The organism is Dyella nitratireducens (genome assembly GCF_014642835.1).
Classification (GTDB): Bacteria; Pseudomonadota; Gammaproteobacteria; order Xanthomonadales; family Rhodanobacteraceae; genus Dyella_B; species Dyella_B nitratireducens.
Window position 1 is genome coordinate 56,477 of sequence record NZ_BMJA01000001.1, and the last position, 115,343, is coordinate 171,819.

102 protein-coding genes and 4 tRNA genes (2 of these 106 running past the window's edge) are annotated in these 115,343 nt (G+C 58.5%); 44 read left to right on the forward strand and 62 right to left on the reverse strand.

The genetic code is table 11. The annotated features are described in order from the left end of the window. Nucleotides 1-390: the 5' portion of a response regulator gene (locus tag IEX75_RS00295; RefSeq protein ID WP_188792285.1), read on the reverse strand. Its footprint begins 276 nt before the window's first position; the window shows 390 of its 666 coding nt (coding positions 1-390); the start codon lies at nucleotides 388-390; its stop codon lies beyond the left edge, outside the window. Between the two features lie 142 nt (nucleotides 391-532). On the opposite strand from IEX75_RS00295, the gene IEX75_RS24040 reads away from it, so the two are divergent. Both IEX75_RS24040 and IEX75_RS00300 read left to right on the forward strand, forming a co-directional pair. Next, entirely contained in the window at nucleotides 533-775 is a 243-nt protein-coding gene (locus IEX75_RS24040; protein ID WP_229720576.1) for an alcohol dehydrogenase catalytic domain-containing protein, read from the forward strand. Between the two features lie 75 nt (nucleotides 776-850). Next, complete coding sequence (locus IEX75_RS00300) at nucleotides 851-1,501, forward strand: quinone oxidoreductase family protein (RefSeq protein WP_229720577.1); 651 nt, start codon at nucleotides 851-853, stop codon at nucleotides 1,499-1,501. A 66-nt stretch (nucleotides 1,502-1,567) separates the two neighbouring features. On the opposite strand, the gene IEX75_RS00305 is transcribed toward IEX75_RS00300, so the two are convergent. Continuing rightward, a complete protein-coding gene (locus IEX75_RS00305) occupies nucleotides 1,568-1,927 on the reverse strand; it encodes a helix-turn-helix domain-containing protein (RefSeq protein ID WP_308422100.1) in 360 nt (119 codons plus the stop codon). Nucleotides 1,928-2,282: 355 nt separating this feature from the next. On the opposite strand from IEX75_RS00305, the gene IEX75_RS00310 reads away from it, so the two are divergent. Continuing rightward, nucleotides 2,283-3,944 carry an MASE1 domain-containing protein gene (locus IEX75_RS00310; RefSeq protein ID WP_188792286.1) on the forward strand — a complete coding sequence of 554 codons (1,662 nt, stop codon included), beginning with the start codon at nucleotides 2,283-2,285 and terminating at the stop codon, nucleotides 3,942-3,944. A gap of 22 nt (nucleotides 3,945-3,966) precedes the next feature. Here the strand turns inward: IEX75_RS00310 and IEX75_RS00315 are convergent, their stop codons facing one another. Continuing rightward, entirely contained in the window at nucleotides 3,967-4,470 is a 504-nt protein-coding gene (locus tag IEX75_RS00315; protein WP_188792287.1) for a hypothetical protein, read from the reverse strand. A gap of 327 nt (nucleotides 4,471-4,797) precedes the next feature. On the opposite strand from IEX75_RS00315, the gene IEX75_RS00320 reads away from it, so the two are divergent. Next, on the forward strand, nucleotides 4,798-5,211 hold the full coding sequence (locus IEX75_RS00320; protein ID WP_188792288.1) for an H-NS histone family protein: 414 nt from the start codon (nucleotides 4,798-4,800) through the stop codon (nucleotides 5,209-5,211). Between the two features lie 269 nt (nucleotides 5,212-5,480). Here the strand turns inward: IEX75_RS00320 and IEX75_RS00325 are convergent, their stop codons facing one another. Further along, on the reverse strand, nucleotides 5,481-8,441 hold the full coding sequence (locus IEX75_RS00325) for a TonB-dependent receptor (protein ID WP_188792289.1): 2,961 nt from the start codon (nucleotides 8,439-8,441) through the stop codon (nucleotides 5,481-5,483). 302 nt (nucleotides 8,442-8,743) lie between these two features. Here IEX75_RS00325 and IEX75_RS00330 point away from each other — a divergent pair, with 302 nt between their 5' ends. The 3 genes from IEX75_RS00330 to IEX75_RS00340 all read left to right on the forward strand — a co-directional run bounded on the left by IEX75_RS00330 (nucleotide 8,744) and on the right by IEX75_RS00340 (nucleotide 14,471). Next, nucleotides 8,744-9,883, forward strand: a complete 1,140-nt coding sequence (locus IEX75_RS00330) for a phosphatidylinositol-specific phospholipase C1-like protein (protein ID WP_229720578.1) — start codon at nucleotides 8,744-8,746, stop codon at nucleotides 9,881-9,883. 289 nt (nucleotides 9,884-10,172) lie between these two features. Further along, nucleotides 10,173-11,408 carry a histidine-type phosphatase gene (locus tag IEX75_RS00335; protein ID WP_188792291.1) on the forward strand — a complete coding sequence of 412 codons (1,236 nt, stop codon included), beginning with the start codon at nucleotides 10,173-10,175 and terminating at the stop codon, nucleotides 11,406-11,408. 192 nt (nucleotides 11,409-11,600) lie between these two features. Continuing rightward, complete coding sequence (locus tag IEX75_RS00340; RefSeq protein WP_188792292.1) at nucleotides 11,601-14,471, forward strand: ligand-binding sensor domain-containing diguanylate cyclase; 2,871 nt, start codon at nucleotides 11,601-11,603, stop codon at nucleotides 14,469-14,471. Nucleotides 14,472-14,557: 86 nt separating this feature from the next. Here IEX75_RS00340 and IEX75_RS00345 read toward each other — a convergent pair whose 3' ends face one another. From IEX75_RS00345 to IEX75_RS00385, 9 genes are all read right to left on the reverse strand, one after another. Beyond that, nucleotides 14,558-15,073, reverse strand: coding sequence for a hypothetical protein (locus tag IEX75_RS00345; RefSeq protein ID WP_188792293.1), 516 nt, complete (start codon nucleotides 15,071-15,073; stop codon nucleotides 14,558-14,560). A 231-nt stretch (nucleotides 15,074-15,304) separates the two neighbouring features. Further along, nucleotides 15,305-15,712, reverse strand: a complete 408-nt coding sequence (locus IEX75_RS00350) for a hypothetical protein (RefSeq protein ID WP_188792294.1) — start codon at nucleotides 15,710-15,712, stop codon at nucleotides 15,305-15,307. 44 nt (nucleotides 15,713-15,756) lie between these two features. Further along, on the reverse strand, nucleotides 15,757-16,386 hold the full coding sequence (locus tag IEX75_RS00355) for a hypothetical protein (RefSeq protein WP_229720579.1): 630 nt from the start codon (nucleotides 16,384-16,386) through the stop codon (nucleotides 15,757-15,759). A gap of 3 nt (nucleotides 16,387-16,389) precedes the next feature. Next, nucleotides 16,390-17,484 carry an RHS repeat-associated core domain-containing protein gene (locus IEX75_RS00360; protein WP_188792296.1) on the reverse strand — a complete coding sequence of 365 codons (1,095 nt, stop codon included), beginning with the start codon at nucleotides 17,482-17,484 and terminating at the stop codon, nucleotides 16,390-16,392. Between the two features lie 70 nt (nucleotides 17,485-17,554). Beyond that, nucleotides 17,555-18,382 carry an FG-GAP-like repeat-containing protein gene (locus tag IEX75_RS00365; protein WP_188792297.1) on the reverse strand — a complete coding sequence of 276 codons (828 nt, stop codon included), beginning with the start codon at nucleotides 18,380-18,382 and terminating at the stop codon, nucleotides 17,555-17,557. Nucleotides 18,383-18,877: 495 nt separating this feature from the next. Beyond that, nucleotides 18,878-19,618: a hypothetical protein gene (locus IEX75_RS00370; protein WP_188792298.1), complete on the reverse strand. Its 741-nt coding sequence runs from the start codon at nucleotides 19,616-19,618 to the stop codon at nucleotides 18,878-18,880. Nucleotide 19,619: 1 nt separating this feature from the next. Further along, nucleotides 19,620-20,651, reverse strand: coding sequence for an RHS repeat-associated core domain-containing protein (locus IEX75_RS00375; RefSeq protein WP_188792299.1), 1,032 nt, complete (start codon nucleotides 20,649-20,651; stop codon nucleotides 19,620-19,622). 72 nt (nucleotides 20,652-20,723) lie between these two features. Further along, complete coding sequence (locus IEX75_RS00380) at nucleotides 20,724-21,833, reverse strand: FG-GAP repeat domain-containing protein (protein ID WP_188792300.1); 1,110 nt, start codon at nucleotides 21,831-21,833, stop codon at nucleotides 20,724-20,726. A 91-nt stretch (nucleotides 21,834-21,924) separates the two neighbouring features. After that, a complete protein-coding gene (locus tag IEX75_RS00385) occupies nucleotides 21,925-27,588 on the reverse strand; it encodes a hypothetical protein (protein ID WP_188792301.1) in 5,664 nt (1,887 codons plus the stop codon). Nucleotides 27,589-27,945: 357 nt separating this feature from the next. Here IEX75_RS00385 and IEX75_RS00390 point away from each other — a divergent pair, with 357 nt between their 5' ends. Next, nucleotides 27,946-28,566, forward strand: a complete 621-nt coding sequence (locus IEX75_RS00390) for a hypothetical protein (protein ID WP_188792302.1) — start codon at nucleotides 27,946-27,948, stop codon at nucleotides 28,564-28,566. 66 nt (nucleotides 28,567-28,632) lie between these two features. After that, nucleotides 28,633-28,815: a hypothetical protein gene (locus tag IEX75_RS00395; protein ID WP_188792303.1), complete on the forward strand. Its 183-nt coding sequence runs from the start codon at nucleotides 28,633-28,635 to the stop codon at nucleotides 28,813-28,815. A gap of 92 nt (nucleotides 28,816-28,907) precedes the next feature. Here IEX75_RS00395 and IEX75_RS00400 read toward each other — a convergent pair whose 3' ends face one another. Then, nucleotides 28,908-29,408: a P-loop nucleotide/nucleoside kinase family protein gene (locus tag IEX75_RS00400; RefSeq protein WP_188792304.1), complete on the reverse strand. Its 501-nt coding sequence runs from the start codon at nucleotides 29,406-29,408 to the stop codon at nucleotides 28,908-28,910. A gap of 192 nt (nucleotides 29,409-29,600) precedes the next feature. Here IEX75_RS00400 and IEX75_RS00405 point away from each other — a divergent pair, with 192 nt between their 5' ends. Continuing rightward, nucleotides 29,601-30,206 (forward strand): DUF2278 family protein, encoded by a 606-nt coding sequence (locus IEX75_RS00405; RefSeq protein WP_188792305.1) that lies wholly within the window; start codon nucleotides 29,601-29,603, stop codon nucleotides 30,204-30,206. A gap of 183 nt (nucleotides 30,207-30,389) precedes the next feature. Here IEX75_RS00405 and IEX75_RS00410 read toward each other — a convergent pair whose 3' ends face one another. After that, nucleotides 30,390-32,354, reverse strand: coding sequence for an alpha/beta hydrolase family protein (locus tag IEX75_RS00410; protein ID WP_188792306.1), 1,965 nt, complete (start codon nucleotides 32,352-32,354; stop codon nucleotides 30,390-30,392). Between the two features lie 647 nt (nucleotides 32,355-33,001). Here IEX75_RS00410 and IEX75_RS00415 point away from each other — a divergent pair. Further along, complete coding sequence (locus tag IEX75_RS00415; protein ID WP_188792307.1) at nucleotides 33,002-33,256, forward strand: hypothetical protein; 255 nt, start codon at nucleotides 33,002-33,004, stop codon at nucleotides 33,254-33,256. Nucleotides 33,257-33,870: 614 nt separating this feature from the next. On the opposite strand, the gene IEX75_RS00420 is transcribed toward IEX75_RS00415, so the two are convergent. After that, nucleotides 33,871-34,167: a winged helix-turn-helix transcriptional regulator gene (locus tag IEX75_RS00420; protein ID WP_229720580.1), complete on the reverse strand. Its 297-nt coding sequence runs from the start codon at nucleotides 34,165-34,167 to the stop codon at nucleotides 33,871-33,873. Nucleotides 34,168-34,366: 199 nt separating this feature from the next. Here IEX75_RS00420 and IEX75_RS00425 point away from each other — a divergent pair, with 199 nt between their 5' ends. Both IEX75_RS00425 and IEX75_RS00430 read left to right on the forward strand, forming a co-directional pair. Next, complete coding sequence (locus IEX75_RS00425; protein ID WP_188792308.1) at nucleotides 34,367-34,792, forward strand: nuclear transport factor 2 family protein; 426 nt, start codon at nucleotides 34,367-34,369, stop codon at nucleotides 34,790-34,792. Between the two features lie 34 nt (nucleotides 34,793-34,826). Beyond that, nucleotides 34,827-35,414 carry an FMN-dependent NADH-azoreductase gene (locus IEX75_RS00430; RefSeq protein WP_229720581.1) on the forward strand — a complete coding sequence of 196 codons (588 nt, stop codon included), beginning with the start codon at nucleotides 34,827-34,829 and terminating at the stop codon, nucleotides 35,412-35,414. Nucleotides 35,415-35,469: 55 nt separating this feature from the next. On the opposite strand, the gene IEX75_RS00435 is transcribed toward IEX75_RS00430, so the two are convergent. Continuing rightward, entirely contained in the window at nucleotides 35,470-36,345 is an 876-nt protein-coding gene (locus IEX75_RS00435; protein ID WP_188792309.1) for a LytTR family DNA-binding domain-containing protein, read from the reverse strand. Nucleotides 36,346-36,489: 144 nt separating this feature from the next. Here IEX75_RS00435 and IEX75_RS00440 point away from each other — a divergent pair, with 144 nt between their 5' ends. Beyond that, on the forward strand, nucleotides 36,490-37,689 hold the full coding sequence (locus IEX75_RS00440) for an acyltransferase family protein (RefSeq protein ID WP_188792310.1): 1,200 nt from the start codon (nucleotides 36,490-36,492) through the stop codon (nucleotides 37,687-37,689). 472 nt (nucleotides 37,690-38,161) lie between these two features. Here the strand turns inward: IEX75_RS00440 and IEX75_RS00445 are convergent, their stop codons facing one another. Next, nucleotides 38,162-40,126, reverse strand: a complete 1,965-nt coding sequence (locus IEX75_RS00445; protein ID WP_188792311.1) for a hypothetical protein — start codon at nucleotides 40,124-40,126, stop codon at nucleotides 38,162-38,164. Nucleotides 40,127-40,586: 460 nt separating this feature from the next. Further along, nucleotides 40,587-40,901 (reverse strand): hypothetical protein, encoded by a 315-nt coding sequence (locus tag IEX75_RS00450; RefSeq protein WP_188792312.1) that lies wholly within the window; start codon nucleotides 40,899-40,901, stop codon nucleotides 40,587-40,589. 204 nt (nucleotides 40,902-41,105) lie between these two features. Between IEX75_RS00450 and IEX75_RS00455 the strand changes: the two genes are divergently transcribed. The 10 genes from IEX75_RS00455 (at nucleotide 41,106) to IEX75_RS00505 (ending at nucleotide 48,697) form a co-directional block, all read left to right on the forward strand. Next, entirely contained in the window at nucleotides 41,106-41,438 is a 333-nt protein-coding gene (locus IEX75_RS00455; RefSeq protein WP_188792313.1) for a helix-turn-helix domain-containing protein, read from the forward strand. A 315-nt stretch (nucleotides 41,439-41,753) separates the two neighbouring features. Next, on the forward strand, nucleotides 41,754-42,041 hold the full coding sequence (locus IEX75_RS00460) for a type II toxin-antitoxin system RelE/ParE family toxin (RefSeq protein ID WP_188792314.1): 288 nt from the start codon (nucleotides 41,754-41,756) through the stop codon (nucleotides 42,039-42,041). Nucleotides 42,042-42,127: 86 nt separating this feature from the next. After that, nucleotides 42,128-42,496, forward strand: a complete 369-nt coding sequence (locus tag IEX75_RS00465; RefSeq protein WP_188792315.1) for an addiction module antidote protein — start codon at nucleotides 42,128-42,130, stop codon at nucleotides 42,494-42,496. Between the two features lie 641 nt (nucleotides 42,497-43,137). Then, nucleotides 43,138-43,437, forward strand: coding sequence for a helix-turn-helix domain-containing protein (locus tag IEX75_RS00475; protein ID WP_188792317.1), 300 nt, complete (start codon nucleotides 43,138-43,140; stop codon nucleotides 43,435-43,437). A 36-nt stretch (nucleotides 43,438-43,473) separates the two neighbouring features. Then, nucleotides 43,474-43,635 carry a hypothetical protein gene (locus IEX75_RS00480; protein WP_188792318.1) on the forward strand — a complete coding sequence of 54 codons (162 nt, stop codon included), beginning with the start codon at nucleotides 43,474-43,476 and terminating at the stop codon, nucleotides 43,633-43,635. Between the two features lie 326 nt (nucleotides 43,636-43,961). Continuing rightward, entirely contained in the window at nucleotides 43,962-44,897 is a 936-nt protein-coding gene (locus IEX75_RS00485; protein WP_188792319.1) for a hypothetical protein, read from the forward strand. A 1-nt stretch (nucleotide 44,898) separates the two neighbouring features. Beyond that, nucleotides 44,899-45,189, forward strand: a complete 291-nt coding sequence (locus tag IEX75_RS00490) for a hypothetical protein (protein WP_188792320.1) — start codon at nucleotides 44,899-44,901, stop codon at nucleotides 45,187-45,189. A gap of 146 nt (nucleotides 45,190-45,335) precedes the next feature. Beyond that, entirely contained in the window at nucleotides 45,336-45,995 is a 660-nt protein-coding gene (locus tag IEX75_RS00495; protein ID WP_188792321.1) for a vWA domain-containing protein, read from the forward strand. Next, nucleotides 45,980-46,750, forward strand: a complete 771-nt coding sequence (locus tag IEX75_RS00500) for a PP2C family serine/threonine-protein phosphatase (RefSeq protein WP_229720582.1) — start codon at nucleotides 45,980-45,982, stop codon at nucleotides 46,748-46,750. Before IEX75_RS00495 ends, IEX75_RS00500 begins: the two co-directional genes overlap by 16 nt. A gap of 3 nt (nucleotides 46,751-46,753) precedes the next feature. Further along, nucleotides 46,754-48,697, forward strand: coding sequence for a helix-hairpin-helix domain-containing protein (locus IEX75_RS00505; RefSeq protein WP_188792323.1), 1,944 nt, complete (start codon nucleotides 46,754-46,756; stop codon nucleotides 48,695-48,697). Between the two features lie 162 nt (nucleotides 48,698-48,859). On the opposite strand, the gene IEX75_RS00510 is transcribed toward IEX75_RS00505, so the two are convergent. The 8 genes from IEX75_RS00510 to IEX75_RS00545 all read right to left on the reverse strand — a co-directional run bounded on the left by IEX75_RS00510 (nucleotide 48,860) and on the right by IEX75_RS00545 (nucleotide 55,131). After that, the gene (locus tag IEX75_RS00510; protein WP_188792324.1) at nucleotides 48,860-49,201 is read right to left on the reverse strand and encodes a hypothetical protein; all 342 of its coding nucleotides are present in this window, start codon (nucleotides 49,199-49,201) and stop codon (nucleotides 48,860-48,862) included. Between the two features lie 38 nt (nucleotides 49,202-49,239). Continuing rightward, on the reverse strand, nucleotides 49,240-49,794 hold the full coding sequence (locus IEX75_RS00515; RefSeq protein WP_188792325.1) for a hypothetical protein: 555 nt from the start codon (nucleotides 49,792-49,794) through the stop codon (nucleotides 49,240-49,242). A gap of 16 nt (nucleotides 49,795-49,810) precedes the next feature. Beyond that, nucleotides 49,811-50,437: an AHH domain-containing protein gene (locus tag IEX75_RS00520; RefSeq protein ID WP_188792326.1), complete on the reverse strand. Its 627-nt coding sequence runs from the start codon at nucleotides 50,435-50,437 to the stop codon at nucleotides 49,811-49,813. A gap of 647 nt (nucleotides 50,438-51,084) precedes the next feature. Then, nucleotides 51,085-51,174 (reverse strand) — tRNA-Ser (locus IEX75_RS00525). Nucleotides 51,175-51,284: 110 nt separating this feature from the next. Next, nucleotides 51,285-51,662 (reverse strand): LrgA, encoded by a 378-nt coding sequence (locus IEX75_RS00530; RefSeq protein WP_188792327.1) that lies wholly within the window; start codon nucleotides 51,660-51,662, stop codon nucleotides 51,285-51,287. After that, a complete protein-coding gene (serS, locus tag IEX75_RS00535) occupies nucleotides 51,659-52,939 on the reverse strand; it encodes a serine--tRNA ligase (protein WP_188792328.1) in 1,281 nt (426 codons plus the stop codon). The genes IEX75_RS00530 and serS overlap by 4 nt, the downstream gene beginning before the upstream one ends. An 89-nt stretch (nucleotides 52,940-53,028) precedes the next feature. Then, entirely contained in the window at nucleotides 53,029-53,604 is a 576-nt protein-coding gene (locus IEX75_RS00540) for a hypothetical protein (protein WP_188792329.1), read from the reverse strand. 186 nt (nucleotides 53,605-53,790) lie between these two features. Continuing rightward, nucleotides 53,791-55,131: a replication-associated recombination protein A gene (locus IEX75_RS00545; RefSeq protein WP_229720745.1), complete on the reverse strand. Its 1,341-nt coding sequence runs from the start codon at nucleotides 55,129-55,131 to the stop codon at nucleotides 53,791-53,793. A gap of 315 nt (nucleotides 55,132-55,446) precedes the next feature. On the opposite strand from IEX75_RS00545, the gene IEX75_RS00550 reads away from it, so the two are divergent. Continuing rightward, complete coding sequence (locus IEX75_RS00550) at nucleotides 55,447-57,696, forward strand: TonB-dependent receptor (protein WP_188792331.1); 2,250 nt, start codon at nucleotides 55,447-55,449, stop codon at nucleotides 57,694-57,696. Then, nucleotides 57,696-58,382: an acid phosphatase gene (locus tag IEX75_RS00555; protein WP_188792332.1), complete on the forward strand. Its 687-nt coding sequence runs from the start codon at nucleotides 57,696-57,698 to the stop codon at nucleotides 58,380-58,382. The genes IEX75_RS00550 and IEX75_RS00555 overlap by 1 nt, the downstream gene beginning before the upstream one ends. Nucleotides 58,383-58,601: 219 nt before the next feature. Here the strand turns inward: IEX75_RS00555 and IEX75_RS00560 are convergent, their stop codons facing one another. The 3 genes from IEX75_RS00560 to IEX75_RS00570 all read right to left on the reverse strand — a co-directional run bounded on the left by IEX75_RS00560 (nucleotide 58,602) and on the right by IEX75_RS00570 (nucleotide 62,512). Continuing rightward, on the reverse strand, nucleotides 58,602-59,276 hold the full coding sequence (locus IEX75_RS00560; protein ID WP_188792333.1) for a YoaK family protein: 675 nt from the start codon (nucleotides 59,274-59,276) through the stop codon (nucleotides 58,602-58,604). After that, nucleotides 59,273-59,929 carry an outer membrane lipoprotein periplasmic chaperone LolA gene (gene lolA / locus IEX75_RS00565; RefSeq protein ID WP_188792334.1) on the reverse strand — a complete coding sequence of 219 codons (657 nt, stop codon included), beginning with the start codon at nucleotides 59,927-59,929 and terminating at the stop codon, nucleotides 59,273-59,275. The genes IEX75_RS00560 and lolA overlap by 4 nt, the downstream gene beginning before the upstream one ends. A gap of 252 nt (nucleotides 59,930-60,181) precedes the next feature. Next, complete coding sequence (locus tag IEX75_RS00570; protein WP_188792335.1) at nucleotides 60,182-62,512, reverse strand: DNA translocase FtsK; 2,331 nt, start codon at nucleotides 62,510-62,512, stop codon at nucleotides 60,182-60,184. 257 nt (nucleotides 62,513-62,769) lie between these two features. Here IEX75_RS00570 and trxB point away from each other — a divergent pair, with 257 nt between their 5' ends. From trxB to aat, 3 genes are all read left to right on the forward strand, one after another. Beyond that, complete coding sequence (gene trxB / locus IEX75_RS00575) at nucleotides 62,770-63,729, forward strand: thioredoxin-disulfide reductase (protein ID WP_188792336.1); 960 nt, start codon at nucleotides 62,770-62,772, stop codon at nucleotides 63,727-63,729. A 177-nt stretch (nucleotides 63,730-63,906) separates the two neighbouring features. Beyond that, nucleotides 63,907-65,043 carry a GNAT family N-acetyltransferase gene (locus tag IEX75_RS00580; protein WP_188792337.1) on the forward strand — a complete coding sequence of 379 codons (1,137 nt, stop codon included), beginning with the start codon at nucleotides 63,907-63,909 and terminating at the stop codon, nucleotides 65,041-65,043. Beyond that, nucleotides 65,040-65,780, forward strand: a complete 741-nt coding sequence (aat, locus tag IEX75_RS00585) for a leucyl/phenylalanyl-tRNA--protein transferase (RefSeq protein ID WP_188792338.1) — start codon at nucleotides 65,040-65,042, stop codon at nucleotides 65,778-65,780. The genes IEX75_RS00580 and aat overlap by 4 nt, the downstream gene beginning before the upstream one ends. A gap of 105 nt (nucleotides 65,781-65,885) precedes the next feature. Here the strand turns inward: aat and IEX75_RS00590 are convergent, their stop codons facing one another. Then, on the reverse strand, nucleotides 65,886-66,794 hold the full coding sequence (locus tag IEX75_RS00590; RefSeq protein WP_188792339.1) for a LysR family transcriptional regulator: 909 nt from the start codon (nucleotides 66,792-66,794) through the stop codon (nucleotides 65,886-65,888). A gap of 82 nt (nucleotides 66,795-66,876) precedes the next feature. Between IEX75_RS00590 and IEX75_RS00595 the strand changes: the two genes are divergently transcribed. Continuing rightward, the gene (locus tag IEX75_RS00595; RefSeq protein WP_188792340.1) at nucleotides 66,877-67,053 is read left to right on the forward strand and encodes a hypothetical protein; all 177 of its coding nucleotides are present in this window, start codon (nucleotides 66,877-66,879) and stop codon (nucleotides 67,051-67,053) included. Then, nucleotides 67,050-67,562 (forward strand): hypothetical protein, encoded by a 513-nt coding sequence (locus IEX75_RS00600; RefSeq protein ID WP_229720583.1) that lies wholly within the window; start codon nucleotides 67,050-67,052, stop codon nucleotides 67,560-67,562. Before IEX75_RS00595 ends, IEX75_RS00600 begins: the two co-directional genes overlap by 4 nt. A 73-nt stretch (nucleotides 67,563-67,635) precedes the next feature. Here IEX75_RS00600 and IEX75_RS00605 read toward each other — a convergent pair whose 3' ends face one another. From IEX75_RS00605 to IEX75_RS00615, 3 genes are all read right to left on the reverse strand, one after another. Continuing rightward, nucleotides 67,636-68,445 (reverse strand): HD-GYP domain-containing protein, encoded by an 810-nt coding sequence (locus IEX75_RS00605; protein WP_188792341.1) that lies wholly within the window; start codon nucleotides 68,443-68,445, stop codon nucleotides 67,636-67,638. 260 nt (nucleotides 68,446-68,705) lie between these two features. Then, complete coding sequence (locus IEX75_RS00610) at nucleotides 68,706-70,646, reverse strand: acetyl-CoA hydrolase/transferase C-terminal domain-containing protein (RefSeq protein WP_188792342.1); 1,941 nt, start codon at nucleotides 70,644-70,646, stop codon at nucleotides 68,706-68,708. Between the two features lie 155 nt (nucleotides 70,647-70,801). Beyond that, entirely contained in the window at nucleotides 70,802-71,995 is a 1,194-nt protein-coding gene (locus IEX75_RS00615) for a hypothetical protein (protein WP_188792343.1), read from the reverse strand. Between the two features lie 447 nt (nucleotides 71,996-72,442). Here IEX75_RS00615 and IEX75_RS00620 point away from each other — a divergent pair, with 447 nt between their 5' ends. The 4 genes from IEX75_RS00620 to IEX75_RS00635 all read left to right on the forward strand — a co-directional run bounded on the left by IEX75_RS00620 (nucleotide 72,443) and on the right by IEX75_RS00635 (nucleotide 78,181). Then, nucleotides 72,443-73,174 carry a hypothetical protein gene (locus IEX75_RS00620; protein ID WP_188792344.1) on the forward strand — a complete coding sequence of 244 codons (732 nt, stop codon included), beginning with the start codon at nucleotides 72,443-72,445 and terminating at the stop codon, nucleotides 73,172-73,174. Nucleotides 73,175-73,448: 274 nt separating this feature from the next. Further along, nucleotides 73,449-74,816, forward strand: a complete 1,368-nt coding sequence (xseA, locus tag IEX75_RS00625) for an exodeoxyribonuclease VII large subunit (RefSeq protein ID WP_188792345.1) — start codon at nucleotides 73,449-73,451, stop codon at nucleotides 74,814-74,816. Between the two features lie 282 nt (nucleotides 74,817-75,098). Continuing rightward, nucleotides 75,099-76,748: an acetolactate synthase large subunit gene (locus IEX75_RS00630; protein ID WP_188792346.1), complete on the forward strand. Its 1,650-nt coding sequence runs from the start codon at nucleotides 75,099-75,101 to the stop codon at nucleotides 76,746-76,748. 2 nt (nucleotides 76,749-76,750) lie between these two features. Continuing rightward, complete coding sequence (locus IEX75_RS00635) at nucleotides 76,751-78,181, forward strand: aldehyde dehydrogenase family protein (RefSeq protein WP_188792347.1); 1,431 nt, start codon at nucleotides 76,751-76,753, stop codon at nucleotides 78,179-78,181. Between the two features lie 81 nt (nucleotides 78,182-78,262). Here the strand turns inward: IEX75_RS00635 and IEX75_RS00640 are convergent, their stop codons facing one another. After that, on the reverse strand, nucleotides 78,263-79,219 hold the full coding sequence (locus tag IEX75_RS00640) for an AraC family transcriptional regulator (RefSeq protein ID WP_188792348.1): 957 nt from the start codon (nucleotides 79,217-79,219) through the stop codon (nucleotides 78,263-78,265). A 186-nt stretch (nucleotides 79,220-79,405) separates the two neighbouring features. On the opposite strand from IEX75_RS00640, the gene IEX75_RS00645 reads away from it, so the two are divergent. Further along, a complete protein-coding gene (locus tag IEX75_RS00645; RefSeq protein WP_188792349.1) occupies nucleotides 79,406-80,464 on the forward strand; it encodes an NAD(P)-dependent alcohol dehydrogenase in 1,059 nt (352 codons plus the stop codon). Nucleotides 80,465-80,598: 134 nt separating this feature from the next. Here IEX75_RS00645 and IEX75_RS00650 read toward each other — a convergent pair whose 3' ends face one another. Both IEX75_RS00650 and IEX75_RS00655 read right to left on the reverse strand, forming a co-directional pair. Further along, entirely contained in the window at nucleotides 80,599-81,360 is a 762-nt protein-coding gene (locus IEX75_RS00650) for a YdcF family protein (protein WP_188792350.1), read from the reverse strand. 66 nt (nucleotides 81,361-81,426) lie between these two features. Then, nucleotides 81,427-82,191 carry a YdcF family protein gene (locus tag IEX75_RS00655; RefSeq protein ID WP_188792351.1) on the reverse strand — a complete coding sequence of 255 codons (765 nt, stop codon included), beginning with the start codon at nucleotides 82,189-82,191 and terminating at the stop codon, nucleotides 81,427-81,429. Nucleotides 82,192-82,306: 115 nt separating this feature from the next. On the opposite strand from IEX75_RS00655, the gene IEX75_RS00660 reads away from it, so the two are divergent. Then, nucleotides 82,307-82,903 (forward strand): IMPACT family protein, encoded by a 597-nt coding sequence (locus tag IEX75_RS00660; RefSeq protein WP_188792352.1) that lies wholly within the window; start codon nucleotides 82,307-82,309, stop codon nucleotides 82,901-82,903. Between the two features lie 63 nt (nucleotides 82,904-82,966). Further along, on the forward strand, nucleotides 82,967-84,739 hold the full coding sequence (locus tag IEX75_RS00665) for an ABC transporter transmembrane domain-containing protein (protein WP_188792353.1): 1,773 nt from the start codon (nucleotides 82,967-82,969) through the stop codon (nucleotides 84,737-84,739). A gap of 176 nt (nucleotides 84,740-84,915) precedes the next feature. Here IEX75_RS00665 and IEX75_RS00670 read toward each other — a convergent pair whose 3' ends face one another. From IEX75_RS00670 to IEX75_RS00700, 7 genes are all read right to left on the reverse strand, one after another. After that, complete coding sequence (locus tag IEX75_RS00670) at nucleotides 84,916-85,122, reverse strand: cold-shock protein (RefSeq protein WP_131150454.1); 207 nt, start codon at nucleotides 85,120-85,122, stop codon at nucleotides 84,916-84,918. A 162-nt stretch (nucleotides 85,123-85,284) separates the two neighbouring features. After that, nucleotides 85,285-86,037, reverse strand: a complete 753-nt coding sequence (locus tag IEX75_RS00675; protein WP_188792354.1) for an S-methyl-5'-thioinosine phosphorylase — start codon at nucleotides 86,035-86,037, stop codon at nucleotides 85,285-85,287. A gap of 100 nt (nucleotides 86,038-86,137) precedes the next feature. Next, nucleotides 86,138-86,695, reverse strand: coding sequence for a hypoxanthine-guanine phosphoribosyltransferase (locus tag IEX75_RS00680; protein ID WP_188792355.1), 558 nt, complete (start codon nucleotides 86,693-86,695; stop codon nucleotides 86,138-86,140). A gap of 11 nt (nucleotides 86,696-86,706) precedes the next feature. After that, nucleotides 86,707-87,708 carry a beta-N-acetylhexosaminidase gene (gene nagZ, locus IEX75_RS00685; protein ID WP_188792356.1) on the reverse strand — a complete coding sequence of 334 codons (1,002 nt, stop codon included), beginning with the start codon at nucleotides 87,706-87,708 and terminating at the stop codon, nucleotides 86,707-86,709. Continuing rightward, entirely contained in the window at nucleotides 87,708-88,241 is a 534-nt protein-coding gene (locus IEX75_RS00690; protein WP_188792357.1) for a CYTH domain-containing protein, read from the reverse strand. The genes nagZ and IEX75_RS00690 overlap by 1 nt, the downstream gene beginning before the upstream one ends. Before the next feature lie 173 nt (nucleotides 88,242-88,414). Beyond that, the gene (gene rlmD, locus IEX75_RS00695) at nucleotides 88,415-89,728 is read right to left on the reverse strand and encodes a 23S rRNA (uracil(1939)-C(5))-methyltransferase RlmD (RefSeq protein WP_188792358.1); all 1,314 of its coding nucleotides are present in this window, start codon (nucleotides 89,726-89,728) and stop codon (nucleotides 88,415-88,417) included. Between the two features lie 119 nt (nucleotides 89,729-89,847). Continuing rightward, nucleotides 89,848-91,860: a DUF748 domain-containing protein gene (locus tag IEX75_RS00700; protein WP_188792359.1), complete on the reverse strand. Its 2,013-nt coding sequence runs from the start codon at nucleotides 91,858-91,860 to the stop codon at nucleotides 89,848-89,850. A 47-nt stretch (nucleotides 91,861-91,907) separates the two neighbouring features. Here IEX75_RS00700 and IEX75_RS00705 point away from each other — a divergent pair, with 47 nt between their 5' ends. Then, the gene (locus IEX75_RS00705) at nucleotides 91,908-92,645 is read left to right on the forward strand and encodes a response regulator (protein WP_229720584.1); all 738 of its coding nucleotides are present in this window, start codon (nucleotides 91,908-91,910) and stop codon (nucleotides 92,643-92,645) included. Nucleotides 92,646-92,657: 12 nt separating this feature from the next. Here the strand turns inward: IEX75_RS00705 and recO are convergent, their stop codons facing one another. The 11 genes from recO to IEX75_RS00760 form a co-directional block, all read right to left on the reverse strand. After that, entirely contained in the window at nucleotides 92,658-93,368 is a 711-nt protein-coding gene (gene recO / locus IEX75_RS00710; protein WP_188792360.1) for a DNA repair protein RecO, read from the reverse strand. Between the two features lie 11 nt (nucleotides 93,369-93,379). Further along, nucleotides 93,380-94,315, reverse strand: a complete 936-nt coding sequence (gene era / locus IEX75_RS00715; RefSeq protein ID WP_188792361.1) for a GTPase Era — start codon at nucleotides 94,313-94,315, stop codon at nucleotides 93,380-93,382. A gap of 124 nt (nucleotides 94,316-94,439) precedes the next feature. Next, on the reverse strand, nucleotides 94,440-95,099 hold the full coding sequence (gene rnc, locus IEX75_RS00720) for a ribonuclease III (RefSeq protein ID WP_188792362.1): 660 nt from the start codon (nucleotides 95,097-95,099) through the stop codon (nucleotides 94,440-94,442). A 2-nt stretch (nucleotides 95,100-95,101) separates the two neighbouring features. Further along, on the reverse strand, nucleotides 95,102-95,488 hold the full coding sequence (locus IEX75_RS00725; RefSeq protein WP_188792363.1) for a DUF4845 domain-containing protein: 387 nt from the start codon (nucleotides 95,486-95,488) through the stop codon (nucleotides 95,102-95,104). A 125-nt stretch (nucleotides 95,489-95,613) separates the two neighbouring features. Beyond that, entirely contained in the window at nucleotides 95,614-96,513 is a 900-nt protein-coding gene (gene lepB / locus IEX75_RS00730) for a signal peptidase I (RefSeq protein WP_188792364.1), read from the reverse strand. Nucleotides 96,514-96,525: 12 nt separating this feature from the next. Continuing rightward, nucleotides 96,526-98,316: a translation elongation factor 4 gene (lepA, locus tag IEX75_RS00735; protein ID WP_188792365.1), complete on the reverse strand. Its 1,791-nt coding sequence runs from the start codon at nucleotides 98,314-98,316 to the stop codon at nucleotides 96,526-96,528. A 179-nt stretch (nucleotides 98,317-98,495) separates the two neighbouring features. Next, complete coding sequence (locus IEX75_RS00740) at nucleotides 98,496-99,974, reverse strand: DegQ family serine endoprotease (RefSeq protein WP_188792366.1); 1,479 nt, start codon at nucleotides 99,972-99,974, stop codon at nucleotides 98,496-98,498. 150 nt (nucleotides 99,975-100,124) lie between these two features. Beyond that, entirely contained in the window at nucleotides 100,125-100,805 is a 681-nt protein-coding gene (locus IEX75_RS00745) for a sigma-E factor negative regulatory protein (protein ID WP_188792367.1), read from the reverse strand. Continuing rightward, entirely contained in the window at nucleotides 100,802-101,398 is a 597-nt protein-coding gene (gene rpoE / locus IEX75_RS00750) for an RNA polymerase sigma factor RpoE (RefSeq protein WP_188792368.1), read from the reverse strand. The genes IEX75_RS00745 and rpoE overlap by 4 nt, the downstream gene beginning before the upstream one ends. A 165-nt stretch (nucleotides 101,399-101,563) precedes the next feature. After that, complete coding sequence (locus IEX75_RS00755) at nucleotides 101,564-104,155, reverse strand: putative bifunctional diguanylate cyclase/phosphodiesterase (RefSeq protein WP_188792369.1); 2,592 nt, start codon at nucleotides 104,153-104,155, stop codon at nucleotides 101,564-101,566. 2 nt (nucleotides 104,156-104,157) lie between these two features. Further along, nucleotides 104,158-104,637, reverse strand: a complete 480-nt coding sequence (locus IEX75_RS00760; RefSeq protein WP_229720585.1) for a hypothetical protein — start codon at nucleotides 104,635-104,637, stop codon at nucleotides 104,158-104,160. A gap of 205 nt (nucleotides 104,638-104,842) precedes the next feature. On the opposite strand from IEX75_RS00760, the gene IEX75_RS00765 reads away from it, so the two are divergent. Beyond that, the gene (locus IEX75_RS00765) at nucleotides 104,843-106,924 is read left to right on the forward strand and encodes a 3-hydroxyacyl-CoA dehydrogenase NAD-binding domain-containing protein (protein ID WP_188792371.1); all 2,082 of its coding nucleotides are present in this window, start codon (nucleotides 104,843-104,845) and stop codon (nucleotides 106,922-106,924) included. Nucleotides 106,925-106,961: 37 nt separating this feature from the next. Here the strand turns inward: IEX75_RS00765 and IEX75_RS00770 are convergent, their stop codons facing one another. The 5 genes from IEX75_RS00770 to IEX75_RS00790 all read right to left on the reverse strand — a co-directional run bounded on the left by IEX75_RS00770 (nucleotide 106,962) and on the right by IEX75_RS00790 (nucleotide 111,996). Then, complete coding sequence (locus IEX75_RS00770; RefSeq protein ID WP_188792372.1) at nucleotides 106,962-107,534, reverse strand: DUF2058 domain-containing protein; 573 nt, start codon at nucleotides 107,532-107,534, stop codon at nucleotides 106,962-106,964. Between the two features lie 32 nt (nucleotides 107,535-107,566). After that, nucleotides 107,567-107,779, reverse strand: a complete 213-nt coding sequence (locus IEX75_RS00775; protein WP_188792373.1) for a SlyX family protein — start codon at nucleotides 107,777-107,779, stop codon at nucleotides 107,567-107,569. Further along, the gene (locus IEX75_RS00780; RefSeq protein ID WP_188792374.1) at nucleotides 107,776-109,125 is read right to left on the reverse strand and encodes a UDP-glucose dehydrogenase family protein; all 1,350 of its coding nucleotides are present in this window, start codon (nucleotides 109,123-109,125) and stop codon (nucleotides 107,776-107,778) included. Before IEX75_RS00780 ends, IEX75_RS00775 begins: the two co-directional genes overlap by 4 nt. A 156-nt stretch (nucleotides 109,126-109,281) precedes the next feature. Further along, a complete protein-coding gene (locus IEX75_RS00785; protein ID WP_188792375.1) occupies nucleotides 109,282-110,061 on the reverse strand; it encodes an FKBP-type peptidyl-prolyl cis-trans isomerase in 780 nt (259 codons plus the stop codon). Nucleotides 110,062-110,229: 168 nt separating this feature from the next. Continuing rightward, nucleotides 110,230-111,996 (reverse strand): cation:proton antiporter, encoded by a 1,767-nt coding sequence (locus tag IEX75_RS00790; protein ID WP_188792376.1) that lies wholly within the window; start codon nucleotides 111,994-111,996, stop codon nucleotides 110,230-110,232. Nucleotides 111,997-112,155: 159 nt separating this feature from the next. Between IEX75_RS00790 and IEX75_RS00795 the strand changes: the two genes are divergently transcribed. The 3 genes from IEX75_RS00795 (at nucleotide 112,156) to IEX75_RS00805 (ending at nucleotide 112,461) form a co-directional block, all read left to right on the forward strand. Next, nucleotides 112,156-112,231, forward strand: a tRNA-Ala gene (locus tag IEX75_RS00795). Nucleotides 112,232-112,239: 8 nt separating this feature from the next. Next, a tRNA-Glu gene (locus tag IEX75_RS00800) sits at nucleotides 112,240-112,315 on the forward strand. 69 nt (nucleotides 112,316-112,384) lie between these two features. Next, nucleotides 112,385-112,461: transfer RNA gene (locus tag IEX75_RS00805), tRNA-Asp, on the forward strand. Nucleotides 112,462-112,538: 77 nt separating this feature from the next. On the opposite strand, the gene IEX75_RS00810 is transcribed toward IEX75_RS00805, so the two are convergent. Both IEX75_RS00810 and ppsR read right to left on the reverse strand, forming a co-directional pair. Next, nucleotides 112,539-113,015, reverse strand: a complete 477-nt coding sequence (locus IEX75_RS00810) for a DUF1249 domain-containing protein (RefSeq protein ID WP_188792377.1) — start codon at nucleotides 113,013-113,015, stop codon at nucleotides 112,539-112,541. Nucleotides 113,016-113,031: 16 nt separating this feature from the next. Further along, nucleotides 113,032-113,847, reverse strand: a complete 816-nt coding sequence (ppsR, locus tag IEX75_RS00815) for a posphoenolpyruvate synthetase regulatory kinase/phosphorylase PpsR (protein WP_188792378.1) — start codon at nucleotides 113,845-113,847, stop codon at nucleotides 113,032-113,034. Between the two features lie 227 nt (nucleotides 113,848-114,074). Here ppsR and ppsA point away from each other — a divergent pair, with 227 nt between their 5' ends. Continuing rightward, nucleotides 114,075-115,343 carry the 5' portion of a phosphoenolpyruvate synthase gene (gene ppsA, locus IEX75_RS00820; RefSeq protein WP_188792379.1) on the forward strand. Its footprint extends 1,107 nt past the window's final position, so only the first 1,269 of its 2,376 coding nucleotides appear in the window; its start codon is at nucleotides 114,075-114,077; its stop codon lies off the right edge, out of view.

The following is a 115,343-nucleotide window of genomic DNA, read 5'->3' on the forward strand; positions in this document are numbered from 1 at the left end:
TCCCACGTCGATACGATTGGCAGCAAGCCCTTGTGCACGGCGCGTCAGCGAGCGGATGCGCGCACTCAGTTCCTCCAGATGAAAGGGCTTGACCAGATAGTCATCCGCGCCGGCATCGAGACCACGCACACGTGCTTCCAGTCCATCGCGCGCGGTCATCACGATCACCGGCGTGTTGACGTGCGAACGCCGCGCTTCGGCAAGCACCTCCAGCCCGTCCTTGTTGGGCAAACCCAGATCGAGCAGGACCAAGTCGGCCGTCTGATCACGCATCGCCATCAGCGCTTCGCGCCCGTCGCGCAGCCAGGTCACCGCGTAGGAAAGCCGTTCCAGTGCCTGCCTGATGGCCTCGCCCAATTGCAGGTCGTCTTCGACCAAGATGATGTGCATGCCGCCGTTTACCTTCGTCCTACCTTATGAGAGGTATTGTCCCGCTTGGTTATTCTGTGGAGATTAGCTTAGGGCGGTCTTACCGACACCCACCGGAAGATCACCTGATTTCCACGCACTATCAGTCAGCCCGGAGATGCGCATGAAGGCCTTGCGATTCACCCGCCACGGTTCACCCGATGTGCTGGAGTACGTTGACGTCGCCACGCCCCACCTCGATCCCGGCAGCGCACTGGTGCGGGTGCATGGTGCATCGGTCAATCCCAGCGACGTCAAAAATGTGTCCGGCCATTTTTCACAGACCACGCTGCCGCGTATCCCCGGGCGTGATTTCAGCGGCATCGTGGAGCAAGGGCCACCAGCATGGCGCGGCGTGGAGGTGTAGGGCACGGGCGGCGATATCGGCTTCATCCGCGACGGCACACATGCGCAATACATCCAGGTCCCGGTTGCCGCGCTGGTGCGCAAACCCGCAGGGCTCGATCATGCACAGGCGTCGGCCATCGGCGTGAATTTTGTGGTGGCGTGGCTGGGTACGGTGGATTACGCCCAATTGCGCGAAGGCGAAACGATCGCCGTGATCGGTGCAGGCGGCGGTGTCGGCGGTGCGGTCACGCAGATCGCCAAATCATTGGGCTGCCGTGTCATCGGCATCGACCGGCATCCGGTGGACGCCAGTTCGCCGGCCGGAAAACGCATGCATGCCTTCGTGCCGTTTGACGAACATACCGTCGCTGGCGTGCGCGATCTGGATGGTCTGTCCGATGGCGTGGACGTGGTGTTCGACAGCGTAGGCGGAGTCGCCTTCGAAGCTGCCCTCGGCGTGGCCAAGCGGCGTGGCAGGGTGGTGGAAATCAGCGCCACCGGGCGGCGGCGGGTGGAATTCGACCTGATCGACTTCTACCACAACGAAACCCAGTTGCTGGGCGCCGACAGCGCCAAACTGGGCGTGGTGGAATCGGCCCGGCTCATGCAGGCCATCGCGCGGGGGTTCGATAACGGCAAGTTCGATCCGCCGGTTATCGCCCACCGCTATACCTTGGCTCAAGGGCGGGAAGCTTACGAGGCGGTGGCCCAGGGCACACCTGGACGGGTCGTGATTGTGCCCTGACGGGGCAGGTTGTTACCGGGAGGGACCAGGGTGTCCCCGTTTTTCGGTACGCCATTCCAGACACGGCTAGGCGTCACGCACCTTCGGCTTCCGCCCCCGCCGCGGCTTGGCCTCAGCCTGCTGCACAATCAGGCTCTGCAGGTAAGCGATCCCCTCTTCCTCCGGGAAAAAGGCGATCACGTCCGCAACGGACAGATTGTGACGCTCCTTCAGCGCCAGAAACTCCGCTTTCGCCCTCTCCATGGCATTTAGAGCAGCCTGTTTGGCCGTCTCTTTCTTGGTTTTGGGCGGTGCGCGTTGTTCGATTTCCTTATCGAGTGCCGCCAGTTCTTCCTGGAAGCGGCGGAAGGCGTCTTTCGGGAGGGTCATGGGAACGAAGTGTGCTGCAGGATCGGTGATTATCTCATAGGCAGGTGCGCCTTCCATCGGTTGTTCCTTTTTTTCGTCAGCGACGCTCTCCTACAACAAACTGACAAGGGGCATTGCCTGTCAGGGCGGGCCATGGTGGGCCTTTCGCCCGCTGGATAAGCACGCATTGGGATGCGGGCCAAAACGTGATGTAGCCCTGGTTCTATGTTTTCGCCTTCACGTTTCAAGAAAACCCGGCTGCGTATGATGGCCCCCCAACGCACCATCCTTGCCGCGAAACGTCAAAAACAGCCTCTGGACCCAACACGGGGGCGTCTATGGCACGGTCTAAGCTTTACCTGTTTTGCACCATCGGATGTCATATCGCAACGGACGGTAGGGGCGCGCTTATCCAATGCTCAGGGGTGCACCGATGCTGAAATCAATAACGGAAAACAAATGGCTGCAGCAGGTGACGGTCTTCGTCGTGTACGGGACGGTGTACACGCTGTTGCGGCCTTATTCGGTTGGCATCTGGCACATCATCAGCGGCCTGCGATTGGGCTGTCTGCTGCTGTTGCCCTATCGCTATTGGCCAACCCTCGCACTGGCCGAACTTGGCCCGACGCTCTATTACACCTCGCCGGAGCAGGCGCCCTTCGGCCTCGCATGGGAAATCGGCAATTCGATCCCAGCCATTCTTTTTGCCATGCCCATCGTAGCGTGGTGCAAACGCAGCCTTGGCCTATTCCCATCCAAACACCTGATCAGGGCCAAAGCGCTGCTTATTTGCATCGCGCTTTCCGCCGCTGTCTGGACGGCTATCACCGTATCTCTGCTGCTGGTCGTGGTGCAGCCGGCCGGCACCCCGCATCCTTACCAATTCCAGAGCATACAGGCCGTGCAGCTTTTCCTTGGCAAGTACGCGGGGATTCTTACCATTCTGCCGATCGCTTTGGCACTCAAGCTGCAAAAGCCTCAGCCCTGGCGCAATCGCTTTGCCAAGTGGATCAGCAATCCGCTGTTGCAAGAATCCATGGTCTTGCTGCTGCCAACATTGGCCGTTCTTTACTGGCTTAATCTGCATGCTCCCACAGGCATCAAGCCAGTCATACGCATGGCCATGTTGCTCCCGGCGGCATGGCTCACCTTGAAACATGGCTGGCGCGCGGCAACGGTCGGCACGACAGCGGCAATCATTTGCATCTTCATGAACATGGAATCGCTCATTGGCGATCTGGACGTGATTGGTGCACAAGCCTTTATCGCTTTCTCAGTCACATGCCTGCTTGCACTTGGCGTTCGCGTCAGCATGCAGAACGCCGCCGAAGAGCAGGAGCGCGTCGATGCCAACGCAGCCGTCAAACTTGCGCAACAAGGTTTGTACCTGTGCGAATTGCGCATGAGACAGGCTTCGCAGACGCTTGAGCAAGTTGCCGGCGGCCTGCAATTGACCCAAACGCGGCTACTTAATCGCTTCAAGCATATGATCCCGCCGATGGAAGGCCAGAGTTACTACAAGCAAATGGCCACCACGCAGAGCCAGGTCTATCAATTGGTGGAATCCATGCACCCGACGGCTTGGCGCGAACGTGGCCTGCCCGCCGCACTGCGCGAAACCATCGGACGCGCGTTGGACGAGGCCAGCATTGCCTACCGCTTCGAGCTGACCGGCCGCGGGCTCAGCCAGCTTTCACCCAGTGTGCACGCTGCCATTTATCGCTTGGCCTGCGAAGCCGTGGTGTATGTGATGGCACAACATGCCTGGTCCACCATCACCATCTCGCTACGCGGTGGTTTCACTCACGGCCAGCGCTGGGCCGTGCTGCGTGTCGAGGGCAGTGCACATCACACGGAAGCTGCCCTGCCCGTTCAAAATAAGCAGGAAACGCAGCACCTGGCGGCCAAACTCGGTGCAAACAGCCTGAGCGCGATGGCGATGCGTGACTACGCGCGCCTGTACAACGGTGAGTTGCACACGTTTACGGAAGCGAATGCGTTCCGCATGACCAGCTTGTTGCACGACGTAAGCCAGCGGGTGCAGGAGCCGCGTGCTGCGGCTCCCGCTGCCTCGCCGGAGCTATACATCCGTTGAGACAATAGAGCTCAAACCACCATCAATGACCGGTGCCACCGCTGACTATGCTGCAGTTGGCGGGATTCGTGCAAATACCATTTGGCGTCACCGGCGGGGTCGTCGCCACATTAACCTGCGCCGCCCCCGTACTGGTCGGCGTAACCGTAATACGCGTACTACTGTCGCTATAAACCGTCTCCGTCACGCTTGCATTTTCCGATGCCGCCGACTGAGCAAAGCTGTGCTGCGTCGTCACATATTGGGCATCCACGCCCACCGGCAACACCAGCACCACGTTATCCGCAATCGCCACGGCGGCACGCACCGTGCCGTTCAAATCATTAACCTGGACATAGCGAATACCATCTCGAACAAATACGTAGACATGGTAATGCGGACTTACGCTGACATCCGTCGCATTCGGCCACGATTGCCCGAGGCCAGTAACAGGCGCCTGGGCGAGGGCCGACGTGGATAAAAGCGCTGCGAACGCTATCGCTACGACGCCAGTGCGCGAAGCAAAACCGAATGGTTTGCGAAACATAAGTTACCCCCTTCTATCATGGCAGCACCGGTTACCTGGGCAAATCTAACACCAGGTCGTGTATAAGGCGTGTCGTTCCTTATGCCGCGCCTTGCCTGGGTTATAGGCCCAAAAAACGCCCATATTGGAGACACCGTTCTCCTTTTCAATAGGGTATATCCGAGGTGCTATTGCCTAAATCGATAAAAATAGTGCACGACCCAGTGCGCTTATCTCTCGAAAATCGCCAGGCTTACTGAGGACATGCGTTAAAAAGATTTGCAAAATTCGTTCATATTGACTAGCTTGATACTGGCATCACCCATAAAACCACTATAAGGACCAATCATGGCCATTGACCTGAAAAACCTTTCACCGAAAGAACTCCAGTCACTCATTAGCAACGCGAACGCACAAATGCAGGAAGCCAAATCCAGTCAGATCCACGAAGTCCGCAAGAAAATCGACACGCTGCTCAGCAACGCCGGCCTCACGTTGGCCGATGTGTATCCCACCCGTGGTGGCCGCGGCGGCAAGGTCGGCAAGCGGGGAACCGTCGCCCCGAAATACCGCAATCCTGAAGATCCTTCGCAAACCTGGACCGGACGCGGCAAGCGCCCGCTGTGGTTTGCCGCGGCGCTGAAAAAGCGTGGCGTTACTGCAGAAAGCCTGTTGATCGATGGTGCCGTCACCCGCAAGAAGGCAGGGCCGTCGAAGAAAGCTGCGAAGAAAGCAACGCGTCGCAGGGTCAAGCGGCGTTGAGGGTGGGTTTGGCCTCTATCCCTCTTCATTTTTGGAAGAGGGTGGGGTGAGAGGCCAAACTGCCTGGCATGAAAAGCAAAAGGCGCGGGTTTCCCCGCGCCTTTTCTTTTTGCTTATGCCATCAACCCTGGCTTGCCCTGAGCACCTATTCTGCCTCGCCGTGATTCCCGCAAACGCGCAGGCGCTTTCGTGGGAATCACGGTAAGGGAGAGCACATACCTTCGTGACAACCCTCCTCTACTGCATGTAAGGGAGGGAGAAAATCAGCATCAGAAAGAATATTTCACCGTCACCAAGGTCGTCATCCCCGAATCCACAATATCGGACAACGCAAGATTGTTCTTCCCAACATGAGACCAATACGAGTAGTTGCTGGTCAGGTTGGAAATCGACAAATCGACCTGGAAATGGTCGTAAAAGGCATAACCGGCATGCAGGTCGACACGCGTTATCGGGCGCACCCACAAATCATCCCAGGTCGCGCCCTGCCCCAGATAATCGTAGGTCGCGATATATGAGCTGGCGTAGTGGTAACTCAGATTCACCGAGAAACCATTCTTTTCGTAAAACAGCTCACCGTTGGCCATCAGGTCCGGCGCATTCTGGATGCGCTCGTTATGGAAACCCGCCATGCCCAAGTCCACCGACGTATGCTGGCCGGTCACATTGAAGCCGACACCGAAGCCATCCAGCGGCGCCGGCATATCCTGGAATTTCTGGCGCACTGCCGCCTCGATGCCATACACCCGGCCGTCGCCACCGTTCATCGGCTTGATGTACTGGATGGTACCGCTATCTGTCGTGCCCGCATTGACCGGATTGCTGCCGGCTTCGTAGATGTAGTTGGACAGCTTCTTGTAGAAACCGGCCAGCATGGCATGGCCACCGTGCTGATTGCTCCATTCGCCGGACAGATCGATGTTGAGCGATTCGATCGGCTTCAGATCCGGATTGCCTTCGGTGATGGTGGTCAGGCCATCCGCCGAAACGCTCACCTGCGAACCGCCGCCCAACTGTACAAAGGCCGGGCGCGTATAACTCGTCCAGATCGCTCCGCGATATACCGCGCCATCACTCGGGCGATAGTTCACGAAGACGCTGGGCAGCGGTTCGTCGTAATGGGTGAAGTTCTTGGCGAAGTAGCCAGGAAGCTCGTTGCCGGACGCATCCTGCGGCGTCACCCAGAAATTATTGCGGATATCGGTATGCTCAAAGCGCATACCCGGAATCACTTCCAGATCGCCCCACTTCAACGTCGCCATGGCATAGGCGGAACTCACAGCCTCGTTGGCGCGCTGCGTATTGCAGTTCCAGTTGTTGATATACAGGTTGCTGCAGGTGTCGAGGTCACCGGGAACCACGTTCGCCGCGATCAGCCGCTTTAGTGCCGCCTGGTTGATGGTGGGCACGTCATAGCTGTAAACACCCGGGAAAACGGACGAGTAATAACCATCGATCAGCCCCAGCGAGCCGAAGCTGCGGTCATCGGTGTATTTGCCAGTGGTCCAGTCGCGGTTGGTAAACTCGCGGTGGCTATCGACGTACTTCACACCCATCTGCACGGATGTCAGCGCACCGTCGTTGAAGTCATAACGTGCATCGAACTTCGCACCGCCCTTCTCCTGGCCGCTGTACGACTCGGTCAATTCGCCCGCACGCCGCGCGTACATCGTGGATACGCTGTTGAACTGCGCCGTCATCGCCGGCGTCAGCGTCGGATACGGAAAACCGTTGGCGCCGTACGTCATCACCGTGCTCGCGCCGTAGGGGAAATTGGCGGAAGAATATTCGTCATTGCGCGCTGAGATTTCCACGTGATCCGGACGGTCGTTATGGCCCCAGCTGTAGAACAGATTGGGCGAGAAGGTCCAACCACCCATGTTCTTGTCCGCACCGAACTGGATAGTTCCCAGATCCGCCTTCTCCGGATTGGTTTCGTACCAGAAACGCGTGGCGATGCGACCAATCACGGGCTGATAGACGCCCGTGGTACCGATCTGGCTGTAGGTCACATTGGCCGGAATCAGCTGCAGATAAGTCGTATCCTGCTCGGTCTTGGCATAGGCATAGCTCATGCGCGCATAAGTGGTCAGCGTGTCGTCCACCTTCCAATCCAGCGACACGTTACCGCCATAGCGATGCGTGTAACCCGAGGATGTACCCATGTACATGCCGGTGCTTTCCAGGTTCCGTTGCGGATCGAAACCTGGTGCGTTGTTACCCGCTGCGGTGGTGCGTGCAAACTCCCACGTGCCATCGCCCAGGGCGGCCGTGGCCGCGGCCGCCTCGCTGTTCACGTAGTTGCGGCTGTCGTAGTACGCGCTGGCATATATGCCGAACTGATGTGCCGAACCCAACTTGGTCTGGAATTCACCGGCCAAGCCGCCGCCCAGGCCGTTATCACCGTAATCGCGCGCGCGGCTTTCCACGCGGCCGCTTGCGGTGGTGCTGCCGCTGGTTGGCGCGTTGAAATCGAAGGCAGTCGGGGTGCGAAAATCGATCGTGCCGCCGATGGCGTCACCATCCATATCCGCCGTGGAGGTCTTGTTGAGCACGATGGTCTGCAAACCTGACGGCGGCAGCAGGCTGAGCTGCACGCCACGGCTGTACGCCATGCCTTGCGCCACGTTGACGCCGTTGATCAGGTTGACGTTGTACTCGGCGTTCAAACCACGCACCGAGGTGAACATGCCTTCGCCACGCGAGGCACCGTCGATGCCGCCGAAATACGATTGCCCGGTGTTGAATACGTTCACGCCGGGCAGCAGACCCAGCGCTTCGGCCACATTGTGGACCGCGGTGTATTTCAGATCATCCGCCGACAGCACGTTGACCGTATTGGTGGCATCCATCTGGATCTGGCTGGCGTCATAGCGGTTTGCCGCCACGGTGATCTTGGTCAGCGAGGTGGCGCTGCTGAAAACTGCTGTCACCGTGCCCTGCTGCGGCACATCCACGGCCGCGGTCAAGGTGCGCGACGCGGCCGATGCCGCCGTTAGCGTGTAGTGGCCGGCGGGCAGGTCCTTCAATACAAAATGGCCGGAAGCGTCGGTCTGCGCGCTCTGTCCTGCAGGGGCGATGGAAATGGTCATGCCGGCGAGCGGCTTGCCCGTTGCAGGATCGGTAAGCATGCCGCTCACATCGCCCGCCTGCACGGCTGGAACCAGCAACAGACTGCCCATGGCAGCAAGAATCGAATATGCCAGCAAACGCTTCTTCGTACGGTACATCGCAACGCACTCCAAGTGGGAACCTCAACCGCTCGCCACCAAGGCGGCAAGCGAAAGTCGGCGAAGCTAGAGAGCGCGCATGAAAATTCGATGGCAATAACATGAAGCATTGCGCATAGCACGATGCTCATCACCCATTGCTCACTTTTATTTAGACGTCCAAATGATTTTTCATCGTATTCATGACCGTGTCATATGGATGCAAGCCATATGCATCAAAAATCGCCTATATAGATCGATTGAAACAAGATGCAGTCACTGCACACTCACCCATGTCCCAAAATGACAATCACAATCCACCCATGCGAGTGACACGAGACATCACGATCGGGCATGCCCTGGTGAGCCTGCTTGCAGTGTTGCTCTTCGGCTTCGCCACGAACGCAAGCACCACGCAACCCACGCCGTTGCGATTGAACGAACTGCAGTACATCGGCAGCCACAACAGCTACCACGCAGGGCTTGGTGCCAGCGAAACGATTGTCTGGAAGCGGTTCGACCCAGTGACATTTGCGATCCTCGACTACGCGCATCCTTCATTGACCAAACAGCTCGACGATGGCGTACGCCAGCTCGAGCTGGACGTTTACGGCGACGCCCAAGGCGGACGTTATGCGCATCCGGCCATCGATAGTCTGGTACGCCAAGCCGGGCTATCGCCGGATCCGCCATTTGCCGATCCCGCCGTGATGCAGCGCCCCGGCTACAAGGTCATGCACATCCAGGATCTAGACCAGCGCAGCAATTGCCAGCCATTCATCACTTGCCTTGCTGAGGTCCGCACCTGGTCGCAAGCGCATCCCACGCACCTGCCGATCTTCATCCTGGTGGAAACCGTGCTTTCACCCACGCGCAAGCCCTACCCCGTCGTCGAGCCAGAGCCCTTCGATACCAAAGCGCTTGATGCGCTGGATGCAGAAGTCCGCTCGGTGTTTGCGCGTAACGAATACATCAGCCCGGACGACGTGCGCGGCCAGTTCCCCACACTCAATGCCGCCATCCGCAAGCAAGGCTGGCCCACGCTGAAAAGTGCGCGCGGCAAAGTGATTTTTCTGCTCGACCAGCGTTGGGTGGGGCCGGCGTATCTGCAAGGACACCTTTCGCTACGCGGCCGCGTTTTTTTCACCAACGCCGTACCAGGCACCGACGACGCCGCTTTCACCGAACTCAACGACGGCGATGCCGCCAGCATCGCTGGCCTGGTGAAACAGGGCTACCTGGTACGCACCCGCACCGATGCAGACCTCAAGGAAGCCCAACGCAACGACACCACGCGCCGCGATGCAATGCTGGCCAGCGGTGCGCAATTGCTGAGCACGGACTACCCGGACGGCGAACCGGCGGCTACGGGTTATGTGGTGAGCTTCCCTGCGCATTTGCATGCGCGATGTGATCCGCTGTTTGCGCAAGTGCCTTGCACTTCTGCGGAGCTTTCGCCTTGATCATAGAAGTCTGTTCAGGGCGACATGCGTACGCAAACCGGAAACAGTCCCTCCCCTGCTTGCAGGGGAGGGTCAGGGTGGGGTGATGCGAGCGAAGCTCGCGTCCGGCTATGCCGGACTGAGCGTTAGGCACAGCCAAGCATCATCGCAAGATTCGCTTCACCCCACCCCAACCCTCCCCTACTGCACGTAGGGGAGGGAGCGGCTCAGGCAAGTTGAGAGACTCCGCGAATGTATTGGGCCTTCACGGGGATGACGTCAGGACAGAACCGACTGCACTAGGAAAAGCATGTCCGCTCTCCACCACAAACAAATTCCGTACTTTGCATTTGTGCTGCTTGCACTATTCGCCATATCTGCAACAACACATGCCAAGGACAGCCTCCAACTGGAACGCGTCATCCTGCTCTACCGCCACGGCGTACGCACCCCGCTCCCCGGCGAAATCCAGCTCGACGACGTCACCGACAAACCTTGGCCCAGCTGGGCACAACCACCCAGCGAACTCACGCCACATGGCGCGGCAGGCGTCCGCCTGATGGGCCAATATGATCGGCACCGTTTAGCTGCAGCCGGTTTGTTTCCAACCCACGGTTGCCCCGATCCCACGCAACTCTGGTTCTGGGCCAACACCGACCAGCGCACTATCGCCAGCGCGCAGGCACTCGCCGAAGGCTTCGCACCCGGCTGCAACATCGATATCGGTCATCTACCCCAAGGCAGCGAAGATCCACTTTTCCATCCCATCGAAGCCGGTGCTACCGACTGGAATGCACAACACGCCGTGGCGTCCATCCAGGCCAGCACCGGTGGCCCGGATACGCTGACTGCCCCACATCGCGATGCACTCGCCACGATAGCCAAAGTGATGGGCTGCGGTTCACGGCACGATCCCGAGTGGTGCGCCACGGATCAGTGGCGCGGCGGCCTGATCGTTTCGCCCGACCGCCAGCACATGCTGCTGACCGGCCCTATCGCCAAAACCTCCGGCACCGCCGAAGTCATCTTGATGGCTTACGCGGAAGGACGCGCCATGCGCGACGTCGGCTGGGGGCGTGTCACACCAGAGCAGTTGGAGCAGCTCTCCCAACTGCACGCTTTGCTGTTTGATATCTATGCACGCCCTGACTACATGGCCGAACGCGTTGCTTCGGTCATGAGCCAGAAAATCGTTCATCTGCTGCAAGACGAACGCGCACCTCGCCTGAGCGTGCTGGTAGGCAGCGACAACAACATCGTTGCGCTGGCATCCATGCTTGGCTTGCACTTCAAGATGCCCGGATATGCCAACGATGATCCGCCGATTGGCGGTGCATTCGGCATCGAGCTATGGCAGAACACCACCAGCGGACACCGCTACGTGCGCGTGTTCTATCAGGCGCAAAGCCTGGCGCAGTTACGGTCGTTACAACCCGCTAGCGCGCTGGCACAGCCTGCCACGCTTATCTTGGAGCCACCCGGCTGCCAACCCGACGACAAGGGCCGTTGTCCGATAGAGGTTCTGCTTTCCCGCCTGCATCGGTGATGGGCTGGCGTCATGGGGCATACCCAGCCTGCCCTCTGCGCTACCGTTTCATCGTCAGATAAGCAAGAATCAGCCCATGCTCGGATAGACAGCACATGGCGAACGGGGCGCCACGAGGTGTCAAAGGGAAGTCCAGAAAGGTTTTCAGTTGGGTCTTACGCTGCGCGGCACTGGCAGCGCAGTGCGCGGGCGATGTTTGCATGGGTCTTCTTGCTGCTGCTGACACCGCATGCCCATGGCCAGGCCATCAGCCTTGCCTCTTTCACGCAACTAAGGGGCTTGACCACCCTGGAAGACAATTGCCTGGTGCAAGACCATCGGGGCTTTGTCTATGTGTGTACCGAGAACGGGCTCTTCCGTTTCGATGGCCACGTTTTTCAGCGTATCGGTGCGGAGGAAGGCTTGCGCGGCAGCTTTATCGCCGCCCTGCATGAAGACGCTTCAGGCCGTCTCTGGGTAGGTACACGTACGGGTCTTTATGTTGGTGACGGGCTGCATTTCACGTCGGTGATGACACAGACGCGTTCCATGACGGTCGACCCTGGTGTCATGCTCGCGGACCTGGACGGTCGTTTGTACGTGGTGAGCCAACACCGCTTATGGGTGGTTGAAGCCACGGGTAACGCATGGCGCATGTATCCGCGTTTCGATGCATTGGCGCTGAGCAAGAACCCCGTCCTGGCAGATATCACCAGTGTCTTCAGCGATGGCCACACGCTATGGTTCGGCTGCGATAAATCGCTGTGCCAGTTGGTAGGCGATCAACTCCATATCTGGAGCGAACCGGAGGGCATTCCCGCCGATACGTGGACGTCTTACCTGCGTGCCCGTGATGGCACGCTGTGGGCGCGCAGCCCTCACTACATCCGTGCACTATCTGTTGGCGGGAAGTCATTCGCAAATCACGACCTGCCCGGCGCACGCATCGTCACCGCTTATCTCGACATGGTCGAAGACGATCGGGGCCGCCTGCTTACCCGCGCCAACGATGGGCTGGCGCGATGGGATGGCAAGACCTGGCGCATCTTCGATACCGGCAACGGCCTGCCGAATATCGGCATTGATGCCTTGCTATACGACCGCAATCACGTGCTGTGGATCGGCACCTACGGTCGCGGCGTGCTGCAATGGCGAGGCTACGACCGCATGCAGAGCTGGCAGACAGCCCAAGGATTGGATAGCAGCCCAACCTGGGCCATCGCACGCGCCAAAGACGGCACGCTGTGGATCGGGAATGAACTTGGCGGGAGCGTACTCGCCTCCGACAACTCGCGCCCTGCTCCTTGGCCGTTGAAGCCGCCGCCCCTGGCCCAAGAGACCACCGGCCTGCACGCCCTGCCTGATGGTGACATGCTGGTTGTCTATTACTCCGGCGAGCTCGTTCGCTATCACGCCAATCAAGGCACCACGGAGGAACTCGCACACTCGCCGGCTTATGTTCGTGATATGGAAGTGGATAGCCATGGGCAGATATGGCTATGCACCGAACGCGGCTTATACGTCTATGACGGACATGCACTACAGCGTGCAGGCAGTGGTGTGATTCCCGACACCGTGTTTGCCGATGCAAGAGAAGACGCGCAAGGCCGACTGTGGTTCAGTGGCGATGCGGGTCTGTTTCGTCTCGACCATGGCCAATGGACACGCGTTCACGTCACTGGCGCGCCATCCGACCAGGATTTCACCCACATGGAAATCCTGTCTGACGGCGATATTTATCTGGCCGGCAATTTCGATGGCCTATGGCACGGCCACATCACCAACGGCAGCACGCTTGCGGTACAGCACATCGCCAACGACCTTCTCGACGCCACACGCATCTATTTCATCCGACAGGATCGCCGTGGCTGGCTATGGATCGGCGGCACCGATGGTGTGGAGCTGTTCGATGGCCAGCACTGGCGGCGCATCACCGAAGACGACGGATTGATCTGGGACGATATCGGCGAAAACGCCTACTTTGAAGATAATGATGGCTCCATATGGATCGGTACGTCGAACGGCATCACTCACTTCATCCATCCGGCTTCGCTGATCACTCCCGATCCGCTGACCGCGATCATCGCCCAGGTGAGCCTGGGTGGCGCGCCGCAATTGCCGGCTTCCAGCTACCGTTTTGACGACGCACTCCAACAGCCGCTTACGCTGCACCTCGCCACGCTGGGCGCCCCTACACGCCGCACGCTGCAATACCGCTACCGGCTGCAGGGTTTGGAGCACAACTGGGTCACATCGGATCGCTCGCAAGTGGACTATCCACCCTTGCCACCCGGCGATTTCGTATTCGAGGTGGCCGCCTATGACCCGGATAGCCGCCAGCTCTCACCCGTCATCCAACTACCCATTCATATCGTGCCGCCATGGTGGCAACGAACACCGGCCATCCTGGCCGGCGTGATACTGCTCATGATGGGCATTGCGCTGATCTGGCAGATCCGCACCCAAAACCTGCGACAGCGTGCACGCACCCTCGAGCGCCTTGTCGCCCAGCGCACACACGAGCTGGAAGTAGACAAGCAAACCCTGGAAGAAACACGCGCCGCACTGTGGCACCAGGCCAACCATGATGCGCTGACAGGCCTACCCAACCGCTCACGCATACTGGAAATATTGACCCAAGCCATGGTGCACGCGCGCGAGCACCACCAGCCGCTGGCGGTTGCACTGATCGATCTCGATCACTTCAAACATATCAATGACTGCTATGGACATCTGGCCGGTGATGCCGTGCTGATCGAAGCCTCTAAACGGCTGCGCGACACCTTATCGCCTGATGCCACCCTGGGCCGCTACGGCGGCGAGGAAATCCTGGCAGTCATACCAGTGACCTCTCCCACCAGCTACTCGCCTTTTGAAGCACTACGCCAATGCATCGCCCAAGCCCCCTTCGGCGGCGACGGTGCGCGTGTAGAACTCACTTGCTCAGTCGGCGTGGCATGGTTGCAACCCCAAGACCGCGATGGCTTCGATCTTATCCGTCGCGCGGATGTGGCGTTGTATATGGCCAAGACGTCGGGGCGTGATCAAGTCATGGTTGCTGGTGAGGGTTGTCAATCGGCCTAGTAGCTTCGTGTGCCGCGCACAGAACAACCACCAAGCTTAGTTCAATCATGAACCATTTTTTACTTAACAAATAAGCTTTAGATAACTCACCCGCCGCAAGCGGCAACAGCATTCGTTCCAACAATGCGATACTCCACAGCATCAAGACTGGTTATCTTAAAATCCCAATCATGCAAAATACCTCTAAAATCATATGATGGCGTTCGCCCAACATAAATCCCAACAATGCCTTTGAACAACACATAGTGAAACATGTAATTTGGTGACGCATCAAAAACCAACCACATATCATTATGCAAAATCGTCACAAATTTTGGCCGAAATTTTAGAAGATCATAATTTGTTTCGCTGCACTTTCTAAAATAAGAAAATGCAAAACCATTACGGTCCGTTAAACATATTTGGAATTTGTCACTACAATCATATAGCGAAGCATCATGTGATCCTGGGATGCGGAGAACTCTCGCCTCTGTGTTCAATTCAATTTTACTTCCATCCAAAGACGTAAAGACAGCATGTGGACCAGTTGGCTCGCTAGACACCATGCTCGCACCACCAAGCAGAGCGATCAACAAAGCGGATTTGAGGGAATTTCGGATCATTGGCAGCCACCTGGCATGGCGCAACCAAATGGCACCTTCACGGTGTTGGTCATTCGAGCTCCCGCAGAACTAGCATCCCTTTCGCGAAACCATGCAATCGTAAAGGTAGTCACCAGCTATCACAAACTCATTCGCATGCGCATCGAATATGATTCAACTAGCATCATCGGGTGCGATGAAATACTGAAGAAACGGCACTCCTGAAGAAGCTCCATTTTTTCTTAATCTTGATTACGCTCGTTCAAGTATATCGAACAGTTTGGAAACATCGATGGGCACTTTGCGTTTCACTGCCCATCGAGCCGCCTCATCAATGGCGGCATGAATTGTACCTTTAAGGTAGTTGCGTGGATCCAATGGCACTTCTTCGGGCACCGCCACCTGGACCATTAGCAAAGCTCTCGGCTTAGAAAATCGACCTGTGCGAACTCCAACAAACTCCGGCTTCAACATATTCCCCGGAACTTGAAATACAACATTTAGATTCAAAGGTGCCTCGATACCCCGTCCTGCCTCACCGATGCGAATGGTTAATTCTCGAATAGCATCATCCAATGGCTTGTTAGCTAAGGTTGAACCACCAACGATCCAACCAAGGGAAAGAGCCGGCGTCTCTTCCATTGCATCTGCAGCTTTCATGGGACATCTCCCGTCTTAAGCCACCATGCTCCAAGTGATGATCCTCAGCTACGCGGTTTGCGGACTTTCTTGGCGGGCGGGGGCACAAATAACCCAGACTCGGGACCTGACCAGATATCGTAAACGGCACGGAGATCTCTCTTTCCTGTCTTCCGCACGAAATTTTGAGCCATGCTCACAAGAAATCCAACGGTATCCATTGACACCACGCCTGTCCCGACGATCAGCACCTGACCATAGTCCATACTTCGCCTATCGCGCAGATCCTGGCCCCATTGCAGGCGTTCCGAATGCGTCCGAAGCATCACCTGCCCAAGATACATGCCACAATCCATTGCCAGCGAATACGTACGGTTAGTCAACTCCCACTGCTCAACAGGCAGAATATCTTTAAATTGATGCGGCGTTTCCTCTCGCAGCTTCGCTAACTCTTCGGGTGCACGTGCGCGTGTTTCAACTTGAGAGGCAAGCCACTCCCCCAAAGTATCGAGGGACTCTGGAGTTTCGTCCGCATGCCAACGCTCAAATCCGGGAGTGGTTCGCACGATAACTTCAAGAATACGGATGCGTTCCGGCAAAATATCAAGAAACCACTCTCGATATTCGGCCAATTCGCGCTTGGACATTCGAGGAAAGTCCAACGTAAAAGGAGGCTGTATGATCGGGTAAGTCATAGTTCAATGCTCTACAACGTTGATGCCTGCTTTGTCCAAAGCTTCGCGCACAGGTGCTGAAGCACCACCACGCCCGGTGACCGGACTCTGGAAGAAATGCCAAGCGCCACCTTGCACGCGTCCATTGTTCTGGATCAACCATGCATCCTTCTGAATCTGACGCCTGACTGCCGAAGTCAGCGATACGTAGCCTACTTTCGATTCGTTGATGATGCCACCTGCAAAACGATCTACGAAACGCGCTCCGAAGGGTGTTGGGAAAAACTCATTTGCAGAGCCTCCCAATACCTTGAGAGCATCCTCCCCTATTTTGCCGGTAGCGCCGATACGCCCTAAATTGAGAAACTCGCCGTCTCCTGGTGCCACGGCAAGACTGCCAAATATCCAATCACTGGCACCACAGCTCGCACCTGTAGCGCAGGCACCTAATGTCACCCCAGGTATTGCATCGACCACTGGCGCAGCAGCAGCAGTGGCAGTAGCTATCTCCTGATTTGCTTCGCCATTCATGTAACCAAGAGTGGCTCCCGCCTGGCCATAAAGCCTCGTCGGCATTCCACTTCCGCCACTTAGCTCACCTTTGCCAATACCATCAAACCAATTGGAAAGTCGGCGCATGGCCGCGCACCCCGGACCACAGTCGTCCTCCATACCCGTTGGATCCATCCCCATAATCGGGTTGTTGTCGACGTAGGTATATCGATTGAAGTTGAACGCATCACCTGCCCGTGGTCTGACGGGATCTGTGCTCAAAAAATGCCCCGTCGCCGGGTCGTAATACCTCGCCTGCATATAGACGAGATTCGTCTCCGGGTCATTCACATGCCCGGTATATCCCGGTCCTTTAGGCGCAGGACCCGGCGTTGACGTGCCTTGTGGCGCATACGTTCCATACGGCGTGTAATCAAACGTCGCGGTGATATTGCCGCTCGCATCTGCCTCTGCCAGCGGCGTGCCCTGCGGATCGGTGTATACATACGTTACCGTGCCTGTGCTCTGTGCAAGCGCATGCGTGCCTACGAACAGCAAGCTCAGCGCCAACCAACGAAGCAAAGTTCCTATGAACTTCCCACTGTGCTGCTTCTTATCGGTGATCACGGCGTAACGTCCTTATTCATGAATTTTTGCGATAGGCGATCAGAGCGTTGGCAAGCTTCGGCTTTCCAAACTAACTACCTGGCACGATGCCATTGGCCATGGCACCGATGACCTTCCACCCCGAAGGAATGGAAAAGCTCGGGCAGGTATAAGGCATGGGTGCTGGGGTGCTTTCATAACCAGCACCGCCCATGGGTGGGCATGCTTCGAGCTCCAGTGCGCCGTGCTGGTAGATCACGCCGGTCATATTGGTGCCCCGCCCTTCAATCAGAAAACCGGCGGAACTCCATGGAAGCTTGTAACCGCTGTCGAGCCACCATTCCGTGGTTTGCCACAGTGTCTGTTGCCCGATTTCGTTGAAGGTGCGGTCCAGTTCCAAGCCGTACGCGGTTTCATTCGAAGCGATGTAGATATCGCTCATCAACGTGCCTTCGTAGCCGCCGCCTAGCGCAACCATGGTGCTACCCGGGCCATAGGTCCCCAGCGAGTACGAGGTGAATCCATTGCCTGCGCTGTCCCACACATAAAGGTCTTGTGCGGCGCTCGTCCACAACACGGAAACGCGGTTGGACGGTGTGTAGTACCCGATGGAGATGGGGTAGTAGCCGCAGGTAATGCTGACGGTTTTTGATTCCGTATGAACCCCGTTTTTCATCAGCCAGTAGCCGAATTGGCACTGGGACGGATTCAACCAAAGCAGATCGTCCTGACCATCGCCGTCTACATCACCGGCACCGACAAGAATCCAGCCTGCGGGGTAGCTGTCCAGTTGGGTGGATGTGAAGCCGCCTTGGCCATTATTCGTCCACAGATACAGATCATTTTTACTGCTTGTAAACACCAAATCGGCCAAGCCATCGCCGTTGAAGTATCCGATGGCACATCGTATAAGTCTCATCGGCTCGATAGGCGTGGCGTTGTTGCAACCCCAAGATCGCGATGGTTTCGATCTTATCCGCCGCGCCAACGTGGCGTTGTATATGGCCAAGACGTCGGAGCGTAACCGCGTTGTATGCTAGTAGGGAAGAGCGATTTACTTAGTCTCACCAAGACACTTGATCTCTACCCGCACCAGAACAAGACCCATCTCATAGAAGTATCGGAACCACTTTGCCAACAAGAAGTCTATCCTTGCCGGCAATAAATAAGCGTTGATCTTGGTTAACCTGGCGCCGATTGGATAGCCCCCAAAGATCATCATTTTGTTTGGATGACGCCAATCCTATTCCCCCCCCTTCTCGCCTATGTTCTACCGCAGCAAGAAGCGGCTCTTTTTGCGTTAGCCAAAAATAGTCCAACAGGCCACCATAAACTGAGAAAAAAGAGTGTCGGCAGTTGTTGCCAAAACGCATCCAACTAACTATTCATCGTTGCAATGTTACGTCACCGCAAATTATATCAGCAGCTCTTTATTACCCAAATCACATTCCACTTCAGCAAGTTCAAACGTTGGAACTGACCAAATGAATGTATCGTTGTCACACGGCAATAGTCTTCCCACGATATGATCCAGCCCTCTAGGCTGCGATCCTTCTTGAGAACTTTCCACAACATGCGATCGATTTAGAACATTAATCTGGTACACACCACGATACATCCCTTCTAAATATCGTTTCCTTGGAGGATTGCCTGGCATAGGAAGTCGCTCACGAAACCATCTTGATAAACGATCAGCCTTCCGCTTTTCCTCCTCGCCACATGGCAATCCATACGTTATGCCAGCGATGTAATAAGTTAAACCAGGGGCGTCCCAATCGTCGCCGTAGCCGTACCCAAGATTTCCCAACTTGGAGGCATCAACGATAAATTGAAGAAGGTTCTCCATCGAACTATCAGCAGATGACAAGCAAATCGTCAATTCCCTGCCCTCTCGAAAATTAACTGAGAGATAAGAGTTCCACTGTTTTTCCGGATCCAATCCAGACACCGTTCCTCCATACCACTCCGCCTTCAGCCACTCGCACTGGTCGGTTAAATGCTCGATTGGGGTTCGATATGAACGTTTTGCTTTCGTGCGCTGAACAGTCCCAACATTCAAGCTCGCCCAATAGATCGGAAAGTTAGTGGCGATGAGGCGCAAAAGTGACTCATTTGTTATTTGGTCAGCCCAATCGACCATCGTAAACCAGATCATATTAGGCACACCCCCTTGTTTGACATGCCTTTTCCCACTCACGCTGCGCAGGTGTCAGCTTAGCATCATGACGCTCCTGCAAGTAATGATTTACCCAAGCATGGAAAATAATCTGCACCACACCGATTGCTCCGAAAGCCCCTATAGACGTTTCGGGTAAGGGATCAGGCTCAACCACGATGTCTTGACCTGACACTCCCAACCCCACCCTGGACGTAGCCAACTTAGCTTGCAATTCCTGGAGTGTTTGACCTGCAGAACGCACTTCAATCTGATCGATGCTTCCATCCTTCTTAACCACGGTCACATCTGGTCGAATGTTTGGGGCATTTGGGTCACCAGTAACCGTTCGCAAACTCTGATTTAAATGCACCCTTTCGACATCCGGATCCTGTGACATCACCTTCGCTATTCGCTCGGAAGTTGATGCATGTGTCGGTGTCTTACTGGAGGTTTGTCCTTTGTTATAGATTGGGGCACCATTTCTTGAAGCTTGTGTTTGACCACCAGAACCGGATGCAGATCCGGACACCTGACAATTGTATGCCGCGTTGCAACCTGGATCATTTAATTCGCCCGGAAATTTTCCCGTTGGATCAACGTTTCCAATCGGATTATTACGCCCGTAATCGTACCGGTTGAAGCCAAATGCCTCGCCAGCAAGTGGATCGATGGGGTCAACACTCAGAAAACGACCTGTCGCAGGATCATAGTACCGGGCCTGCATATAGACGAGATTCATCTCCGGATCATTGACATGCCCCGTATACCCCGGCCCCTTAGGCGTCGGCCCCGGTGCCGACGTGCCTTGTGGCGCATACGTTCCATACGGTGTGTAATCAAACGTCGCCGTGACATTGCCGCTCGCATCCGCTTCCGCCAACGGCGTCCCCTGCGGATCGGTGTACACATACGTCACCGTCCCCGCGCTCTGCGCCAGCGCATGCGTGCCTACGAACAGTAAGCTCAGCGCCAACCAACGAAGCAAAGTTCCTATGAGCTTCCCACTTTGCTGCTTCTTATCGGTGATCACGGCGTAACGTCCTTATTCATGAATTTTGCGACGAGCGATCGGAGAGCGTTGGCGAACTACGGTTTATGCAAGTTAGCCGCCCGGCACGATGCCATTGGCCATGGCACCGATCACCTTCCACCCCGAAGGAATGGAAAAGCTCGGACACGTATAAGGCATGGGTGCAGGGGTGCTTTCGTAACCGGCACCACCCAAGGGCGGGCACACTTCGAGTTGGAGTGCACCGTGCTGGTAGATCACGCCGGTCATGTTGGTGCCCCGCCCTTCAATCAGAAAACCGGCGGAGCTCCATGGAAGCTTGTAGCTGCTGTCGAGCCACCACTCCGTGGTTTGCCACAGTGTCTGTTGCCCGATTTCGTTGAACGTGCGGTCCAGTTCCAAGCCGTACGCCGTTTCGTTGGAGGCTATATAGATATCGCTCATCAGCGATCCTTCGTAACCGCCACCCAGCGCGACCATGGTGCTGCCAGGTCCGTATTGGCCTAACGAGTAAGGTGTGAATTGATTGCCGGCACTATCCCAAATCTGCAGGTCCTGCGCGGCATTGGTCCAGATGATGGAAATACGGCTGGAAGGTGTGTAATACCCGATCGATAGCGGGTAGTAGCCACAGGTGACATTCGTCGTATCCGTTTCGACATGAACGCCGTTCTTGATCAGCCAATAGCTGAATTGGCAGGTCGTTGAATTGAACCAAAGCAGGTCGTCCTGACCATCACCGTCTACGTCGCCTGCTCCCACCAATATCCAACCGGCGTCATACGTACCTAGCGAAGATGATGTAAATCCGCCACTGCCGTTGTTTGTCCAGAGCACTAGATCGTGGTTGCTGCTGGTAAGAACCAGATCGGCAAGACCGTCGCCATTGAAGTCACCAATGGCACCTACGAAATAGCCGGGTGTCACGTTGAACGTACGCGAGCTGAGCTTGGTGACGGCACCCGTCGCATCGTTGGTGTTCATCAACCAATAGGCCACCTGGCTGGTAGCGACGCTGTACAGAAAGATGTCCGATACACCGTTTCCGTCCACATCCCCGGGCACGTGCAGACCCGACGGAACAGGTGTTGTCACACGAAGTGCAGGTAACGTGTCAAAGCTGACATCCTGCGCATGCAATGTAACAGCTCCAAACGTCAACAACAGAACACTCATCATCTTCAGCCATCGATATTCGCGCATGCATTCCCCCCAAAAGTGACGACCATCCTTGGTCCTAGCATTCCTCTACATTACGGCTTGGTCCACCGCGGCTTTGGCACGTTGCGCCTTTTCAGGGAACGTCTGCAGCGGCCCAGTTGCTCCATGCCGAACAGCCAACGCTGTTGCAGGCTTGCACCTGGAACTGAAGTTGAGCCTCCGTCGTGTAGAGCTGTGACCATGTGGTGGCGCTACCGGAGTAAATCTTCGATGCGCTACCGGTGCCTTGTTTCATCATAAGGGTGTAGCTCGTGGCATTGGTCGACGACCACGACACATGCACTACCCATTTGCCGTTTGGCCCCGATAGAGAGGTCGATATGCTGGGCGTACTGGGGACAAGACTTACCGTCTCGGTAACGACGTTGCTCCAAGGTCCGCAGCCGCTCGCGTTACATGCCTGTACTTGATACTGATACGTGCCGTCACCGCGGCCGCTTGTGCTCCAACTCGTCGCACTGTTGGATTGCACGGTGGTCCAACCACCACCGTTGACGTTCTCCTGCAAGTTGTAGCTGGTCGCTGTGGCGACGCCACTCCAGCTCACGCCATAGCTGCCGCTGTTGCTCGTGCCGCCACCGCTCAGCGAAGGTGCCGAAGCAGGCGGCAACAATACGCTCGTGGTGACTGTGTTGCTCCAACCACTGCATCCACCCACATTGCAGGACTCTACGCGGTAACTGTAGGTCGCATCCGTTTGCCCAGTAGCGTCATAGGCGGTACCCGTGCCGGTCTGCACCGTGGTCCACGCACCACCATTCACCTGCATCTGCACGGTGTAACTGGTGGCTTCGTTATTACCAGACCAATCGACGATGTATGTGCCAGTGCTGCTGTTGGTGGTCTGTACGGATGCCGTTGGTGCAGGTGAAGGCGGTAATGTGACCACCATCGGGCTGGCCGTGACCCACCCTGTGCACGCCGATCCACCGCCGGCCGTGTTGCAAGCTTTTAGCTGGTAAACGTAGCTGCCATTCGTGAGTCCGCTCACGGTGGCATTGGTACCCGTCCCCGTAGGTACCGTGGTCCAGGTGCTGCCGCCATTGGCGCTTTGCTGCAACGTGTAACCAGTGATTGGTGTCGCAGCCGTCCACGTGATAGTTGCACTGCCGGTGTAACTGGTTGCAGGAACGACTAGCGTGGGCGTCGGAGTCGGCACCACGCCGTAGTTGGTATTGACCGTCACGGTTGCCGAGGTCCTCCAACCTGCCGTACCAGACACCGTTCGGTTATGCGCCTGGACCCGATAGATGTAACTACCCGTGACGTTCCCCTGTTGCGCAATCGACGTGCTGGTCGTACCGGTGGCAAGAGCCGCCCACGTGTTGCCGCCATCCGTGGATACCTGCACGTCATAGGTGCTGGCACCCGCTGGCGCACTCCAGGCCACGGTGTAAGCGCCGTTGTCCGTTCCGGCCGGCAGGGGATTGAAGGTCGGTATGGCCGGCCATATGCCCACCGAAATATCTGCCCACCCGCTGCAGCCACTGCTGTTGCACGCCTGCAATTGATAGAACTGCGTACCACCAGTGGTCACCGTCTGCGCCGTCGAAGCGGCGCTACCGCTGTACACCACCGTGGTGCTGCCAGCGCCGTTGGTTGTCTCAAGGGTATAGCTGGTAGCACCAGCAACGGCGTTCCAGCTCACGGTGAAATTGCCGTCGTTTGGATTGGGATTGACCGTAATGCCGGTGGGTACCGCCACTTGCGACGTGACATGCTTGGCGATCAGCTTCGTGCCCAGATAGACGTAGTTTGTTCCCGTCGCGCTGCCTGGATCGAACTCGTACATCAACTGGCCAGCCTGGTCGTAAAAATAGTAGGCCGTGGCCGCACCGTTCGTGCCGGTCTTGGTGACACGACGTCCGGCGGCATCGTAGGCATAGCTCTCTACACCAGATACCTGCAACAACTGGTTCTCGGCATCAAAGCCGTAGGTCGTGGTCGTGCCGCCACTGCTCAAGTTGTTACGGTTGCCCTGATTGTCGTAGCCATAAGTGGTGGTGGTACTGGCACCTTGCGATACGCTTGCCAATTGGTTACTGGCGTTGTAGTTCAAGGTCAGCGTGTTGCCGCCGGTGACCCGGCTACGCAGGTTGTTCAAAGCGTCGTAGGTGTACGTTTCCGTGCCATAGAGCCCGCTGGCCGTGGCATTCGTGAGACGGTTGAGGGCGTCGTAGGTAAATACCTTGCTACGCGTGCCATTGGGTACCAGGTCGTTGACGTTAGTGATATTGCCGTCGGCGTCGTAGGTGTAATCCTCGCTGACGTTCAACGTGCTGCCTGCCCCATAGCTGAAATTACTCAGCAGCTGACGGGCGTTTTGCTGCGCGACGTAGCTCGCGCCATTGCCATAGTTGAAACCGGAAACCTGGGTGTTGGGGAAATAGGCAATGCTGGTGGCATAGCTGCCCACTTGGGTGGCGCGACCAAGTGCATCGGGATTGTAAGCCACGCCTTCACTGCTGCCGTTGTAAGACGGATAACCGATGGCATTGACGTGGCCATACCCATCGTACGAATAGCCCAGCGCCCAGGCATAACCAGGAACGGAAAGCGCCTGGGTCGTGAGCAGGTTGCGTGTGTCATAGGTGAACTGCTGCTGCGTGACACCGGAGCTGACCGTCAAGATGTTGCCGACTTCGTCGTAGCTGTAATTGGTGTCTTGCGTACCTGCTGGTGGCGTGATCGACAGCACGCGATTCATGGGGTCGTAGGTACGTACAGTCTGTGCCGACGTGGCCACATCGCTTTGGCCACAGGTGCCATCCGTGATGGTTTGTCCTTGCGCACTCCACGCCAGATTATTGGCGGTGTCGTAGGCCATCACCGTGCTGCCACTTTCCGGTTCGGTAGTGCGACACAGACGGTGATAGCTGTCGTACATCAGCGTCTTGGTGATGCTGTCGTTTTCGCTACCGTAGGCGCCCGACTGGGTGATCGAGGTCGGGTTGCCGTAGATATCGCGAGCAATGGACTGCGTCACGCCCGCCGGCGCACTGACCTGAGTGGGGTCCTTGTACTCCGGCTCGTCAAACACCTGGTAATAGGTCGTCGTGACATTGCTCTTCGGGTCGGTGACTTGTTTGCCTGCGCCCTGCAGGTAGGCTGTGGTGGTGGTCAGCGAGCCCAGTTCGCTGTCTTCTTGTGTCTGGATTTCACGCTCCAGCGCGTCGTAGGCGTGATGAGTGCCGGTCGTGACGGCAGTGATATCCGGGGTGCCGTACACCGGATATGAGGCGAACGTCGTCGCACCAGTCCAGTCGTAGCTGGTTGCGATGGTGATGTCCTGGCTGCCGTTGGAGGTATCGCTCAGGATCGGGCGCAGCTTGGCATCAAAAAAGGTGGTGGTGACAGCATTGCCGACCGTCGTCTTGCGATCCCAATGAAGACCCGAGATACCACGCTCTGTGGCACTGGTGGGCGTGTAGGTGAAGGTCTTCGAATACCACGACACGCTGTCGTTGGTGGGATAGGTGATCTGGCTGATGCGGCCGATCGGGTCGTAGCTGTATTGCGTGGTGTTGCCATTCTGATCGGTGATCGACGTGATCTGACCTAGGTCATCGACGACCAGCGCTTCCGTGCCGCCGTCCGGATAATCGATTTGCTGCGGAATGCCACGGTAATAATTGCTGAGATTGGTCGTATTGGAGTCGCCATCCGTAAAACTAGCCAGTTGCCCTGCGCTGTTGTAGGTGTAGCTCATCATGAACTCGCCAAAGCGCGAGCGCGATTGCAGCAGGTCGAGGCTGTTGTAAGTGTTGGAAATCTCTGTTTCGTTTGTGGTGTTGTTGACGATCGTCTGCGGCAAGCCCAATACCCACAAGTTGGGGTCGTTGAGATAGCTGGTGGTTTCTTCGATGGACTGCTGGCCCGAGATCGAGTTATAGCGTTTTACATCCGTCGCGTGCGCGTAGGCATCGTAGGCCAGCGCTTGCCACGTGTAGGTATCGCCACCTTCAGAACCTTCTTCAACAGTCTGGCGCAGTTGCAATGGCGCCAGTTCCTCCGTCTGTGCGTGATTGTTGCGGCCCTGCAAATCAAGGCCATATTGTGACGGCCACGGCCATGGCCACGTTTGACCTGCAGGCGGCAGCGGAGCGTAGCTGTCAATTTCCGAACGCAATAGCGTGGCACCGGACCCGTTGCCTTGGTAGTAATCCGTGCGTTGCAGCTGTCCCTCGGTATAGTCCCATTTATTGCTATAGGTATAGCGGACATCGTTGCCATTGGGATCGATGACGTCAGTGTAGACGGTCGAAGCACATGTACCACTTGCATAGCAAGCGTCAGCATTTGAGCTTTGGTTGGGCGGCGAATAACTATACGTCCAGTTCTCAGTGGCCACGCCCGCGCCCGAGATGCTCTTGCTGGTAATAGTAGGTTGGAAGTATTCCTCGGGATAGGTGTAGTACGGCGGATCGCTTGTTTGGCTGCTTGAGCCCCAACACACCTTGGAGATGTAGGAGCGACCATGCGGCATCACGGTTAAGGTGAACGTGCCCGTTAGTCCAGACGGGTGGGTCACCGTTCCCGTGACCGTAGCTTCGTCAACGACACCCGGATTATTTTGGTTGCAGTCAGCGGTTTGCGACATGGTGATGGGCGTCGTTTGGAAAGCGCCCAAGTTGTAGCCCCACGCGCTTCCGTCAGGCAGCGTGACCCCCGTGAGTATGGGAAGCGCTGAATTGCTCGTGTTGTAGGTATAGGTCCAAGTGCGCGGAGCAACGTTTGATGCTTGCGCCGTGACCGAGGTGATGAGGTAACCGGTCGAGTCGTAGCCTATCGTCACCGAGCGCCCATCGCTCGCCGTAATGCCAGTGAGATTGCCATTGGCGTTGTTGTACGTGTACGTCAGCGAATTGCCGAACCTGTCCACCACTCGCGTGACATACATGAACGCGTCGTTGCGCTCGAGCAAATTGCTGGACGCAACCATCGGCTTGATACCGGTGAGGGCTGCTTTCATGGCCGCCGGTGCGGTACCGAGCGGCTCAGTCAGTGTGGTCATTGGGCGGTACACCAAGTGTGTGAAGGTGTACTGCGTGCCGTCTGGCGCTACCGCAATGAAGCCCTGGCCGCCGTCGTCCGCCGCATTGGAGGCGGTACAGCTGATCATCCAATTTTGCTTGGTGACGATGCCGTAGGTCGAGGTACCCGCTGCTGGTGCCAGCGTGTTGGCCTGTGCCCGCGGCATCAGGTCCTGGCTGCCAGCACCCGGCACGATCAAGTGATAGCCGTACCACCATTGATCCGAGCCCCAGGGGTCACCACCTTGAATCGCCGAAGCTGTAGGCGGAGCTCCAAAGTTGGAGCAACGATTGCTGGTGCTCAGGCCATTGGTGATCCAACCTGTATTGCCGCCCTGGATCTTGGCGACAACGGCCGTTTCAATGCGCGGAATATTGAGATCCCAGTCGGCAAACGGCCGCTCTGCGTCGAAGGAGTAACTAAGTGGGCTAGTCGTGGACAACGAGCGCGCTATCACCAGCGCAGGCCCATTTCCCGAAAGGCTCACATCAGTCTCTTCAAACGACAGCTCACCGTTGTAAGGACTGATGTTCTCGCCAAAAGGGTTATTCCCTAGCGGCTCGATGTCCTGGTTGACCTTGATGAGCTGGAGGTATTCCTGGTCGGGCGTAACGGTCTGCGATTGCGACCACGCATTCGCCGAAAGACCGCATCCCACCAGTAATCCAATTACGAAACTGCCCCAAACCTTGGCGCTTCCCATCCTCAATCCCCTTGATTGATTCCCTGGTTCCTTTGGCTGCGCATTGCGCGCAACGCTTTTTCTAAATTCGGAGATAAGTGACGGCGCTGTCAATATGCCGTTGGCAAAAAATTTTTATCGCATAAATTTGCGATCAAACTATCTGATTTAAACAGGACACCTAAGCTGGTGTGTTTCCTCACGAATCTTATGAATGTTCAATCCTGTGCCTCTGCTGCAACGAACCAATAATGCAGTGACTAGCAGCGTCATACCTAGCCGGGAGCTTGTCATTCTCCTAGACATTCGTGCGGCCCCTCCTTTGCTTACACATGACGGACTGGATTACGTATCGTCCCCTAATGACCGGAGGAACACATGCCTTCTTACTTCATTGAAATGGGCCAAGGCATCGTTGCGAAAAGCAACGATCTACTCATCACCACCTCGACATTGCATACATGCACGTTTATCGCAGGCTTTAATGCACAGGTGGGTTACGCAGGAGCCTTCCACTATCCCGCGGGATATCTCAGAGTCCGCTATCGCTATGAGTACCCTGAAGACGCGCCCCTGACGGCAGACGGCATACCAAATGCTCCCATGATTCGTCGCCCGATCCACAATAGGACGTTCCGGCGTAAAGACGGAGTCGTCAACAACATGACCGATTGGATCAGAACACTACGGCCAACCATGGTCGTGCTGGTCTTTGGCTCGACAATCCATGCTACGGGAGACATGCTCGGCGAGCGGGTTGTAGAGAAGGATTTCCGTAAAGTCAGAGATTGGGTTTTAGGCCATTGCCCCAACGCCGTTATCAGAACAAAGATGGAAGCCAACGCTGCCATGATCGTTGCCGATGGAAAAATGGGTGTCTCATCGACACAGGATCTAGAGTCGAGGCATCGGGTGGATTTATCCAACGGGCAAATCAATTTACAAAACATGCTCGCAGGACGGTATCCCGGATACACCCTGTTTGGCCAAAGGGAGTAGAGCAAATATTGACTCAGCTGACCTATTTTGAAGTCCTTCCTGCCAATGAATAAAAGGTAACAATATATGGATCTTAGCCTGAGTTTTCCCACTTTTTTGCCTGCAATTCCAGCGAAATCCGGGGACTACCTCGACTCCATTTCGAAGCAAATCGTCATTCCGGCGAAGGCCGGAATCCATGCTTCGTACTGGCCATGGATTCCGGCCTTCGCCGGAATGACGAGCCGCTCTGAAACAGTATTGTTGTGAACTTCGATTTTCCTAACAGAAAGACGGAAAAAATGTGGGAATGCCTCAGGATCTGAGCCCCACCCTAACGATGACTCTGGATAAAAGAAAACTCAGGCATTTATGTGTAGCTCGATGACCGCGATGGCTTCATCGGGTGTAAGGACAGCGGTGTCGATAACCACATGCGGCTCCTCCCAGGGTACGTAGTGGCGCTCCAAGACGTCCTGCCATGTCGGCAAAATGAGAGCATCGATATCCTCTCGCCGTGTCTCAACGCGGCGGCGATGCTCGATGGGGTCGGAGCACACGATCTCGATTTCGACCATTCTCACCTGTGCACGGGCTGCGGTAGCTCGCCATCCCTCGCGACTCTCGCGAACCGGATTCACACAATCCGCAACGACGGTAAGGCCATTCATCAGATTGGATGATGCCAACGCATTGGCCACAACGTAACCTGCTGGACCGACGTCTGCGGCAAGCACTCCTGACTGCCGAATTGCTTGCTCAATCGCATCGATGCGGAGGTAGAGCGCCGACCGTCGAGCTGCTATCTGCCTGGCAATTGTCGTTTTGCCGGTTCCCGGCAGACCACCGAACACAATCAACATGGTCATCCCCTCCGTGAGTCCAGTTGCCCTGTTTTGACATCGCTTTGAAACAGGGAATGGTTTTGAATAGCGCAGAAAGTCGCATCACGCTTCCCTACTCCCATCGAAGCCACCGCTAAAGCGAGAGCATCAACACAGCTCGCTAATGCGCCCTAACGGTTGAACAAGCCTTTTCCACAAGGAGCGAGAAAAATGTTTTTTCACCACGATCATACGCATACCAGCAACATTAGCGGTCAACTTCAACCCGGCAAGTCACCGGAACTCTACGCGGCAGTCGTCGGCACGATCGTGCAGGACTCCGAGAAGCCCATCACAGGCCGCAGCGGAGACCATTTGCAGTTCTATCTCGATATCGGGAACGGCCTGCGCTATCAGGTCGACGTCAACACGCAGTCCGTCGATGGATCCGCTGTCGATGTCTACATCGCTGACCAAGACCTTGGCAACAGCGCAGCAAACACCACCGATCCATTCGGCCCGCCCGCCTACGGGGTCTTTCCAAACGCGCAATTGAGTTACCAAGCCATGGGGCTGAGCGACGCAAACTTTGCTCCCGTGACTTATTTTCGGCTTGACGGCCAGCTCAAAGCGGCCCTTAGCACCTCCACGTTCGTCACGGTCTACGGGTTGACTTTCGAAGACGGCGACAACGTCAGGGGTGTCCATGAAACCCATTTCAACGAAGGAAAGACAAACCAGGACGGCGCGGTGGTTGTGTACTGGACGGACTCAAGCACGGGTAACCCCAAGCGGACATGGTTCTTCTTCAAGTTCAACAACCAGCATATTGGCTAGAAGATATTAGAAAAGGCAGGTTTGACGATGGGTCGTCCCGGCGAACGCCGGGATTCAATGTATTTGAGCCTCAAGTCGCCAGGCCCCGGCTTTCGCCGGAGCGACGGACATGGAGTGAACGGCTTATTAAAATTCGACGCTAACGTGTGCTTGGCACGAGATCAGATCGGCTCACGGCACAATTCAATGCACGTTGGTGGACGTCGATGCGGAAGCTTGCTGATTCGCACCTGATGCTGCCGGCGATGTATCAGCCGTCTTCATGTCCAGGTTGGCATCCAAAAAGCCCAGCAGATGCGTATAGAAGTCGATACGATGATTTGTATCAATCAAACCATGGCCTTCGTCGTTATAGCGCAGATATTCCGGCGCGCTTCCTGCACTGGTGAGTGCGCTGCGCATTTCCTCGGCATGATAGATCGGGACGCGACCATCAAGACCACCGTGCGCCAGCAACACTGGCACCTTGATATCGGCGGCGTGCTTGCTCGGTGAACGGCTATCCAGCTCTGCTTTGTCGCTGCCTAGTACGCGATGCAGGTAGGAGATGCCAAGATCGCTGCGATGCGTGTCTCCCCACAAATACTGCTTGGATAGATCGTACACACCGGCCAGCCCAACAGCGCAACGGTACAGCTTTGGCTCGCGAACGACGCCCATCAAGGCCGCATAGCCACCATAACTGCCCCCATAGATACAAATACGCTTGGGATCAGCAATACCTTGCTCGATGGCCCAGTGCGTGGCGTCGGTCACGTCGTCCTGCATGGCAGCGCCCCACTGCATGTAGCCGCGTTCCTTAAAGGGAAGACCAAACCCGCCCGATCCGCGAAAATTGACGCGCACGACGGCATAACCGTGCTGTGCCAACAACTGCACTTCGGGGTCGAATGCCCAATCATCGCGTATCGTATACGGCCCGCCGTGCACCATCACGACCGTAGGCACGGGACCGGAGCCACCAGCTGGCCGTGTCACAAAACCGTACAAGGTAAGCCCGTCGCGGGCCTTCATCTCAAATGGCTCGCTGGGCAGGCCCTTCTTTGGGTCGACCGCAGGGTATCTGCGTGCCAGCAGATCTGCCTTGTGATGGACCACGTCGAGCAAGTAGAACGCACCGGGATCGCGATCGTTTTCCGTAGACACAATGACCAGATTGCCATCCGTACTGGCACTCTTCACGCCACACATGGAATCGGGAAAGGCCTTGTTGATCGCCATACGCCAGCGGGCATCCATGCTTGCAGGATCCCAAAATCGGGCTTGAGGACGCCCCGGGCCGAACATTGCTCCGATCGGTTCACGCCGGTCCATCGAGTAGATGATGCTTAACGGATCGGACACGGTATCGCGTAGCAGCAAAGTTCGTGTACCGGTCGCAAAATCATAGCGTTCGATGCTGTCGGGGCCGTCTCGATGTTGAACTTGCAAATAGGCTGATCGATTGTCGCGAGAGATTCCAACGGGAAAAATGTCGATGTTGCTGACACTCTCGTCGTTGAGCGGCTTCCAGTCCGTACCATTATCGGTCACGTAAAGCTTGGATTGATCTTTGTCATCCTCGGCCCAGGCGAAACGAATAGCGCCTGAATGATCGGCACTGAAGCTCGCATCCTCGACAGGTGCCAACGCAACCCTCTTGCGACTCCCCTCACGCAAATCATTCACATCCAGAAGCGCGGCTTCGTAAATGCATCCGTGAGCATCTTTGTGTTCGCAAGAGCTAACCAGTATGTGCTCGTCATCATTATCTATCGTGCCGATGAAGTTATCCGGGAACGTCACCGGATGTGTGGTGTTCATACGGAACAGATAAAGCCAAGGTTCCTGGACGGAAACCCCAGCGTCGCCACGCAGGCGGTTCATGCCGACGACCAATTTGTCGGAACCAAGCCACGTCATACTCAAAATATCTGCACCAGGGCCGAGATTAAGGCTCTTGAACAGCGTCCGATCAGCGGAGTTCAAAACCAGTACAAAACTTCCACCCTCTTCGTGCCTGGCAACGGCGATGTATTTGCCGTCAGGCGATAACTCCATCGCCTCGTGCTCAGCGCGCCCGATCAGTGCGCGGCTGTTTGTATCAAGTGCAAACGTAGTCTGTGGCGCGGCGGATAACGCCACGGCCAATAGCAAGCTCCCCAGCATGTTCGTCCCCCTATCCATGTTCGAACCCGCCTATTTAGCCATTTTTTAGGGCGGCGCAACAGATGCAGCAGGGATAGAATATTGGATCGCGACAGAGCGAAGCAGCAATTACCCTTAAAAAATGGCCGGTTACGCGGCTTTTGAGTAGATTGTGCCCACGCCGCATTTCATGACGACCCGATCCCCATGCGCCTGGCAGCCTAATCAGAAACCGCAAGGGTCAAAACCTGCGAGCTAATCACGTCGTCGTTATCGCGTATCTCACTGAAATAGGTAGCGGTTGGACCGGACGTTATTACCTAAAAACCCCCTACCCAGGATAGCAGTCAACGTGCGGGCTTTAGTTTGATCTTGGCGAATGCCCTAGAGCACACACGCGCATTCTCGACAACACAGCATTGAGGCCAACGGTAAAGACAGCCCAGATGTAAATCGGTTTTATGTAACGAAGGTAAGGTGCCGCCGTCCGCTGATCGGGCGTGTCGCAGAAACACCCAGATTCGGCGAGCTCCAGGTTGCTGCCATCCCATTGCCATGAGAAAGGTGCACGCTTCACTTCGACTTGGCTAGAGCGTGTGCCCATGTCCTCCAGGCATTCTTCTTCAAACCAGATAAACACGCCCCCCATCCGGCAATGGGACGGGGCCATGCCGATTCTCATGTCCATGGTTGTGCTGCTGATGATCGGCATGGAATTATGGAAACACGGCCTGCACGCACCTCATCATGACGAAGGCACCGTGGATCACATCGCCATGCTACTGATGTATGGGCAGATCCCGATCATGTGCTGGTTTGTAGCGTGGAGGCGCCACCCGGTTCGAAGCATCCTGCCGACGCTCGCGATTCAATTGGCGCTCTGGGCGACCACGTTTGCTTTAGCGGCTTTGCTGACCCATTAGGCGAGAGGCGACGGATGCCATCCTTTGGACGAGTTTCCCAGCCGCCGCGAAGTTCCTCAAAATAGGCCGCAATATCTTCTGGAAAGTGATAGCGCTTTTCGGGAATCGGTGGGCCAGCACCGATCAGGGCTTTCGCGCAAGCTAGCCAGTCGCTGCCAGGAGTGGTCGGCCATGGAGGCGAAGCTGAGCGTTTCGCCCACTACTGTCCGGAAAAAATCTTTTTGTTTAGTTAGGTCTCGACACGCGGCCCGACGGCGAATTTTTTCCGTAAATTCGGCGTCTCTGAAAATTGTCGCCCGGCTTTCGCCGGGACGACGATCTATCAAGCGTTACGGCGAATGGAACGATTTTTCCCGGACAGCAGTGGGCCTTCACCGGAATGACGGCCGCTCTGAATCAGCATCTAGATAAACAATGGTTTTTATTGCGGCGCAAAGGCGAAAAACGGGGGGATACCTCAGGGTTCGAATGGGGCTAACTGGCATGCTCGGAGAAAAGGTCACGACGTTCCTTATTTACTCTTTGCTTTATTTGAACCGCATCGGCTGATTCAGTGTCGCCAGTGTTCACAAGCTTGCCCATGCAAACAACGATTTCATCACCGGAGGTCCAAGTCATTTTCCATCGTATGTCGACTGCGCTTCCCGGACGTGCCCCCAATTGTCCTTTGCCCAATTGACCAGCCCTTGCATGGGTAAAAGAAGACTCCTTCCGAGATCCGTCATTTCATATTCAACACGCGGAGGCACTTCGGGAAATACCTCGCGAATGGCCAGCCCGTCGCGTTCGAGGTTCTTCAAGGTCAAGGACAACATCCGCTGCGAAATTCCCGGAACCGCGCGTTCGAGTTCCGAAAATCGTGCACGTCCGCCAAGGAGAGATCGAGCGACAGCACGACGAAGATCGTCCACTTGTCGCCTATTTTCGTCAGCAGCTCCCGGACTGCCATGGGGTCCGAGCTTCTGCAGATTGCTGCAGGATCCAGACCGGTGCGCTTGCTGGGCTTTTTCATAACTTACCTCGGTGTTAGCGGCTAACTTAAAAGTGCCTTCTTCTTCGAAATAGGTTTCCCATTTATCTTTACATTGGCAAACGCAATAGGACCCCAGAATGCACGGCCCAAGATACGCTGCCTACTCGCCTGCCGACGCTTACTTCAGCTTGATTCGCTCTGCGCTTGGTGAGCTTGTCGATGGCGATCACTTTTTCGACATCGTCGCTGACGACGTCATCTACGAGGTTCTCTATAACGTGTCCGGCTGGCCTCGCGTCATACGGGGGCGCGCAGAGCTCATGGCGGCCTTTAGCGGCTACGTTGAGAACGTCGTGCTTCACGCTGCGGATAACTTGATTGTCCACAAGACAGACGAAGGCCGCGTTGTGGTCGTCGAATACGAAGTCCATGGAACCATCCTCGCGACAGAAGCGAAATACGACAATCGCTTCTGTTCAATCATCAAAATCGAGAACCGAAAGATCGCGCATTGGAGAGACTACATGGACTCTCTCGCAGCCTGGAACGCATTGACTGCATAAGCCCATGCGCGATCAGCCACAAAGAGATTGAGACATGAACACTATTCTTTTCATCGAAGTAAGCCCAAGGGGAAAGGATTCGGCGAGCCGATCCGTTTCCGACACGCTCGCCGGACGGCTCACCGACCTTTATCCCTCAGCGAAACTAATCCGGCGAGATCTCGCCGCAGAGCAGGTTCCCCATCTGGATAACGCCACACTTCGAGCCATCTCGACCAAGGATGCAACCGAGGCGGAACGGCTGAAAGAGATGGCTCACCACTCGGACCAATTAACCAGCGAGCTTTTGGATTGCGATGCGTTGGTGATCGCAACGCCGATGTGGAATTTCGGCATCCCTTCAACCCTCAAGGCATGGATCGATCTCGTCGTGCGGCCGGGACGCACCTTCCAGTACGCCAACGATGGCGGCGTTCTCGGTCTGGCAAAAAACAAAAAGGCCATTCTGGTTCTGGCGTCGGGTGGCGTCTTTACGGAAGGCCCATGGCGTCCATGGGATTTCGTCGAGCCTTACCTATGCCAAATCTTGAGTTTCATTGGCATCACGGATGTACAAACCGTGCGGGTCGAGGGAATGAATATCCCCGATTTGGCCATCGGCGCAGTGCCCAGGGCCAACTAAGATGGTTGAGGCTCTTATTTTGTAAGCGGCCCCCTGATCGCCAGAGACACATGGCTCACTCCGCCGCAACCGGCTGGCCATAGCGCTCGCGCAACGCAGCGCGATAGCGACGGCTGCAAGGAACAGTGGTGCCATCACGCAAACGCAGACGTGCGTCGCCGGTCTCCAGCGGCTCGATCTCGGCGAGGTAGTCGAGGTTGATGAAGTAACCGCGATGCACGCGCAGGAAGCGTGCTGGATCCAGCCGCGCCTCGATGCCAGCCATCGTGCTGCGCAGCGGGTAGTCGCGCCCGCGTACGTGCAGGTTCACGTAGTTGCCTGCGGCCTGCAGCCACTCGATCTCGCTGGCATTGACCAGGAACTCCTTGCCCAGCTTGCGTACCAGAAAGCGATCGGGCCGCTCCACCGGCTCCACCGGTGGCCCTTCTTCTGGTTCGGCCAGCAGCTTGGCCTCGCCCTGCTGGCGCAGCCACCAAAAGCGATAAAGCATCAGCACGCCGATGATCAGGAAATAACTGCGCACATCCTTGAGGTATTCGTAACCGAAATTGATCCACCACGACCCAAACCGGTAATGCCAGCCGGCGATGGCGGCATAAGCCAACCAACGCAGGGCGACCATGCCACCGACGTGGATGAGACTGAACAGCACGCTGAGCAGGATGTGCAACGGCAGGTTACGCAACCAGGTATCGAAGCGGATCGGCCAGCGCCGTTCGGCGACGATCACCGCCGGTAGCAGCGCGAGCATCACCAGTGCGCTGCTTGTCTCCCAGACCCAGGGTTCCCAGAGGGCGACGCGGCCGGCATGGTCGATGCGAGCGTCGATGCTGTTGAAGATCACGTTCAGGGTCATGAGCGCGATCCAGAATCCGACCTCGATCGGACGCCGCCAGCGCTGAAAGGTGTCGAAGCCACGGGAAGTTTGCATCGGCGGATTCTACGCAACGCCACCCACATCCGTCCCCGCCATCCGCCGTTCGTCACAAGAGCCCTGCAAACAATCACTTGAGACACGACACGCCGCGCCGGCGTGCCGAAGCTGGCTCCACTTTCCAGCCACGGAGCCCATGCCATGAACCGCCGCTACGACATCGACGCCTTGCGCGTTCTCGCCTTCGGCCTGTTGATCCTCTACCACGCCGCCATGCTGTACGTGGCCCACTGGGACTTCCACCTCAAGAGCAGCCACACCGCCGCCTGGCTGCAAGACCCGATGCTGTTCCTCAACCGCTGGCGGATGGAGCTGCTGTTCCTGATCTCGGGGCTGGCGGTGAACTTCATGCGCCGCCGCGCCAGCCTGCCGGGGATGGCCTGGAAGCGCACCGCGCGCCTGCTGCTGCCGCTGGTGTTCGGCATGCTGGTGGTGATTCCGATCCAGCCCTACGTACAGGGCTTGTCCACCCATCTGGTGCAACCCGGCTTCGGCCACTTTCTGCTGCGCTACTGGACCGGCGGTCCATGGCCGGCCGGCGCTTTCACCGGCTGGCAATACGGCCTGACCTGGAATCACCTGTGGTACCTGCCTTACCTGTGGGTCTATACGATGCTGCTGATGGCGCTGCTGCCGCTGCTGGAATCGTCAGCGGGCCAGCGCCTGCGTGCCGCGGTGTTGCAACTGCGTGGCCCGGCGTTGCTGCTTCTGCCGAGCATCCCGTTGTTCGCCTGGGATCGCCTGCTGGCCCATCGCTACCCGTTCACCGGCGCGCTCTGGGGCGATTGGTATGCGCATGCGCTCTACTTCAGCATGTTCTTGTACGGTTATCTGCTCGGCACCGATGCCGGTATCTGGTCGGAACTGGCGCGGTTGCGCCGCATCTCTCTGCCGTCGGCGCTGGTCTGCTTTGGGTTTTATCTCGCCGGCATTCGTTTGTTGCCCGACTCGGCGCCGACAGCAGTTTGGTGGGCCGTGCATGCGATGCGTTACGCCTACTTGTGGACAGCGATCTGCGCCGTACTCGGCTGGGGCCATGCGTATCTCAACCGCCCGTTCCGCTGGCTGCCGTATGCGCGCGACGCGGTGTATCCGTGGTATGTGCTGCATCAGAGCTTGCTGTTGCTGTTTGCCTGGCAGCTGATGCCGTTGGGATTGGGGCCGGTGGTCGAGCCTGTGTTGATCATCGCTTGCACCATCGGCGGCTGCGCGCTGCTACATGAATACGTGATCCGGCGTGTGCGCTGGTTACGGCCGGTGTTTGGGATGGAGGTGATATCGCGTGCAACGACTGTGGCGTCAGCGCTGGTGATGCCACGTATTGCTGACGACATCGCTTGATGACATTCGGATAAGGGATCGTAGGCAGGCAGAGTCCCCAGCAAAGCTAGGGACTTTAGTCATAGTGGCTGAGAGCTACGAAGACGTGTGGTTCGACCCTTCTATTCTGGGTTGATCTCATGACTCAGAATCGGAGGGAGTTAAAAAGTTTTAAATACCTCCTGCCCTGAGTATCCCCACGTTTTTCGCCCCAACGTTGCAGCAAGAACGACGTTTTACCTTGATGCCGATTCAGCGCGTGCCGTCATTCCGGCGAACGCCGGAATCCAGTCTAAATAAGCGTCCGAAGGACACGACATTTTTTTATATTGCGTGCTTCGCACAGCGTATTTGAACTGGATTCCGGCGTTCGCCGGAATGACGAGCCGCCCTGAAACAGTATCATCGTGAACTTGAATTTCCCTGCCGGGATGACGGCAAAAACCGGGGGATACCTCAACATCCGGCCCCTTATCGTGACACCGCGTCAACTTCATTTGCTTGTATTCAAGACAAGCGTAACTTCACTGGCCGTATGCGTGGTCGCTTGCAGCTGCACCTTGAACCATCCCGTTTGAGAGTCGCGCACGGTGGACAGGATGGTTGCGCCTTCGGCATGTGGAACCACATTGGACCGTGAATAACCGGCCACCGTGATGGCCGGATCGTTGGCCGCGAACGCGAGTTTCAACTGAACACCCTGCGCAAGCTCGTCATACGACGTTACGCGCTTGCGCCCCATCGAAACGAATTTGCCCATATCGCCCAAAACAGCAATGCCCGATGCGGACACGGGTGCGATAACGCGATAAGCAAAGGCGTCGGCGCCTTCCAGTTTTCCGGTGATCGTATCCGTGCTGCTTGGGGTGGCGAGCGTCTGCGCGATCGGGTCGAACACCGCCACGGCTCCGCTGAAACCCAATGTTGCTGGCGTCAGGGAAAAATCTTCCGGACCTTTCGAAGGATCGTCAGCGAATGCCAGTACGTAAGCCGTGGCATGGCTGCCGTGACGGGTGAACGTAGCGCCGATGATCGGCGCGCCCGTTTGCCTGGCTTGCGTCATGTAGCTGACGTCAAGCGGCATGAGGGGTTCATCTGGTTTCACTATCTCACCGTCGGCGCGTACAACCTTGAAGATGTTGGCGCGATCGAGATCTTCGAATGCATCACCCACGCCAACCGGTCCGCCGGAAAGCGTAGCGAAGAGCATGGCTGCCGTATCGTGCGATGGCATCACATCCGTGGCGGGCCATGCACCCACCTCGTGAATGAGTCGCGCGTTGAAGGCCAGCTGGGTCCAGTGATCGCGAGTCAAACCGTCGCCAGCGGCACGAATAGTGGTCAGGTTCGGGTATTTCACCCCCTGCAACATAAACAGTGGATAGGCCATGCAATACTGCATGGTGATGCCGCGTGCCGCCATCGCCGACGCCATGCCATCCGTGAACAGCTCGCCTTTGCCGGGCACGCTTTGCAGTTCCGGCGAGAACTTGTAAATGGCATCGAGCCAATCCTGAAGATAAATGGCGATGCCGTTGTTGGCAGCGTAATCGGCAAGTTCATCCCAGTATCCACGGTCGATGGCGGCAAGGCCGGAAATCGCAAAGCGCTTTCGATAGGGACTGTCCTTGTCGATGAAACGGTTGTGCGCGAGGAATGGCAGATTCACGCGCTGGTGGAATTCAGCCATGCCTTTGGGGAACACCCCAGGCTGCGCCTTCCATTCGATAAGACCGCCGTAGCGATTCCAGTCTTCATCAGGTAATGCCGGATTCTTGATCCGGCCAACTTTTTGATGCGGATTCCACGCACTCTTGGCGTACCACCAGCTATCGAGCTGCAGGTAACCGAAGGGAATGCCGGCTTCACGGCTGCGCTGAATGAAGCGCACCAGCGACTCTTCATAATTCAAGCCCTGGGCGTATTCGTAGTTGTAGTAATAGTGGCCGCCGGCATTATCCGTAAGCTCGCCGATATAGCGTAATGTGGCATCGGCATCAGGGGCTGCAGGGTGGCGATGGTAGAGCCCACGTAACGCAGTGCCCCAAACATCATAGGCCGTCGCGATATCCGGCGCCGCGGCCACAAGCGTGGTCGCCGTGAAGCCAACCGGCAGCTCCCCTACTTCTGAATTCAATCCAACGGCGATACGCGTCTTGGCATCGCCGAGCATGCTTGCAAGGAAGAAATCCGACGCAGGCGAGATGATGAGTGCGTGACCACTGTCGTCGAAAAGAACCCATGGTGTTGATACGTCTTGCGGTGAATCAAAGACCGGCGGCGCGAAATTCAATTGCCGATGCGAAAGCGAGTGCAACCCGGTAGGCACTGTGTTGAAATCCGGAAAGGCCGGCAGTTGCGTGACCGCTCTTTTGCCCACCACCTTCCACGAAAACAGCAGGGCGCCAGCTTTGCCTGATGCAGGCGCAACGCTCGCCTCAATGCCTTCGGCGAACATAAAGCCAAGTCCCTTTGCGGATGTTGAGACGTGCGACGCTCCGCCGGGTAAACGACCCGCGAAATGAAACCCACGGGCATCGAGCGCGTACGCACCGGTTGCATCGTCAATCGAAAAGGCGAGCGCCCCACTTCGGACATCGTATTGCTTGGTCAAGCCGATTCGCGGCAGCAAGATGCATGCGATGAGCATGGGCACGACGGAAAACCGGAAGCGATGCTTCATATTGGCGATGTCCAGCGGGCGACAACACGATTATTCGTCGCCATGCGGGACCGCGTCAAAGAACGTATGCGGCCAGCGACGGAATGCCGCGATGTACTTGGCGCAAGTGCGCCAGACCCCATCGTGCTTCGACCCGTCACTGTGCTGCACAGCGGGTCATCCCGCTCGCCTACCTGCAGCTTCACATCGTTGTCCGCGGCTTGCAGCCACTCGATGTGTTGGAACAACGAGCGATCTATCTGTCTCGTTCGGCTTCCAACAGCCCGTCGCCATATCGGCGAAGAAAGTACAGCGCAGCGCGCAGGCCTTCCACTTGCGTGGGGCTTAGCGGCCATGCGTTGGAATCAGCTGGCGGATGCTTCGCACGGCTTGAGGCTTCGCAATATCTCAAGAGGTTGCGAATCACGCCCATCGCCAATGACGTACCGGCGATGTGCATGAGCGAGATGCAGCGCCTGGCGTGCTCAGGGTCTGACGGAAGCTTGGATTCGTCGATGAGCCAGAAGGGTTGGGATGGACGGACGCGTGCTGCGCGCAGCATCAAGGTCATGATTAGTGCTCCGATATGAGGGGCTATCGAGGGGAATGTGTGTAGAACGGCAGGCGCATGGCTTGGCTGGTGGGTGGCCTTGTCGCAACAGGTCACCAGACTGCGTTCACCCGTCACGATTAGTCTTCGCTTAAGTCAATATATCTGTTTTTCAGATTTATAACTGAACAAGGTATATCCAGGGGTAGCCAGTAGGGTCGCCTCATGCCCAAGGCCAAAACACGCAAACCTACATCTGTCCACCGGCAAGAGCATTTGGTGCTGGCCCAACTGGTGCGCGAACTTCGCACGGCTGCAGGGATGACGCAGGCCCAAACCGCCACCGCCCTTGGGATCACGCAGACCGGAATCAGTGACATCGAGAGTGGCGATCGGGGCCTCGATTTGATCGTTGTTCGGGATCTCGTAGGGATTTTTGGAGCGGATTGGTTCGCCTTTGTCCAGGAGCTGGAGACGCGGATACTGGCCGGAACTAAGCCGGCAAGCACCCTCCTGCGGAAGAAGAAATCGCCGAGGGCGATCGGAAACAAGAAGTGAGGGGCTGGGACAGCTGCCGCTGAGCCTGTCTTGATCCTCGTCGGCACCATCGGCCAGTGCGCGTTGCTGCACGATTACCGTCGTGTGCGCTGGCTGTGGCCGCTATTTGGAATGGAGACGATGCCACGTGCAATGACTGCTACGTCAGTGTCGATGAAACACCGCCCCCCCTTATCGAGCCCCATAAAGGGCTCCACGCTCCGTAATCGGCCGTTGACACAATCGTAATCGCTCGATTACGATAAATACCAGGCCGGCTCACCAACCTTCTACACCCTGTCTTAACCGAGTCGGCTGTAACAAGAGCGCAAGGCTATGCTGGAAATTCGTACTTCAGCGTTGTTCAACTCTTGGTTTGAATCACTTGATTTGGTCGCGCGCGGCCGAATCCAGTCCCGGCTCAGAAAGGCGTCGTTCGGGAACTTCGGTGATTGCAAACCTGTAGGAGGCGGGGTCTCCGAGATGCGTGAGCACTTTGGGCCCGGTTACCGGATGTACTACAAACAAGTGGAAGGCGCCGTAATTTTCTTTCTCGCCGGAGGTGACAAGGCCACGCAAACCAAAGACATCGCGCAGGCTGTCAGGTTGGCAAAAGAGCTTTAACACGAGAGTGGCGCGTGCAACACAATGCATGCGCCACTCCTACCTTCGAAGCGTATAACCGCAACAACTACGCTTTGGTGACCAGAATGTCAGACATCAAATATACAACCTTCGATTTCTCTCGGTACTTAGACAACCCAAAGACAATAGCCAGTTACTTAGAAGCCATTCTGGAAGAAAAAGACGCTGGCCTATTGGCCGCTGCTCTTGGTGACATAGCAAAAGCTCGCGGTATGACGGAAATTGCAAATGCCAGCGGGCTAACACGTGAAGCACTATACAAAGCATTGAAAGCAGACTCCTCACCTCGTTTTGACACAATCACACGCGTACTTGACGCGTTTAATTTGGAATTGAAGATCAGTGTCAAGAAGGGTCAACAACAAACAAAAGGAAAAGCCACACGCAAGGAGGCGACCCATACTCGCACTAAATCCACTGCCGCGACTCGTTAAAACCTTATTGGTGACTAAAGCCCCCGGGTGGTCCGCCCGGGGGGTTTTACGCCTATCTGCCTCGCTCGGCTTCCAATAGCCCGTCGCCATATCGGCGAAGAAAGTACAACGCAGCGCGCAGGCCTTCCACTTGCGTGGGGCTGAGCGGCCATGGGGCGGGATCAGGCGGCTGTTGCTTCGTTCGACTTGAGGCTTCGCTACATCTCAAGAGGTTGCGAATCACACCCATGGCCAGTGACGTACCGGCGATGCGCATGAGCGAGGTGTACTGGCTCGCGTCTTCAGGGCTCAGGGGAAGCTTGGATTCGTGGATGAGCCAGAAGGGCTCGGATGGAAGTCCGCGTGTTGTGTGGGGCGTCAGGATCATGATCAGTGCTCCAATATGAGGGGTCCATCGAGGGGAATTGCTTAGACGACATACGCAGGGTTTTCCGGGTGGGCAGCCTTGTTGCCATCGATGTTCAAACACGGGTTTCTGCTTGCCGAATAGTGGATGTTCTGCTCCTGTCCGATACGGGCTTTTCAGAAAGATAGACGCACCGCGACTGACAGATCGACATAAAATATAACAACATGAAATAGAACAAGATGGAGTAATCCATGTTGTTGTTTAGCGTAGCTTCATTACTGGAGCGCGTTACATGCCTAAGGGGAAGTCCATCCATTCCAAGGAGTACCCGGTTTTCCTGCAGCTACTGGTTGAAATCAGGCAGGAGGCGGATCTCACCCAAACCAAGCTGGCCCAAAAAACGGGGCTATCCCAGCCATATGTGTCGGCTGTAGAAAGGGGAGTCTTGAGATTGGACACCTTGCAACTCAGAACGTGGCTGCATGGGTGCGACTCTGACCTCGGTACCTTTGGAACCGAGCTGGAAAGGCGTCTGAAAGCGTTTGGGCGCGGGTCCGAAGGGATGAAGGCTCGACGCGGCAAAAAGACTTGAGGGACAGATCAGCTTATAGTTGACGTCGAACTCTCCGTGAAGGAGCTGACCTATCTTCTGCTGTCGCTGCGGAAATACGAGCAGGCACTCCTAGAACAAGAAAGCGAACACATGGAAGACGCCGCTACCGATCTCATCTTCGTTCGATCTCCGTTATCGAAATTGAAGGCCGCAAAGGAAGGAGTCGGCGGGAGCTAACAAGCGTTAATTACCTCCACCCCTCCCTTCTGAGCGGGAGGCATTTACTTCATCACATTTTCTTCACGCGCCTGAGCGTCAGATTTCGCGATCGCGGCCCAGACCTCATTCATGTGGCAACGATCTTGGATTCCGGCCCAAGTAATGGCCGGACGCGCAACAGGGGGCTGTGAGCGTGAGAGGCATACTATTGATGTTTGCTGATGCTTTGGTGGGCTCACCGGAAGCAGATTGTTATTACCCCTGATTCGTGGCTTGGACAAAACAGGAACAGAACAAAGGAGTTCTGACCCTTTGTTCCATTCGTGGCGTAGCTAACGAAGGGGATGGCAATGCTAATGGAAAGAGCGGCGGTAATCGCCGCATGCGTCGGCCTGTGCGGATGCGCGGGCATTCAGGGATATCCTGACAGATCTTTCACCGCCAATGATGATCTCGCTGCTCTGAAGCAGTACCAGTCCTCGGCAGCCCTTGCCAAATACGACGCCACGTCGAACAGCAATGGCGAGCGAGAGCAATGGCGAAATGAAGTTCTTGAAGCACGTATTCAAGACATCAACCTGCACTTCGATGACTTTCAGCAATCCCTGTATAAACAGGGGATTGGATTTGGCGTGGGAACGGATTGGCTGGTTCTTGGATTGACAGGTTATGGCGCTTTGGCGACCAAGGGCGTGTCAAACGCATTGTCCGCTGCCGCCGCAGGCGTGACAGGTGCGCGCTCCAGCTACGACAAGGAGGCGCTTTACAGTAAGACGCTGATCGTCTTGATGGGGCAGATGGTTGCGCAGCGCCAGTCAGTCCTGGTAATCATTCGAAACGGCGAGAAGCTGGATGCTTCTTCATATCCGCTTACGCGAGGACTGGCGGATATTGATGCTTACTACAACGCGGGAACAATCCCGGGTGCGCTTATGGCTGTTTCCGCCAACTCAGGCGCACAAGCCAAGCAGGCGCAAATCGACCTGGCGAAACTAAATGGAGTACCGCAAGTAGCGCCAGAGGATCCGTCAGTTCAGGTCGAAAAGAATTCGATCAAGAACTGCATCTCAAAGCTTGACGAGCCGACCGCGACCAAAATTGTTGATTCCACGGACTTCATCAAGCTTGAAGCCGATCTCAACTTTGCCGTCCCATCGAATGACGCATCCGGCACGCCGTATACAGCGGTAGAAAAGATTCTTTACCTCGAATCCGCGACAAAATCAGCTGACCAAGTCGACACAATAAAATCGCTCGCCCATTGCGCTGGGAGTAATTGATATGGCGACTGCCAATTTTTCGACAGCAGGCACCCTGAGTCTTGCCGACTTACAGCAGGTTGTTCAGGACAAGGAGCAAGATATTGGTCCGATAACAACAATCAGCTTTCTCGACGCGAATACGATGCTGACTTTCCAGTTTGGAAGCAGTCCTGACGCGATGCATCTAATTTCACTACGGCTTTACGCGGATCACCCAGCGCAGCAATCCGGCATGACACTGGTCTGCGCGGGGACCTGTCTTGTCGGTGGTGCGCAACAAAAAGTTGCAGCCTATCGGCGTACGCCTTAAGGGGCCTCATTCATATGGGTCGGACGGAGTCAACATTTCTGGGTTAACAAGCTTTAATTACCTCCGTCTCCTTTCTGCGCGACACTACACGCCTGCCCCACACCTAACGTCCTTTCAATCGCTTTCCTGGAATCAAAGGAATTCTCATGACGGACCAGATTTACTTTCCAACCGACGGCTTTGCCGACAACCCCGAGCCCCGTTGCCCTTGCGTTTTGCTACTCGATGTTTCCGGCTCAATGAATGGCCGGCCCATTGCTGCTCTCAACGACGGCATTGTCCAGTTCAAAGACGAGCTGGCTGCCGACTCACTTGCCATGAAGCGGGTTGAGGTAGCCATCGTCACCTTCGGCCCGATCGATACCCCGGTTGATTTCACCACAGCCGCCTATTTTCAGCCGCCCCAGCTTCGCGCCCAGGGCGACACCCCCATGGGGGCTGCCATCCACACCGCTCTGGAGATGGTTGAGCGACGAAAAGCCGAGTACAAGGCCAATGGCATTGCCTATTACCGGCCCTGGATTTTTCTCATCACCGACGGTGGGCCTACGGACCAGTGGAGCACTGCCGCGTCGGCCGTGCGGGCTGGTGAGGCCGACGGTAAGTTTGCTTTTTTTGCGGTGGGCGTTGAGAACGCCAACATGGAAACTCTCGCGCAAATCAGCACCCGCACCCCCATCAAGCTCGACGGACTGAAGTTCCGTGAGCTGTTCCGCTGGCTTTCGGCCTCGATGCGCTCCGTCTCGCAATCCACTCCGGGCACCACCCTAGCCCTGCCCCCTCCTACGGGATGGGCGTCTGTGTGAGGTGGGAAACAGTAGGCGCGGCCGCTATCGGCACAGCACACCTTGAAACCAACACGCCCTGCCAGGATCGGGTATGGGCTGGGAGTATTGAACGGGACGGCGATAACCACCTCGTACTTACTGTGGCCGACGGCGCTGGAAGTGCCGCCTGCGCAGAGAAAGGAGCCCAGACAGCGGTCGAGGCCGTTTGTGACTTTGTTCTCCAGTGCTCCGCAGACGACCTCAAGACGATGGGCCCCTCGCTTGCCGATGGGCTCGTTGACGCCGTACGAGCCCGACTTCTTGCCCTAGCCGGGGAAGACGAACGTCCTCTGCGGGATTTTGCGTGCACATTGCTCGTCGCCCTTTCCGGGCCGGACGGCACGTTTGTCCTTCAGATTGGTGATGGCGGCATTGTGCTCGACACCGGTAATGGCCCAGAGCTTGTCATCATGCCTATGGGCGGAGAGTACGTAAATGTGACACGCTTTATCACGGACGACGATGCAACCCTGCACATGGAAACCCGATTGTTTGATGCGCCCATCGTACGTGCCGCCGTGTTCTCCGACGGCTTGCAGCGCTTGGCGCTCGATTTATCTGCCGAGCGCCCTCACCCACCTTTTTTTCACTCTCTCTTTGGCGTGCTCGAGACGGTCAATGACGCGAACCGAGTCGACCTTACGCTTGCCCTTGAACGTTTCTTGGGAAGCGAACAGGTCAACGCCCGCACCGACGACGACAAAGCAATGGCGCTGGCCCTGCTGAGGACGTAGGCCGTGGCAAAGACTTACTTTGACGGCACTGGGCGGAGGGTTTTGCTTGGCAAGGAATTGGGCCGGGGAGGCGAAGGCTCCGTGTTTGACGTTCAGGGTGAGGGCGAACTTGCGGCAAAGATCTATCACAGTGGGGTTGATGCACAAAAACAAGCCAAGCTGCGCCACATGGTGCAAAACCAGGACGCCCAGCTACTCAAGTACACGGCATGGCCCCAGCAAACCATCCACGCCTCCGCGAATGGGCCGGTAGTGGGCTTTCTCATGCGCAAGCTGCCGGACATGACTGCAGCACACATGATGTATGGCCCATCGTACCGAAAGCAGAACTTCCCCGAGCGGGGTTGGGATTTTCTGGTCTATTGCGCGCGGAACGTGGCTGCCGCGTTCACCGTGCTCCATGTGCGTAGACATGTCCTGGGTGATATCAACCAGGGCAACGCCTACCTCAGCAGTAAAACAAGCGCGGCCGTACTCATCGACGCCGACTCCTACCAGATTGACGGCAACGGTACGACCTATGACTGTGAGGTCGGCGTCTCCCACTTTACCCCACCCGAACTCCAGGGCATTTCATCGTTCCGAGGCGTGCGGCGCACGACCAACCATGATGGTTTTGGTCTCGCGCTGCTCATTTTCCACCTGCTCTTTGGCGGTCGACACCCCTTTGCAGGCATGCCACAGCGGGATGACGTGGGTGAGTCACTCGAAGACAACATCAAACAGTTCCGCTTCGCCTATTCGGCCACTGCAGCTCAGCGCCTGATAGCACCCCCACCCCTATCGATTCCGATTGGCGTCGTCCCCCATGAAATGGCGCAGATGTTTGAGGCCGCCTTCACTGAAAGTGGTGCGCGAGGACAGCGCCCGACAGCACGACAGTGGATGGACGCCCTCGACCGGTTGCGCGGCAACCTGCGAAAGTGCCAAGCCTCAACCAACCACACCTTCTCAAACCATCTCGCGGAGTGCCCGTGGTGCGCGCTACAGCGACAAGGCGTGCAGTATTTTGCTCCGGTGTTTCCCAAAGGCACAGCCTTCGCTGGGCCGGTGAGCATTGGTGAAATTTGGAATGCCATCTTGGCGGTCCGTCCGCCTGCGGCTCCGCCCGTGCCTAAACCCGTCGTACAAAAGCCGACGCCACGCGTCCGTCCTGTAGGTTATGTGAGCAACCTGTCGCGCTGGGTGACCGCCGTCGTAGTGATTGCGTTCTACTTCATAATGCTTAGCGCTGCGCCAAAATCCGGGGGGCTCATCTTCTTGTTTTGCGTCGTCGCCCTTGGAGTGACGTATGGCCGTAGCCGGACAGCGAGCACTGCGATTTTGAACGAGCGGAAAGCCGCGCTAACCCGTGCCAAAAACGAACAGGCCGATGCCATCGCAGCTTTTGAAGCCAATGTCGGACCGAGAAGCTTTGAGGCCAAGCGCAAACAGCTTAGCGCCCTCAAAGATGAGTTCAACCGACTTCCGGCCACCGAAAGGAAGGCCTTGGACGACTTGCGCAAGACGGCCGAGGAGCGCCAGCTAAAAGCCTATCTGCAGACATTCTTTATCGAGACCGCTGCTCTTACCGGCATTGGCCCAGCCAAGCGGGCGTCACTTTCGAGTTTTGGCATCGAAACGGCAGCCGATGTGGAATGGTTGAAAGTGCGAGGCATTAAGGGCTTTGGCGACAAACTCACGGGCACGCTAGTCACTTGGCGCAATTACCATGAGGCCCGCTTCAAGTTTGACCCGGCCAAGGCCGTCACGGATCGTGATAGGGCAACTGTCCGCGCGGATCTTAACCAGCGAGCGTACGACATCAGTCGCCATCTTCAATTGGGTCTTCAGCAGTTAAAAGAGTTTGAAGCGTTCCAGACACAGCTCGCCGCCCGGCATACGCAGGCCATCCAAGCGGCTGCGCAGCGTGTCGCCCAGGCCGAAGCGGACATGTCGGTTCTATAAGCGCAGCGCCTGTCAACCCTTCATCCCTGACTCAGGCTCGCCGTATTTTTAGTGAGACATTACTCATTGCGGCCTGTCAAAAAACGCACCATTCGTACCGGGGTACGTCTCATCTAACTGCCTCCGCCTCTCATCGGGCCGATTTTTGCCTCACGACGAACGTCATTTCAGTAAATGGTCAAAGCTCCCTTTTTTGAAGGAAGACTCGACGTAATAAATGGTCTTCTCATATATACCCATTTGCACATCATAAAACTCTGCTTCGTGCTTCTCGTCGTATTTCGGATGCTCATCATCATGATGACGAAATCTTAGTCTAGCCTTCTTCTTTTCGATAACCGCAAGATCGATAAGGTCACTGGCCTCCTCTTCGCTGAGAAAGATAGGAGGCTGAACATGCTCGTCGGGGAATGCCCCCATCAACGATGTGTAGCCTTCCTTGTGAACAATTTCGGCTATCTCGTGGATTAGCTCGACTGGCATGAACACTTCTCTTTTAATCATGCGCTGGCCACCTTTTTCAGCACATCCGACCTGCGGCGTTAGTAGCCTCCAACCTGTTCGAAAGCCATCCCTGTGATGTCGGCTCGCTGGATCAAGCGCTCCAACTCGGCTTTCGCAGAGTCGTTCACATAGATTGACCCACGCATGAGTGGGTCAATGAAGACCACAGGTTCAATGGGAAGCTTGGACCCATCGAATACTGCTTTTGCAATGCTTCCTTCCGGGTACTTCTCTGAACGGCTTTCATCAACGCACGGCACAATTTGGGTGACGTTGTAGTAGTACTCAACGCCATCGTCCACCTCGATCTCCAAAACCTGCCCAAACTTCCGCAGGAAATCTCCTAGTGCATCGCGCACTTTACCGTTAAACACCAGACCCGGAGCCGTAAATGGGCTGACATCCGAACGCGGCTTTTGCTTTTTCTTGCCCTTCTCCACTTTGACGGTGAGTTTCGGCCGCTTCAGCCACTGGAGTTCAGAGCCGTCACCACCAAACTGCTTTTGGAAGTGTGGGTTTTGCATGTCTTCTGCAGTCCGGACCAACGGTGCGACATCGTTCATCCGTGGGTGAGTGATTTCCCAAATCGTCATTACATAAACCTCTCACTTAATAGGGGAAGATGCCCGCGACGAGTTCTTTTTTTATGGTTTTCAGTGCAGTACGGCCAACCTTGTCATCTGTCGCATGCACCTGAGCCGCGCGATCCAGGCGGCGAAAGACTTGATAGTGATAAACCGTAGTGTGCAGTCCCGCATGCTTGACGGCATTTGGGAGGCCGGGCACCTCTGATTTTTTATAACGCGGCAGATAGACTCCGTTATCCGCATCGTTGATGCCGATACCCCAACCAAAGAGCAATTCGCGGGAACCAGCCGCTTCTTCGTCACCACTGGCGACGATGTGATGAGTAGCCACATTCTTTTTGGCAGTCGCTTCGGGACGAACATCGCCTGCTTCGGTCATGTTGTGATGAAGAAGCCTAGAGTGGCCGCCATTGCGCCGACTGACCACGTCTGCCAGCAAAGCCGCCATGAATTGCTCTTTGACGCGCGGAGGAAGCGTATAACCATTCTGATAGCAAACACGCTCTCGCTCTTCTTGCTGGCTAAGCCGATTTTCAAGCTCGTAAGAGAGGCTGCCCTTCACTCTTTTGTTAGCTTGGGCTCTGGTTTGCGCGGTGATTGGCGTGGACTGATTGGCGGCGTTTCCCGCCGAAGACTGCGGTGAACTCATGTTCGCTCTTTCCTTGTCATAAACCGGCCTTGCGGTTTCCCAAATGGTTCGGCGCGGACCGGTAACGTGCCGATTTCTTATCTCACACCATGCCGCACGTATACAGTGCCCCATTTCCCCTCGGCGGCAGTGCCACTGTTTGACTCAATAAGACCATTGAGCCGAGATTAGTAGCTCGTGCGACTCATTATAAGCACGGATGGAGCAGCGTAACCTGTGATCCTGGGAACCATTCCGTCGTTGGCCATATGTATTGCTTGACTGGAGAAAAAAGTGTCACGCAGTTTGCAAAAAACGGGACATTGTCCACAGGGTTCCGAGGCGTCATTGCGGCGCGTGGAGAGTGAGGATTCAGGGCCCGGCAGCTTGTCCAATGGCACCACGTTGTGGCCCCACGGCAATTGGGCAACAGCCTGTTGCACAAATTCGGCATCCAGCCATGTGGGAAGTGCAGCAAGCTGCGCGCGGAGAGTGTGGGATTGTCCGATCCATCCATGGACCGGACCCTTCCGCGCTACGCGCTCCAGGGCCAGCCTTCGGCTGTCCAAATTTGTTCCCGACAAATTTGTCGAACCGGTGGGTTCTCCGAACAACCACTCTCTCCGCCACCCATAAAAAAACGCCCATGCGGGCGTCTTTTTTATGGGTGGCGGAGAGAGTGGGATTCGAACCCACGGTAGGCTTACACCTACGGCAGTTTTCAAGACTGCTGCCTTAAACCGCTCGGCCATCTCTCCGTGTTTTGTGGCGAATCCTGTGTCTTGAGGCACTTAGGAAGTCGCTGAGCCCCGGCTTTCGCCGGGGCGACGAGTCATATGCAGACTCGTTTGCAAGGCCGCCAATCCTATCAGGAATCGCGTGCCCGCGGGCCATGTCGCCCCTTCCGCGACAGCGACACCAGCGCCCAGACCGTAATCGCCACGGGGATCAACCCGCCTAGCAACGGAAACAACGTTGCGGGATAGCGCAGCACCATCGGCAGCAATTGCGTGGCGGTGGCGAAAGCAATGATCCACAACCGCCAGCTACGACGCTTGCGGGCGATCCAGAAACTGGCAATCACCAACACAAGGGCAACGATGCTGAAGATCAAGTCAACCGTCGGAATCTGCCACACGCTGGCGAAGCTCAAGCGTGTGCCGATGACGGAGGCGAGCACGGCCATGAGGAAGTAGCTGGTGTAGAACTCCACCTTGTCCCATGAGCGGCTCGCCGGCGTGGTCATGCAATGTTCTCCGCACCGTGCATGTAGTGGCGCAGGGCTTCGGGCACGGTGATGGAGCCGTCGGCGTTCTGGTAGTTCTCCATTACCGCGATCAGCGTGCGGCCGATGGCGAGGCCGGAGCCGTTGAGGGTGTGCACGAGTTCGGGTTTGTTGGTTTCCGGGTTGCGTACGCGGGCTTGCATGCGGCGCGCCTGGAAATCCGTGCAGTTGGAGCAGCTGGAGATTTCGCGGTAGGTGTTCTGGCTGGGCAGCCACACTTCCAGGTCATACGTTTTGGTGGCGGTGAAGCCCATGTCGCCGCCGCACAACAGCACTTTGCGATACGGAAGGCCAAGCTTTTGCAGCACGGTTTCGGCGTGGCCGACCATTTCTTCGAGTTGCGCGAAGGAATCTTCAGCGCGTGTGATCTGCACCATTTCCACTTTTTCAAACTGGTGCTGGCGGATCATGCCGCGCACGTCGCGGCCGTAGCTGCCGGCTTCGGCGCGGAAGCATGGGGTGTGTGCGGTGAGGCGCAGCGGCAGTGTATCGACGTCTTGAATGGTATCGCGCACGAGGTTGGTCAGCGAGACTTCCGCGGTGGGAATCAGGTAGCGCTTGGTTTCGCCCACTTGGGTGGCGAACAGGTCTTCTTCGAACTTGGGCAACTGGCCGGTGCCCTGCATGGTGTCGGCGTTGACCAGCAGCGGTACGTTGCATTCGAGGTAGCCGTGTTCGTGCGTGTGCAGGTCGAGCATGAATTGCGCGAGGGCACGATGCAGTTGCGCTAGCTGGCCGCGCATCACCGTGAAGCGCGCGCCGGAAAGCTTGGCGCCGGTTTCGCCGTCGAGCCAGCCGTGGCGCTCACCGAGGTCGACGTGGTCTTTCACGGCGAAGTCGAACTGGCGCGGCGTGCCCCAGCGGGTGATTTCCTGGTTGTGGCTTTCGTCGCTGCCGAGCGGCACGGATTCGTGCGGCACGTTAGGGATGCCGAGCGCTATGTCGTTGAGCTTGGCCTGCACCTCGGCCAGGGCGTGCTCGTTGGCCTTGAGCTTGTCGCCAATGCCGGCGACCTCGGCCATCAGCGGGGCGACGTCTTCGCCCTTGGCTTTGGCTTGGCCGATGGCCTTGGAGCGGGTGTTACGCAGGTTCTGCAGTTCCTGCGTTTCGGTGGAGAGCTGCTTGCGTTGGCTTTCCAGCGTTTCCACGGCAGCCACGTCGAGCGTGAAGCCACGGGTTTCCTTGAGGCGCGCGGCGGTTTCGGCCAGGCGCGAACGCAGCAGTGCGGGGTCCAGCATGTTCGGATCCGGAAGTGGGGCAAGAACGCCGGATTATCGCTGTGGGGGCGCTGCGGTCGCAACGCGGTGCCCTGCCCTTGTGACGCGGGTCAGGCTGGCTTGCGCTCCTGGCGGCCGATCCACCAGGCCATCACGGTGCCGGCCAGCAGCCAGCCGATGAGTTGCTCGACCAACGCGGCCCAGGTCAGCGCTTCGGGGAAGCGGTACCAGTTCCAGTACGGCACAAGCACGGAGAGCCAGGCGAACACGGCGGCGGCCGCGGCTAGCCCCACGCGCCTGGCGAAGCTGAGGGTGGCCAGGCCCATGATGATGGCGAGTGCCAGGGAAGCGAGGGTATCGGATGCCCATTGGCGCGATAGCTGGCTGTGCATGTCGAGCATGTCTTCGCCTTGGGGTTGGTAGACGATCCACGCATAAGCTGAGGCCGGCGCTTTTTGCGAGTAGGCGGCGCGGGCGGCCTGGTTGTGCCATTGCTTGGGGTCGAAACTGGGCAGGATGTAGACGCCTGGAGTTTGGCCCAGGCCTTCGTGCAACGTGCTTAGCACGGCGTCTTCGTGTACGGGTTGGTGGATGCCGGGGTTGCCCAGGCCCAGGGCCATGTGTGCGATGCCGCCCCAGATGAACATGACGATGCCGCCGAAGATGGCGGCGATGAGGATGCGCATGGTGGTGCCCTCCCCTCAGGATGGTGATGGGGAATCTAGGCGGTGTTTGGGTGGGGTGCAAATGCCTGGGTGGGCCGTGTAGGTTGGGGTGCAAACCCCAACATTGCGATGCCTGTGAGGATGGCGATGTTGGGGTTTGCACCCCAACCTACGGGTTGCCTTGTTGCGAGATTGCTTTATCCGGAGCTACTTCTTGCGGGCTTGCTTCCGCGCTTCGCGTAACGCGAGCAGTTTTTCGCGCAGCTTCAGTTCCAAACCACGCTCCACCGGCTCGTAGAACTCGGTGCCCGCCAACGCATCCGGCAAGCATTGCTGATCGAGCGCAATGCCACCTTCCGCGTCGTGATCGTATTGATAGCCTTTGCCGTAACCCAGGCCCTTCATCAAACGTGTCGGCGCATTGCGCAGGTGCATGGGCACTTCCAGCGTGCCGGTTTGGCCGACGACTTCGCGTGCCTTGTTGTAGGCCATGTATGCCGCGTTGCTCTTGGGTGCGATGGCCAGCCAGATGGCGAGTTGTGCGAGGCCGAGTTCGCCTTCGGGGCTGCCGAGGCGTTCGTAGGTGTCCCAGGCATCCAGTGCCATGCGCCAGGCGCGTGGTTCGGCCAGGCCGACGTCTTCCACCGCCATACGCGTCATGCGGCGCGCGAGGTAGAGCGGATCGCAGCCGCCGTCGAGCATGCGGGTGAGCCAGTACACGGCGGCGTCGGGGTCGGAGGAGCGGACGGATTTGTGCAGGGCGGAGATCTGGTCGTAGAACTGTTCGCCGCCTTTGTCGAAGCGGCGCGTGCGATCGGCCAGCACTTGTTCCAGCGTGGTTTCGTCGATCTCGTGGCCATCGGCCAGTTCGGCGGCGATTTCCAGCAAGGTGAGTGCGCGGCGCACGTCGCCATCGGCGGCCTGGGCGATCAGGCGCAAGGCTGAGTCGGATACGTACAGTTGCTGTGCACCGAGGCCGCGTTCGGCATCGGTGAGTGCGCGTTGCAAGGCTGCAACGATGTCGTCGACGGAGACGGCATCCAGCACATGCACGCGGCAGCGTGAAAGTAGCGCCGAGTTCAGTTCGAACGAGGGGTTTTCGGTGGTGGCGCCGACGAAGATGATCACACCGCGTTCGATGTGCGGCAGGAAGGCATCCTGCTGCGCTTTGTTGAAGCGATGCACTTCGTCCACGAACAGCACGGTGCGCCGGCCTTGCGCGAAATTGACTTCCGCTTCGGCCAAGGCCTTGCGCACGTCCGGCAGGCCGGAGAGTACGGCGGAGATGGCGCGGAAGTCTGCATCGGCGTAGCGCGCCACCAGCAGCGCCAGTGTGGTTTTGCCGCAACCGGGCGGCCCCCATAGCACCATGGAGTGCACGCGGCCGGCTTCCAATGCGCGCCGCAGGGCTTTGCCGGGTGCAAGCAGGCGTTGCTGGCCGACGATCTCGTCGAGGGTGCGCGGGCGCATGCGTTCGGCCAGGGGCTTGAGTTCTTCGGTGTCGCTGCCGAACAGTTGCGGGGTGTGGGGTGCTTCGCGTCGTTCCATCGGTGGATGATAGGACATCCGGCACGTTCGGCCCTTGGGAGCCCCTCTTGCCTAAAGAAATACTCGGCATTTATTATTGATGATGATTTATTGCATTAATGATTCATAGCTTAGATTTGGCTTAATTCAATTACGTCATTTAGCCGCCAAATTAGCCGCTTTTATTACACCACCAATGCAAACCTTAGATCAGCCTTAGCGCATTTTCTTTCGCATTACATAATCGTCATTTTTAATGTAATTGTTATGGAAGTGTCATAAAGCATCTTTACGGTGTCGGCCTTTCTACAACCCCGCCGATACCGGAAAAAAACAATGACGTCATCGACACATGCGCTCTACCGCCGCACGCCGGTTTATCTCGCCCTTTGCGTGGCCCTGGCTATTGCCGCCCCCATCCACGCGCAGGACGCGAACAACCAAGGCAATGCCATTAGCGGCCCAAGCGCCTCGGACAATAGTGACGGCGACAACACTTCCAATAAACCCAAAACCCTTAATGGCGTGCAGGTAACGGCCAATACGGCGGTCAGCTCGATTGCCCCCACCCAGGGCTCGACCATCGCGACCGAGCCGCAGTCGATTATCGGCAGCACCTTTATCCAGGAAAACATCCCGCCCACCGGTGACTACACCGACGTCGCCGCCATCTCGCCGAGCGTGTACACGGTGACACCGAACGGCGCGGGTTTGATGGAAGCGGCCGTGGTTTCCATCCGCGGCTTCCAGGACGGCCAGTACAACGTGACGTTCGACGGTATTCCGTGGATGGACTCCAACGACTTCACGCACCACTCCACCTCGTACTTCACCAACCAGGAAACCGGTAGCGTGGTGGTGGATCGCGGCCCGGGTACGGCCAGCACGCTGGGTAATGCCACGTTTGGCGGCACCATTTCGGTGGATTCGATCAATCCGCAAGCCAAGTTCAACGTCAATCCGTACATCAGTTTCGGCAGCTGGGATACGGCTATTGAAGGCGTCCGCGTCGATACAGGCAGCTTTACCAGCAGTGGCACCACCGCTGTGGTCAACCTGCAGAACGGCGAATCGGATGGCTACCTCAGCTACGCCGGCCAGCGTCGCCAGAGCGTGTTCGCCAAGGTTGTGCAACCGCTGGGTGACAACACCACGCTGACCTTCGCGGCGATGTGGAACAACTTGAACCAGTACGTGCCGTTCGGTGCCACCAAGGCGCAGATCGCGCAGTACGGTGTCAATTACGCGCTGAACAACGATCCGACCAGCCAGGCGTACTACCGCTACAACGAAGACAAGATCGATACGGACATGGCCTACATCGGCCTGCACTCGGAATTCTCCGGCTGGACGATCGACAACAAGACCTACACCTACGGCTATAACCATTTCGGCTACAACGGCGAAGACCCGAATGGTGAAACACCTAATGGCACTGCCTATAGCCCCGATGACGTACCCGGCCAGCACATGCGCAACACGAACCGTTCGTGGGGCGACATCTTCCGCCTGAGCAAGGAAATCGGCCCGGGTGAAGTACGCACCGGTGTGTGGTACGACCATCAGGACGATATCCGCTGGCTGTATGAATTCGACGACACCCTCAATGAGCTCAACCCCGTGGTCAACCCCGGTGCAGCGACACTGCAGGAGGCAGCAGCCGATCGACGGATGAACGACACGCTGGTCACGATCCAGCCGTTCATCGAATACCAGTGGAACATCACCGACAACGCATACTTGGTTGGCGGCGCGAAGTACGACTACTTCAAGCGCAATATTGATGCGTCGGCGAACCAGAAGACGGAAACCCCGCTGACCTATTCCAAAGACTGGAACGCCACCCTGCCCTCGCTCGCTTTCCACTATGCGTTCAGTTCGAACTGGACGGCGTATGCACAGTGGGCCAAGGGTTACCTCGCACCGAACCTCAATCTATTCTACGTGCCCAATCCGGCCGTTTCCGATGCGGCTGTGCAGCCGGAAAAGACCACCAACCTCCAACTGGGTACGACCTGGAGCAGCGATCGCCTGACGCTGTCAGGTGATATCTACAAGATCAACTTCAACAACTTCGTCCAGAGCCAGCATGTCGGCGGCATTCTGGAGTACTACAACGGCGGCGGCGTGCACTACAAGGGCGTCGAGCTGGAAGGCACTTACATGCTGGGTGGCGGCTTCAGCGTTTACGCCAACGGCTCGTTGAACCGCGCCATTCAGACCGCCGACAACTCGTGGAATCCGAACACCCCGCACAAGACGGCCGCGCTGGGCTTCATTTTCAACAACGGCCCCGTGTACATGTCGTTGGTGGACAAGTTTGTCGGCAAGACTTATTACACCGCCAATGCCAACGACGACACGCCGATCGGCGGCTATGCGATCACCAACTTCGCCGCCAGCTACAAGTTCGATCCGCACATCACCAACGTGAAGGATTTCAAGATCGGCTTCCAGATCAACAACATCTTCAACAACACGACCATCAACGCCCTGGCCGGTACCACCGCTGCCGATGGCACGCCGCTGTACTGGACCATTCCGGCGCGCAACTTCAACTTCACCGTGTCGGCGGATCTGTTCTGATGAAACGCAGCGCACTGCTGGTTTCATTGCTGCTGATCGGCCAGCCCGCCCTGGCCTACGGCGACGGCGCCTCTCCCGCCGTCGCCCCATTGTCGAACCTGCTGCCGCCTCCGCCGGCAGCAGGTTCGACGGCGGCTCAGCACGATTTGCAGGCGGTGCTGACTGCGCAACGGTCACGCACGGCGCAGGACATGGCAGCGGCCAAGGCGGATTCGGAGCGCTCCGTGTTCCGCTTTGCCGATGCCTTGGGTTTGACGGTGCAAGCGGCGGCGTTGCCGAAGACGGCTGCATTCTTCGATCGCGTGGCCAAGCTCGACAAGGCCGAGGCGAAAGAGGCCAAGGAGTTTTGGAAACACCCGCGCCCTTCGGTGGTATCCAGCCAGGTGCATGCCTTGTCGAAGGAGAAGCCCGATGATTGGAGCTATCCCAGTGGGCACGCTACGTTTGGCTACAGCACGGCGGTGTTATTGGCCAACATGCTGCCGGAAAAGCGTGAAGCGATTTTTGCGCGAGCGGAATTGTATGGCGAGCATCGCATCGTGATGGGCGTGCATTTTCCCAGCGATGTGGAGGCGGGGAAGATTGCCGGGACGGTGATTGCGGATGAGATTTTGCGGGATCCGCAGTGGCAGGCTGATTACGATGCGGCGCGCGGTGAGTTGCGGCATGCGTTGGGGTTGCAGTGATTTACATGCTACATCCCCTGCTTGCAGGGGATGGTTGAGATGGAGTTAGGCAACCCCGTGGTAAGGTCATTTTTACCTCACCGTCATTCCGGCGAACGCCGGAATCCAGTCAAATAAACAGTGCGAAGCACACATAACCTTTTTATTTTGAGCGCTTCGCGCAGCATATTTGCACTGGATTCCGGCGTTCGCCGGAATGACGGTGAGGTAAGTCCAACCTTATCGAGCAGATCGCTGCAAAAAGAAATGCCGGTAAATGCCGTAACCCAAACCGACAACGCCAGTCAGCGCCGCAGGCACCAGCAACACCCGCTCCTGCATATGCGCATAACCCAGCGCCCCGAGCATCGCTCCAATAATGAAATGGCTGGCCACCAGCACGCAGATATGGATGCGTAGCATGTCCACGTCCAATCCACGCAAGCGCTGGCCCAGGTACATGCCCAAATCCGTAAAGATGCCCGACACATGCGTCGTGCGCAGTGCCGCGCCGCTGTAGGTACTCACCATCGCGTTCTGCAAACCGCACGCTGCGGCAGCGAGATAAAGCCCAAGGTCCTTGGCGTCGTGAATCAAGGGCATGGCCGCGAACAGCAATAGGGATTCCAGCATCAGCACGACGCCATAGCGGCGCCCCAGCTGCAACGTTCGCTGCTCAACGATAAAACCGCTCACCATGGCGCCAGCCAGAAACGCCACAATGGTCAGGCCCCAATGTGCGATTTCCTTAAGGTCGCCCTGTGCCACCGCAATGCCGAGTTCGGTGCTGGTGCCGGTGAGATGTGTCACCGGTTGATGGCGAAAACACAGATAGCCGACCGCATTGATGCAACCGGCGACCAGCGCAAGCAGGCCGCCGCCGATCCACGCCCAACGGGGCAGCTGACGAATCAATTCTTCAAGGGTTGTGTGGTGAGTTCCGGCAGATCGCCGATCACGTCTGCGCCTTTCGGCGGCGTGAAGTTGAAATCCTGCGGCGGGATTTCAGGATTGCGCTTCCAGTTGGAGAAGCGGATGTCGGTGGTGGCGCCGAGCTGGTCCTTGAACTGCATGCGTGCCAGGCCGTTCGCATCGAAGCCAAGATCGGCGTAGCTGAATTGCGGGTCTTTGGCCGTGGATGTCAGTCGCAACCAGACCAGGCCGTCGCGCTCGCCCTGTTCGGTCACGTGGAATTCTTTATCGAGTTGCGCGAGATCGGTAAGCACGGTCAGGGGGCTGTGTGCTTCTTCCGTGTCCTGCCGGCGTACGGTGACTTGTTCCAGATCCGGGTCGTACAACCAGACGCGGCTGCCGTCGGCGACGATGGTTTGCTTGTACGGGGCGAGCGTATCCCAGCGGAACTGGCGTGGGGCCTGCAGCACCAGCGTGCCGTTGCTGGTTTTGCTGGTTTTGCCGTTGGGGTCAGTGAGGGTTTGCGTGAAGTTGCCGGAGACCGCGTGCAGGCCTTGGGCGAAGGCGTCGAGGCGAGTGCGGGCTGGGCCAGTGACGGCTTGGGCAAGAGTGCTTACCAGCAAGATAAGGAAAGCGGCGAAGCGGAGGCGTTTCATGGATTCCCGTTCCTGGTGTATCGGATGTGGCAAGCATAGTGGGTCAGGGTGAGAGGTGGCCGAACCCCAACCCAATGACGTGCGTGGTGGCAGGTCGTCCCCGAGGCATCTCATCCCTCAAGGTCGTCATTCCCGCGAAAGCGGGAATCCATTTTCGCTTTTCGGCCAAGGGCAACATGGATTCCCGCTTTCGCGGGAATGACGGTTACGTAAAATCAAAATTACCTGCGAGAACAAGTCACTCGTCAAAGCTCAATGCTTCGGCGGCGGCGGCGCCAGCACTTCGCGGTTGCCGTTATGCAGCGGCGCACTTACGACGCCATCCTGTTCCATCTGTTCGATCAAACGTGCAGCGCGGTTGTAGCCGATGCGCAGATGGCGCTGCACGCCGGAGATCGATGCGCGGCGTGTTTCGGTGACGATGCGCACAGCCTTGTCGTAAAGCTGCGCTTCGGCATCGCCGCCTTCTTCGCTTTCCTGCGGCAGGCCGGATTCGTTGATGAACTTGCCGTCGCTGGTGGCCTGCACTTCTTCCAGCACGCCTTCGATGTATTGCGGCGCGCCTTGCGACCTCAGCCAGTTCACTACGTTGTGCACTTCATGGTCGTCCACGAAGGCGCCGTGCACGCGATCGGGTGTGGCAGTGCCAGGTGGCAGGTAGAGCATGTCGCCGTGACCCAGCAGGGTCTCGGCGCCGGATTGATCCAGGATGGTGCGCGAGTCGATCTTGCTCGATACCTGGAAGGCGATACGCGTCGGGATATTGGCCTTGATCAAGCCGGTGATCACGTCCACCGACGGGCGCTGCGTGGCCAGGATCAGGTGCACGCCGGCAGCGCGCGCCTTCTGTGCCAGACGGGCAATGAGTTCTTCCACCTTCTTGCCGACGATCATCATCATGTCGGCAAATTCGTCGATGATCACTACGATGTACGGCAGCGGTTCCAGTGGCTCGGCTACCTGGTTGGGCATGTCGGGATTCGGGCGGAACAGCGGGTCTAGCAGCGGCTGGCCGGCGTTCTCGGCGTCCTTCACCTTCTTGTTGAAGCCGGCAAGGTTGCGCACGCCCACCGCGGCCATCAGCTTGTAGCGGCGTTCCATTTCGGCCACGCACCAGCGCAACGCGTTGGCGGCTTCCTTCATGTCGGTGACGACCGGCGCGAGCAGATGCGGAATACCCTCGTAGACCGAGAGTTCCAGCATCTTCGGGTCGATCATGATCATGCGCACGTCTTTGGCGCTGGCCTTGTACAACAGGCTCAACACCATCGCGTTCACCGCCACGGATTTACCGGAACCGGTCGTACCGGCGACCAGCAGGTGCGGCATCTTGGCGAGATCGGCCACCATCGCGCGGCCGCCGATATCCTTGCCCAGCGCGAGCGTCAGCGGCGATTTTTGCTGATCGTATTTGTCGGAGCGCAGGATTTCCGACAGGTACACGATCTGCTTCTTGGCATTGGGAATTTCCAGGCCGATCACGTTCTTGCCCGGAATCACGTCGACCACGCGCACGCTGACCACGGAGAGGCCGCGCGCGATGTCCTTGTCCAGGCTCGAGACCTGGCTGCCACGCACGCCAGCGGCGGGTTCCAGCTCAAAGCGGGTGATCACCGGGCCGGGATAGACGCCGACGACCTTGGCCTCGATCTTGAAGTCTTTGAGCTTCAGCTCGACCTGGCGTGACAGCACTTCCAGGGTTTCTTCGGAATAGCCGGGCCCTTGCTCCGGCGCTTCATCCAGCAGCGACAGCGGCGGCAGTTCCCCCGGCTGCGCGGCGCCGACGAACAGCGGAATTTGCGTTTCCACGCGCGCGCGTTCGCTCTTCACCACGGGTGCGGCGGGTGCCTCGATGCGTACGGGTTCGCGCTTGGCCTGCTTGATCGCCTCGGTCTTCTTCACCACTTCGCGTTCGACGCGTGCCTGGTGTGCGGCAATCACTTCCGGCGCCTTGCGCAGCTTGCCGCCAAACCAGCCGGCGAGCTTCAGCACGCCCTGCCCGGTGAGGTCCATCAGCTTGAACCAGGAGAGCCCGGTAGCGAAGGTGACGGCGACCAGGAAAATCGCCAGCAGAAACAACGGCGCGCCTTTGTCGCCAAACGCACCCAGCAGGCCGTGGCCGATGCCGCGGCCGATCACCCCACCCGGCCCTTCCGGGGCCATCGTGCTATCCCGGAAGATGATCCAGCACAGCCCCGGCGCGGTGATGAAGAAGAACACCGAACCGATCAGGCGCAACGACGGCTCCCACGGCTGCACGCTGCGCACGCCGTGATTGCGCAACACCTTTATGCCGAGTAACAACAGCAGCAAGGGGAAGCAGTAGGCCACGATGCCGAACAGGTAGCGCAGCAGGTCGGCGATGTACGCGCCGACCGTGCCGCCGAGGTTGTGTACGTGGGCGCCGGTGTCGGCATGCGACCAGCCGGGATCGGCAGCGTCGTAACTGAAGAGACACACCAGCAGGTAGAGCGCCAGCGGCAACAGCAGCAGCGCGCCCGCCTCTCGCAGGCGGCGCTTTACTTCCTCGCTGAGGCCGGTCTTTTCCTTTGCTTTTCGAACGTTTGCGCTGCGCGCCGCCACCGGGGTGTGTTTCCTTTTAGGAATGTCGAACGAATAACTTCATGCGCGTTGCAGTGTAACAAGGGGTATGGACCGGATAGCGACAGCGCAGGCACCACCGTCCACAGGTCAGGTTCAGAAACAGGCAGCACACGTCAACCTTGAATAGCCCCTGCGACTTCCCCATCCTTGCGGACTCGTCGAAGGGCCTGTAAAGGCCTTTCCACAATCGAGAACCGCCCTGATAAATCGTCAGCAAACCCTTAAGGATTATAGCAATGACCACCCCCAAGCATAGCCGCCTGCTGATCCTCGGCTCGGGCCCCGCCGGTTACACCGCCGCGGTGTACGCAGCGCGTGCCAACCTCAAGCCGACCATGGTCACCGGCCTGCAGCAGGGTGGTCAATTAATGACCACCACCGAGGTCGACAACTGGCCGGGCGATGTCAAAGGCGTGCAAGGTCCGGAACTGATGCAGCGCATGGCTGAACATGCCGAGCGCTTCGAGACCGAGATGGTCTTCGACCATATTCACCAGGCCGACCTCTCGCAGCGTCCATTCCGCTTGAAGGGCGACTCGGGCGAGTACACCTGTGATGCGCTGATCATCGCCACCGGCGCCACCGCCAAGTACTTGGGGATTCCCAGCGAGGAGCACTACAAGGGCAAAGGCGTGTCGGCCTGCGCCACCTGCGACGGTTTCTTCTTCCGCGAGCAGGACATCGTGGTGGTTGGTGGCGGCAACACGGCGGTGGAAGAAGCGCTGTATCTGGCCAACATCGGCCGCAAGGTGTACCTGGTGCATCGCCGCGACAAATTGCGCGCGGAGAAGATCATGCAGGACAAGCTGTTCGAGAAAGCCGCCCATGGCAAGGTCGAGCTGGTGTGGAATCACGTGATCGATGAAGTGCTGGGCGATGAGACCGGCGTAACCGGTGTGCGCGTGAAGGACATAAACAGCGGTGCCACGCGTGATATCGCTGCCACCGGATTCTTCGTAGCGATCGGTCACTCGCCGAACACGGGCATCTTCGAAGGCCAGCTCGATATGCACGATGGCTACATCAAGATCCGCAGCGGCCTGGAAGGCATGGCGACGATGACGTCGGTGCCGGGTGTATTTGCGTCGGGCGACGTGGCCGATCATGTGTATCGGCAGGCGGTGACGTCGGCAGGGTTCGGCTGCATGGCGGCGTTGGATGCGGAGCGGTGGCTGGATCAGAACGGGAAGGTTTGAACACTTCGATTCATGCCCGTGATGCTTGATATATCGTCGTCCCGGCGAAAGCCGGGACCCAGCGACTTGTAAGACCGTCAAAGACACTAGGCCCCGGCTTTCGCCGGGGCGACGATAAGACACCAGTAAACTCTTCTATAGATGTCCACGCCTTGAGAAGAGAGAGCTGAAAAAAACGTGATCGAAGCCCGCTTCTACGACAGCATTGACGACATCCCCGCCTCCGCCTGGGATGCCTTGCGCCCAGACGACAACCCTTTCCTCTCGCATGCCTTTCTCGCCGGCCTCGAACGCACCGGCTGCATTCGTCCCGAATGGGGCTGGCAAGCACATCATCTGGGCCTTTATCGCAAAGGCACCTTGATCGCCGCCGCACCGCTGTACCTGAAAGGCAATTCACACGGCGAATTCGTGTTTGACTGGAGCTGGGCATCGGCGTGGGAGCAGGCCGGTGGCCAGTACTACCCCAAGCTGCTCAATGCCGTGCCCTACTCGCCCGTGACTGGACCGCGTCTGCTGGTGGGTACGGATGGCACCGAGGCGGCTGAGCTACGCAAGTTGCTGGTGGATGCCATGCAGCAACAAGCGCAACGGTTGGAGCTTTCCTCCGTGCACGCCAACTTCCTTACCGAAGCGGATGTCGACGCCTTCGACGATCACTGGATGGCGCGCAGCGACGTGCAGTTTCATTGGCACAATCAGGGCTATGCAGATTTCGAAGCATTCCTCGCGGCACTGAATCACAAGAAGCGGAAGAACATCCGCCACGAACGCAAGCGTGTGGCCTCGCATGGCTTGGACATCGGCATGGCCGGTGGTGCGGAGCTGAGTGCGCGCGAATGGCGGCGGGTGCATGCGCTTTACACCGATACGTTCGATGCCAAGGGCAATCACGCAGCGCTCACCGAGGCGTTCTTTCAATACCTGCGCAAGGAATTCGGCAACGCGGTGCAACTGGCGCTGGCCAGGCAAGGGGGAGAGATCGTGGCCGTGGCCTTGATGTTGCGCAGTGCAAGCACGTTGTACGGTCGCTATTGGGGTGCCAGCGTCAACCTGCCGGATCTGCATTTCGAGCTGTGTTACTACCAGGGCATCGAGTACGCGATTGCGCAGGGATTGCAGCGCTTCGAGCCTGGCGCGCAGGGCGAACACAAGCTCGCGCGGGGTTTCCTGCCGACTCGCACACATTCGCGTCACTACCTGGTGCACGAGGGCTTCCGCAGCGCAGTAAGGCGCGCGCTTGCGCACGAGTGCGAGAGCATGGACGCTTATGCCGACGAACTACTCGACCACAGCCCTTACGCGCGACCATGATCCGCCTCCCCAGGCTCGACGACCACGCCCCGGGTCATTTCCCCGATCCACGCACCGCGCTCATCGAACCCAACGGATTGCTCGCCTTCGGCGGCGATCTTTCACCACTGCGCCTGATGACGGCGTATGCGCACGGCATCTTCCCCTGGTTCAACGAAGGCGAGCCGATCCTGTGGTGGTCGCCCGATCCGCGCTGTGTGTTTCAGACGGACCAGTTGCGGCCTAACCGCAGCCAACGCAGGGCGCTGAAAGACACGGACTGGCAGGTGACCATCAACCGTGCCTTTCGTGAGGTGATGCAGGCTTGCGCGGCGCCACGGCCTGGACAATTCGGTACCTGGATCAGCCCGGCGATGATCGACGCCTACGGCATGCTGCACGATCTTGGTTGTGCGCATAGCGTGGAAGTCTGGGCGCAGGATGACCTGATCGGCGGTGTCTACGGTGTTTCCATCGGCCGGTTGTTCTGCGGCGAATCGATGTTCAGCGCGCAAAGCGGTGGTTCGAAGCTGGCGTTGTGTGCGCTGGCGTCGCTATTGCGCGAATGGGAGTTTCCGTTGATCGATGCGCAGGTCAGCAATCCGCATTTATTGGGATTGGGGGCCGTGGAGATGTCGCGGGATGTGTTTTTGCGGGAGGTTGCGATGTTGGTGACTGCGCCGTTTGATCCGCAGCAATGGAAAGATCTGCCTACGGTTTCTGCGAAACGCATTTTGGAAGGTTTTTCTTTCGTATAAGAAACCGAGCTTCGCGACAATGTGCTTCGTTACCTTCGCCGGAATGACGTCGAGGCGAGACTGACTTTTCCACATGCATGGCGATGTTGGGGTTTGCACCCCAACCTACTTGCGGCTCTTCACGTGATCGATAAATGCGCGCAGCTTCGGCATGGTTTGCCGACGGCTTGGGTAGTAGAGAAACACGCCCGGCATCACTGGCGCGAACCGTTCCAACACGTGCAGCAGCTTTCCCGTTTTCACCCCTTCCACCACCATCGGCTCAGGTAGCTGGGCCAGGCCTACACCTTTGAATGCGGCGCCGAGCATGGTGGGAAAATCATTCGCGATGAAGGGGCCGGATACGGCAATCTCCATCGCACGGCCATTGTCGTTGAATGACCAGGGCGCGATGGCGCCGTTGGATCGCCGCCATCGCAAACAGGCATGTTGACGTAGATCGTCCACCACCTTGGGCCGGCGGCGGCTTGCGAAGTAGTCCGGGCTGCCGACGACGATGAAACGAAACGGCGGCGTCAACGGTACGGCAACCATATCGGCATCGACGAACTGCCCCATCCGAATGCCGGCGTCGAATCCCTCCGCCGCAATATCGATCAACTCCTCGCTCGCAGCGATTTCCACTTCGATCTCTGGATAGGCCTCACAGAAGGACGCGATCAGTGGTTCCAACACAATGGGCACCACCGCGCGCGGTACGGAAAGGCGCAGCAATCCCGTTGGCCGCTGACCGAGTCCGCGCGCCACTTCGCCAGCAGCGACAAGTTCTTCGAAGGCAGGCTTGGCACGCGAAAGAAATCGTTCGCCGGCTTCGGTCAAGCCGACGCTGCGCGTCGTGCGGATAAAAAGCGCCGCACCAACGCGCGCTTCAAGAACACGCACGGCCTGGCTGATGGCCGAGGGCGTTACGCCGAGTTCTGCCGCTGCCCGGCGAAAACTGCGGTGCTGGGCCACGCTGAGAAACGCCTCCACGCCATCGAGCGCGCCCTGCCTGACTGTGAAGTTCTGCTTCATAGCCCGTCAACATTGTGATGAATAGTCGCTCACGCGGGGCGATGGTACACCTATGCCTGCAGGTTTCCATGGAGAACCATTGATGAGTGCCGCCGCTGTGTCTGCCGATATTGTCCTTGCCATGAACGATGTACTTGATAACGTGCCCAATCGCTATCGCGCGACTGGCCGGACCAAGCGGCTGAAGACTGCCAATGACCCGAATCCGATGGAACGCCGCGTTGGCATTCTTACTGCGGTGTTAGAGGTTATCGCATGATGGAAAACACCATGTCGCCGGAACGTCTCTTTCAACTGCAGCTTGTTCTGGGGTATATCGCGTGGCTGCTTTGCTTCCGCATCTACATCTGGCCCAGATTCAAATCGATGGCGGCGTTCGACGTGCACCGCGCGATCGCCACGTTGCACAGCTTTCGTTTCTTCGGGCTGGTTTTCATCCTGCCGGGCGTCGTCAGTCCCGACCTGCCTGCCAGTTTTGCCGTATTCGCCGCCTACGCTGACTTGGCAACGGGTTTACTGGCGATGCTGGCGCTACTTATGGCACGCATACGTCCATTGTTTTGGTTGTTTGTGGTGGCGTTCAATCTTGTAGGAGCGGTCGATCTCGTTCTCGATTATTACCACGCTATCCAGGCGAACCTTCCTGCGCACGCGGGGGAGCTTGGTGCTGTCTATGCGATCCCGGTCATCTATGTGCCTATATTGATGATCACGCATATGGCTGCGTTTTACTTGCTGCTACGGCCGCGAGCCAGGATAGCCTCGTAGCTTGGGGTGCAACCCCCAACATCCGGCGCCAGCGTGCATGGCAATGTTGGGGTTTGCACCCCAACCTACGGTGTCAGGCGTTCAGAGCGAGCGCCTTCAACTCGCTGTAGTTGTTGAGAAACAACGCAACCAGATGCGGATCGAGCTGCCCGCCCGCCGCATCGCGCAGGTACTGCAACACCTCCGCCTCTGGCCACGCCGGTTTGTAGACGCGCGGAAAACTCAATGCATCCCACACGTCCACTACGCTGAAAATGCGTGCTGCCAGCGGGATCTGTTCGCCTTTCAAGCCTTGCGGATAGCCGGTGCCGTCCCAGCGTTCGTGGTGGCTGTACGGGATGACGCTGGCACCATGCAGAAAATCGATTCGCTGCAGCATGTCGTAACCCATGCGCGGATGCGTGCGCATCACTTGCGTTTCCTCGTCGTCCAGCTTGCCGGGCTTGATCAGGATGGCATCCGGCAAAGCCAGCTTGCCGATGTCATGCAGCAGCGCACCGAATTTGATGTCGCGCAACGCATCGCCATGCAGACCCACCCGTTTCGCCAGCCCAAGCGCCATGCGTACCACGCGTTCGGAATGGTCGCTGGTTTCCTTGTGCCGCACGTCCATCGCCTCCACCAGCACCCGCAAAGCTTGCTCGTGACTGTCGAGCAATTGCTGGTTGGCTTTGGCCAGGCGGCGAACGGTGCGACCGATCAACCAGTACAACAAGAGTCCAGTGCCCAGAACGAACAGCCAGCCCTTCAAGATCTGATAGAAAACGATACGGTGCGGATCGTGCACCAGACTGCCGAGCACGTGCCCGGATATCCATATATAGATCGCCGAAAGCAGCACATAGGTGCCGGCGGTACGTAGTTGAGGACTGAGTCTTTTCACAGTTAACGCACGCGCAGCACGCAACCCTCGCAAGCGAAGATCGGTGGGTGCGTCCCTGCAAACTGCAGATGGTGTGCTGTCATCACATGGGCGCAAACGCTGTCACGAACTGATGCCAAAGCCACGACCTTGCTTCCCCCTGTGGCGTCATCGAATAGGCATTCTGCCATCCGTGGAGTGAAACACGGTGTGCGGTTTTGCGCAATTCATTGCGTGTACCTTGATTTGCGATATTCGCAGGCCGGGGTACAAACCCCAGCCTACGATCGCCGCAAGGCGGTTTGCAGCAAGCGACGCTGCAGGCGATCGCTCAGCCTGGTCGCTCCTGACAACTGCATGCGTTCCAGTACAGCAGCCTCTTCCGCCTTGATGGCGCCTGGCTTCCATAGCGCCTTCAGCAGCTGCCACCTGCCCTTCCATGTGGCACTTGACGATTGCAGCCACGCCAAAGCGGGTAACAGGCGTTGCTCGACGTCGGTGAAATCACTGCCGAACGGAAACGCGGGTAGCAGTCCTTTGCGCATCGGTTTGGCCAAGGCTTCATGCAGTGCCTCAGGGCGATGCTTGCGCCAGGCTTCCGGAATCTTGAAATCCGCAGCGAGCTTGCCGTGCGATTTGGCTTCCGCCGCCAGGGCATCGACGAATCGCGCATCGCTGACCGCCAGCATGGCCTCGATGCATTCGCTATCGCTCTTGCCACGCAAATCGGCGACGCCATACTCGGTGACCACGATGTCGCGCAGATGCCTTGGAATGGTGGTTTGGCCGTAGTGCCAGCGGATATTGGTTTCCACACCGTTGCGTCCGCACCGGGTTGCACGTTGCAGCAATACCGAGCGGCCATCGGGCAACTCGTGCGCCATGGCGACGAAGTTGTACTGGCCGCCGACACCGCTCACCACGTGGCCATCTTCCAGCGTTTCGGAAATCGCCGCGCCAAGCAGGGTCGACATCATGCAGGTATTGAAGAAACGCGCGCCGCGACGTTGCAACATAGCCAACGCCTGGTGGTCGCCATAGAGCTGGTTGACGTTGGACACCGGACACATGTCGATGGCATCGGCGTCGCTGCCCGTGGTGGTTTCCAACCACTCGTAAAGTTCGCGTGAGCCGAGGAAGAACGCACCGCGCAAGTAGTGCCCGCCGGGCACGTCATCCGGCAAGCGGCCGCCGGCAGCCGCGCGCTCGAGCGCAAGGTTGTCCCAGCTGCGCCGCTTGAGCACGCCGGCCTTGGCCAAGTGCATGAAACCATCCAGCACCATTTCACTGCAGCCGTACAAACCGGTCTTGAACATTGCAAGGCCACCGATACGTTCGGCCAATCGATGCGTGGCGCCACGCGGGTCAAGCGCAACCAGTACTTTTCGCCATGCGGTGTTGTCCTGCTGCCGCAGCAACAAGCCTTTGACCAGGGCATCGGATAAGGCACCAATACCAATCTGCAAGCAACCGCCATCTTTCACCAGTGCACTGGCGTGCAGGCCGAGCGCGTATTCGGCCGCATCGACCGGCATTCTGGGTAGTGCGAACAACGGTGGCGATGACGTGGGCGCCAGTTCGATGTCGAAGAAATTCTGTGTGACTTCCGCAGCACCACCAATGTACGGCAAGGACGGATGCACCACGGCCACACACAAGGGGCGCGACTTGCCCGCTGCCTTGACGCGATCGAGAAAATCCAGGGTAAGGTCGGGATTGCACGACAAGCTGTAACGCACCCCGGAGGGTGTTTCGTGGCGTGCAACGAGCTGCACCAGCAGGTTGATGTCCTGCACGACCAGATCGCGCGCCACGTGCGTGTAGTTCTGGCTGATGTAGTTGCGCTGCGCACTGGGCGAATGCAGCAAGGCCCCCGATTGCATGTAGAACTCATGCACCGCCACGTTGGGCGGCAGCTTGCCTTGCATCTGGTCGACGGCGTATTGCGGATCGACGTAGCCAGCGCCGAAGTGGCGCTCCACGAATGGATCCAGGAAACGCGCTTCCAATTCGCTTTTCGCCCGCGGCCGTGTCAGTGACAAGGCGGTGTACAAGGTCATCGATCGCCACGTATCGGCGAGCATCAGGCCATACAGCGCGTTGAGCAATCCGTGCGGCTTGCCGAGGCCCAACGGCGCCGCTACACGCAAGTCCGCTCCCAGCCGCTCGACGATGAGCTGCGCGCAGGCATCGGTGTCCGTAAAGCGCTGCTCTGGCAACATGGGGGAATCATAAGCGGAGAACTAAGGAACGGGGAACAGCCAACGTGAAGTTCGCCGTGACGAACGGTGTGCCATCGGCTCAATAGCAATGACTGTCACTCCCGCATCCTGCGCTTCTCTGTTTCCTGCTTCCCCATACCATGTCCACTGCCTAGTCACAGCGCGTCGGGCTCACCGGCGAACATATTGAATCCTTCAGCATCATCGGGATTTGCCATGACATATTCTGCAAGATGGTGAAAGAAGAGAATCCCCGCCTTATCCAGTGACTGTACGGCGTTCTCCACCTCCTTCTCGGCTCGAACCACGGCCTTCCTATCATCCGGAATCTTTTGATTCAAACCCTCAATGTCGCTATTGAGCTTGTTCAGGGTGTCTCTTTTAGACGAGAGTTCGTCCTGGATCCTGGTCCGCTCTTGCTGGATACGCTCGCGTTTCACCGGATCTTGTTCACGTTGATAAGCGCCCTCAAGTCCACCGTCTTGGGCGCGCAATATCTCAATATCTTCGACAAGGGATCTCGCCTGTGCCTGGTGGTCTTCGAGTTGCCGTGTCGATTCATCGAACGCGTGCCTGGCCTGCTCCGCCTCATCGCGGGCTAGGTCGAGCCTGTTGTATGCTTGGACGGCGGCTTCCCGGGATTCCAGTACTTGCTGCCTGAGCGGAGGGGCTGCAGGTTCTCCCCCTTTAAGCCCTGCCTTGGCCAGCGGCTCGGCACCACCTTTGCCATCCAGCTTCACATATACGCTTCCCGCAACCGTATGCGCCTTGTTCGGGTCGACAATGGCCCAGCCATTTGCGCCTTGCTTTACCTGATAGTAGCTATCGCCCACGCGTACGTAACTGCGATCATCCCCGCCTAGCGTTCTGGCGTTGCTGGGCTGATAGACACCCGATTCTTTATTGAGCGTCAGCGTTCGGGGATCGACTTTGGCCGCAGGTGGCAGGGCAGCACTGCTCGCCGGTTTGGCGGCATCCGTGCCATCCACCCGCTTGAAGTTTCCATGTTCATCTTGTTTCGCACGCTCATTCGTGGGCATGCGCGTGCCCACATCGTCAAGTTTATAGACCGGGCGGCTTCCATTCGCGTCAGGGGCATCTTTGGTATTTACGACGTAATCACCCTCTTGATTCGGCCATGTGACCTTTTTCAGCGTGGACTTTTTCGGAGTGCTGTTGGTTGGAAGTCCGGAGGAGGACTGCGTAAACGGGTTAGTCCCTGGTTTGAGAATGGACGAACCAGGTTTATCGGTCTCTTTGACAGAAGACTTCGACTCGGTTGGATGAGTCGTTTCGACAGGATGAGGTTCCGTGTGGTGAAAGCTCGAATGAATACCAAAACTCGGCATAATCGAAATCCAGGTTGAATAATTTATATGTCCACCGATCCGTGCTCATGGCCAAGCTCTTCATGGGGGGCAATTTTTTATACCCCTCAAAATGAGCTTCATGTGCGGTAACTATGGCGTGCTAATGCTGGAAGTGTTTGATCGCGTGGCTCGGCATGCACAACGTTTGCGTGAAATGCGCGAATTCGACGACCAGAGGTGACGATCATCACCGTGCAAAACGGGGACAGGTTGCGTCCTGATCTCCGTTGCAGCATCTATACGGAACCTTTAGTTAGTCCTCGCTACATTCCAGTCGAGCAGACAGAGCACCCTCTTCGCTTTATGCAGCCCACCAAGTCTGCTCGACTCGCCCGGGGATAGTCAGGCGACCTTACGAAGCGTGTTGCACCCGCCGATTATGCTCGGCCATCCAGCGCTGTCTTTAAATCCATCGAGGAGGCACCTATGAAGCTGCACTCCATCTTCAAGTTGAACACGGCCAGGGCACTCAGTGTGCTGGCTATCGCAGCTTTGACTGCATCAGCTGCACTTCTGAGCTTTATCCCTGTCCGCGCTGCAGCGGCACCTACCATGGCGCTGCAGTGCCAGGTGAGTCCCGACCAGAACGGCGTGGGCGTCACCCTAAGCTGCAACGGCGAACTTCCCGATGGCAGCAACATCAACCTGGTTTGCAACGCTGGGGTAATTACCGAGGACAATGGCGAATATAAAGCCGGAGGAGGAACTTGTAACATCGGCGCCGGGCTCGCAGGGATCACCTTGTCAGCAGATCCGGACGGCTTCGTTCTTGTCACTCCGAGCACAGGAACGATAATCGTGACTAATGGAGGGGAAACAGTTACCGTCAATGGTCTCCTGGCAAGCGCAACCGTATCCGCCTACGGCCAGGGCATCACGGTGACCTTGTCGCCGCTTTCAGTCAGCGTCCTGAATACCCAGATCACCACCTCCGTCAAACTGCTAAACACGATCAGCGTTGCGAGTATTGCCGTTCAAGGTAATGCGGCGTCGGTCGGTATAAGCGGCTCTACTCTCACAATCAGCGGCCCTAATCTCAGCTACAACGGCGATGTGGCTGGCCTCATTTCGTTCACTGGTGCTTGTAACAACACCGTTATGGCCAATCTCGGCCTGCTCATTCCAATCGTCGCTCCGACGCTTTCTTGCGGCATATAAGACACAAAATTGGACTATTGAGCCTTCACGACCTGCAAACCACGCAAGCTAGCCAAAGTCGGGAATACATTGCACTGACCGGTGTTGGTTGTAGCCCGGTCAGTGCGATCTCTGCGCAAACGGCATTTGAAGCAGTTGCACGATCCCAGCGAAAGTCGACGCAGGTTGGGGGGCAAATATCGATTCTATACAAGTGGCAATAATCTACATTTTTGATGAATATCGAGCGCCAAGACGATGTTCCCAAAGCCATTCGTGCTAGTCTCCCGCCTCCATGCAAGCGCCCGACGACTTCCCCGAAGGTGCCGGCGGCAAGCCGACCCGTCACGTTCTCACGCCCAGCACGCTCAACCGGCTGGTGCGCGGGCTGCTGGAAGATGCCTTGCCGCTGGTGTGGATCGAAGGTGAACTGTCCAACGTGGCGCGCCCGGCGTCCGGCCATCTCTACTTCACCTTGAAAGACAGCCTGGCGCAGGTGCGTTGCGCCATGTTCAAGACCAAGAGCATGGGGTTGCGTTTCCGGCCGGCGGATGGCGTGCACGTGCTATGCCGTGCGCGGGTTGGTCTGTACGAGCCGCGCGGCGAATTCCAGCTGGTGGTCGAGCATATGGAGCCGGCTGGCGAAGGCGCGTTGCAACGCGAATTTGAACGGCTGAAGGCACAACTGGATGCGGAGGGTTTGTTTGCGCAGGAACGCAAGCGCCCCCTGCCCCGCTTTGCGCGACGCATCGGCGTGATCACATCCGCTACCGGTGCTGCCATTCGGGATGTGCTGAGCGTGTTGTCGCGACGCTGGCCGCTGGTGGAAGTGGACGTGCTACCGGTGCCGGTACAAGGGCGTGAAGCGCCGCCCGCGATTGTCTCGATGTTGCGCAAAGCGTCTGCCTGCGGACGCTACGACGTGCTGCTGCTTACGCGCGGCGGCGGTTCGCTGGAAGATCTCTGGGCCTTCAACGACGAGCAGGTAGCGCGCGCCGTTCACGCCAGTGCAGTGCCGGTGGTCAGCGCGGTGGGGCACGAGATCGACTTCAGCATTTCTGATTTCGTCGCCGATTTGCGTGCGCCTACGCCCTCTGCGGCGGCTGAGCTGCTGGTGCCTGACGTTCTGGCACTGCGCCGGCATGTCGAGCAGTTGCACCAGCGTAACGCGGCCATCCACGAACGGCGTTTGCATACCCGTATTCAACGGCTTGACCATCTGCTGGCGCGCTTGCAGGCGCAACGCCCGCAAGCGCGGTTGTCCCGCGATCGCCAACGGCTGCTGCAATTACATCGCCGTTTGCTTGCCTGCCGGCAGGCGCAGTTGACGCGTAAAACGATACGCCTGGAACGTGTATACACGCGGTTGCTGGCACAGCATCCGCGGCAACGTGTCGAGTTGTTGCGACAGCAGCTGGAACAGCATGCTTTGCAGCTGCGACATATGATCCAGCACAAGCTGCAGCACGAACGCCTGAATTTGCAACAGACGGCTCGCGCGATGCATGCGGTGAGTCCGCTGGCTACGCTGGAGCGTGGCTATGCGATCTTGTTTGATGAGAAAGGCAAGGTGTTGCGGTCGGCGCAGGATGTGGCGGTGGATGCACCGTTGCGGGCGAAGTTGGTGGATGGCGAATTGGCGTTGCGAGTTAGTAAAAAGTAGTCGCCGCAAGTCGGCGCGGAAACCTCAACATCACATGTGTCCCTCACGTCCGTCATTCCCGCGAAAGCGGGAATCCATGTTGCTCTGATGTATCCCTGAAAATGGATTCCCGCTTTCGCGGGAATGACGGCCTCTGGGCAATTTTCGCCACTTTGGGAACCCTGCCGCCGTAGTGACAAAAGTGTTGCAAACGCATCCATTCTTCACACGAATCAAACGCATTCCCGCGCGAATCGAATATTGGAGTACATATAGCGTCGTTATCTTTCCAGGAGACGATGCATGAAGGCCGCGGCCTTGTTTGTGAAAGCATTGGAAGCCGAAGGCGTAACCCGCATTTTCGGCGTGCCGGGCGAGGAAAACCTCGACCTGGTGGAGGCATTGCGAGAATCGCCGATCAAGCTGATCGTGACCCGTCACGAACAGGCGGCCGGATTTATGGCGGCGACGTGGGGCCGGTTGACCGGCGAGGCGGGCGTCGCGCTGTCCACCCTGGGGCCCGGCGCCACCAATCTGGTGACGGCCGCCGCCTATGCCCAGCTTGGCGCCATGCCGATGATGATGATTACCGGGCAAAAGCCCATCCGCACCCACAAGCAGGGCTTGTTCCAGCTGGTGGACGTGGTGGACATGATGCAGCCGCTTACCAAGTACACGCGCCAGCTGGTGTCCGCGGCAACCATTCCTGCGCGCATTCGTGAAGCGTTCCGCCGTGCGGAGGAAGAGCGTCCCGGCGCGGTGCATCTGGAGCTGCCCGAAGATATCGCCCGCGATGAAGTGGACGAATACATCCTGCTGCCCACCGAGTATGCACGCCGGCCTTCGCCCGACGATGCCGCGCTGGTGCAAGCCGCCGAAGCGATCACCAGTGCCAAGCATCCGATCCTGATGATCGGCGCCGGCGCCAATCGCCAACGCACGGCCGTCGCCTTGCGTGCCTTTATCGACAAGCTTGGGATGCCCTTCTTCACGACGCAGATGGGCAAGGGCGTGGTCGATGAGGATCATCCCTTATGGCTGGGCAATGCCGCGCTGTCGGATGGCGACTTCGTGCACCGCGCGATCGATGCGGCGGACGTGATCATCAATGTCGGCCATGACGTAGTGGAAAAACCGCCGTTCTTCATGCAGCGTGGACGGCGCACGGTGATTCACATCAATTTCTCGTCGGCTGAAGTGGACACGGTGTATTTCCCGCAGATCGAAGTGGTGGGCGATATTGCGCATACGGTGGAACGGTTGACCGATGCATTGAGCGCGCAGGAGCACTGGGATTTCCGCTACTTCAACAAGGTGCGCGAAGCGTTTCAGGTGCAGCTTGGCCAGTATGCCGATGACGCCCGTTTTCCGATGCACCCGGTACGCATCGTTGCAGACACGCGCCGCTATATGCCGGACGACGGCATCCTCTGCCTGGACAACGGCATGTACAAGCTGTGGTATGCGCGTTACTACAAGGCGCGTCAGCCCAATACCGTACTGCTCGACAATGCGCTCGCCACCATGGGTGCGGGCCTGCCGTCGGCCATGGCAGCCAAGATGGTATATCCGGAACGCAAGGTGCTGGCGATCTGCGGTGACGGCGGTTTCATGATGAATGCGCAGGAGCTGGAAACCGCGGTGCGTCTGAAGCAGGATTTGGTGATTCTGTTATTGCGCGATGATGCGTACGGCATGATCCGCTGGAAGCAGGCGGAGATGGGCTATACGGATTTCGGCATGCAATTCAGCAATCCCGACTTCGTGCGTTTTGCCGAAGCGCATGGTGCGCACGGCCATCGCCCGCAAAGTGCGGATGAATTCCTCCCTACCCTGCAACGCGCTTTCGACGAAGGTGGCGTGCATCTGATCGACCTTGCTATCGACTATTCCGACAACCACCGTGTGCTCGACGAAGAAATCCGCAGCCTGAGCGCCGCGGTGAAGGAGTGATCATGCTCGAGAAAACCTATCCCTATTACCTGGCGAACGAGGCGCGCACGTCCTCCGAGATGATGGATGTGTACGACAAGTTTAGCGGTGAGATCGCCACCCGCGTAGCCGTGCCGGATGCGCAAGCCACGGAAGAAGCCATTCGCGCCGCCGTGCAGGCGGCCGGGCCGATGAAACGCTTCAAGCCCTGGGCGCGGCAAGCAGTGCTGCAGCATTGCGTGAAGCGTTTCCAGGAGCGTTACGACGAACTCGCGATGGCGCTGTGCATCGAAGCCGGCAAGCCGATCAAGGATGCCGCCGGTGAAGTAACACGCCTGATCGAAACCTTCCGCATTGCTGCCGACGAAGCAGTGCGCGTGAATGGTGAAACCTTGAACCTGGAGTTGGCAGCGCGCCTGGATGGCTACCATGGCTTTACGCGCCGCGTACCGTTGGGGCCGGTGTCGTTCATCACACCGTTCAACTTTCCGTTGAACCTGGTGGCACACAAGGTGGCGCCGGCGATTGCTGCGGGTTGTCCGTTCGTGCTGAAGCCTTCGGAAAAAACGCCGATTGGTGCGTTGATCATCGGCCAGGTGCTGGCGGAGACCGATCTGCCCAAGGGCGCGTTTTCCGTGCTGACGCTCGATGGCAAGCACGCCACGCCGCTGGTGGAAGACGAGCGGCTGAAGCTGCTTTCCTTCACCGGCGGACAGATCGGCTGGGATCTGAAGGCGCGTGCTGGCCACAAGAAAGTGACCTTGGAACTGGGTGGCAATGCGTCTTGCATCGTGGATGCCGACCAGCATGCGAACTTGGACAAAGTGATCGAGCGGTTGATCTTTGGTGCCTTTTATCAATCCGGCCAGAGCTGCATCAGCGTGCAGCGCATTTACGCGCACGCCTCGCTTTACGAGGAATTGAAGCAACGTTTGGTTGCCGCAGTGAAACAGCTCAAAGCCGGTGACCCGAAGGACAAGAGCGTATTTCTTGGACCCATGATCGATGAGGCGGCCGCGACACGCCTGGAAGGCTGGATCAACGAAGCGCAGCAGGCTGGCGGCAAGATCCTGTGCGGTGGCAAGCGCAAGGGCAACATGCTCGAAGCCACGGTGATGGAGCAGGTGCCGAAGGATGCGAAGGTCAATCGCATGGAAGTGTTCGGCCCGTTCGTGCTGCTGGTGCCGTTCGAAAACATTGACGATGCGTTTGCGATGGTCAATGACTCGGATTACGGCTTGCAGGCCGGCATCTTCACCAACAGCCTTGCCCATGGGATGCGCGCGTGGGATGAGCTGGAGCAAGGCGGCGTGATCGTCAACGACGTGCCGAGCTTCCGCGTGGACAACATGCCGTATGGCGGTGTGAAGCTATCCGGCGTGGGGCGCGAAGGTGTGCGCTATGCGATCGAAGATATGTCGGAGATTCGGTTGATGGTGATGCGGGAGACATAATCCCGCGCCTCGTAGGTTGGGGTGCAAACCCCAACGTTGCCATGTCTGCAGGTATGGGGATGTTGGGGTTTGCACCCCAACCTACGCCGTAGCCTCAAGCTCCACGCAAGGCGCCGTTCCCATCGCCCGCAAGCGCATCACATCGCGCAACGGCGGCGCGCCATGTTGCCGGCTGTATTCGCGGCTGAATTGCGAAGGGCTTTCGTAACCGACACGATGCGCCGCCGTGGCCACGTCGCAGCCTTCGGTCAGCAGCAGACGACGGGCCTCATGCAAACGCAGCACTTTCTGGTACTGCAATGGACTCATCGCGGTGATCTGGCGGAAATGGTGGTGCAGCGACGACGGGCTCATGTTCACCATGCTGGCCAGTTCGGCGATGCGCAGCGGCTTGTTGTAGTGCACGCGTAGCCACTGGATAGCGCGGGCGATCTGCTGGCCCTGCCCGCCTGCCGAGGCGATCTGCGCCAGGCGCGTGCCTTGCTCGCCGGTGAGCAGCCGGTACAGCAGCTCGCGTTCGATCAGCGGCGCCAACAGCGCAAGATCCTGAGGCGAGTCGAGCAGGCGCACCAGACGCAGCAGGGGATCGAGTACGTCCCCGCTGACCGGGCTCAAGGCGATGCCGCGGGCGGTGGCGGTGGAAGGCTTGGGTAGCTTCACTTCGGACAGCCATTCGCCAATGCGTACAGGGTCAAGGCGCAAGGTGATGCACAGGCACGGCTGCTGCGGCGAGGCGCGCACTACCTGGGCAGTGACGGGCACATCGATGGAGTTGATCAGGTAGTAGCCATATTCCTGCTCCAGGCGTTCCTCACCCACCAGAATGTGTTTGTTGCCCTGGAGCAGCAGGCCCAGGCAGGGCTCGTACATGGCGCAGCTGCGGTCACTCGGGGAGTCGGCGCGGAAGAACGACAAGGCTGGCCAGGCTGTCTGGGTGACGCCCTCCGCCTGGGCGTATCGTTCAACGATGGCTGTCAATTCGTCGCGATCCTGCTCGAGGCGGGAAAATATCTCGATCGATCTAAGTTGTGTGTTCATGCGGATTGCTGCTTGCCTGGAACGCGTGAAGATTGCCTGTTACTGCAGACCAAAGCGAGCCTTACAGAGGCTATTTGCAGGATCAAGCAAGCATTTAGCAGGATTCGGCTACCGGGCTTTTGCTGCACTGCGCATACTTTGCGGCCTCGACGCCCCTCCCTTGGCTTTACCTCTCTGGAGAACCGCATGGCCCTCAACATCCGCGGCTACGCCGCGCAATCCGCCACCACCCCGATGGCCCCCCATCAGTTCGAACGGCGCGATCCGCGCGCGGACGACGTGGTGATCGACATCCTGTATTGCGGCGTCTGCCATTCCGACCTTCATCAAGCCCGCAATGAATGGGGCAATTCGCTGTATCCGCTGGTGCCCGGTCACGAAATCGTCGGCCGGGTGGCGTCGGTGGGCGCCCAGGTGACCGGTTTCAAGCCGGGCGACCTGGTGGGCGTGGGCTGCATGGTGGATTCCTGCCAGCACTGCGCCGCCTGCGAACAGGGCCTGGAGCAGTACTGCAAGGAAATGCCCACCTTCACGTACAACAGCCGCGACCGCCGCGACGGGATGATGACCTACGGCGGCTACTCCGAGCGCATCGTGGTGAACGACAAGTTCGTGCTGCGCATTCCCGACGGGGTGGACCCGAAAGCCGCTGCGCCGCTCCTGTGCGCCGGCATCACCACCTGGTCGCCGCTGCGCCACTGGAAGATCGGCAAGGATCACAAGGTCGCCATCATCGGCCTGGGCGGCCTAGGCCATATGGGCTTGAAGTTTGCCAAGGCGCTGGGTGCGGACGTCACGCTGTTCACGCGCTCGCCGGGCAAGGAAGCGGAAGCGCGCCGGCTGGGTGCCGACCACGTGGTGCTGTCCACCGATGAGAAACAGATGGCGGCCGTCGCCGGCCACTTCGATTTCATTCTCGACACGGTGCCGCACCAGCACGATCTCAACCCGTACCTCGCCACGCTGAAGATCGATGGCGTGCACGTGCTGGTGGGTCTGGTGGAACCGGTCAACCCGCCGGTGCACGCCGGCAGCCTGATCTTCGGCCGCCACTCGCTGGCAGGCTCGCTCATCGGCGGCATTCCGGAAACGCAGGAGATGCTGGATTTCTGCGCCAAGCACGGCATTGGTGCCGATGTGGAGATGATCGACATCCAGGACATCAACACGGCTTACGGTCGCATGCTCAATAGCGATGTGCGCTATCGGTTCGTGATTGATATGGCGTCGTTGAAGAAGGCGTGATGGTGTTGCTCCTCCCCTGCATGCACATGCAGGGGAGGAATGGTTATGAGTGCCCATCGTAGGTTGGGGTGCGAACCCCAACATCACCATCGGTGCAGAATCCCAACGTTGGGGTTTGCACCCCAACCTACGCATCATGGTGCGCCGTATCTGCTCGGCGGCGCATTCCATCCCAATGCGTTGTAGATGTGATACGTCAGCACGCCGACGTATTCATGCAAAGCCATTTCGGTCAACGCCATGTTCCAGCCGTTGGGGAGCCATGTGGGCCGCGCATTCACGTAATCGGCGCGCACGAGCAAGGCATCCATGCCGAAGTGCTCAAAGAATGTCTGCGCGCGGCGCATATGCACGGCCGACGTCACCAGCACTGTGTGCTGCGGTGCATAGGCCTTGATCATGGGCTGCACGAACTGCGCGTTCTGCCAGGTGTTCAAGCTGTGCGTTTCGAGCATCAGGTCGGCGCGATCCACGCCCATGCTGGTCAGGACATCACCATAAACCTTGGCCTCCGCCTCACCATAGCGGAGCGGATCGCCACCGCTGACGATCAGTTTGCAATCGCTGCCGGTCTGCTTGCACGCGTGGTATAGCCGATAGCCCTCGATCAGCCGATTGCCCGCGAACATCATCGGCCCCACCTGCCCGGTAGCAGGAACGCGTGATGTGCCAATACCCAGCACCACGATGGCGTTGCGCGGTGCCCAGGTCACTGTCGGCCGGGTTGCATAAGGTGCTTGCAGGTGCGTGAGCAGCCAGTCGGGCAAGAGGCCGCAACCACTAGCGGCGAACAGCACGAAGGCCAATCCGTAGCACACCCATCCGCCGCGACCACGGCGAAAACGGACCAGCACGTAGCCCAGGACGCAAAGCAGGAACAACAACAGCAGCAGCATGCAAGTCATCCTTGTCGATAAAAGTTAGCGCCATTCGGATCTGCACCCAAACGACGCGCCGAGTCGTCACAATGCTTGGTGTCTCCGCGGCAGCGCCGGCGGATTCCAACCCATCGCATTGTAGAGGTGATACACCAGCACGCCGGCGTATTCATGCAGCGCCGCGTCGGTCAGCATCAAGCTCTGGCTGTTGGGAAGCCAGGTGAACCGCGAACCCACATAATCGGCGCGCACCAGCAAGGCATCGATGCCGAAGTGCTCGAAGAATGTCTGCGCGCGGCGCATGTGCATCGCCGATGTCACCAGCACCACGCGCTGCGGTGCATAGGCATTGAGCATGGGCTGCACGAATTGTGCGTTCTGCCACGTGTTCATGCTGTGCGCTTCGCGCATGAGGTCATCGCGGTCCACGCCCATGTGCAGCAAGATATCCCCATAGACCGCGGCCTCGGTCTTGCCGACGTTGGATGGATCGCCGCCGCTTACGATCAGCTTGCAGTCGTTGCCGGTCTGCTTGCACTCGCGATACAACGTATAGCTCTCGACCAACCTGTTGCCTGCATACACGGTAGGCGTCACTTCCCCGGTGGCGACGATCAGCGAGTCGCCGACGCCCAGCACCACGATGGCATTGCGCGGCGCCCAGGTTATGTTCGGCCGGGTCGCATAAGGCGCTTGCAAGTGAGTGATCAACCACACAGGCAAGGGTCCGCCGGCGCTGGCCACCAACAATACGAACGCCGCCCCGTAGAACATCCATCCGCCGCGACCGCGGCGAAAGCGGCTTACGACGTAACCCAGCGCGCAAAGCAGGAGCAACAGTAGCAACATGCAGGCCTGATCCCAGTCGAAAAACACGGAGCCTAACGCAGATTGCCTGCATGAAGCCTCTTTCCTCAGGAGCAACGGCTTAAGTTAAGTGAGGTTCTCCCCTACCCTGTCCTACATGACACCGATGTTGCATACCCTCGCCACCCCGTTTCAGCACAGCGAAGAGATTCGCAAAAGCCGCTTTCTCGCCCAGGCGGCGCCGGCGGAAACTCCACAGCAGGCATTGGCCTATGTGCAGCGCGTGAGCGACGCTTCCGCCACGCACAATTGCTGGGCGTATCGCATCGGCCAGGATTACCGCTTCAATGACGATGGCGAACCGGGTGGTACGGCCGGGCGCCCCATCCTGCAGGCCATCGAGGGCCAGGGCATCGACCGCGCCGTCGTGGTGGTGACGCGCTGGTACGGCGGCATCAAGCTGGGCGCCGGCGGCCTGGTGCGCGCTTATGGCGGCACGGCTGCAGAATGCCTGCGGTTGGCCGAGCGTAAGCCCATCGTGGCGATGGCACGGCTGGGCCTGCACTGCGATTTTGCCGACCTGGCCTTGATGAAGGCGCGGCTGAAGGAGCTTGGGGTGGAGATCGAGCAGGAAAGCTTTCAGGCCGAAGGGGTGACGCTGCGGATGCGCCTTCCTGCTGCGCGGGTGGACGAGGCCAGGCTACGTATTGTCGATATCAGCCGTGGGCGGAGCGAAGCGTATGAGCTGGAATGAGTCCGCATTGAATCATCGCAGGCCATCCCTATCTGACTTTCCATATCCCTCACGACGAACCCCATGAGCACGACGCCCGCGAACGATCCCAAGCCCCGTCGCCGTATTGGTTCCCTGAAGCTGCTCTGGCCATTCGTTAAACCGCACCGGATGCTGGCGGTGGGCTGGCTGGTATTCCTGGCCATTTCCTCCGGCTCCACGCTGGTGCTGCCGATGGCCGTGCGGCACATGATCGACCACGGCTTTCGCAACTCCAGCCTGGCGGCGATCAATGCCAGTTTCCTGGGCTTGTTCGTGGTTGCCTTGGTAATGGCTTTTGCGACAGCCGCGCGCTTCTATTGCATATCGCTATTGGGCGAACGCACGCTGGCAGCCTTGCGCTCGAAGTTGTATGCGCACGTGATTCGCCTGGATGTGAGTTTCTTCGAACGCAATCGCGTGGGCGAACTGATTTCGCGCCTGGGTACCGATACCGAAGTGGTGCAGGCGCTGGTGGGCTCCGGCATTTCGGTGGCATTGCGCAGCGCCGTGATGCTGATTGGCGCAACGGTGGCGATGATCTGGACCAGTCCGCATCTGGCCGGCCTTACGGCGCTGGTGATTCCGGCCGTGGTGCTGCCGATCCTGATCTTCGGGCGCCGCGTGCAGAAGCTTTCGCGCGCCAGCCAGGATCGTCTCGCCGATGCGGCGGCGATCGCCAATGAAACGCTCAATGCCGCACCAGCAGTTAAAGCGTATGCGCGCGAAAACATCGAGACCGAACGCTACGGCAATGCCATCGCACGCGCCCTGTCGACCGCACGGCAGCGCATCGGCATGCGCACGATGCTTACCGCAGCAGTGATCGTGCTGTTCTTCGGCGCGATCACGCTGGTGCTGTGGGTGGGTGCGCGCGATGTGCTGGAGGGCAGTCTGGATGCCGGTGTGCTGGCGCAGTTCGTGGTGTACGCGATGCTTTCCGGCGGATCGATGATGGGCCTTTCCGACGTATGGGGCGATGTGCTTCGCGCAGCCGGCGCCATGGAGCGCATCAGCGAACTGTTCAACGAAGACGCCACGATTGCCGATCCGCTCCATCCGCTCGCCTTGCCGCATCCGGTACGCGGTGCCTTGCGTTTTGAAGACGTGGAATTCCATTACCCCACCCGCCCGGATGCTCCCGCTCTGCACCAGTTCAATCTGGATATCCGCCCTGGCGAAACGGTAGCGTTGGTCGGCCCATCGGGTGCGGGCAAGAGTACGGTGTTTGCATTGCTGTTGCGCTTCTACGATCCACAGCGCGGACGCATTTGTTTCGATGGTATCGATCTTCGGGCCATGAGCTTGCCAGGATTGCGTGGTGCCATTGCCCTCGTACCGCAAGAAACGGTGATTTTCGGCGGCACCACGGCCAACAACATCCGTTTTGGCCGCCAGGACGCAAGCGATGAGGAAGTGCGCGCCGCGGCACGAGCTGCCGAAGCACACGATTTCATCCAGATGCTGCCGGACACTTATGAGGCGGAATTGGGCGAGCGCGGCGTGCGCCTGTCCGGCGGCCAGCGCCAGCGCATTGCCATTGCACGCGCGATTCTGCGCAACGCACCGCTGCTGCTGCTGGACGAGGCAACCTCTGCCCTGGACGCACAATCGGAGGCGGCGATCCAGCAGGCTCTGGAGAGGCTGGAAAAGGGGCGCACCACCCTGGTGATCGCCCACCGGCTGGCGACCGTGCAACGCGCGGATCGCATCGTCGTGATGGATGGCGGACGCATCGTGGCGCAAGGTACCCACGAGAGCCTGTTGGCGGAAGGCGGGCTTTATGCGGAGCTGGCGCGATTGCAGTTTGTGGCTTGATGGACGGTGTCGGGACCGGCCTCAAAATAGCCGGCACGTTTTTCGAATATCGTATTTTCGATTTCCAATGACCGATTTTCGATAACCGTTTTTGCTCGATCTAAAAAATCACCCAAAAAGAAAGCCCTGCATAAGCAGGGCTTTCTCGTTGAAGCATGGTAACAACGACGGTTTGATTAACCCGCGAGTTCGACGCCTGACGCCTGGGCACCCTTCGGGCCCTGAGTCACTTCGAACTTCACGCGCTGACCTTCTTGCAGGCTGCGGAAGCCCTTGGCGTTAATCGCTGAGAAGTGGACAAACACGTCCTCCCCACCGTCCTCGGGTGCGATGAAGCCGAAACCCTTGGCATCGTTGAACCACTTGACCGTACCGAAACGCATTTGCGTGAACCTCTGAATCTAAGGACTGGATGCACCAAGTCTCCGCGAGAACCACCTCTACCCCTAGGTCCGCCGCCCCTGGCACAGGCGAAGTATCCTCATGTTTTCAGGCAAAGCGCAATATGCACCCGCGCAAGCTGTGGTTTAGGCCGGGTAGCATGGTTAGCTTTTGAGCACTTCAGCAAGGATGGGGGGCACTGCCGCGGTCGCCGCCGCCAGGTGCGCGAAGATTTCCTCGATGCTGATTTCAGCCTCGTCGCCGCAACCGGCGGCAAAGTTGGCAACCAGCGCCAGGCAGGCGTAATCCAGTTCCAGTTCGCGTGCCAAGGCTGCTTCCGGCATGCCAGTCATGCCGACCAGATCACAGCCGTCGCGCTTCATGCGCGCGATCTCCGCACGGGTTTCCAGGCGCGGCCCCTGAGTGGCGCCATAACAGCCACCATCGATCACCGCGATACCAGCCCGCTTTGACGCTTCAACCAGGGCGGCGCGCAGGGAAGCGGTATACGGTTCGCTGAAATCGATGTGCTTGACCTCGGCGCCTTCCACATCGCAGAAACTTGTGTAGCGGCCATGGGTGTAGTCGATGATCTGATCCGGCACGACGATGGCGCGCGGCCCCATGTCATGGCGAATGCCGCCCACCGCGTTCACACCCACGACCCGACGTGCGCCCAGATGGTGCAAGGCCCACATATTGGCGCGGTAATTCACCCGATGCGGCGGCAAGGTGTGGCTTTCGCCGTGGCGGGCAAGAAAGGCAATGCGGCGGCTGACAAAATCACCCACCACTACATCACCAGAGGCCGGGCCATAGGGTGTGTCGATGCTTTGCCGCGTGGCGTTTTCCAGGCCCGGGAATTGATACAGGCCGCTGCCGCCAATGACGGCGAGGTCGATGGGGTGTGACATCATGCTTTCCTGTCGCTAACACCTTAGAGCTGTCATTTCCGCGAAAGCGGGAACTCATATTGCTCTTTAGTGGAAATCGAAAAATGGATTGATGGTTCCGTGATTATTCTTTCAACGCGTATATGGCAGGCAGATTACGGCCCTGCTCGTAATAATCCATGCCATAACCGAACACATAGCGATCGGGCAGATTCACGCCGTTGAAATCGCTTTGAATGCCTTCCACACAACGGTCGTGCAATTTGCAGCATAGCGTCGCGACCAGCACGCGTTTGGCACCACGACGCAGGCAGTCGTCACGCACGGCCTTGAGGGTGTGTCCTTCGTCGAGAATGTCATCCACCAGCAACACGGTGCGGTCTTGCAGTGCCGCGACAGGCTCGCGCAGCCAATGCAGCTCGTTGCCGGAGGTGGCGCCGCGGTAGCGCGTGGCGTGGACGTAGTCGAATTCCAGGTCGGTGCGGATCGACAGCGCGAGTTGGGCGCCGAACATCAGCGCGCCATTCATCACGGTGAGGAATACGGCACGTTCGCCGTCGAGCGCCGCGTCGATGGCGCGCCCCAAATGGGCGATGACGCCTTCCAATTCTTCCCGCTTGAACAACAGATCGGAGCGGGTCAAAGCTTCGGCCAGCGAAGGAACCGACGTGGTTGTGCTCATAGCAAAGCCCTTTAGCTATTCAATGCGGTAACGCGCGCGACGAAATGATCGCGCTGCGGATTATCGAGCAGACTGGCCCATGTCGAACCGACGGCGCCGCGCAAGGCGGCGACGCGCTGCATGCTCGCTTCGGAAGACGCGGGCATCGCGGCAATGGCTTGCTCGACCACGTCGGGGAAACAGGCGAGCACCAGATCGCAGCCTGCTTGCAGGTGCGCATGCACGCGCTCTGCCACGCCACCTGCAGCGCCGGCCGCGGCCATGCTGATGTCATCGCTGATGACGGCGCCATGGAAGCCTAGCTCTCCGCGCAGGATGTCCAGAATCCAGCGGCGCGAGTAGCCGGCCGGCTGGTCGTCCACCTCGGGGTAGACCACGTGCGCCATCATCACGGCTTCGGCATGCGCCGAGAAACCTTCCAGGAATGGACGCAGATCGTTCTGGCGAATTGCATCCAGCGGGCGCGGATCGATCGCCTGCGCCTTGTGCGTGTCGACGGCGACCGAGCCATGGCCGGGAAAATGCTTGAGTACGGCCGCCATGCCACCCAGGTGGATACCACGCACGTACGCATGGGTCAGCTCGCCGGCAATATCGGGATCGGCATGAAAAGCGCGCGTGCCGATGGCGGCATTGCCGCGCGCGAGATCGGCAACCGGCGCGAAGCTGAAATCAATACCGCTGGCGCGCAATTCGCTGGCCATCAGCCAGGCGTGTTCTTGTGCTAACTCGATGGCTTCGTTGGGATTGCGGTCGTATACCTCGCCGATTTTCATCAGGGGTGGCAAGCGAGTGAAGTCGGTGCGGAAACGCTGCACCGGGCCGCCTTCCTGATCGACTGCGAGAAGGAAATCTTCGCCGGCCACATCGCGAATGGATTCCACCAGTGCCAGCAATTGCTCGCGATGGCTGTAGTTGCGCGAAAACAGGATCACGCCAGCCACACCCGGCGCCGTAAGCCATGCATGCTCATGCCGGAGCAGTTCGGTGCCCGCAATACCGATCAGCAGCATCAGGCGCCCTCCCCGGCCTGCACATCGGTGGCGTTGCGCTCGTCCTCGTTCCACTCGGCATACGGATGCTCAAGCAGGTTGACGTTGTAGTAGCGCGCCAGGCTGCTTACCTCGCGGCCCAGCCAACCGGGACGCGGATAGGCAGCATGCGTCTCGGGCAATTCCAATTCCGCCACGACCAGACCGTTGTTGGTGCCGAGGAATTCGTCGACTTCGAACGTCCAGCCTTCGACTTCCACGTGATGGCGAACCTTTTCGAGCACACCGTTGCACATGGTATCCAGCATGGCTTGTGCATCGGCGAGTGCCAGCGGCAATTCGTATTCCGCGCGCGCGATGCCAAGCTCTACCGATTTGATGTTGAGCCAAGCTTGCTCGCCGCTGATGCGCACGCGCACGGAAGCACGCGCAGTACCTTCGCGCAGTGCACGCACGTCAACCAGATAGCCTTGCGCAATGTGCTTGCTGGAAGCGATTGCCTTGCGCCAATCGTCGTTGGCGAGCAGGAATTTGCGTTCGATTTCGATGCCCATTTACAGATATTAGAGCCTGTTTGCGATTTCGGCGTAGTTTGTGTTGAGTTTGAGCAGTCGTCAGGGGGGCGTACGTGGCGCAGCGCCAGACTGGCCGTCTGGTCAAGCCTCGTGCGGCCGCATGACGGCTGCTCAGACTCAACACGGGCTGCGGGGAGATCGTAAGCAGGCTCTCATCTGCGTTCGAACAGCGCAATGGATTCCACGTGCGCCGTATGCGGGAACATGTCCATGACACCCGCTGACTTCAAGCGGAAACCGTGTTGATTCACCAGAATGCCGGCGTCGCGCGCCAGCGATGCAGGGTGACATGAGACGTACACAATACGTGCCGTCTCTTTGTGCGGCAGATATTCCAGCACCTTGTCCGCACCGGCACGGGGTGGATCGAGCAGCAGTTTGTCCCAGGGCTTGCGCGCCCAATCGGTGCCGCGCTGATCCTCGAACAGATTGGCCACGTGGAAACGCGCATTGTTCAACCCATTGCGCGCGGCGTTATCCGCGGCACGTGCCACCAGACCATGCTCGCCTTCCACGCCGGTGACTTCAGCGACGCGGCGTGCCAGCGGCAAGGTGAAATTGCCCAGGCCACAGAACAGATCCAGCACGTGATCCTGTGGCTGCGGATCGAGCAGCTCGAGTGTTCGCTGCATCATGCGGCGATTCATGCCTGCATTGACCTGCACGAAATCGAGCGGCTGGAACTCCAGTTCCACATCTTGCACGCCTTCGCCGGCAGGAATGCGAAAGGCCAGGCGCGGATGTTCGGGCCATAGCGGATGTACGCTGCTGACGCCGCCGGGTTGCAAATAGATGGCGAAACCGTGCTCCTGTGCAAACGCTACCAACTTCGCACGATCGCTCTCGCTCAGCGGCTTCAAATGGCGAAACACCAATGCAATGGTGTCGTCACCGGCGGCGAATTCGATTTGTGCAATATCGGCTGCCGCATCCATGCTGCCGACCAGTTCACCGAGCAGACCGATCTTGGGACCAAGCGCGGGATGCACGACGTCGCAATGCACAATGTCAGCCACGAAACGCGGATTGCTTTCCTCGCGAAAACCCACCAGCACGCGCCCTTTCTTTGCCACTGCGCGTACGGACAGGCGACCCTTGCGGCGATAGCCCCAGGCTTCGTCGGTAAGCGGCGGCAGCCAGGTTTCCGGTTCCACTTTGCCGATGCGCGCGAAGTTGTCGACCAGCACGCGCTGCTTGGCTTCGATCTGCGTGACGGCGTCCAAGTGCTGCAGTGAGCATCCACCGCATTGGCCGAAATGGCTGCAACGTGGTTCGATGCGATGCGGTGAGCGGGTGAGGATCTCCAGCGTTTCCGCCTCGTCGAAATGGCGATGGCGCTTGCGGATGCGCAGGCGCACTTGCTCACCGAGCAGGGCACCGCTGACGAAGACGGTTTTGCCGTCAATGCGGGCCACACCCCGGCCGTCGTGACTCAGATCGGTAATGGAGGCTTCGAACTCGTTCATCGGCTCTCTTGGGAAAACTTAGGGTGCCGGATCGCGTACGACCCGGGCGAGGATAAGGAAGAGAAAAAGGCAGGCCTCACCGGCCTGGCCAGTCGTTCATGATACCGCGGCGGGCGGGCTTAACGGTCGGCAACCGTGCCCTGTGTAGCCGTCTTCAGGCGCCTTATCAGCAGCGGCCATTCGATGCGGTTTTGCGTACCGGTCACGTGCAGATACGGCAGACCGCTGCCTTCGACGATGGAGTAACCGCTGGCTTCGCCATCCAGTCCGCTGAGCGTGCATATGCCGCTCTGCAAGGCGACATTAATGCCCATGCGCTTGTAGCTGGCTGTCTTGAACAGCCTCATCATTGCGCTCTGCAAGCCGCTGGCCGGCGAACCGCCGGTGACGACAGAGAGGTTGTTGGCCGCACGCAGGCTGATGCGCCCGCCGCTTTGCGCCAGCAGCGACGCCTTGAACGCCACTGGGCTGCCGCCGACCAGTTGCAGGCCGGCGATGGTGCCATCCAGCTTGCCGGTCATGGCACCGAAGTTGAAGGTGTCCGCCAAAGGGGCAAGGTCGATCTGATGCAACGTGACATCCCCGCTCAGCGCGGGGCTGTTACCCAGCGGCTGCTGCACAGCGAGATGATCGACCTGTGCCGCTCCGCCAAATGCTTTAATGCTCAATTGGCCATCCAGCGCATAGCGGTCGCCGGTCCAGTGCGCGGAAGAAATATCGCCATCCAGCGTGCCAGCGAACGGAGTCCACCCAAACGCCTGGCTGACTGCAGCCATGTCTGCGCCCGTGATGCTGGCTGCAAGGTCGATGCGCTCCGTTTTCGCGGTAGGCCGCCAGTCGAAGCGAGTCAGACGGGTATGTCCCTTCCATGTCGCCAGTTCAAGCGGCGCTTGCAGGCTCAGGAGGCCATCTCGGCTGCGCCAACGCGATTGCACCGCGCCAGTGGTGAACTGGCGCAGCACCAGTTGGTTCCATGCCAGCGTGGTGGTTGATTTTTCGCCTTGCTCAGACCAGTCGAGATCACCCTGCAAACCGCTTGCCTGCCACTGGCCCGTACTATCGGCGACATCCAATGCTTCCGTGTGGAAACCAAAATCGCGCAAGGTTTCACTGGCATAGTCGATATGTCCGTCGACCTGCCCGGCGATCCGCAAATTGGGTGCCACCAGATTGTCCAACCATGGTTCGCCATAGCGTTCGTAGGCCGCAGGGAAGCGCGCCTGGAAGTGCTCCAGCTTGAGCTTCTGCAGATTGCCCCTGGCATCGATGGTTAGCGCACCGTCCAGCTGCAGTGCATCCGCGTCGTCCATGCGCAAATGGCTGATCGCCAAGCCGCCGTGCTCTGGGCTGGCCTGAAGATCCAGCACCACGTCATGGGCAGGCAACTTGGCCAACACCGGACCGAACTGCAGCTCACCGCCATGGACGCTACCGTTCATGGTCAGCTGAACCGGCCGCGCGGTGGTATCCAGTTCAAAACGCGCGTGTCCGTCCAAGCCCTGGCCTGCGGTATTGCCTGCGGGCGTAGCGTATTTGAGATCGGCGAAGGTGACGTCGCCGGAGGATTGAAAGCCTTCATCGCGCAGGTCGAGCGCGAGGTCCGCATCAAGCTTGCCGGCCGTAACGCGCGCCGGCCAGACGGTGGCAAGCAAACCCTGCACCCAACCGGCAGGCAGATTCCGCAGGCTGATCTGCGCGTGCGTGGGCTGGTCCAGCGGGAATGCCGTACTAACCTGCACAGCGCCCTGGCTGGCATTGACGGCAAGGGTATTGGCGGAAGCATCCACGGCCATACTGACCGTGGCATTGCCCAGCGCCCCGCCGGGTGCACCGCTGAGCTGCATCGTGCCGTCGAACATCCAACGCATTTGCGTGTCGCGGTGCAGGTTGCCGTCCATCACGATACCGACCTTCCGCCAGCCGAACCCGGGGATGTCGGCCTTGCCGACACGCAGACTGACCTGTACGGTATCAGGCGTTGCGCCGGGGGTAAGTTGCGCATGCACATCTTGCAAACTCACACCGGGCATGTCGATGCGCTTGGCGACCACGACGGTGCCGGCCCAGGTGGGTGCAGCCCACAGCAGGGTCCAGAGAGCACAGATGGCAAGCGGGCGGCGGAGTGAAAACATGAGAGGGCATTCTGCCAAATTAAGCTGAACGATACGGACACAGGACTATGCCGTACCTGCTCGACGATGCCATGGCGGCTTCTACCGCCGAACCCTATCTGCTAGTGGCCGATGACGATGAGCCCACTCGCTGCTTTCTGGGAGATGCCTTTCGCCAGTTCGGCGCACGCGTCGTTTTTGCTGCCTCCGGCAGCGAAGCCATAGCACTGGCGCGCAATGAGACCTTCGATCTGCTGGTGCTGGACTGTCGGATGCCGGGCGGCGGCGCAGTCGATATCTTGAACCGGCTGCGCAACGATCCGGAGGCGAACTCAGGATGCCGCCCTGCCGTTGCCAGCAGTGCTGAGCTGGACATCCAGGCACAGCAGGCGCTACTCGCGACAGGCTTTCATGCCGTGCTGCTCAAGCCATGCACCATGGCGGATTTGCGCGGCATCTTGACGCTGGCTGCGGTTGGGCTGCGCAACGTGCCGGTGCTGGATGACGGCCAAGCGCTTCATACCAGCGGCACGCCGGCGGTGGTCCAGGCGCTGCGTGGACTGCTGCGGCAAGAGCTGCTGGGGATCAATCAAGATCTGGATGAGTTGTCTCTGGATCCGAAAACACTCGAAGCGCGCCTGCACAAATTGCGCTCATCGTGTGGATTCTGTGGTGCGACGTCGCTGTCCGAACATATCGTGTCGTTGCAACAGCACCTGAAACTGGACCATCGGGGAGCGATGCTGCCGCTGATGGATTTTCGGCGCTCGATGCAGGAAACGATTGAAGCTCTGCCAGTCGCCTGAGCCGTCAGCTTGTCATCGGCGAGTGAGCGCGCCGCGCAATACACGCCAGGCACGCAGCTCGACACCGCCTAAATGAAAGCGGATCAGCTCGCGCATCATGCCACGCAGCGCATGCAAGCCTTGCGTATCGGGCATGCGATCTTCATGCAAGGCCAGCAGATCGCCACCGCGCACAGCGTGAGGTTCGTTGGGGCGACAGCGCATGGCGCCGTGCTCAGCGCGGTACGTATACAGCGCGTCGGGCTGCAAAGGCTCTCCGGTATCCGCTTCGACATTCAGCTGCATCGCATAGCCGAGTACGGCAAGCAGATCGCGTTCGAAGCGTCGCAGATGCCACGCCAGCGATCCGCCTTCAGCGAGGCGCATGAGTGTCTGCGCGTAGGCGTGAAAGAGGTGCGGGTGCGGATCCTGTCGTTCGGTCAGCCGCACCATCAGTTCGTTGAGATATAACCCGGCAAGATTTGCATCACCGGTGAGGCGAAATGGCGCAGTAGTGGATTCGGCGCTGCGCAAGGTGGCGAGTTCACCGCGCAGATGCAGATCAAGAATCAGCGGCTGGAAAGGTTCGAGTTGTGAACGCTGCAGGCGGCCACGCTGGCTACGCACCCCACGCGCTACCACGCCGAGACGGCCGTGATCACGCGTCAGGCATTCGATCAGCAGCGAAGTTTCTCGGTACGGGCGCGAGTGCAAGACATAGGCAGGCTGTTGCTCGATGAGCATGGCCGATGCAGCTAGTCGGTGTAACCGAACTGCTTCAACATCGATTCGTCATCCGCCCAGCCTTCGCGCACCTTCACCCATAGCTTCAGGAACACCTTGCGGTCGAACATGCGCTCCATATGGCGACGCGCCGCGCTGCCGATGGCCTTGAGCTGTTCCCCACCCTGCCCGATGACGATGGCTTTCTGGCCGTCTCGCTCCACCCAGATTACCGCATGAATTTCCGCAACACCATCGGGGCGATCCTTGAACTGCTCGATCTCGACGGTGGTGGCGTACGGCAATTCCTCGCTGAGGCGCAGCATCAATTGCTCACGAATCATTTCTGCTGCCAGGAAGCGTTCGCTGCGATCGGTGATTTCGTCTTCGCCAAACACCGGGGCGCGTACCGGCAGGCGCGTGAGAATGTCCTGGGTGAGTACTTCCAGGCCCTTGCGCTTGAGAGCGCTGACGTAATGCACCGCCTCGAAGCTGTGCTTTTCGGTGAGCTCGGCCACGAAGGGCAGCAGCGTTGCCTTGTCCTTGCTGAGATCGACTTTGTTGATGGCTAGCAGACGCGGAATGCTTTGTTCGCCAAGCACCTCGTAGAGTGCTTCGTCCTCGTCCGTCCAGCGGCCGGCTTCGATCACTTGTACGGCCAGTTCCACCTCGCTCAGCGCGGAATGCACGGCGCGGTTGAGGCTGCGGTTCATGGCCCGCTTGGCGCCGCGATGCAGACCTGGCGTGTCGACGTAAAGAATCTGCCCGGCATCGCTGGTGGCGATTCCGAGGATGCGATGGCGGGTGGTCTGCGGGCGCGGACTGACGATGGATAAGCGAAAGCCGATCAAGGCATTGAGCAGGGTCGACTTGCCGACATTGGGCCGGCCGGCCAGCGCCACGAAGCCGCAGCGAAAGTCGGGGTGCGGCAGCTCGTTTTCTGCGGTGTCGTCGCGTTCGTCGGTCATGATACGGGGTTACTCGGGTAGACGGATATAAGCATGGCGCTACGCGCGTGCGAACGCCACCGGCATGGTGTTAGGTCCATGCGAAAAACCTAAAGTTTGATGCACAGCGACGTTCGAGCGGGGATTATTGCCCTTCCTGTACGCCTGCCAGACGGCTCAGCACCATTTCTGCGGCGTCCTGCTCCGCGAGTCGACGGCTGCTGCCGCGCCCCGATTCCGTGACCGTCATCGGCTGGGAGACCATGCAGTGGACTTCAAAGATGCGTGCGTGCTCTTCGCCTTCGGTCGCCACCAGCTCATACTGCGGCAGCGGTAAGCCTTGCCCCTGCAGCCATTCCTGCAACCGGGTTTTGGCATCTTTAGAGGCATGCGGCAAGGCGGCGAGACGCTCAGCGAACAGGGTGCGCACAGTGGTTCGGCAGGCATCGAAACCGCCGTCCAGATAAATCGCGGCAATCAATGCCTCAAAGGCGTCGGCGAGAATGGAATCACGCCGGAAGCCACCGCTCTTCAGCTCGCCCGAGCCGAGCTTAAGCTGGTCGCCCAATTCGAGTTCACGCGCCACTACCGCCAGTGCCTGACCATTAACCAACTGCGCACGCAGGCGCGACATGTCGCCTTCGGCTGCCTTGGGGTGGGTTTCATAGAGCATCTCGGCGATGATCGCCCCGAGCAGAGCGTCGCCGAGAAACTCCATGCGCTCGTTATTGGGCTTGCCGGCGCTGCGGTGTGTCAGGGCGAGTTCGGCAAGCGAAGGATCGCGAAAATGATAGGGGAATTGCACTGTTATTGAGGTGGAGCGACATTGCCCTGCACAGGCACGCTCTTGCTGAAATGGATCAGGAAATCGATGTTGTACATGAAGGGGACTTGTTTGTCGTAGCTGATGCGCAGTTCATTGCCGCTCGCACCTTGGCCAAAGGTGATGTCGCTGGGGTGGATCGTCGAGTCGTCGACGTACTGGAAGCCAAGTTTGAACGCCAGGTCGCGCCGGACCTGATCCAGCGTCTTGCCATCCACACCTTCGCTGGCAATCTGGTTCATGGCCTTCACCACGCCCGCGTATTCGGTATAGGCCGGCACCAGTTTCATGGCCATGTAGGCGAAAAAGCCGGCCACAGCCAATACCACGATAAAACCGATGAGCGTGATGCCCGTCTGTTTCGATTTCATAGTCCCCTCGCTATGCCGCAGGTGCGGCCCCTGTTCCGAACAAATAACCCATGAACGTTACTTTGCCCCGTCCGCACAAGTATCGCCAGCGACATGTTCACGGTTCCGCGAGCGGACGGTCGATATCAGTGAATGATCGTGCCGATGCGGTGGAAATCCACGCCACCGGTGCCCCAGCCCTTCCAGCTGAACCAGATCATGAAAGCCTTGCCGACCAGATTCTCTTCCGGCATGCAGCCCCACCAGCGGCTGTCTTCGCTGTTCTCACGATCGTCACCCATCACGATATAGCAGTTCTGCGGCACTACGGACGGTACGCGCGCGTTGGGGATAGGGGGCGTGGGGCCGCGCGCGGGCATGCGCGCGATGAGGTGATTAACCGGCCCCAACTGCTCGCTCCAGACTGTGGCGTTGTAATACAGCAGCTCATTATCTTCGGGGCGCGCCGGATTGCCCTTGAACGGACCGATTTGGGTATCTACCACCGGCTTGCCATTGATCACGATCTGGCTGTCATGCACTTCGATGGTGTCGCCCGGCAGACCGATCACGCGCTTGATCCAGTTCTGACTGGCCACCGGCGCATGCGGGTCGGCACAGGTTATGTCGCCGCTGCGCACCGTCTTGCCGTTGTCGTCCTGGCAGATATAACCGGGAAAGCGGAACACCACGACGTCGCCGCGCTTAGGTTCGCCAAGGCTGATTACCTTGTTGTTGAAGGCCGGCAGGCGCAAACCAAAGGCGAACTTGTTCACCAGGATGAAATCGCCCACGTCCAGCGTGGGCATCATCGAGCCGGACGGAATGCGGAACGGTTCGGCCACAAAGGAGCGCAGCAGCAGCACCACGAAGATCACCGGAAATAGCGAGCGAGCCCAATCCACCGCCGCTGGATCGCGATATTCTTCACCTGCCGCGATGAAACGTGCTTTGCGCTTGCGATAAAAGAGCAAGCGATCAAGGCCCCAAACCACACCGAACAAGACGGTGAGGGCGAGCAAAATGGCCGAAAAGTCAAAATCCATGCGTTGGCTCCGCTATTTGTCCACTTTGAGTACGGCAAGGAAGGCTTCCTGCGGAATCTCAACCCGACCGACCTGCTTCATGCGTTTTTTGCCTTCTTTCTGCTTCTCCAGCAGTTTCTTTTTACGGCTGACGTCGCCGCCGTAGCACTTGGCGAGCACGTTCTTGCGCAGCGCCTTTACCGTGGAGCGCGCGATGACCTGCGCGCCGATCGCGGCCTGAATGGCTACGTCGAATTGCTGGCGTGGGATCAGATCCTTCATGCGTTCGACCAGTTCGCGGCCGCGCCGATCGGCATGGCTGCGGTGCACGATCAGGCTGAGTGCGTCCACGCGATCGCCGTTGATGAGGATGTCCACACGCACGAACGGGCCGGCATCGAAGCGCTCCATGTGGTAATCCATGGACGCATAGCCACGCGACACCGATTTGAGCTTGTCAAAGAAATCCAGCACCACTTCGGCCAGCGGCAGCTCGTAGTTGATCTGCACCTGCGTGGCCAGGTAGTGGATGGAGCGCTGCACGCCGCGCTTCTCTTCACACAACGTGATGATGTTGCCGATGTAATCCGGCGGCGTGAGGATGTTCGCTACGATAATCGGCTCGCGGATTTCCTCGATCTGCGTGACCGGCGGCAGGCGCGCTGGATTGTCCAGCTGCATGATCGAGCCATCACTCTTGAGAATTTCATACACCACGGTCGGCGCGGTGGTGATGAGGTCCAGGTCGTATTCGCGCTCCAGGCGCTCCTGCACGATTTCCATGTGCAACATGCCCAGGAAGCCGCAGCGGAAGCCGAAGCCCATCGCTTCGGAGCTTTCCGGTTCGAAGAACAGGGCGGCGTCGTTGAGGCGCAGTTTGTCCAGCGCTTCGCGCAGCGCGGGGAAATCATCGGCAGAAACCGGGAACAAACCGGCGAACACGCGTGGCTGCATGGTTTGGAAACCGGGCAGCGGATGCGGTGCGGGCTTGCCTGCCAAGGTCAAGGTATCGCCCACCGGGGCACCGTGCACGTCTTTGATGGACGCAGTGATCCAGCCCACTTCGCCTGCAGCAAGTTTTTCCAGTTTTTTGCGCTTGGGTGTGAAGACGCCGACTTCACTGACTTCGTGCGCACGCCCGGTGGACATCACCTGCAGCTTGTCACCAGGCTTGATTTCACCCTGCATGACGCGCACCAGTGACACCACACCGAGATAGTTGTCGAACCAGGAGTCGATGATCAGCGCCTGCAGGCGGTCGGTATCGCGCGGTTTCGGTGGCGGGATGCGTGCAACGATGGCCTCAAGCACTTCCAACACGTTCTGGCCGGTCTTGGCGCTGACCGCGACAGCGTCAGTGGCGTCGATGCCGATGACAGCTTCGATTTCACCCTTCACCTTGTCCGGATCAGCCGTAGGCAGGTCGATCTTGTTTAGCACGGGGACGACTTCCAGCCCCTGCTCCACTGCCGTGTAGCAGTTGGCCACTGACTGTGCCTCTACGCCTTGAGCCGCGTCCACCACTAGTAACGCGCCTTCACAGGCGGCGAGCGAACGGCTTACTTCATAAGAGAAGTCGACGTGACCGGGGGTATCAATGAAGTTGAGCTGATAGGTCTTGCCGTCCCGCGCCTTGTACGGGAGTGACACGGACTGCGCCTTGATGGTGATGCCGCGCTCGCGCTCGATCGGATTGCTGTCCAGCACTTGGGCTTCCATCTCGCGGTCGGCCAGTCCGCCGCAGATCTGAATGATGCGGTCAGCAAGCGTCGACTTGCCGTGGTCGATATGGGCGATGATGGAGAAATTGCGGATCAGTTCCATGGGCACGCTGTCAGCTTCACCGCCTCGCGCGATGCGTAGGCAGGCTATCACCGGAATGGCGATATTAGCCGCTCATTATCGCATGGATTGAGAACGCCAGCCCACGATGCCCTGGGATAGCCACTACGCAAGCTCTGCATAAGAAAGGCCCGCCTTGCGGCGGGCCTTCGTACAGCGGTTTATTCGTCCTTGGCACTGGGGACCGTCAGTGCGATGAAATTGCTCGAATCGCCACGTCGCACCAGCAACAAGACGGTGTCGCCCGGCTTCACGCCTGCCGTGGCAGCGCGGAACGCCTCCACGCTACCCACCTTCCTCTGGTTGACCATCAGGATCACGTCGCCTGGCTGCAAACCGGCTTGCGTGGCCACCGGGCCGGAGACATTCGCAATGGCCACACCCTCGCCCGTTTTCAGGCCGAGTTGGCTGCGTGCGGAAGCATCCACATTCTCCACAGTCAGGCCGAGGGCATCTGCGCCGCTGCTCGGCGCCGCCTTGCCCATGGGTGAAAGGGCGTTTTGATCACGCGGCATGGTGCCAATGGTGGCATCGATCGTCTTTTCCTTGCCGTCATGCAGGACGGTGATCGGCACGGTAGTACCCGGTTTGGTCATCGCAACCATGGGCGGCAAGTCCGCACCCTGCACGATGTCGTGGCCGTTGTACGCAAGGATAATGTCACCCGACTGCAGGCCAGCTTTCTGGGCCGCACTATCCGGCGACACACTGACTACGATCGCCCCTTTCGAGGTGTCGAGCTTCAACGCCTTGACCATATCTTCGTCGACCGGCTTGATTTCGACGCCAAGCATGCCGCGCGTGACGTAGCCCTTGGCCTTGAGCTGGTCGACCGCGTTCATCGCCAGATCGATCGGAATCGAGAACGCAATGCCTTGGTAACCGCCGGTGTCCGAATAGATCTGCGAGTTGATGCCCACGACCTGGCCCTGCAAGTTGAACAACGGGCCACCGGAATTGCCGCGGTTGATGGGCACGTCAGTCTGGATAAAGGAGGTACTGGGCTGATCGCGCGCACCAAGGTTGCGCCCCACGGCACTCACGATGCCCTGCGTCACGGTGTAGTCAAAGCCGAACGGCGAGCCGATCGCCAGCACCCATTGGCCGGGCTTGAGCAAGCGCGAATCGCCGATGGTCACCGCAGGCAACGGACCACTGGCGCTGACCTTCAGCAACGCGATGTCGTAGGTGGGATCGGTGCCAATCACTTTGGCAGTGAGCGTGCGGCGATCCTGCAAGCGGACAGTCACTATGTCGGCATGATCGACGACGTGGTTATTGGTAAGGATGTAGCCGTCGCTGGAAATGATGAAACCCGAACCCAGCGAGGTGTGCGCTTGCTCCTCCGGGGAGGGCATCATGGGCATGCCGAAGAAACGGCGAAAGATTTCCGCTTGGCCCGGATCGACACCCTGCAACGGCATACCACCGGCACTCTTTGGGCGACGTGCAGAATACTTGGCTTCCACGTGCACCACCGCGGGGGCGTTCTTTTGCACGATGCCAGTGAAATCGGGTAATGCGGCAGTCGGGGCGGACTGTGCCCGTGCGACGGGACCGGGCGTGACGATGCCCACACTCAGGGCACAACCCAACAGTCCATAGAGAAGACGGTTACTGACGAGACGGGGTTGACTCATGACTCCTCCTCAAGTTTCAGACACCCCACCTCACGCTCCAGGGCCGGCCAGGCAGAACGAGAGGGGGGGAACAATTGAAGAAAGGGGAAACCGCGCGGCTGACCAGCCGGAAAGCGGGGAGAGAACCCTCCGCCACTTTCGAGGTGCGGCTTAGCGGGCGCCTTGCGCCGTCGCAGGCCGCGGTTGCGGCGTATCAATCAGCAACAGGTAGCTGCCATCCTGATTGTTCAGCGCCTTATAGCCTTGCATGGAATCTTGCATGGGATAGGCCTGGCTGCGATAGCGCTGGAACAGCGGATTATCCGACGGATCACCCAGCGTCACGGAAGCGCGCTGGCTCAGCGTTGAAGCGGAATACGGGCTCAAGGATGGCGGCACAGCAGCTAAAACGTCGTTGCTGGCGTGCGTTACAGCAGTGACATTGGCCGCGGCGAGCGAGGCACCAGTCCGAGCGCTCTGCGACATCACACCATTGGCGGCGAGACGACTGGGACGTTCGGAATCAGGCGCGGTAGGCTGCGACACCATCAGTGCTGCCACTGCGACGCTGGCTGCGATCGCACCACCCAGCGACAACCGCAGCCAATCCCGCTTGGAAGACTTGGTGGCTGCCTGCTCGCCTTCGATGGCTACCATCACGCGGGCGGCAAAACCCGCACTGGTCACAGTTGGCAACTGGCGACGCAGACTTTCACCGGCAACGTGATAACGCGTCCACGCTTGAACCAACGAAGCGTCGTGATCGAGCCGACGCAAGAAGAAGCGCAGCTCTTCCTTGGACAGCTCACCGTCCATCGCTGCAGAGAGGTTTTCCATATTGGCTTCACTCATGACATCCGATCCTCGCGGTCTGAAAGTAATGGCCGCAACTTTTCATCGATCGCCTCGCGTGCCCGAAAGATGCGCGAACGCACCGTACCGATCGGGCAGCCCATGGCTTCGGCAATCTCTTCGTAGCTGAGGCCTTCCACTTCACGCAGGGTGATGGCCGTCCGCAGCTCCTCGGGCAACGCTTGGACAGTGGCAAACACCGTTTGTTCAATTTCCTGGCGCATTAATTCGCGTTCGGGGGTGGCACTTTCCTGCATACGGTCGGCACCGGGCACGTATACGGCGTCTTCGATGGCAATATCGTCCGTCGGCGGCCGGCGTCCCATCGCCACCAAGTGGTTCTTGGCCGTGTTCACGGCAATCTTGTACATCCAAGTATAGAAAGCACTCTCGCCACGGAACGAACCGATCGCCCGCCAAGCCCGGACGAAGGCTTCCTGGGCCACATCCTCGCACTCGGCCGCGTTGTGCACGTAGCGGGAGATCAGGCCGATGACCTTGTTCTGATATTTGCGCACCAGCAGGTCGAAGGCGCGTTTGTCTCCGTTTTGTACACGCTCTACCAGCGCACTATCGAGTTCGTTGTCGCCCATCCGGGCCGTCTCCTTCGTCACTGGACCATGCGGGCAATGTTCCCGTTGGATGGGTGAGCTGCTCTGACCTGTTTCGCGCTCGCAAGTTCAGCAAGGCGAAGGCCGGTCCCCTCAACATTCTAAGATAGGGACGAGCTGGTGTGGCTCAAGCAGGAACTTAGGGTTTCAGGCGGGGATAGCCGAAAGGCTCTGTCCGGACAACAAGCGTTCGCGCTCGCCCAGCAGGCGTTCGAAGCTGGTCTGCGGTAGAGGCCGGCAGAACAGGTACCCTTGCAGTTCATCACAGTGGTTGGCGCGCAGAAACTGCAGGTGCTGCTCGATTTCCACGCCCTCAGCCACCACGCCGCGCTTCAAGCGATGGGCCATTTCGATGGTGGCGCGCACAATCGCCTCATCGTCCGGATCGACACCGATGTTGCGCACGAAGCTCTGGTCGATCTTGATGCGGTCGGCAGGAAGCTTGCGCAGATAATCCAGCGAGGCAGCGCCGGTACCGAAATCATCGATGGCGATATGGCAGCCGAGCTTGTGCAGCTTCTGCATGTTCTCCATCAGGTTGGGTGCGGCCTTGATGCTGATGCTCTCAGTGACTTCCAGTTCGAGCAGTCCCGGATCGAGACCGCTCTCCTCCAGTACTGACGCCACCACCTCCGATAGATCTGGCTGCATAAGCTGGACGGCGGAGAGATTCACACCCAGCCGCAAGCGCAGACCAAAGCGGTCCTCCCAGGCCTTGGCCTGCTTGCAAGCGGTACGCAGCACCCATTCGCCGATCGAGACGATCAGCCCGGTTTCTTCCGCCAGTGGAATGAAGAAACCCGGGCCGATATTGCCCAGCTCTGGATGCTCCCAGCGCAGCAGCGCTTCCATGCCGACGATGTCTTCTGTTTCCGCGCTGATCTGCGGCTGATAGAACACGCGCAATTCGCCATTGCCCTCGGCATGGCGCAGCCGCGCTTTCAGGGCGGCGTTCTGCTGCTCTTGTGCAGGGCTTACATCGTAGACACGGTAGTTGTTGCGGCCAAGGCTCTTGGCGGCATACATCGCCTCGTCCGCATGTTTGAGCAGTGTCTCGGCATCGAGCGCGTCTTCCGGGAAATAGCTGATGCCGATAGATGCAGTGACCTGCAGCTCCGGACCATCTTCCAGATTCAGCGGCGCTTCCATCAACTGTACGATTTTGTCGGCCACACGCAGCACGTCGTCTGTCTTGACGATATGTCGCAATACGATGATGAATTCGTCGCCTGCATAGCGCGCAACGGTGTCGGATGCACGCACACTACTGCGCAGCCGCTGTGTCACCGCAACCAGCACTTGGTCGCCTACTGCATGGCCAAGCGTGTCGTTGATGAACTTGAAGCGATCCAGGTCCACGAACAGCACTGCAAAGGTTTCACCGGTGCGGTTTGCTTCGCGAATGATGGTATCGAGGCGATCGTTGAACAGCAGGCGATTGGGCAAGCCTGTGAGCGCATCCAGCAAACCTTCCGCACGCCCCTGTTCGCGCGTGCGGCGCAATTCGAGTATGTGGGCAAAATGCGCAGCGGTGCAATGCAACACCGGCTCCAGGATGCCGGGTTCGCTGAAGGGGTAGCGACTACCTGCCAACAAAGCGCCCAGCACGCTGCTTCGTTCGTCGAGCAAGGGCAAACCGACGAATCCGCGCAAGCCCAGCAGACTGATCAGGGGATCGACCTCGGCCAGCCGCCTTGCATCCTGTGGATGCATCAACGCGCGACCGCCAAGCACAAGGCGCAGTGAGCTTTGCAACTGCGGTCCCGGCCAGACCTGTTCTTCGCCGCGCCAACGCTGCACGATCTGCACCGGGACGCTGCTTTCTTCCGGACGAGCTGACCAAACGGCCAGATAGTCCAGATCCATTTCCTCCAACAGTAGCCGCGCTGTCTCCGGCAGGCTTGCGTCGTCATGGCCGCCAGAGAACAAACGCCCTAGCACGGTCAAAGCCGCAGCCGGACGCACACTGGCACTCGCGCTACGAAAAACCAGCGCGACCATCTCCCTACCATCGTGTCTTATGCGGCGTACGCTAGCTTCACCGACGTCATGACCGCGGATCGACTTGCGCCTGCACGCCAGCCAGCGCCGGTCTGCATCAAACAACGCTTTGTCCAGGCTTACCGTTTCAAAAATCAGCACTTCCGATAACGGCGTGCCAGTCAGCAGGCTGTTAGCCAAGCCACTGTGCCTGACGTAAGCAGGATTGGCCTCCACTACGCGCTCGGCGGCAGGGTCGACGATCAACCAATCGCCCTCGCCATCTTCGAAAACAAAGCGGTAGTCACTGCTGGCGGAAGGCAGTGCAAAGGGAGGTGCAGCAGGTGTATGGGCGGCAGGTTCTGCAACAGGCGCGAGCTTGCCGCTGAGCAACTGCTGCCAGCGTGCGACGAGCTCGGTGCCAATCTGCGATGCGTACAACCATCCACCGATCACAGGTGGCAATTGCGTGGGCTTGACCGTTGCATCATCGAGCAACACGGCAATGATTGGCGCATTCGTACACGGAGGCAGCAGACGCAACTGCTCGCAAAGCGTGGCGCTGGCGCGTCCGTCACTGTCGAACACCACCACGATCAACGCCAGCGGTTCGCGCCCTTCCAGCAGAATGGCAGCATGCGTAGTGTCGCGGGCGGAATGGATGGTGGGATGCCCCTCGCGATCGAGCACGTCGAACAGCTCGCGACGAAGCTCGCGCTGAGAGGCCACCAGCAGGATGCCAGTTTTAAAGGCTGGCACGTTCACAGCAGCCACCGCCCATCACGTAGCCTTGGGCGTTGGACCACGTCAGCGGCACTGCCCAAGCGCACGGCAACGTCGTCAATGCTGGATACCAGCGTGTTTGGCGCATCGAGCAATACCACCCGGCGCACATGCCCAGCCGGCGCGCGGGCCAGTTGCCGCAGCAAGCTGCTGTCAGTCGGGACCAACGGCAAGGGAAAGGGGGAAATCAGGTAAACACCGAAATGAATGCTTTGCTGGATATAGCGCAAGGCATTGCCGATACGCTGCGAGCCAGGGATAACCGCATGCGCCTCGCGCAAGTTTTCCATGCCGGTTTCCGCCCGCCACAGGTAGACCGACTGCCCGTTCAAGCGGGCCAGGGCACGAAATTGCTCGATCACGGCCTTACTCTCGACATGCTCAAGCACGACCAGCCCGCCAGGCGCCGTCAGGATGCGCTCATAGATATCGCTGCCGGCGAGCGGCGCGGGGGCCATCAGAGAAGTCATACCGCCCAAAGGGAAGTTGTCGCATCTCGTACGTTACGCAGTCGTACGCGAAGCGCAATACCCGGAGCGCAGAGGCGTGATCCAAGCGGCATACCCACTGCGATGCCCGCCAATACTCACCCGAATGGTATATCTCGCATTCATGTCTGCAGGACGGTATGGTGAAGGTCTCCCGACCATCTCTCCATGCCCCATGTTCGAAGGATTGCGCTTCAATCACTGGAAAACGAGCCTGGACGACAGCGGCATCGTTACCCTTGCCCTGGACCGCGCCCACAGCAGCGTCAACGCAATTTCCCGCGAAGTCCTGGACGAGCTGGGACAGATCGTGGAGCGGTTGGCGATCGAGAAGCCCGTTGGGGTGCTCCTCCATTCGGCCAAGGCGAACGGGTTCGCGGTAGGCGCCGATATCAAGGAATTTGTCGAATACGCCCGGCAAGGCTCTGTGCTGGAGAACATCCAGAACGGCCAACGGGTGTTTGAAGCGTTGGCGCGCTTGCCCTGCCCCACGGTGGCCGTCGTGCACGGCGCCTGCATGGGTGGCGGAACCGAACTGATTCTGGCCTGCCGTCAACGCATCGCCGCAGATGATGAGAAAACGCGAATAGGGCTGCCCGAAGTCATGCTCGGCATCCATCCCGGCTGGGGTGGCTCTGCCCGCCTGCCGCGCCTGATCGGCGCGCCGGAAGCGTTGCCGGTGATGCTGACCGGCAAGGCCCTGTCTGCCCGCAAAGCCAAGAGCCTGGGCGTCGTCGACAGGCTAGCCCGCCCTGACGAGCTGATGGCCGAAGCACGTGCCCTGCTCCGCCACCCCTATGCTCGCCCGTTTGCCCAGCGCACCACGGCATGGATCACCAATACCTGGCTGGCGCGCCAGATCCTTGCCCCCATGGTGATCAAGCAGGCAGCAGCGAAAGTCCGCAAGGAACACTACCCGGCACCGTTCGCATTGATTGAGGTGTGGAAGCGTGGCGGCAGTAATATCCAACAACGCCTGAAACTCGAAGCACGCTCCGTCGCCAAGTTGGCGGAAACCTCTACTGCACGCAATCTGATTCGCATCTTCTTCCTGCAGGAACGGTTGAAAGGCCAAGGCAGCGGCATCGATGCCGGCATTCATCACGTGCACGTAGTAGGTGCAGGCGTGATGGGCGGCGATATTGCAGCATGGGCGGCGTTCAAGGGCTTTGACGTGACGCTGCAAGATCGCGAGATGACATTCATCCAGCCAGCATTGGATCGCGCGCGTGCGTTGTATGAGAAAAAGCTGAAAACACCGGAAAAAGTAGAAGAAACACGCAAGCGTCTGCGTGCGGACGTGGAAGGTGCTGGCGTTGCACAGGCAGATCTCGCCATCGAAGCCATCTTTGAAAACCCCGCGGCGAAGGAAGCACTCTACGCGGCCATCGAACCGCAGCTAAGCAACAGCAACGGCATTCTTGCCACCAATACGTCGTCGATTCCGTTGGATGAGTTACGTAAGAGTCTGCACGCGCCACAGCGTTTCCTGGGTCTGCATTTCTTCAACCCCGTAGCGCAGATGCCGCTGGTGGAAGTGGTGCGTCATGACCGCCTCGATCCTTCCATCGAAAAGCGCGCAATGGCGTTCTGCAAAGCCCTTGGCAAATTGCCGGTGGCGGTGAAGGGCACACCGGGCTTTTTGGTGAATCGCATCCTGATGCCCTACCTGCTGGAAGCGCTACGCCTGTACAACGAAGGTATACCGGGACCGGTGCTCGACAAGGAAGCCAAAGCTTTCGGCATGCCCATGGGTCCCATCGAGTTGGCTGATACCGTAGGCCTGGATGTATGCGCTTCGGTCGGCAAGGAACTGGCACCGTTCCTGGGCTTGGAACTGCCACCGGGGTTGGAAGAAAAACTCGAAGCCGGCAAACGTGGCAAGAAGGATGGCCAGGGTTTGTATACCTGGCAGGAAGGCAAGCCACAGAAGCCGCAAGTAGACCCGGACTACACGCCACCGCCAGATCTGCGCGACCGCATGATCCTGTCCATGGTGAACGAAGCGGTTGCCTGCCTGGGCGATGGTGTGGTGGACGATGCTGACTTGCTCGACGCCGGCGTGATTTTCGGCACAGGTTTCGCACCATTCCGTGGCGGCCCCATCCAATTCGTACGCGATGAAGGTACCGAGAAGATTCACCAGAAACTCGAAGCGCTGGCGAAGCGTTATGGTGAACGCTTCACGCCAAAGAACGGGTGGGATCACCCAGCACTGAAGTCGCAAGCAGAGTTTGAGATGGCTGTTGCCGGTTGATGGCATAAATTGGGGTTTACGCCCCAACGTGCACCACTCACCACATCAAATCATCGGGAATGCCTTCTTCATCCACACCGACAGCGGCCGGATCCACCAACAGAGCCACCAGGTGCGAATCGATCTCACGCACCTGCTCGGCCACGGTCTGCGTCACCACCAGATAACGGCCAGCGTTCTGCACAATGCCCAGCTTGCCGGCGTTGAGGTCGGCAAGCTGGTTGGCGTCCACGTAGACGCGGCGAATCTTTCCGCCATATTCGAAATGGCGTACCTGATCGCCATCGGCCTTGTTCAATATCTGGCCTTCAAGCAGTTTCTGCACTTTCGCCTTGCGCTCACGCTTTAAGCGCGCCTGCTCGGCGGCCTCCTGTTCGGCGCGCTTGCGCTCTTCGGCCTCGGTATGGGCGCGAATGGCGTAAGCCTTGGCCAGATCGATCTCGCCCTCTTTCCGTGCTGGCTTGGGCTGATGCGGTGGCTTGTGATGCGGCGGCTTGCCTTTCGCAGAGGGAGCGTGCGGCCTTGGTGCCGGCTGCTGCTGGCGCTTCTCGTCCTTGAGTTGCTTGACGATGCCGCTCTTCAGAAGCTGATCTCGCAATGAATCGACCATGATTGAAATCCGGTGTTACGTTTTACGTTCTATCAGTAGTGTGGCGGCGGCGGTTCGCTGTGCGGATCAGGTGACTGCCCGAGGCGCACCGTTTCCAGTTCATTGCGTAGATCACGTACCAGGCGCTCCAAGGTCGCAATGCGCAGGGATTGGTCGGCGTCCGCGGCCACCAGTGCCTGGACGGCATCATCGATAAAAGCGAGCCGGACTTCCAGTTCCGTGAGGCGCTGTTCGGTTTGGCTCATGACACTTTCGATCGAGACACGCTACGCCCACGGCCGACACCGTAGTACGCCAGGCCCGCCTCTTCCACGACCGCAGGTTCATACATGTTGCGCCCGTCGAACATCACCGGCTCCTTGAGCATCGCACGGATACGGGCGAAATCGGGGCTACGGAAAGCCTTCCACTCCGTGATGATCGCCAGCGCATCGGCACCATCCAGCGCCTGATAGGCGTTGTCGCACAGCACCAAGTCGCTGCGTTCGCCATACAAGCGGCGTGTTTCGTCGCGTGCCTCAGGATCGAATGCGCGCACCTTGGCGCCGGCGTCCCACAATGCTTCCATCAGCCGGCGACTGGATGCCTCACGCATGTCGTCGGTATTGGGTTTGAAAGCCAGTCCCCACAAAGCGATCGTTCGTCCGCGCACGTTGCCATCGAAGTGACTCAGGAGAAAATCGAACAGCTTGACCTTCTGGTCGTGATTGACTGCCTCGACAGCCTCAAGCAAGCGCGCGTTATAACCCACCCCTCGCGCCGTACGCTCCAGTGCTTGCACATCTTTCGGAAAGCACGAGCCACCGTAGCCCGCACCGGGATAGATGAAGTGATAGCCAATCCGCGGATCTGAACCAATGCCCTGGCGCACCAATTCGATGTCAGCGCCGACACGCTCAGCGATATTCGCAATCTCATTCATGAAGCTGATCTTCGTGGCCAGCATGGCGTTGGCCGCGTACTTGGTGAGCTCGGCCGAGCGCACGTCCATGACCACGGTACGGTCATGGCTGCGATTGAATGGCGCATACAGCTTGCGCAGCAGGCCGACGGCGCGCTCGCTTGAAGCGCCGATCACGATGCGATCCGGGCGCAGGCAATCTTCGACTGCGTCGCCTTCCTTCAGAAATTCAGGATTGGACGCCACATCGAAATCGATGATCGCTCCCCGCCCCGCAAGCTCGGCGGCCACTGCTTCGCGAACGCGATCAGCCGTACCCACCGGCACGGTGGACTTGTTGACAATCACCGCATAACGATCCAGATGCCGTCCGATGGAACGGGCAACACTCAATACATATTGCAGATCAGCGCTGCCATCTTCATCCGATGGCGTGCCGACCGCGATAAAGATGATCTGCGCATGCGCGACAGCAGATGCCGCATCGGTGGTGAATTCAAGCTGCCCATTGGCATGATTGCGCCGCACGATCGGCTCAAGGCCCGGTTCGAAGATAGGTATCTCGCCACGGCCAAGACGAGCAACCTTGTTTTCATCGATATCTACACAAACGACATGGTTACCCATCTCGGCCAGGCAGGCTCCGGTAACCAGTCCTACATAGCCGGTACCAAAAATCGTGAGTTTCATCGTGTCGGGTCAATGCCTTGTTGAAAGCGAGGATTTTAGCAGCGCCAAAAGAAACGGCCATGTCAACGACACAGGCGCCTGCTTGAACCAATGCAAAACAAACGGGGCGCGAATGATCGCGCCCCGTCGCCATGCATCGCGTTGTAACCGAAACGATTACTGGCCGCCGCCACTTTCGCCGCCGCCCTGCGGAGCAGCGCCAGCCGGTGTCGGGCCAGTGCTCACCAGGGTCACGTCGAAAATCAGCGTTTCGTTCGGCGGGAACGGACGGTTCGGCTCCGCGCCGTAAGCAAGATTCGGCGGAATGAAGAACTTGTAATGACCACCCACCTGCATCAGCTGCAGACCTTCGCGGAAGCCCGGAATCACGCGGGCCAACGGAATCGCAGTCGGTCCCGGCGGATTGTTCTTCTCAGAGCTGTCGAACACTTCGCCATTCACGAAGGTGCCCTTGTAGTTCACCTTCACGGTGTCGTTCGGACCCGGACGGGAGCCGGTGCCCTGAGTGACCACCTGGTACTGCAGACCGGACGCCGTGGTCTTCACGCCAGAAGCACTCTTGTTCTTGGCGAGGAAGGCATCGCCTTCAGCCTTGTTCTTGGCCGACAGCGTGTCAAATTCTTGCTTGCCCTTGGCTTCTGCCTGCGCGACGAAGCCCTTCCACACAGTGGACGCTTCGGCTTCGGACATGCTGGGCTTCTGGCCGCTCAGCGCGGCAGTCACTGCACGACCCACAGCTGCCGGGTCTACCAGTTCGCGCATCGGCCCAGGAATCTGGCCGGCCAACTGATAGCCCATGATTTCGCTGGCCTTGGTCTTGTCGACGGTACCGGTTGCTGCGGTGCTGGACGTCTGGGCCTGCGCGCCAGCGGCGGTCATGCCCAGCGCAACGGCCAGCGCGGCCGCCGTCAGCGTGGGTCGCAGAAAATGCTTCATTTGGAACTCCCTAGTCATGGATATGCCGGCGTGCCGAGCCGGACCTCCCCCCAAATGGAGGCTGGCCACGCATTGTGCTGTGTCCAGTCCGGTCTTGGCAACGACGATCCGAACTTGACCACCCTTCCCCTCAAAAGTTCAGGCCTGCAACTGTGCGCAGTGCCTCATTCAGCTCGTTTCGTTAGGAGGAGATGAAGGCTTTTCCAGCGTTTCCCGCAATGCCGCCTGCAATCTCGCGTGCATCTTGACCAGACCGCGCCAAAGAATAACGGCGAAAATCACGCACACAGCGACCAGAGAAAGCGCTACGCCACGCGGCGGCAAAATCGTCGAACCCAATACGCCAACTAGCAGGGCCAGTACCAGCAACGTTGCCAATGGAATCAGTTTCGCAAGAACCTGCCGGATGGCTTGTGTATATGCGCCGGCAAAACGCTCACGTATGCCTAATTCCGCCAGCAACATCCCCAAGGCTTCGGCTTTGCGATACACCGCAATCAGCAGCGGCAGCGATAGAAATAGCGCGCATGCCCAGATCAACGAGTGACGCATGTCACGACCAAGCCCCCATCGTTCAAACCAGGCTGCGTTATGCGCATTGACATAAGCGCCAATCACGAACAGCGTGACCACAAGCGCGATGTTCACCGCAATGTGCCAAAGCAATCGGCGAAACATATGCGCCACGACAGCGTTCTCGTTGACGGGCCGCAAATTTTCCAGCCAACCGCTGTAGCTGGTAATGACGAGCCGCAACGGCCGCGGCACCACATGCTTGCCTGCTTTGACGAGCAAATCAGCAGAGCGCAGCAGATACGGTGAAATCACCATGCAAATCAGCGCTGCCGCCACCGCCGTCGGATAGATGAAATTGTCCACGGCATGCAACGTGAGCCCAAGCGTAGCGATCACGAACGAGAACTCACCGATTTGCGCCATGCAAAGCCCAGCACGCAGCGATGTGCGCAGATCGTGGCCAATGAAGAACATGCCGACGCTGCACACCACGCTTTTGCCGATCATCACCGTCAAAGCAATGAACACGGCAGGCAATGCGTAATGCATAAGCAAGGATGGATCAATCTTCAAGCCGATCGCCACGAAAAACAGCGCAGCGAACATGTCGCGCAATGGTTCAACCAGATGAACAACGCGCGCAGCACTACGTGCTTCGGCCACCACCGCGCCAGCCAAAAACGCACCCAGTGCGACGCTGAAACCCAGCCATGCGGCCAGCAAGCTAGTACCGAAGCAGATGCCAAGCACGCTGACCAGCAAGGTTTCATCGCGATCGAAATGCGCTACGTAATCCACCAGCCGCGGCACCAGCAAAAGCCCGACGATTATGCCTGCAACGACGAACAAACCGAGGTGCCCGACGACTGTGAAAGCCGTTCCCGTCTCAACCGTACCGCTGATGGCGATCGCGGTAAGCAAGGTGAGTAGCACGATGGTGAGCATGTCCTCCGCTACCAGCATACCGATCACCAGACGCGCGAACGGCCATTGACGGAACCCTGTTTCCTCCAGCGCGCGCATGGCCACCATGGTGGAGGACAGCGCCACGATGGCACCTAGAAACAGGGCGTTACGGTCGCCCCAACCGAACAGCTGACCAAGCTGATAGCCCAGCCACAGCATGAAGCCCACTTCGATCACGGTGATCAGCAAGACAGTGCCACCCACCTGCCGCAGTTTGCGCACGCTGAACTCGAGACCTAGCGTGAACATCAGCAGCACGACACCAAGGTTCGAGATATCGGCAATGGCACGCGCATCAGCAACCAGCACACCTGGTGTATGCGGGCCAATCACGACACCTGCCAGTATGTAACCCGGAAGCACGGGCAGCCGCAGCCGCTGGAACAAAATCGTCGTAGCGCCAGCCACGAGCATCACCAGAGCGAGGTCGCGAATGAAACCGATATCGTGCATGCAGTGCCCATGAATACGACTCAAGCACAGCTTAACCCGATGCCACGATTTCGCTTGCGCCGTCATGCCTCTTTGAGTGATTCACGCGGCATGAACTTTTTTCTAAAAATTGCTTGACGGAATACAGAACCCACCCTATTCTTTCTGGCTTCCAGCGGCGGGGCCATAGCTCAGCTGGGAGAGCGCTTGCATGGCATGCAAGAGGTCGCCGGTTCGATCCCGGCTGGCTCCACCAACACATACGTCCCCATCGTCTAGAGGCCTAGGACATCACCCTTTCACGGTGGCGACCGGGGTTCGAATCCCCGTGGGGACGCCATTTCACCTAAGTATTGGGTGGGATGGAAAAGGACTTAGTAGGTTGGTTGCTGATAAGGCTGTAAAACGTGGAGCGGTAGTTCAGTCGGTTAGAATGCTGGCCTGTCACGCCGGAGGTCGCGGGTTCGAGTCCCGTCCGCTCCGCCATTTCCAAGAAGCCCGCACGTTGCGGGTTTTTTGTTGCCCACGAAAAACTTCCTCTTCTCCCTCCTGGAGAAACAGGTTCAGCCGCCCTTCTGTTTGAAGACGCGCTCCAGCGTCCCTGCCGAATGCCCCTGCTCCGCCAGGTATTCAAGCCAGCGCGTCAGGAAGGTGTTCATCTGCAAGCGGTGTTGGAATACCGAATGCGCTGCCGGAAACGGTCCAAGCACCTGCCACAGGTGGCGGCCGGGGTGGCAATGCAGGGCTTCGGCGACGTGCGCATCGCTATACATGCGCAGCTGCGCCGAAGGCGTGCGACGTCCGGTCTGCGCGTCGACGAAGCCATAGGTAAGTTCAAGTTCCAACGTATATGGATGTCGCTCTTGCAGCACCAGATGAACCGGAAGACCGTCGTCGACATCCGAGACGTAATCACCCAGCTCCAACTGTTGCGGCGCGAACAGACGCGTCAGCCGATGGTAGTTCTCGGCATAGAGTCCCATCAGGAACTCGAAGCGTCCTGGTAGCAAGGCGGTGCGGCGGTCGAGTACGGCACTCATGGGACAGGGGCGATCCTCAATACATAGTTTTTTCGATACCGAATTGATCGAGGATTTTGCTCGCAATCTCTTCGATCGAAACGTGCGTGGTGTTGAGATACGGGATACTGGCCTGGCGCATAAGCCGCTCGGCCTGCTCCAGCTCCCAGCGGCATTGCTTCAGCGTGGCATACCGGCTACCCGGGCGCCGCTCTTCGCGAATCTGCGCCAGACGCTGAGCTTCGATGGTGAGGCCAAACAGGCGGTGCTTGTTGGTACGCAGGCGGGCCGGGAGCTCGAGCTTATCCAGGTCTTCCTCGGTCAAAGGGTAGTTGGCGGCGCAAATGCCGTAATGCAAGGCCATGTACAGGCACGTCGGCGTTTTGCCCGAGCGCGACACACCCACCAGGATCAGATCGGCTTGGGCGTAGTCCACCGCCATGCCATCGTCATGGCTCAAGGCGTAATTGGTGGCGTTGATGCGCGCTTCGTATTTGGCGGAATCCACCAGACCGTGCGAACGGTTCACAGCGCCCGAATGCCGCGTACTCAGCTCATCCTCCAGCGGCCCAATAAACGGCGCGAACACGTCCAGCATCAGCGCGCCGCTGGTCGCCACGATCTCGCACAATGCAGGATCGGCCATGGTGTTGACCACGATCGGCCGATGCCCGCTCTGCGCATACCGCGTCTTGATGCGCAGCGCGGCATTCTCCGCCTTCTGCGGGGTGTCGATGAACGGCAAGCGGTGCTTTTCGAATTGCACCCCCTCGAACTGGGCAAGAATGCTGTTTCCGATCGTCTCGGCCGTAATACCAGTGGAATCGGAGATGAAAAAAACCGAGCGTTGCATGCGTTTTCCATGGGCGGAACGGATCCTTGCCAGGCACCTTAACCCAAGCATGAAGTCCTGTCTTTGCTTGACTTTTGTCTGACTGGTATGCAGGTGGCGTGTCACATGATGGCAATGGTCTTCTTGTGCCGTGCACCATCGGCAGCGGACAATACCAGTCTTATGCGACCGATTTCGTCCGGTATGGCAGCCCACTTTTTTCCATTGAAGCTCTTGAGGAGACCCCCTTGAACGATCTGGTGCTTTGGCTCGACCAACTGCGCATGACCGACCTTGGCAAAGTAGGCGGCAAGAACGCGTCGCTCGGCGAGATGATCGGCAACCTGGCCCAGCTTGGGGTGTCAGTGCCTGGCGGATTCGCCACCACGGCCCAAGCTTTCCAGCAGTACCTGGAAAAGAGCGGCCTATCCAAGCGAATCGCCGAACGGCTGACCACGTTGGATGTCGACGACGTGGATGCACTGGTCGCCAGCGGCAAGGAAATCCGCGGCTGGATCGTCGATACAGCCCTACCCGCCGATCTCGAGCAAGCGATTCGCGATGCCTACGTCAAGCTGTGCAAGGACGCCGGCAGCGACAATATCGCCGTGGCCGTACGCTCCTCTGCCACCGCGGAAGATTTACCGGACGCATCCTTCGCTGGCCAGCAGGAAACCTTCCTCAACGTGGTCGGCATCGACGATGTGCTGCACAAGGTGAAGGAAGTTTTCGCCTCGCTATACAACGATCGTGCAATCGCCTATCGCGTGCACCAAGGCTTCAAGCACGAAGATGTGTTCCTCTCCGCAGGCGTGCAGCTGATGGTGCATTCGGACGTGGGCGCCTCCGGCGTGCTATTCACGCTCGATACCGAATCCGGCTTCCGCGACGTAGTGTTCGTCACCGGCAGTTACGGCCTGGGCGAAATGGTCGTGCAAGGTGCGGTCAACCCGGATGAATTTTATGTTTTCAAACCCACGTTGAAAGCCGGCAAACCAGCCGTACTGCGTCGCAGCCTCGGCGCCAAGCAGCAACGCATGGTTTATTCGAACAAACCGGGCGAGCGCGTTCGCATCGAAGAAACGCCGGTCGCCGATCGCAACCGCTTCTGCATCACCGACGAAGACGTGCAGGAACTGGCCAAGCAATCGCTAGTCATCGAGCAGCACTACAAGCGCCCGATGGATATCGAATGGGCGAAGGACGGCAACACCGGCAAGCTGTACATCGTGCAGGCACGTCCGGAAACGGTGAAGTCGCGCTCTCACGCCACGCAGTTGGAACGTTTCCATCTGAATGAAAAAGGCAAGGTGCTGGCTGAAGGCCGCGCCATTGGCCAGAAGATCGGCAGCGGCAAAGCACGCGTGATCCGCTCGCTTGCCGATATGAACAAAGTGCAGCAAGGCGACGTGCTGGTCGCTGACATGACCGACCCGGATTGGGAGCCGGTGATGAAGCGCGCCTCGGCCATCGTTACCAATCGCGGCGGCCGCACTTGCCACGCGGCGATCATTGCA

Excerpts from the sequence above, each read along its gene's own strand:
- IEX75_RS24040 (WP_229720576.1), top strand. The coding sequence starts at position 533 with ATGAAGGCCTTGCGATTCACCCGCCACGGTTCACCCGATGTGCTGGAG.
- IEX75_RS00305 (WP_308422100.1), bottom strand. The coding sequence starts at position 1,927 with ATGGAAGGCGCACCTGCCTATGAGATAATCACCGATCCTGCAGCACAC.
- IEX75_RS00310 (WP_188792286.1), top strand. The coding sequence starts at position 2,283 with ATGCTGAAATCAATAACGGAAAACAAATGGCTGCAGCAGGTGACGGTC.
- IEX75_RS00315 (WP_188792287.1), bottom strand. The coding sequence starts at position 4,470 with ATGTTTCGCAAACCATTCGGTTTTGCTTCGCGCACTGGCGTCGTAGCG.
- IEX75_RS00320 (WP_188792288.1), top strand. The coding sequence starts at position 4,798 with ATGGCCATTGACCTGAAAAACCTTTCACCGAAAGAACTCCAGTCACTC.
- IEX75_RS00325 (WP_188792289.1), bottom strand. The coding sequence starts at position 8,441 with ATGTACCGTACGAAGAAGCGTTTGCTGGCATATTCGATTCTTGCTGCC.
- IEX75_RS00330 (WP_229720578.1), top strand. The coding sequence starts at position 8,744 with ATGCGAGTGACACGAGACATCACGATCGGGCATGCCCTGGTGAGCCTG.
- IEX75_RS00335 (WP_188792291.1), top strand. The coding sequence starts at position 10,173 with ATGTCCGCTCTCCACCACAAACAAATTCCGTACTTTGCATTTGTGCTG.
- IEX75_RS00340 (WP_188792292.1), top strand. The coding sequence starts at position 11,601 with ATGTTTGCATGGGTCTTCTTGCTGCTGCTGACACCGCATGCCCATGGC.
- IEX75_RS00345 (WP_188792293.1), bottom strand. The coding sequence starts at position 15,073 with ATGATCCGAAATTCCCTCAAATCCGCTTTGTTGATCGCTCTGCTTGGT.
- IEX75_RS00350 (WP_188792294.1), bottom strand. The coding sequence starts at position 15,712 with ATGAAAGCTGCAGATGCAATGGAAGAGACGCCGGCTCTTTCCCTTGGT.
- IEX75_RS00355 (WP_229720579.1), bottom strand. The coding sequence starts at position 16,386 with ATGACTTACCCGATCATACAGCCTCCTTTTACGTTGGACTTTCCTCGA.
- IEX75_RS00365 (WP_188792297.1), bottom strand. The coding sequence starts at position 18,382 with ATGAGACTTATACGATGTGCCATCGGATACTTCAACGGCGATGGCTTG.
- IEX75_RS00370 (WP_188792298.1), bottom strand. The coding sequence starts at position 19,618 with ATGATCTGGTTTACGATGGTCGATTGGGCTGACCAAATAACAAATGAG.
- IEX75_RS00380 (WP_188792300.1), bottom strand. The coding sequence starts at position 21,833 with ATGCGCGAATATCGATGGCTGAAGATGATGAGTGTTCTGTTGTTGACG.
- IEX75_RS00385 (WP_188792301.1), bottom strand. The coding sequence starts at position 27,588 with ATGGGAAGCGCCAAGGTTTGGGGCAGTTTCGTAATTGGATTACTGGTG.
- IEX75_RS00390 (WP_188792302.1), top strand. The coding sequence starts at position 27,946 with ATGCCTTCTTACTTCATTGAAATGGGCCAAGGCATCGTTGCGAAAAGC.
- IEX75_RS00395 (WP_188792303.1), top strand. The coding sequence starts at position 28,633 with ATGGATCTTAGCCTGAGTTTTCCCACTTTTTTGCCTGCAATTCCAGCG.
- IEX75_RS00400 (WP_188792304.1), bottom strand. The coding sequence starts at position 29,408 with ATGTTGATTGTGTTCGGTGGTCTGCCGGGAACCGGCAAAACGACAATT.
- IEX75_RS00405 (WP_188792305.1), top strand. The coding sequence starts at position 29,601 with ATGTTTTTTCACCACGATCATACGCATACCAGCAACATTAGCGGTCAA.
- IEX75_RS00410 (WP_188792306.1), bottom strand. The coding sequence starts at position 32,354 with ATGCTGGGGAGCTTGCTATTGGCCGTGGCGTTATCCGCCGCGCCACAG.
- IEX75_RS00415 (WP_188792307.1), top strand. The coding sequence starts at position 33,002 with ATGCCGATTCTCATGTCCATGGTTGTGCTGCTGATGATCGGCATGGAA.
- IEX75_RS00425 (WP_188792308.1), top strand. The coding sequence starts at position 34,367 with ATGCACGGCCCAAGATACGCTGCCTACTCGCCTGCCGACGCTTACTTC.
- IEX75_RS00430 (WP_229720581.1), top strand. The coding sequence starts at position 34,827 with ATGAACACTATTCTTTTCATCGAAGTAAGCCCAAGGGGAAAGGATTCG.
- IEX75_RS00435 (WP_188792309.1), bottom strand. The coding sequence starts at position 36,345 with ATGCAAACTTCCCGTGGCTTCGACACCTTTCAGCGCTGGCGGCGTCCG.
- IEX75_RS00440 (WP_188792310.1), top strand. The coding sequence starts at position 36,490 with ATGAACCGCCGCTACGACATCGACGCCTTGCGCGTTCTCGCCTTCGGC.
- IEX75_RS00445 (WP_188792311.1), bottom strand. The coding sequence starts at position 40,126 with ATGTTCGCCGAAGGCATTGAGGCGAGCGTTGCGCCTGCATCAGGCAAA.
- IEX75_RS00450 (WP_188792312.1), bottom strand. The coding sequence starts at position 40,901 with ATGACCTTGATGCTGCGCGCAGCACGCGTCCGTCCATCCCAACCCTTC.
- IEX75_RS00455 (WP_188792313.1), top strand. The coding sequence starts at position 41,106 with ATGCCCAAGGCCAAAACACGCAAACCTACATCTGTCCACCGGCAAGAG.
- IEX75_RS00460 (WP_188792314.1), top strand. The coding sequence starts at position 41,754 with ATGCTGGAAATTCGTACTTCAGCGTTGTTCAACTCTTGGTTTGAATCA.
- IEX75_RS00465 (WP_188792315.1), top strand. The coding sequence starts at position 42,128 with ATGTCAGACATCAAATATACAACCTTCGATTTCTCTCGGTACTTAGAC.
- IEX75_RS00475 (WP_188792317.1), top strand. The coding sequence starts at position 43,138 with ATGCCTAAGGGGAAGTCCATCCATTCCAAGGAGTACCCGGTTTTCCTG.
- IEX75_RS00485 (WP_188792319.1), top strand. The coding sequence starts at position 43,962 with ATGGCAATGCTAATGGAAAGAGCGGCGGTAATCGCCGCATGCGTCGGC.
- IEX75_RS00490 (WP_188792320.1), top strand. The coding sequence starts at position 44,899 with ATGGCGACTGCCAATTTTTCGACAGCAGGCACCCTGAGTCTTGCCGAC.
- IEX75_RS00495 (WP_188792321.1), top strand. The coding sequence starts at position 45,336 with ATGACGGACCAGATTTACTTTCCAACCGACGGCTTTGCCGACAACCCC.
- IEX75_RS00500 (WP_229720582.1), top strand. The coding sequence starts at position 45,980 with ATGGGCGTCTGTGTGAGGTGGGAAACAGTAGGCGCGGCCGCTATCGGC.
- IEX75_RS00510 (WP_188792324.1), bottom strand. The coding sequence starts at position 49,201 with ATGATTAAAAGAGAAGTGTTCATGCCAGTCGAGCTAATCCACGAGATA.
- IEX75_RS00515 (WP_188792325.1), bottom strand. The coding sequence starts at position 49,794 with ATGACGATTTGGGAAATCACTCACCCACGGATGAACGATGTCGCACCG.
- IEX75_RS00520 (WP_188792326.1), bottom strand. The coding sequence starts at position 50,437 with ATGAGTTCACCGCAGTCTTCGGCGGGAAACGCCGCCAATCAGTCCACG.
- IEX75_RS00530 (WP_188792327.1), bottom strand. The coding sequence starts at position 51,662 with ATGACCACGCCGGCGAGCCGCTCATGGGACAAGGTGGAGTTCTACACC.
- serS (WP_188792328.1), bottom strand. The coding sequence starts at position 52,939 with ATGCTGGACCCCGCACTGCTGCGTTCGCGCCTGGCCGAAACCGCCGCG.
- IEX75_RS00540 (WP_188792329.1), bottom strand. The coding sequence starts at position 53,604 with ATGCGCATCCTCATCGCCGCCATCTTCGGCGGCATCGTCATGTTCATC.
- IEX75_RS00545 (WP_229720745.1), bottom strand. The coding sequence starts at position 55,131 with ATGGAACGACGCGAAGCACCCCACACCCCGCAACTGTTCGGCAGCGAC.
- IEX75_RS00550 (WP_188792331.1), top strand. The coding sequence starts at position 55,447 with ATGACGTCATCGACACATGCGCTCTACCGCCGCACGCCGGTTTATCTC.
- IEX75_RS00555 (WP_188792332.1), top strand. The coding sequence starts at position 57,696 with ATGAAACGCAGCGCACTGCTGGTTTCATTGCTGCTGATCGGCCAGCCC.
- lolA (WP_188792334.1), bottom strand. The coding sequence starts at position 59,929 with ATGAAACGCCTCCGCTTCGCCGCTTTCCTTATCTTGCTGGTAAGCACT.
- trxB (WP_188792336.1), top strand. The coding sequence starts at position 62,770 with ATGACCACCCCCAAGCATAGCCGCCTGCTGATCCTCGGCTCGGGCCCC.
- aat (WP_188792338.1), top strand. The coding sequence starts at position 65,040 with ATGATCCGCCTCCCCAGGCTCGACGACCACGCCCCGGGTCATTTCCCC.
- IEX75_RS00590 (WP_188792339.1), bottom strand. The coding sequence starts at position 66,794 with ATGAAGCAGAACTTCACAGTCAGGCAGGGCGCGCTCGATGGCGTGGAG.
- IEX75_RS00595 (WP_188792340.1), top strand. The coding sequence starts at position 66,877 with ATGAGTGCCGCCGCTGTGTCTGCCGATATTGTCCTTGCCATGAACGAT.
- IEX75_RS00600 (WP_229720583.1), top strand. The coding sequence starts at position 67,050 with ATGATGGAAAACACCATGTCGCCGGAACGTCTCTTTCAACTGCAGCTT.
- IEX75_RS00610 (WP_188792342.1), bottom strand. The coding sequence starts at position 70,646 with ATGTTGCCAGAGCAGCGCTTTACGGACACCGATGCCTGCGCGCAGCTC.
- IEX75_RS00615 (WP_188792343.1), bottom strand. The coding sequence starts at position 71,995 with ATGCCGAGTTTTGGTATTCATTCGAGCTTTCACCACACGGAACCTCAT.
- IEX75_RS00620 (WP_188792344.1), top strand. The coding sequence starts at position 72,443 with ATGAAGCTGCACTCCATCTTCAAGTTGAACACGGCCAGGGCACTCAGT.
- xseA (WP_188792345.1), top strand. The coding sequence starts at position 73,449 with ATGCAAGCGCCCGACGACTTCCCCGAAGGTGCCGGCGGCAAGCCGACC.
- IEX75_RS00630 (WP_188792346.1), top strand. The coding sequence starts at position 75,099 with ATGAAGGCCGCGGCCTTGTTTGTGAAAGCATTGGAAGCCGAAGGCGTA.
- IEX75_RS00635 (WP_188792347.1), top strand. The coding sequence starts at position 76,751 with ATGCTCGAGAAAACCTATCCCTATTACCTGGCGAACGAGGCGCGCACG.
- IEX75_RS00640 (WP_188792348.1), bottom strand. The coding sequence starts at position 79,219 with ATGAACACACAACTTAGATCGATCGAGATATTTTCCCGCCTCGAGCAG.
- IEX75_RS00645 (WP_188792349.1), top strand. The coding sequence starts at position 79,406 with ATGGCCCTCAACATCCGCGGCTACGCCGCGCAATCCGCCACCACCCCG.
- IEX75_RS00650 (WP_188792350.1), bottom strand. The coding sequence starts at position 81,360 with ATGCTGCTGCTGTTGTTGTTCCTGCTTTGCGTCCTGGGCTACGTGCTG.
- IEX75_RS00655 (WP_188792351.1), bottom strand. The coding sequence starts at position 82,191 with ATGTTGCTACTGTTGCTCCTGCTTTGCGCGCTGGGTTACGTCGTAAGC.
- IEX75_RS00660 (WP_188792352.1), top strand. The coding sequence starts at position 82,307 with ATGACACCGATGTTGCATACCCTCGCCACCCCGTTTCAGCACAGCGAA.
- IEX75_RS00665 (WP_188792353.1), top strand. The coding sequence starts at position 82,967 with ATGAGCACGACGCCCGCGAACGATCCCAAGCCCCGTCGCCGTATTGGT.
- IEX75_RS00670 (WP_131150454.1), bottom strand. The coding sequence starts at position 85,122 with ATGCGTTTCGGTACGGTCAAGTGGTTCAACGATGCCAAGGGTTTCGGC.
- IEX75_RS00675 (WP_188792354.1), bottom strand. The coding sequence starts at position 86,037 with ATGATGTCACACCCCATCGACCTCGCCGTCATTGGCGGCAGCGGCCTG.
- IEX75_RS00680 (WP_188792355.1), bottom strand. The coding sequence starts at position 86,695 with ATGAGCACAACCACGTCGGTTCCTTCGCTGGCCGAAGCTTTGACCCGC.
- nagZ (WP_188792356.1), bottom strand. The coding sequence starts at position 87,708 with ATGCTGCTGATCGGTATTGCGGGCACCGAACTGCTCCGGCATGAGCAT.
- IEX75_RS00690 (WP_188792357.1), bottom strand. The coding sequence starts at position 88,241 with ATGGGCATCGAAATCGAACGCAAATTCCTGCTCGCCAACGACGATTGG.
- rlmD (WP_188792358.1), bottom strand. The coding sequence starts at position 89,728 with ATGAACGAGTTCGAAGCCTCCATTACCGATCTGAGTCACGACGGCCGG.
- IEX75_RS00700 (WP_188792359.1), bottom strand. The coding sequence starts at position 91,860 with ATGTTTTCACTCCGCCGCCCGCTTGCCATCTGTGCTCTCTGGACCCTG.
- IEX75_RS00705 (WP_229720584.1), top strand. The coding sequence starts at position 91,908 with ATGCCGTACCTGCTCGACGATGCCATGGCGGCTTCTACCGCCGAACCC.
- recO (WP_188792360.1), bottom strand. The coding sequence starts at position 93,368 with ATGCTCATCGAGCAACAGCCTGCCTATGTCTTGCACTCGCGCCCGTAC.
- era (WP_188792361.1), bottom strand. The coding sequence starts at position 94,315 with ATGACCGACGAACGCGACGACACCGCAGAAAACGAGCTGCCGCACCCC.
- IEX75_RS00725 (WP_188792363.1), bottom strand. The coding sequence starts at position 95,488 with ATGAAATCGAAACAGACGGGCATCACGCTCATCGGTTTTATCGTGGTA.
- lepB (WP_188792364.1), bottom strand. The coding sequence starts at position 96,513 with ATGGATTTTGACTTTTCGGCCATTTTGCTCGCCCTCACCGTCTTGTTC.
- lepA (WP_188792365.1), bottom strand. The coding sequence starts at position 98,316 with ATGGAACTGATCCGCAATTTCTCCATCATCGCCCATATCGACCACGGC.
- IEX75_RS00740 (WP_188792366.1), bottom strand. The coding sequence starts at position 99,974 with ATGAGTCAACCCCGTCTCGTCAGTAACCGTCTTCTCTATGGACTGTTG.
- IEX75_RS00745 (WP_188792367.1), bottom strand. The coding sequence starts at position 100,805 with ATGAGTGAAGCCAATATGGAAAACCTCTCTGCAGCGATGGACGGTGAG.
- rpoE (WP_188792368.1), bottom strand. The coding sequence starts at position 101,398 with ATGGGCGACAACGAACTCGATAGTGCGCTGGTAGAGCGTGTACAAAAC.
- IEX75_RS00760 (WP_229720585.1), bottom strand. The coding sequence starts at position 104,637 with ATGGCCCCCGCGCCGCTCGCCGGCAGCGATATCTATGAGCGCATCCTG.
- IEX75_RS00765 (WP_188792371.1), top strand. The coding sequence starts at position 104,843 with ATGTTCGAAGGATTGCGCTTCAATCACTGGAAAACGAGCCTGGACGAC.
- IEX75_RS00770 (WP_188792372.1), bottom strand. The coding sequence starts at position 107,534 with ATGGTCGATTCATTGCGAGATCAGCTTCTGAAGAGCGGCATCGTCAAG.
- IEX75_RS00775 (WP_188792373.1), bottom strand. The coding sequence starts at position 107,779 with ATGAGCCAAACCGAACAGCGCCTCACGGAACTGGAAGTCCGGCTCGCT.
- IEX75_RS00780 (WP_188792374.1), bottom strand. The coding sequence starts at position 109,125 with ATGAAACTCACGATTTTTGGTACCGGCTATGTAGGACTGGTTACCGGA.
- IEX75_RS00785 (WP_188792375.1), bottom strand. The coding sequence starts at position 110,061 with ATGAAGCATTTTCTGCGACCCACGCTGACGGCGGCCGCGCTGGCCGTT.
- IEX75_RS00790 (WP_188792376.1), bottom strand. The coding sequence starts at position 111,996 with ATGCACGATATCGGTTTCATTCGCGACCTCGCTCTGGTGATGCTCGTG.
- IEX75_RS00810 (WP_188792377.1), bottom strand. The coding sequence starts at position 113,015 with ATGAGTGCCGTACTCGACCGCCGCACCGCCTTGCTACCAGGACGCTTC.
- ppsR (WP_188792378.1), bottom strand. The coding sequence starts at position 113,847 with ATGCAACGCTCGGTTTTTTTCATCTCCGATTCCACTGGTATTACGGCC.